This is a genomic window from Streptomyces sp. MS06, assembly GCF_047200655.1.
Lineage (GTDB): Bacteria > Actinomycetota > Actinomycetes > Streptomycetales > Streptomycetaceae > Streptomyces.
Map to the genome: position 1 here is coordinate 56,310 of NZ_JBJZOJ010000008.1, position 90,573 is coordinate 146,882.

The 90,573-nt window shown below is 72.2% G+C and carries 81 protein-coding genes, 4 tRNA genes and 1 pseudogene; 48 read left to right on the forward strand and 38 right to left on the reverse strand.

Going from position 1 to position 90,573, the window contains the following annotated elements; genetic code table 11:
* The first annotated feature begins 187 nt into the window (after positions 1 to 187).
* The 5 genes from ACL02U_RS05940 to ACL02U_RS05960 all read left to right on the forward strand — a co-directional run bounded on the left by ACL02U_RS05940 (position 188) and on the right by ACL02U_RS05960 (position 6,864).
* Entirely contained in the window at positions 188 to 1,198 is a 1,011-nt protein-coding gene (locus ACL02U_RS05940) for a polyprenyl synthetase family protein (RefSeq protein WP_412789573.1), read from the forward strand.
* Between the two features lie 455 nt (positions 1,199 to 1,653).
* Positions 1,654 to 2,883 (forward strand): LolA family protein, encoded by a 1,230-nt coding sequence (locus ACL02U_RS05945; protein ID WP_412789574.1) that lies wholly within the window; start codon positions 1,654 to 1,656, stop codon positions 2,881 to 2,883.
* Positions 2,884 to 2,922: 39 nt separating this feature from the next.
* Complete coding sequence (locus tag ACL02U_RS05950) at positions 2,923 to 4,026, forward strand: ABC transporter ATP-binding protein (RefSeq protein WP_412789575.1); 1,104 nt, start codon at positions 2,923 to 2,925, stop codon at positions 4,024 to 4,026.
* Entirely contained in the window at positions 4,013 to 4,993 is a 981-nt protein-coding gene (locus ACL02U_RS05955; RefSeq protein WP_412789576.1) for an ABC transporter permease, read from the forward strand. The genes ACL02U_RS05950 and ACL02U_RS05955 overlap by 14 nt, the downstream gene beginning before the upstream one ends.
* A 440-nt stretch (positions 4,994 to 5,433) precedes the next feature.
* Positions 5,434 to 6,864, forward strand: coding sequence for a tetratricopeptide repeat protein (locus ACL02U_RS05960; RefSeq protein ID WP_412789577.1), 1,431 nt, complete (start codon positions 5,434 to 5,436; stop codon positions 6,862 to 6,864).
* Between the two features lie 351 nt (positions 6,865 to 7,215).
* Here ACL02U_RS05960 and ACL02U_RS05965 read toward each other — a convergent pair whose 3' ends face one another.
* The 7 genes from ACL02U_RS05965 to ACL02U_RS05995 form a co-directional block, all read right to left on the reverse strand.
* A complete protein-coding gene (locus ACL02U_RS05965; protein WP_412789578.1) occupies positions 7,216 to 7,683 on the reverse strand; it encodes a VOC family protein in 468 nt (155 codons plus the stop codon).
* 103 nt (positions 7,684 to 7,786) lie between these two features.
* Positions 7,787 to 8,743 (reverse strand): EamA family transporter RarD, encoded by a 957-nt coding sequence (gene rarD, locus ACL02U_RS05970; protein ID WP_412789579.1) that lies wholly within the window; start codon positions 8,741 to 8,743, stop codon positions 7,787 to 7,789.
* A 261-nt stretch (positions 8,744 to 9,004) separates the two neighbouring features.
* Complete coding sequence (locus ACL02U_RS05975; protein WP_412789580.1) at positions 9,005 to 10,084, reverse strand: 2-oxoacid:ferredoxin oxidoreductase subunit beta; 1,080 nt, start codon at positions 10,082 to 10,084, stop codon at positions 9,005 to 9,007.
* The gene (locus tag ACL02U_RS05980) at positions 10,077 to 12,005 is read right to left on the reverse strand and encodes a 2-oxoacid:acceptor oxidoreductase subunit alpha (protein WP_412789581.1); all 1,929 of its coding nucleotides are present in this window, start codon (positions 12,003 to 12,005) and stop codon (positions 10,077 to 10,079) included. The genes ACL02U_RS05975 and ACL02U_RS05980 overlap by 8 nt, the downstream gene beginning before the upstream one ends.
* 520 nt (positions 12,006 to 12,525) lie before the next feature.
* The gene (locus ACL02U_RS05985; protein ID WP_412789649.1) at positions 12,526 to 13,185 is read right to left on the reverse strand and encodes a response regulator; all 660 of its coding nucleotides are present in this window, start codon (positions 13,183 to 13,185) and stop codon (positions 12,526 to 12,528) included.
* Between the two features lie 152 nt (positions 13,186 to 13,337).
* The gene (locus ACL02U_RS05990; protein WP_412789650.1) at positions 13,338 to 14,675 is read right to left on the reverse strand and encodes a sensor histidine kinase; all 1,338 of its coding nucleotides are present in this window, start codon (positions 14,673 to 14,675) and stop codon (positions 13,338 to 13,340) included.
* Positions 14,676 to 14,804: 129 nt separating this feature from the next.
* Positions 14,805 to 16,100: a sensor domain-containing protein gene (locus tag ACL02U_RS05995; RefSeq protein WP_412789582.1), complete on the reverse strand. Its 1,296-nt coding sequence runs from the start codon at positions 16,098 to 16,100 to the stop codon at positions 14,805 to 14,807.
* A 228-nt stretch (positions 16,101 to 16,328) separates the two neighbouring features.
* On the opposite strand from ACL02U_RS05995, the gene ACL02U_RS06000 reads away from it, so the two are divergent.
* From ACL02U_RS06000 to htpX, 11 genes are all read left to right on the forward strand, one after another.
* A complete protein-coding gene (locus tag ACL02U_RS06000; RefSeq protein WP_412789583.1) occupies positions 16,329 to 16,724 on the forward strand; it encodes an NADH-quinone oxidoreductase subunit A in 396 nt (131 codons plus the stop codon).
* Positions 16,715 to 17,458: an NADH-quinone oxidoreductase subunit B gene (locus ACL02U_RS06005; protein WP_412789584.1), complete on the forward strand. Its 744-nt coding sequence runs from the start codon at positions 16,715 to 16,717 to the stop codon at positions 17,456 to 17,458. The genes ACL02U_RS06000 and ACL02U_RS06005 overlap by 10 nt, the downstream gene beginning before the upstream one ends.
* Positions 17,455 to 18,732, forward strand: coding sequence for an NADH-quinone oxidoreductase subunit C (locus ACL02U_RS06010; RefSeq protein WP_412789585.1), 1,278 nt, complete (start codon positions 17,455 to 17,457; stop codon positions 18,730 to 18,732). The genes ACL02U_RS06005 and ACL02U_RS06010 overlap by 4 nt, the downstream gene beginning before the upstream one ends.
* The gene (locus ACL02U_RS06015; protein WP_412789586.1) at positions 18,729 to 19,697 is read left to right on the forward strand and encodes a complex I subunit 1/NuoH family protein; all 969 of its coding nucleotides are present in this window, start codon (positions 18,729 to 18,731) and stop codon (positions 19,695 to 19,697) included. Before ACL02U_RS06010 ends, ACL02U_RS06015 begins: the two co-directional genes overlap by 4 nt.
* Positions 19,698 to 19,699: 2 nt before the next feature.
* The gene (locus ACL02U_RS06020; protein ID WP_412789587.1) at positions 19,700 to 20,365 is read left to right on the forward strand and encodes a NuoI/complex I 23 kDa subunit family protein; all 666 of its coding nucleotides are present in this window, start codon (positions 19,700 to 19,702) and stop codon (positions 20,363 to 20,365) included.
* Complete coding sequence (locus tag ACL02U_RS06025) at positions 20,365 to 21,042, forward strand: NADH-quinone oxidoreductase subunit J (protein WP_412789651.1); 678 nt, start codon at positions 20,365 to 20,367, stop codon at positions 21,040 to 21,042. Before ACL02U_RS06020 ends, ACL02U_RS06025 begins: the two co-directional genes overlap by 1 nt.
* A complete protein-coding gene (gene nuoK, locus ACL02U_RS06030) occupies positions 21,042 to 21,419 on the forward strand; it encodes an NADH-quinone oxidoreductase subunit NuoK (protein ID WP_412789588.1) in 378 nt (125 codons plus the stop codon). The genes ACL02U_RS06025 and nuoK overlap by 1 nt, the downstream gene beginning before the upstream one ends.
* Complete coding sequence (locus ACL02U_RS06035) at positions 21,416 to 23,410, forward strand: NADH-quinone oxidoreductase subunit L (protein WP_412789589.1); 1,995 nt, start codon at positions 21,416 to 21,418, stop codon at positions 23,408 to 23,410. The genes nuoK and ACL02U_RS06035 overlap by 4 nt, the downstream gene beginning before the upstream one ends.
* 6 nt (positions 23,411 to 23,416) lie before the next feature.
* On the forward strand, positions 23,417 to 25,012 hold the full coding sequence (locus tag ACL02U_RS06040; protein ID WP_412789590.1) for an NADH-quinone oxidoreductase subunit M: 1,596 nt from the start codon (positions 23,417 to 23,419) through the stop codon (positions 25,010 to 25,012).
* Complete coding sequence (locus ACL02U_RS06045) at positions 25,009 to 26,604, forward strand: NADH-quinone oxidoreductase subunit N (RefSeq protein WP_412789591.1); 1,596 nt, start codon at positions 25,009 to 25,011, stop codon at positions 26,602 to 26,604. Before ACL02U_RS06040 ends, ACL02U_RS06045 begins: the two co-directional genes overlap by 4 nt.
* A gap of 231 nt (positions 26,605 to 26,835) precedes the next feature.
* Positions 26,836 to 27,699 carry a zinc metalloprotease HtpX gene (htpX, locus tag ACL02U_RS06050; RefSeq protein ID WP_412789592.1) on the forward strand — a complete coding sequence of 288 codons (864 nt, stop codon included), beginning with the start codon at positions 26,836 to 26,838 and terminating at the stop codon, positions 27,697 to 27,699.
* Positions 27,700 to 28,116: 417 nt separating this feature from the next.
* On the opposite strand, the gene ACL02U_RS06055 is transcribed toward htpX, so the two are convergent.
* Entirely contained in the window at positions 28,117 to 28,545 is a 429-nt protein-coding gene (locus tag ACL02U_RS06055; RefSeq protein WP_412789593.1) for a RidA family protein, read from the reverse strand.
* Positions 28,546 to 28,667: 122 nt separating this feature from the next.
* On the opposite strand from ACL02U_RS06055, the gene ACL02U_RS06060 reads away from it, so the two are divergent.
* The 7 genes from ACL02U_RS06060 (at position 28,668) to ACL02U_RS06090 (ending at position 36,467) form a co-directional block, all read left to right on the forward strand.
* Positions 28,668 to 29,483, forward strand: a complete 816-nt coding sequence (locus tag ACL02U_RS06060) for a fumarylacetoacetate hydrolase family protein (protein ID WP_412789652.1) — start codon at positions 28,668 to 28,670, stop codon at positions 29,481 to 29,483.
* Positions 29,484 to 29,530: 47 nt separating this feature from the next.
* On the forward strand, positions 29,531 to 30,034 hold the full coding sequence (locus tag ACL02U_RS06065; RefSeq protein WP_412789594.1) for a cupin domain-containing protein: 504 nt from the start codon (positions 29,531 to 29,533) through the stop codon (positions 30,032 to 30,034).
* Complete coding sequence (locus ACL02U_RS06070) at positions 30,034 to 30,969, forward strand: acyl-CoA thioesterase (RefSeq protein WP_412789595.1); 936 nt, start codon at positions 30,034 to 30,036, stop codon at positions 30,967 to 30,969. Before ACL02U_RS06065 ends, ACL02U_RS06070 begins: the two co-directional genes overlap by 1 nt.
* Positions 30,966 to 32,600 (forward strand): AMP-binding protein, encoded by a 1,635-nt coding sequence (locus ACL02U_RS06075; protein ID WP_412789596.1) that lies wholly within the window; start codon positions 30,966 to 30,968, stop codon positions 32,598 to 32,600. The genes ACL02U_RS06070 and ACL02U_RS06075 overlap by 4 nt, the downstream gene beginning before the upstream one ends.
* On the forward strand, positions 32,597 to 34,972 hold the full coding sequence (locus tag ACL02U_RS06080) for a bifunctional salicylyl-CoA 5-hydroxylase/oxidoreductase (RefSeq protein ID WP_412789597.1): 2,376 nt from the start codon (positions 32,597 to 32,599) through the stop codon (positions 34,970 to 34,972). The genes ACL02U_RS06075 and ACL02U_RS06080 overlap by 4 nt, the downstream gene beginning before the upstream one ends.
* A 113-nt stretch (positions 34,973 to 35,085) precedes the next feature.
* A complete protein-coding gene (locus ACL02U_RS06085) occupies positions 35,086 to 35,589 on the forward strand; it encodes an acyl-CoA thioesterase (RefSeq protein ID WP_412789598.1) in 504 nt (167 codons plus the stop codon).
* Positions 35,586 to 36,467: a PaaX family transcriptional regulator C-terminal domain-containing protein gene (locus ACL02U_RS06090; RefSeq protein ID WP_412789599.1), complete on the forward strand. Its 882-nt coding sequence runs from the start codon at positions 35,586 to 35,588 to the stop codon at positions 36,465 to 36,467. The genes ACL02U_RS06085 and ACL02U_RS06090 overlap by 4 nt, the downstream gene beginning before the upstream one ends.
* A gap of 112 nt (positions 36,468 to 36,579) precedes the next feature.
* On the opposite strand, the gene ACL02U_RS06095 is transcribed toward ACL02U_RS06090, so the two are convergent.
* Both ACL02U_RS06095 and ACL02U_RS06100 read right to left on the reverse strand, forming a co-directional pair.
* Entirely contained in the window at positions 36,580 to 36,984 is a 405-nt protein-coding gene (locus tag ACL02U_RS06095) for a YccF domain-containing protein (RefSeq protein ID WP_412789600.1), read from the reverse strand.
* A 286-nt stretch (positions 36,985 to 37,270) separates the two neighbouring features.
* Positions 37,271 to 38,542, reverse strand: a complete 1,272-nt coding sequence (locus tag ACL02U_RS06100; protein ID WP_412789601.1) for an APC family permease — start codon at positions 38,540 to 38,542, stop codon at positions 37,271 to 37,273.
* A gap of 164 nt (positions 38,543 to 38,706) precedes the next feature.
* Between ACL02U_RS06100 and ACL02U_RS06105 the strand changes: the two genes are divergently transcribed.
* Positions 38,707 to 38,973, forward strand: coding sequence for a GlsB/YeaQ/YmgE family stress response membrane protein (locus tag ACL02U_RS06105; RefSeq protein ID WP_412789602.1), 267 nt, complete (start codon positions 38,707 to 38,709; stop codon positions 38,971 to 38,973).
* A 286-nt stretch (positions 38,974 to 39,259) separates the two neighbouring features.
* Here the strand turns inward: ACL02U_RS06105 and ACL02U_RS06110 are convergent, their stop codons facing one another.
* Positions 39,260 to 39,748, reverse strand: coding sequence for a YajQ family cyclic di-GMP-binding protein (locus tag ACL02U_RS06110; RefSeq protein WP_412789603.1), 489 nt, complete (start codon positions 39,746 to 39,748; stop codon positions 39,260 to 39,262).
* Positions 39,749 to 39,971: 223 nt separating this feature from the next.
* Between ACL02U_RS06110 and ACL02U_RS06115 the strand changes: the two genes are divergently transcribed.
* Positions 39,972 to 40,053 (forward strand) — tRNA-Tyr (locus tag ACL02U_RS06115).
* 281 nt (positions 40,054 to 40,334) lie between these two features.
* Positions 40,335 to 41,501, forward strand: coding sequence for a PP2C family protein-serine/threonine phosphatase (locus tag ACL02U_RS06120; protein ID WP_412789604.1), 1,167 nt, complete (start codon positions 40,335 to 40,337; stop codon positions 41,499 to 41,501).
* A gap of 108 nt (positions 41,502 to 41,609) precedes the next feature.
* Here the strand turns inward: ACL02U_RS06120 and ACL02U_RS06125 are convergent, their stop codons facing one another.
* The 3 genes from ACL02U_RS06125 to ACL02U_RS06135 form a co-directional block, all read right to left on the reverse strand.
* Entirely contained in the window at positions 41,610 to 41,891 is a 282-nt protein-coding gene (locus tag ACL02U_RS06125) for a hypothetical protein (protein WP_412789605.1), read from the reverse strand.
* 331 nt (positions 41,892 to 42,222) lie between these two features.
* On the reverse strand, positions 42,223 to 42,879 hold the full coding sequence (locus tag ACL02U_RS06130; RefSeq protein WP_412789606.1) for an SDR family oxidoreductase: 657 nt from the start codon (positions 42,877 to 42,879) through the stop codon (positions 42,223 to 42,225).
* 295 nt (positions 42,880 to 43,174) lie between these two features.
* Entirely contained in the window at positions 43,175 to 44,434 is a 1,260-nt protein-coding gene (locus ACL02U_RS06135) for an amidohydrolase family protein (RefSeq protein ID WP_412789607.1), read from the reverse strand.
* A 249-nt stretch (positions 44,435 to 44,683) separates the two neighbouring features.
* On the opposite strand from ACL02U_RS06135, the gene ACL02U_RS06140 reads away from it, so the two are divergent.
* The 10 genes from ACL02U_RS06140 to ACL02U_RS06185 all read left to right on the forward strand — a co-directional run bounded on the left by ACL02U_RS06140 (position 44,684) and on the right by ACL02U_RS06185 (position 51,559).
* Positions 44,684 to 44,756, forward strand: a tRNA-Thr gene (locus ACL02U_RS06140).
* Positions 44,757 to 44,802: 46 nt separating this feature from the next.
* A tRNA-Met gene (locus tag ACL02U_RS06145) sits at positions 44,803 to 44,875 on the forward strand.
* Between the two features lie 90 nt (positions 44,876 to 44,965).
* The gene (gene rpmG, locus ACL02U_RS06150) at positions 44,966 to 45,130 is read left to right on the forward strand and encodes a 50S ribosomal protein L33 (protein WP_003948671.1); all 165 of its coding nucleotides are present in this window, start codon (positions 44,966 to 44,968) and stop codon (positions 45,128 to 45,130) included.
* Positions 45,131 to 45,246: 116 nt separating this feature from the next.
* Positions 45,247 to 45,699 (forward strand): MaoC family dehydratase N-terminal domain-containing protein, encoded by a 453-nt coding sequence (locus ACL02U_RS06155; protein ID WP_412789608.1) that lies wholly within the window; start codon positions 45,247 to 45,249, stop codon positions 45,697 to 45,699.
* 8 nt (positions 45,700 to 45,707) lie between these two features.
* Positions 45,708 to 46,136, forward strand: coding sequence for a MaoC family dehydratase (locus ACL02U_RS06160; protein WP_412789653.1), 429 nt, complete (start codon positions 45,708 to 45,710; stop codon positions 46,134 to 46,136).
* Between the two features lie 381 nt (positions 46,137 to 46,517).
* Positions 46,518 to 47,087: a TetR/AcrR family transcriptional regulator gene (locus ACL02U_RS06165; RefSeq protein WP_412789609.1), complete on the forward strand. Its 570-nt coding sequence runs from the start codon at positions 46,518 to 46,520 to the stop codon at positions 47,085 to 47,087.
* Positions 47,088 to 47,314: 227 nt separating this feature from the next.
* Positions 47,315 to 48,772 (forward strand): DHA2 family efflux MFS transporter permease subunit, encoded by a 1,458-nt coding sequence (locus ACL02U_RS06170; protein ID WP_412789610.1) that lies wholly within the window; start codon positions 47,315 to 47,317, stop codon positions 48,770 to 48,772.
* A gap of 248 nt (positions 48,773 to 49,020) precedes the next feature.
* Complete coding sequence (locus ACL02U_RS06175; RefSeq protein WP_412789611.1) at positions 49,021 to 49,401, forward strand: DUF3291 domain-containing protein; 381 nt, start codon at positions 49,021 to 49,023, stop codon at positions 49,399 to 49,401.
* A 159-nt stretch (positions 49,402 to 49,560) separates the two neighbouring features.
* Positions 49,561 to 50,616 carry a UDP-N-acetylmuramate dehydrogenase gene (locus ACL02U_RS06180; RefSeq protein WP_412789612.1) on the forward strand — a complete coding sequence of 352 codons (1,056 nt, stop codon included), beginning with the start codon at positions 49,561 to 49,563 and terminating at the stop codon, positions 50,614 to 50,616.
* A gap of 202 nt (positions 50,617 to 50,818) precedes the next feature.
* Positions 50,819 to 51,559, forward strand: coding sequence for a DsbA family protein (locus ACL02U_RS06185; protein ID WP_412789613.1), 741 nt, complete (start codon positions 50,819 to 50,821; stop codon positions 51,557 to 51,559).
* Positions 51,560 to 51,730: 171 nt separating this feature from the next.
* Here the strand turns inward: ACL02U_RS06185 and ACL02U_RS06190 are convergent, their stop codons facing one another.
* Both ACL02U_RS06190 and ACL02U_RS06195 read right to left on the reverse strand, forming a co-directional pair.
* Entirely contained in the window at positions 51,731 to 52,762 is a 1,032-nt protein-coding gene (locus ACL02U_RS06190) for an adenosine deaminase (protein ID WP_412789614.1), read from the reverse strand.
* A 125-nt stretch (positions 52,763 to 52,887) separates the two neighbouring features.
* On the reverse strand, positions 52,888 to 54,114 hold the full coding sequence (locus ACL02U_RS06195; RefSeq protein WP_412789615.1) for a pyridoxal phosphate-dependent aminotransferase: 1,227 nt from the start codon (positions 54,112 to 54,114) through the stop codon (positions 52,888 to 52,890).
* Between the two features lie 227 nt (positions 54,115 to 54,341).
* Here ACL02U_RS06195 and ACL02U_RS06200 point away from each other — a divergent pair.
* From ACL02U_RS06200 to ACL02U_RS06240, 9 genes are all read left to right on the forward strand, one after another.
* Positions 54,342 to 54,414 (forward strand) — tRNA-Trp (locus tag ACL02U_RS06200).
* A 109-nt stretch (positions 54,415 to 54,523) separates the two neighbouring features.
* Complete coding sequence (gene secE, locus ACL02U_RS06205) at positions 54,524 to 54,808, forward strand: preprotein translocase subunit SecE (RefSeq protein ID WP_412789616.1); 285 nt, start codon at positions 54,524 to 54,526, stop codon at positions 54,806 to 54,808.
* An 80-nt stretch (positions 54,809 to 54,888) separates the two neighbouring features.
* Positions 54,889 to 55,803, forward strand: coding sequence for a transcription termination/antitermination protein NusG (gene nusG / locus ACL02U_RS06210; protein ID WP_412789617.1), 915 nt, complete (start codon positions 54,889 to 54,891; stop codon positions 55,801 to 55,803).
* A 213-nt stretch (positions 55,804 to 56,016) separates the two neighbouring features.
* Positions 56,017 to 56,451, forward strand: coding sequence for a 50S ribosomal protein L11 (rplK, locus tag ACL02U_RS06215; protein WP_255953001.1), 435 nt, complete (start codon positions 56,017 to 56,019; stop codon positions 56,449 to 56,451).
* Between the two features lie 80 nt (positions 56,452 to 56,531).
* The gene (rplA, locus tag ACL02U_RS06220; protein WP_412789618.1) at positions 56,532 to 57,257 is read left to right on the forward strand and encodes a 50S ribosomal protein L1; all 726 of its coding nucleotides are present in this window, start codon (positions 56,532 to 56,534) and stop codon (positions 57,255 to 57,257) included.
* Between the two features lie 864 nt (positions 57,258 to 58,121).
* A complete protein-coding gene (gene rplJ, locus ACL02U_RS06225) occupies positions 58,122 to 58,652 on the forward strand; it encodes a 50S ribosomal protein L10 (protein WP_412789619.1) in 531 nt (176 codons plus the stop codon).
* A 115-nt stretch (positions 58,653 to 58,767) separates the two neighbouring features.
* Positions 58,768 to 59,154: a 50S ribosomal protein L7/L12 gene (rplL, locus tag ACL02U_RS06230; RefSeq protein WP_412789620.1), complete on the forward strand. Its 387-nt coding sequence runs from the start codon at positions 58,768 to 58,770 to the stop codon at positions 59,152 to 59,154.
* Between the two features lie 576 nt (positions 59,155 to 59,730).
* Complete coding sequence (gene rpoB / locus ACL02U_RS06235) at positions 59,731 to 63,216, forward strand: DNA-directed RNA polymerase subunit beta (RefSeq protein WP_412789621.1); 3,486 nt, start codon at positions 59,731 to 59,733, stop codon at positions 63,214 to 63,216.
* A gap of 102 nt (positions 63,217 to 63,318) precedes the next feature.
* Positions 63,319 to 67,233, forward strand: coding sequence for a DNA-directed RNA polymerase subunit beta' (locus ACL02U_RS06240; protein ID WP_412789622.1), 3,915 nt, complete (start codon positions 63,319 to 63,321; stop codon positions 67,231 to 67,233).
* 279 nt (positions 67,234 to 67,512) lie between these two features.
* On the opposite strand, the gene ACL02U_RS06245 is transcribed toward ACL02U_RS06240, so the two are convergent.
* The 13 genes from ACL02U_RS06245 to ACL02U_RS06305 all read right to left on the reverse strand — a co-directional run bounded on the left by ACL02U_RS06245 (position 67,513) and on the right by ACL02U_RS06305 (position 78,970).
* Positions 67,513 to 67,779, reverse strand: coding sequence for a hypothetical protein (locus ACL02U_RS06245; protein ID WP_412789623.1), 267 nt, complete (start codon positions 67,777 to 67,779; stop codon positions 67,513 to 67,515).
* Complete coding sequence (locus tag ACL02U_RS06250; RefSeq protein WP_412789624.1) at positions 67,776 to 68,051, reverse strand: hypothetical protein; 276 nt, start codon at positions 68,049 to 68,051, stop codon at positions 67,776 to 67,778. Before ACL02U_RS06250 ends, ACL02U_RS06245 begins: the two co-directional genes overlap by 4 nt.
* A gap of 2 nt (positions 68,052 to 68,053) precedes the next feature.
* The gene (locus ACL02U_RS06255) at positions 68,054 to 68,980 is read right to left on the reverse strand and encodes an N-acetylmuramoyl-L-alanine amidase (RefSeq protein WP_412789625.1); all 927 of its coding nucleotides are present in this window, start codon (positions 68,978 to 68,980) and stop codon (positions 68,054 to 68,056) included.
* Between the two features lie 134 nt (positions 68,981 to 69,114).
* The gene (locus ACL02U_RS06260) at positions 69,115 to 69,495 is read right to left on the reverse strand and encodes an ATP-binding protein (RefSeq protein ID WP_412789626.1); all 381 of its coding nucleotides are present in this window, start codon (positions 69,493 to 69,495) and stop codon (positions 69,115 to 69,117) included.
* 165 nt (positions 69,496 to 69,660) lie between these two features.
* Positions 69,661 to 70,380, reverse strand: coding sequence for a hypothetical protein (locus tag ACL02U_RS06265; RefSeq protein ID WP_412789627.1), 720 nt, complete (start codon positions 70,378 to 70,380; stop codon positions 69,661 to 69,663).
* Positions 70,380 to 71,489 carry a hypothetical protein gene (locus tag ACL02U_RS06270; RefSeq protein WP_412789628.1) on the reverse strand — a complete coding sequence of 370 codons (1,110 nt, stop codon included), beginning with the start codon at positions 71,487 to 71,489 and terminating at the stop codon, positions 70,380 to 70,382. The genes ACL02U_RS06265 and ACL02U_RS06270 overlap by 1 nt, the downstream gene beginning before the upstream one ends.
* 296 nt (positions 71,490 to 71,785) lie before the next feature.
* Entirely contained in the window at positions 71,786 to 72,970 is a 1,185-nt protein-coding gene (locus ACL02U_RS06275; protein ID WP_412789629.1) for a hypothetical protein, read from the reverse strand.
* A 157-nt stretch (positions 72,971 to 73,127) separates the two neighbouring features.
* The gene (locus ACL02U_RS06280) at positions 73,128 to 74,132 is read right to left on the reverse strand and encodes a hypothetical protein (RefSeq protein WP_412789630.1); all 1,005 of its coding nucleotides are present in this window, start codon (positions 74,130 to 74,132) and stop codon (positions 73,128 to 73,130) included.
* Between the two features lie 43 nt (positions 74,133 to 74,175).
* Complete coding sequence (locus tag ACL02U_RS06285; RefSeq protein ID WP_412789631.1) at positions 74,176 to 75,084, reverse strand: phage distal tail protein; 909 nt, start codon at positions 75,082 to 75,084, stop codon at positions 74,176 to 74,178.
* Between the two features lie 31 nt (positions 75,085 to 75,115).
* The gene (locus ACL02U_RS06290) at positions 75,116 to 76,444 is read right to left on the reverse strand and encodes a tape-measure protein (protein WP_412789632.1); all 1,329 of its coding nucleotides are present in this window, start codon (positions 76,442 to 76,444) and stop codon (positions 75,116 to 75,118) included.
* Entirely contained in the window at positions 76,441 to 77,643 is a 1,203-nt protein-coding gene (locus tag ACL02U_RS06295; protein ID WP_412789633.1) for a phage tail protein, read from the reverse strand. Before ACL02U_RS06295 ends, ACL02U_RS06290 begins: the two co-directional genes overlap by 4 nt.
* 15 nt (positions 77,644 to 77,658) lie before the next feature.
* Positions 77,659 to 78,414, reverse strand: a complete 756-nt coding sequence (locus ACL02U_RS06300) for a hypothetical protein (protein WP_412789634.1) — start codon at positions 78,412 to 78,414, stop codon at positions 77,659 to 77,661.
* 349 nt (positions 78,415 to 78,763) lie between these two features.
* On the reverse strand, positions 78,764 to 78,970 hold the full coding sequence (locus tag ACL02U_RS06305; RefSeq protein ID WP_412789635.1) for a hypothetical protein: 207 nt from the start codon (positions 78,968 to 78,970) through the stop codon (positions 78,764 to 78,766).
* 358 nt (positions 78,971 to 79,328) lie between these two features.
* Here ACL02U_RS06305 and ACL02U_RS06310 point away from each other — a divergent pair, with 358 nt between their 5' ends.
* On the forward strand, positions 79,329 to 80,615 hold the full coding sequence (locus ACL02U_RS06310) for a hypothetical protein (protein ID WP_412789636.1): 1,287 nt from the start codon (positions 79,329 to 79,331) through the stop codon (positions 80,613 to 80,615).
* Positions 80,616 to 80,673: 58 nt separating this feature from the next.
* Here ACL02U_RS06310 and ACL02U_RS06315 read toward each other — a convergent pair whose 3' ends face one another.
* The 7 genes and pseudogenes from ACL02U_RS06315 to ACL02U_RS06345 all read right to left on the reverse strand — a co-directional run bounded on the left by ACL02U_RS06315 (position 80,674) and on the right by ACL02U_RS06345 (position 84,988).
* Complete coding sequence (locus ACL02U_RS06315) at positions 80,674 to 81,024, reverse strand: hypothetical protein (RefSeq protein WP_412789637.1); 351 nt, start codon at positions 81,022 to 81,024, stop codon at positions 80,674 to 80,676.
* Between the two features lie 113 nt (positions 81,025 to 81,137).
* On the reverse strand, positions 81,138 to 81,428 hold the full coding sequence (locus tag ACL02U_RS06320; RefSeq protein WP_412789638.1) for a hypothetical protein: 291 nt from the start codon (positions 81,426 to 81,428) through the stop codon (positions 81,138 to 81,140).
* 176 nt (positions 81,429 to 81,604) lie between these two features.
* Entirely contained in the window at positions 81,605 to 82,219 is a 615-nt protein-coding gene (locus ACL02U_RS06325) for a phage tail protein (RefSeq protein WP_412789639.1), read from the reverse strand.
* Between the two features lie 317 nt (positions 82,220 to 82,536).
* On the reverse strand, positions 82,537 to 82,944 hold the full coding sequence (locus tag ACL02U_RS06330; RefSeq protein ID WP_412789640.1) for a hypothetical protein: 408 nt from the start codon (positions 82,942 to 82,944) through the stop codon (positions 82,537 to 82,539).
* Positions 82,945 to 83,437: 493 nt separating this feature from the next.
* Positions 83,438 to 83,629, reverse strand: a pseudogene (locus ACL02U_RS06335) (hypothetical protein); the annotation flags it as partial.
* Positions 83,626 to 84,489 (reverse strand): hypothetical protein, encoded by an 864-nt coding sequence (locus ACL02U_RS06340; protein WP_412789641.1) that lies wholly within the window; start codon positions 84,487 to 84,489, stop codon positions 83,626 to 83,628. The gene ACL02U_RS06340 and the pseudogene ACL02U_RS06335, both read right to left, overlap by 4 nt.
* The gene (locus ACL02U_RS06345; RefSeq protein WP_412789642.1) at positions 84,482 to 84,988 is read right to left on the reverse strand and encodes a WhiB family transcriptional regulator; all 507 of its coding nucleotides are present in this window, start codon (positions 84,986 to 84,988) and stop codon (positions 84,482 to 84,484) included. Before ACL02U_RS06345 ends, ACL02U_RS06340 begins: the two co-directional genes overlap by 8 nt.
* 149 nt (positions 84,989 to 85,137) lie before the next feature.
* Between ACL02U_RS06345 and ACL02U_RS06350 the strand changes: the two genes are divergently transcribed.
* Positions 85,138 to 85,569: a helix-turn-helix domain-containing protein gene (locus ACL02U_RS06350; protein WP_412789643.1), complete on the forward strand. Its 432-nt coding sequence runs from the start codon at positions 85,138 to 85,140 to the stop codon at positions 85,567 to 85,569.
* A 96-nt stretch (positions 85,570 to 85,665) separates the two neighbouring features.
* Here the strand turns inward: ACL02U_RS06350 and ACL02U_RS06355 are convergent, their stop codons facing one another.
* Together ACL02U_RS06355 and ACL02U_RS06360 are read right to left on the reverse strand one after the other, a co-directional pair.
* Positions 85,666 to 86,874: a hypothetical protein gene (locus tag ACL02U_RS06355; RefSeq protein ID WP_412789644.1), complete on the reverse strand. Its 1,209-nt coding sequence runs from the start codon at positions 86,872 to 86,874 to the stop codon at positions 85,666 to 85,668.
* A 105-nt stretch (positions 86,875 to 86,979) separates the two neighbouring features.
* Positions 86,980 to 87,273: a hypothetical protein gene (locus ACL02U_RS06360; RefSeq protein WP_412789645.1), complete on the reverse strand. Its 294-nt coding sequence runs from the start codon at positions 87,271 to 87,273 to the stop codon at positions 86,980 to 86,982.
* A 471-nt stretch (positions 87,274 to 87,744) separates the two neighbouring features.
* On the opposite strand from ACL02U_RS06360, the gene ACL02U_RS06365 reads away from it, so the two are divergent.
* On the forward strand, positions 87,745 to 90,573 hold a 2,829-nt coding region (locus ACL02U_RS06365; RefSeq protein ID WP_412789646.1), incomplete at its 3' end, for a LamG domain-containing protein.

Sequence of the window (90,573 nt, forward strand, 5' to 3'; positions counted from 1 at the left end):
ATCGATAAATATCCGACCTTATCTGCTGATCAAAAAAATAACGGTCGTGATCCGATACCGCCTGGCCTGTAACCATGGGCGCTATCGGTGATCGAAACGTGACCGGATACGCTGACTCGAGTGATGGCAGCTACCTGTCGACAAACCGTGTAACCGCCAGCAGACACCAGCAGACAGGAGACCCCTCGTGACCGTCGTCGGGCCGTTCGGGCTGAGCGTGCGGGACCAGGCTCTGGAAGCCGATGTCCAGGCCGGATTGACGGCTGTCGAGGAAGGGCTGCTCGAGGCCACCAAGAGCGAGGTCCCCTTCATCACGGAGGCCGCGCAGCACCTGGTGCGGGCCGGCGGGAAACGCTTCAGGCCGCTGCTCGTCATGCTCGCGGCCCAGTTCGGCGACCCGTACGCGCCGGGTGTGGTGCCCTCGGCGGTGGTGGTGGAGCTGACCCACCTGGCCACGCTGTACCACGACGACGTCATGGACGAGGCCGCGGTGCGGCGCGGCGTACCCAGTGCGAACACCCGCTGGGGGAATTCCGTGGCGGTTCTGACCGGCGACTTCCTGTTCGCCCGGGCCTCGCAGATCCTGGCCGACCTGGGCCCGGAGGCGGTACGCGTACAGGCACTGGCGTTCGAGCGGCTGGTGACCGGGCAGATCCTGGAGACGGCCGGTCCGACCGACGGACGCGACCCCGTCGACCACTACCTGGACGTACTCGGCGGCAAGACGGGCTCGCTGGTGGCGGTGTCCTGCCGCTTCGGGGCGATGATGTCCGGTGCCGACGAGACGGTCGTGGACGTGCTGACCCAGTACGGGGAGCGGCTGGGTGTCGCCTTCCAGCTCGCGGACGACGTGCTGGACATCGCCTCCGACTCGCACGAGTCCGGGAAGACGCCGGGTACCGATCTGCGCGAAGGCATCCCCACGCTGCCCGTGCTGCGCCTGCGCGAGCGGGCGGCGCGGCTCGGCCTGGCGGAGGACCTCGAGCTGTGCGAGCTGCTCGACTCCGACCTGAGCGACGACACCCGGCACGCGGAGGCCCTCGCCGCGCTGCGCGCGCACCCGGCGCTGGAGCAGGCGCGGCGAGACACGGTCCGCTACGCGGAGGAGGCGCGAGCCGCGCTCGGCCCGCTGACGGAGTGCGACTCCAAGGTGGCACTGGTGGAGCTGTGCGACGCGGTGGTGCATCGCGCCGGGTGACCCGTCCCGGTGACCTGCCCGGTGACCTGCCCCTCCCGTCCGGCCCGTCCGGCCCCTCCTGCCCGCATCCGACCTGACCCGGCCTCACCCACCCCTGGCGCCGCCCGACCCGCGCGGTCCGTAGGCTCGGATCCCGTCCTCCGCGGGCCGCGTCCTGCCGCCCGGCTCCGCCCGCGCCGGTGCGGAGGCCGTCCCGAGGCCCCGGCGACAGCCCGGGAAACCCCTACGGGTCGGGAGGAGTTGGCAGGCTTCGTGTCATACCGCAGCAGTACGCCGAGTTGAGTCCGCGGTCTGACGACTCCGCTCCGCCGATTTGGTCAGATGGAGACCAAGGAAACACCGATCCTCACCGATTCGGGTGAGAATGGCGGCTTGGTGGCACCCTGCACGGTGACGATACGCAGGCGTGGAAGACCGGACGGACAGCCGCCGCCGACGACGGAGGTAAGGCACACATGGCACCGTACGAATCGGACGACGGCACGACCGCGGGGGAGGCCGAGAAGGTCCGCGCGGGACGGCGCAAGGCCTCGCGGTACGCGGTCCCGGTCGCGGTGGTGGGGGTGGCGGCGGCGACCATCGGGATCGTTCCCGCGCTCGCCGACTCCGGTGACCCCGACCTCCCCGAGATCAGCGCCCGGCAGTTGCTGGAGAAGGTCGCCGCATCGGACGTCGAGCAGATGTCCGGCACGGTGAAGATCAACACGGATCTGGGGCTGCCCGACCTCGGCGGTCTGGCCGGCGGGCTCGCCTCCGGGCTGGGCGGCGCCGGCGGCGGTCATGACTCGGGGTCCGCGGCCGACCCCTCTTCCCGGCTCATGGAACTCGCCACCGGGACCCACACCCTGCGGGTCGCCGCCGACGGGCCGGACCGGCAGAAGGTCTCACTGCTGGAGAACGCCGCCGAGTACAGCGTCATCCACAACGGCAAGGACGTCTGGGGCTACGACAGCGCTTCCGACGAGGTCTACCACTCCACCGCCGACGGCACCGCCCGGGACCACCGGAAGGACCGCCGTTCGGGCGAGGACTTCCCGGCCACCCCCGGGGACTTCGCCGACGAGGCGCTCAAGGCGGCCGACGGCACCACGTCCGTCACGGTCGACGGGACCGAGCGCATCGCCGGCCGGGACGCCTACAAGCTGCTCATCAGGCCCCGGCAGTCCGGCACCACCGTGGGCGCCGTCAGTATCGCGGTCGACGCGAAGACCGGTACTCCGCTGAAGTTCACGCTGACCCCGGCGAGCGGCGGCGCGGCCGTCCTCGACGTCGGTTTCACCAAGGTGAGCTTCGCCGCGCCGGCCGCGTCGACCTTCGACTTCACCCCGCCGAAGGGGGCCGAGGTCACCGAGGGCGACGACCGGGGCGGGCACCCGGACCGGACCGGCCGGATGCCGGGCAAGGACCTCGCCGGGAAGTACGACGGCCTCAGGACGATCGGCGAGGGCTGGAACACCGTCGCCGTCCTCGACACGGGGGGCAGCGGTATGCCCTCCGGCTCGGCGGCCGACGGCGGCCTCGGCGGCTTCCTCGGCTCGCTCGGCGACCACGCCAGCGGCAAGTTCGGTTCCGGCACGGTGTTCTCCACCCGCCTGGTCAACGCGCTGATCACCGACGACGGCAAGGTCTACGTCGGTACGGTGGACAAGGCCACTCTGGTACGGGCGGCCGACGCGGCGAAGTGAGCGCGCGGGGCCGGGACGAGCAGGTGAGGGGAGCAGCCCATGGGCGACGCGTCCGCCACGGCGGAGGGAGGGCGGCCGAGCGGGGGCAGCCCGGGCGGTGCCCCGGGCGCTTCGGGTGACCACCCGGCCCACCCGGGCGGTGTCGAGGCGGGCGGTGCCCCGGCCTGCTCGGGCAGTAGCCCGGCGGGCGGTGGCCCGGCATCCTCGGGCGGGGAGCCGGTCGTTCGCACCCGTGGGCTCACCAAGCGCTACCGCGGCGGGCAGCTTGCCGTGGACGGGCTCGACCTGACCGTTCCGGCCGGCAGCGTCTTCGGCTTCCTCGGCCCGAACGGCTCCGGCAAGACCACCACGATCCGCATGCTGATGGGCCTGATCGAACCGACCTCCGGCACGGCGCGTGTCCTCGGGCAGCCCATGCCCCGGGCCGCACGCGCCGTGCTCCCGCAGGTGGGCGCGCTCATCGAGGGCCCCGCCCTCTACGGATTCCTCTCCGGCCGGGACAACCTGCTCCGCTACGACGCCGCCGATCCCACCGCCGACCCGCGCACCCGGCGGACACGGGTCGCCGCCGCGCTGGACCGCGTCGGGCTGACGGCCGCCGCCGGCAAGAAGGCCAGGGCCTACTCCCTCGGCATGAAACAGCGGCTGGGGCTCGCGGCGGCCCTGCTGCAGCGCCGCCGCCTCCTCGTCCTGGACGAGCCCACCAACGGTCTCGACCCGCAGGGCATGCGGGAGATCCGCACCCTGGTGCGGGAGCTCGCTTCCGACGGCACCACGGTCTTCCTCTCCTCCCACCTGCTCGACGAGATCGAGCAGGTGTGCAGCCACGCCGCAGTCATGGCACAGGGCCGGCTGCTCACCCAGGGCTCCGTCGCCGAGTTGGCGGACCGGGTGCGCGGCCGGCTGGTGGTGACCACGCCCGACCCGCAGCAGACGGTCCGGGTGCTGAAGGAACGGGGCGTCGGCGACGTCCTCGTCGCCGGGGAACGGGTGACCGGTGAGCCGCCCGACGGGGAACTGGCCGACATCAACGCCGCGTTGGTCGCCGAGGGCGTCCGGGTGCGCGGCTTCGGGGTGGAACGGGGCTCCCTGGAGGACGCGTTCATGGCTCTCACCGGGGAGGGATTCGATGTCGCGGGCTGAGACCAGCGGGGCGACCGCCGCGGCCACCGACGCCACGGCCGACACCGGCACCGGCACCGGCACCGGCACCGACACCGGCACCGACACCGACACCGGCACCGGTACCGCCACCGCGGTGGGCGCACCGAACCCGCTGTGGACGCTCGGCCTGTTCCGCAGCGAACTCCTCACCACCCTGCGGCGCTGGCGCACCCTGGCACTGCTCGGCGTGCTGGCAGCGGTGCCCGTGCTGGTCGGGATCGCCGTGAAGATCGAGACGGGTGACGGTTCCTCGGCGCGGCACGGCGGCGGAGGAGGGCCGGCGTTCATCTCGCAGGTCACCAACAACGGGCTGTTCCTGGTGTTCACGGCGCTCGCCGCCACGCTGCCCTTCTTCCTGCCGATGGCGATCGGGGTGATCGCGGGCGACGCCGTCGCCGGCGAGGCCGCCGCGGGCACCCTGCGCTACCTCCTGGTCGCCCCCGCGGGCCGGTCCCGCCTGCTGCTCGCCAAGTACACGACCGTCATGGCCTTCTGCCTGCTGGCCACCCTGGTGGTCGCGGTCTCCGCGCTGGCCGTCGGCGCGCTGCTGTTCCCGCTCGGTGACCTCACCACGATCTCCGGCACCCGGATCGGCTTCGGCGAGGGGCTCGGCCGGGCGCTGCTGATCGCGCTGGTCGTCGCCGCGTCCCTGATCGGGGTGGCCGCGCTGGGACTGTTCGTGTCGACCCTCACCGGCAGCGGTATCGCGGCGATGGCGACGACCGTCGGCCTGCTCATCACCGTGCAGATCCTGGACCAGATCCCCCAGTTGCACGCGATCCAGCCGTACCTCTTCCCGCACTACTGGCTGTCCTTCGCCGATCTGATGCGCGATCCGGTCTACTGGGACGACCTGCAACGCAACCTGGGCCTCCAGGCCCTGTACGCCGCCGTGTTCGGTTCGGCGGCCTGGGCCCGCTTCACGGCCAAGGACATCACCGACTGAGATCCTCTCCCCCGAAGCCGGCGGCCCGATCCGCCGTTCGGGACCGACCTGGCCGCTCGGGGCCCCGCGCCCCGGTAGGGTCCCTGTGTCCGGGTCGCCGGTGCCGTGCTCCGCGTCCTGCCCGGCTGCCCGGCTGCGCGCCTCCGGCTCCGGGCCGGGGCGGGGTCTCGGGACGAGCCTGTGACGTCGCGGTGACGCGCTCACGAGGCGGCAGCGGCGACACTCGACAGTACGAACAGGAACGGATCTCGGCATCGGAAGCGCGCAGGCGCGGAGGACGGCGACCGGGCCCATCGGCGCAGCGGCCCGGGACCGGGAGCGGGAAGGGCCAGGAGAGTGCGGCGAGGAACGCGAAGCAGGCCGTACGGGTGCCGACCGCCGTCCGAAGGCCGCCGTCCGCGGGCCCGCCGACTCCCCGACGCATCCGAGTGAGGGAAGCGATGTCTCGACTCAGCCGCGACGAACCGGAAACCAAGCCGGTCGCCGGACCGCCGGTGGCTCCCGGAGCGGCCGCGGCAACGCCGCTCGACGTCCACGTTCCGGCCGCCGGACCGGGCACCGGCGGTGCGTCGATCGACGGCGTGCCGGTGCTCGCGCCCCCCGGCGAGGACATCCAGCAGGTCGTCCTCGGTGAGCTGCGACGGATCGCGCAGGCCGCCGGCCACCCGGTTCAGGCGACGATCCACGACGAGCGCCTCGGCTGCGTCGTGCCGCTCCGCGTGGAGCTGGACGGCTCCAGCACCCTCGTCGGCGATCCGAGGCACGCGCCCCCGCGTACGCCTGCACCTCGCAACACGCCCCCGCGTACTCCCGCACCTCCGAGCACGCCCGCGCACGCGGTGGGCGAGTCCGCCTCCCCGAGCAGCAGGCCGACTGCGACCGGTCGGGCCCTCCCGGAGGGCCCGGAGACCTCGGAGGGCCCGGAGACTCCGGCTGCCCCCGGGGCCCCGGGGGCAGCCGAGCCGCGGCCTCCGTTGCCCGAGCAGCCGCCGGGCACGGCGGCGACCTCCACCGGGGTCTTCGGACCCCCGCCCGCGATGGGCGCGGCACCGTCGCCCACGTACCCGCCGAGCGCCGGGAGCCCGCGGCCCCACACCGCTGCCGGACCCGCCGGCGGCCCCGCGTCCGGTACCGCCCGGGAGACCACCACCCCACATCAGCCCGCCGCCACCGCGGGCCCCGGCACCGGGCCGAGGCCCCACCCCGCTTCCGGAGCCGGCGCCGACCCGGCGCCCCTTCGGGCCCCGGTCTCCGGAGCCGGCCCCGACCTCACGTCCCTTCTGGCCCCGGCGCTCGACGCCGAGCAGGCAGCCGAAGCCAGGCACACTCCGCCCAGGGGCTTCGACGCCGTCGCCGAAGCCGTCCTCGGCGACGACCCGGCGTTCGGGGCGGAGGCTCCGGTCGCGCTCGCCGAGCCGATGGCCCGTATCAGCGAGGCCGTGGCGTCGGGGCGTATAGAGGCGGCCGCCGAACTGGCGGGCCGTACGGTCGCCGAGGCGTCGGACACGCTGGGCAGCGACCACCGGGAGGTCCTGCGGCTGCGCGAACTCACCGCCTACATCGCCTACCTGTCGGGCGAGCCGACGCGCGCCTTCGACATGTCGCTCGAGCTCGCCCGGGTCCACCGCCGCGCGCACGACCAGGAGGCCGCCTACGGCAACGTCCTGAGCGCCGCCACGGCTTGGCGGGCGGTACGCGATCCGGCACACGGACTGCGTCTGGGGCGCGAGCTGCTGGCGCTGTGGACGAGGCTCGCGGCCGTGCCCGGCCCCGCCGCGTGCGAGAGCGAGCGGCTGGACTCGGCCCGAGCCCGCATGACCCGGCTGGCCGAACGCGCCGCAAGGGCAGAACGTGCCGCGCAGGCCGAGTGAGTCGTGCACCGGTGAGCGGTGCGCGGCCCGGCCGCCCTACGGGTGCGGCACGTCGCCGACGAGGTTGCCGCCGCTCACGTTGTTCGTGTGCGCGCCGATGATCGAGGAGAGGTCCGGGAGCTCGGCGAGGGTCTGAGCGTCCACCTCGGGCGCCGGGCCGTGGAAGCCGTCCGGTCCGAGGAAGCCCCCGGAGCCGGCGATGGCCTCCGGGAAGTCGACGATCTCAGTGAAGGCCGAGCCGTGCGGATCGTCGGCGTGGGTGGGGGCGGCCGGTGCGGCGCCCGCGAGAGCGAGCGGCGACGGTAATGATCTTCTTCATGCCCGGGGCGCCTCTCCGGTGTCCCCGCGGAGTCAGTGCACGCAGAACTCGTTGCCCTCCGGGTCCGCCATCACGACCCAGGCGCCGCTCGGCTCCTTCACCCGCCGCGCCACGCTCGCCCCCAGGGACCGAAGCCGCTCCACCTCGCTCTCCCGCCGGCCCTCGCCGGGGTGCAGGTCGAGGTGGAGGCGGTTCTTGGCGGTCTTGGGCTCCGGTACCCGCTGGAAGAGGAGCCGCCTCCCCAGACCGGTGCCGCGCTCGTGGTCGTAAGGGTCCTGGGGGTGCCGTACCCCGATCAGGTCCCGGAAGGCGGGGCGGCCGTGGAACTCGACCGTGGCCTCGCCCGGCAGTGCCCCCAGTTCCAGCAGCCGCTCGATGAACGCGGAGTTGTCCTCGATCCGGTAGTGCAGCGCGGCGGCCCAGAAGTCGGCCTGCGCGTGCGGGTCGGACGCGTCGACGACCAGCTTCCAGTGCACCGGTTCGGGCGTAGTCGAAGTCATGGCTCCACTTGTACTGGTCGGCTGAGCGCACGCGCAGGGAAAACGCCGGGCGTCCCGTCCGTGGTCGCCTCCCGCGGACGGCCCCCGGACCGGGCCTGCGGGGTCAGAGGGCGCCTTCCCGGGCGCGTGGCTGCCCGTCGGCGGTGGCCGCCGGGATCCGGCGGGCGGACGGTCGGCGGGCCGTCCGCCAGGCGTCCCCGGTGAGCAGGGCCAGGGCCAGCCAGACCAGGCCGAAGCCGGCCCAGCGCTCGGCGGGCATCGCCTCGTGGAAGTACAGGACGCCGCACAGGAACTGGAACACCGGGGCGAGGTACTGCAGCAGCCCCAGGGTGGACAGCGGCACCCGGATGGCGGCGGCGCCGAAGCAGACCAGCGGCAGCGCGGTGACCACACCGGTGGAGGCGAGCAGGGAGGCGTGGCCCGCGCCCTCGGCGGCGAACGTGGACTCGCCCCGCGCGGTCAGCCACAGCAGATAGCCCAGGGCGGGCAGGAACTGCAGCGCGGTCTCCGCGGTCAGCGACTCGACGCCGCCCAGGCCGACCTTCTTCTTCACCAGTCCGTAGGTGGCGAACGAGCAGGCCAGGACGAGGGAGATCCACGGCGGACGGCCGTAGGCCACGGTGAGCACGACGACGGCGGTGAGGCCGATACCGACCGCCGCCCACTGGGTGGGCCGCAGCCGTTCCCTGAGCAGCAGGACGCCCATCGCTATGGTGACGAGCGGGTTGATGAAGTAGCCGAGCGAGGCCTCGACGACGTGCCCGGAGTTCACGGACCAGATGTAGAGGCCCCAGTTGACCGTGATCACGGCCGCGGCGACCGCGACCAGTGCCAGCCTGCGCGGCTGCCGCAGCAGCTCGCCGGCCCAGGCCCAGCGCCGTACGAGGAGCAGGGCGGCGGCGACGAAGACCAGCGACCACACCATGCGGTGGGCGAGTATCTCCAGCGCGCCCGCGGGCTTGAGGAGCGGCCAGTACAGGGGGACGAGCCCCCACATCCCGTACGCGGCGAAACCGTTCAGCAGGCCTGTGCGCTGCTCACCCCTCGACGTCCCGGCCATGGCGGGCCCCTCCTCACGATGCCGACGCCCGCACTCGCCGGGCACGCGAGGACGACGGTAGCGCCGGAATCCCCTCCTGTCATGCCCGTATCGCCATACGGTCATGACGGGTTTCGGGGGTGGGTGCCGGGGCGCCCACGGGAAGGGCCCGGCGCACCGCCTCCGCGGTGTGCCGGGCCCCGAGCCCTGTCGACGGCCCTTCTCAGGGCCGTCCGGTCCGACCGGTGCCGCCGCCACTCGGCCGGCGACCGGTGCCGGCGCTCAGCCGGTCACCGTCCAGGTGTCCCCGCCGGCGAGCAGGGCGGACAGGTCACCCTTGCCGTGCTGCTCGACGGCCGCGTCGAGCTGGTCGCCCATCTGCGCGCCGTAGACGGGCCGGTCCACGGAACGGAACACCCCGATGGGGGTGTGGTGCAGGGTGTCCGGATCCGCCAGCCGGGACAGCGCGAAGGCGGTGGTCGGCGAGGCGGCGTGGGCGTCGTGGACCAGCAGGGCCGGCTCGCTGTCCGGGGTGACGGCGACGACCTCCAGGTCGCCGGTGGCCGCGTTCCGCACGACGCCCCGGCTGCCGTCCCTGCCGAAGCGGATCGGCTCGCCGTGCTCCAACCGGATCACGGCCTCCTCGGCCCGGTCCTTGTCCTTGACGGCCTCGAAGGCGCCGTCGTTGAAGATGTTGCAGTTCTGGTAGATCTCCACCAGCGCGGTGCCCGGGTGGGCGGCGGCCTGCCGCAGCACCTCGGTCAGATGCCGCCGGTCCGAGTCGACGGTGCGCGCCACGAAGGACGCCTCCGCGCCGATCGCCAGGGACACCGGATTGAACGGGGTGTCCAGCGAGCCCATCGGCGTCGACTTGGTGATCTTGCCGATCTCCGAGGTGGGCGAGTACTGGCCCTTGGTCAGCCCGTAGATCCGGTTGTTGAACAGCAGGATCTTGAGGTTGACGTTCCGGCGCAGGGCGTGGATGAGGTGGTTGCCGCCGATGGAGAGGGCGTCGCCGTCACCGGTGACCACCCAGACCGACAGGTCGCGGCGGGAGGCGGCCAGCCCGGTCGCGATCGCGGGCGCCCGGCCGTGGATGGAGTGCATCCCGTAGGTGTTCATGTAGTACGGGAACCGGGAGGAGCAGCCGATGCCGGAGACGAAGACGATGTTCTCCTTCGCCAGCCCCAGCCCGGGCAGGAAGCCCTGTACCGCGGCGAGGATCGCGTAGTCGCCGCAGCCGGGGCACCAGCGCACCTCCTGGTCCGACTTGAAGTCCTTCATGGACTGCCGGGCCTCCGCCTTCGGCACGAGGGAGAGCGCCTCGACCGTGCCGGTGCCTTCCGTGGACGTCTCAGCCATCGATGGCCTCCTTGAACGCCGCGGCGAGCTGCTCCGCCTTGAACGGCATGCCGTTGACCTGGTTGTACGAGACGGCGTCGACCAGGTACTTCGCCCGGATCAGGGTGGCGAGCTGGCCGAGGTTCATCTCGGGGACGATCACCTTGTCGTAGCGCTGCAGCACCGCGCCGAGATTGCCGGGGAAGGGGTTGACGTGCCTCAGGTGCGCCTGCGCGATCGGCACCCCCGCCCGGCGCAGCCGCCGCACCGCAGCGGTGATCGGGCCGTAGGTGGAGCCCCAGCCGAGCACCAGGGCCCGCGCCTCGCCGGGGTCGTCGACCTCGAGGTCGGGGACGTCGATGCCGTCGACCTTGGCCTGGCGGGTACGGACCATGAAGTCGTGGTTGGCCGGGTCGTAGGAGATGTTGCCCGTGCCGTCCTGCTTCTCGATCCCGCCCACCCGGTGCTCCAGCCCCGGCGTCCCCGGGATCGCCCAGGGACGGGCCAGGGTCTGCGGATCGCGCTTGTACGGCCAGAACACCTCGGTGCCGTCGTCCAGGGTGTGGTTCGGCCCCCGCGCGAACTGCACCCTCAGGTCGGGCAGCTCGTCCGGTTCGGGGATCCGCCACGGTTCGGAGCCGTTGGCCAGGTAGCCGTCGGACAGCAGCATCACCGGAGTGCGGTAGGTCAGCGCGATCCGCGCCGCCTCCAGCGCGGCGCCGAAGCAGTCCGCGGGGGTCTTCGGAGCGACCACCGGGACCGGCGCCTCGCCGTTGCGGCCGTACATGGCCTGCAGCAGGTCGGCCTGCTCGGTCTTGGTCGGCAGCCCCGTGGACGGTCCGCCGCGCTGGATGTCCACCACCAGCAGCGGCAGCTCCAGGGAGACCGCCAGCCCGACCGTCTCGCTCTTCAGCGCGATGCCCGGACCGGACGTCGTGGTCACCGCCAGCGAACCGCCGAACGCCGCGCCCAGCGCCGCACCGATCCCGGCGATCTCGTCCTCGGCCTGGAAGGTGCGCACGCCGAAGTTCTTGTGCCGGCTCAGCTCGTGCAGGATGTCCGAGGCCGGGGTGATCGGGTACGAGCCGAGGAACAGCGGCAGATCCGCCTGCTGCGCGGCCGCGATCAGACCGTAGGAGAGGGCGAGGTTGCCGGAGATGTTCCGGTACCTTCCCGGCGGGAACGCCGTCCCGGCCGGCGCCACCTCGTAGGAGACCGCGAAGTCCTCCGTCGTCTCGCCGAAGTTCCAGCCGGCCCGGAACGCGGCGATGTTCGCGGCGGCGATGTCCGGCTTGCGGGCGAACTTCGTCCGCAGGAACTCCTCGGTGCCCTCCGTCGGGCGGTGGTACATCCACGAAAGCAGGCCCAGCGCGAACATGTTCTTGCTGCGCTCGGCCTCCTTGCGGGAGAGGGCGAACTCCTTCAGGGCCTCCACCGTCAGCGTGGTCAGCGGCACCGGGTGCACCCCGAAGCCGTCCAGCGAGCCGTCCTCCAGCGGGGAGGCGGCGTAGCCGACCTTCTGCAGCGCCCGTCGGGTGAACTCGTCGGTGTTGACGATGATCTCCGCGCCGCGCGGCAGGTCCCCGACGTTCGCCTTCAGGGCCGCCGGGTTCATCGCCACCAGCACGTTCGGCGCGTCGCCCGGGGTCAGGATGTCGTGGTCGGCGAAGTGCAGCTGGAACGACGACACGCCCGGCAGGGTCCCGGCGGGCGCCCGGATCTCGGCCGGGAAGTTCGGCAGGGTGGACAGGTCGTTGCCGAAGGAGGCGGTCTCGGAGGTGAACCGGTCACCGGTGAGCTGCATACCGTCGCCCGAGTCCCCCGCGAACCGGATGATCACCCGGTCCACCCGGCGGACGTCCTTCGTCCCGGCCGGTTTGCGCTGCTCTCCCACGACGGTTCCGTCGGTCTGCTCCGCTGGGCTGCTGACCTGACTGGTCACTGAAATGGACCTCCCTCGAGGCGGCTGTCGAGGAGCGGCCCTCCCCAGGGCGCTCCCGGGATCAACCCTACGTCCGTAAGGGTCGCCTTCCCCGGGTGATTCGCATGCCGGACACGACTTCGCGGCGGTTCGCCGCCCGTATGTCCGTGATGCGCCCGCACCTCCCGCCGGCGAGGACGCTCCGCCGGGTTCCCCGGTTCTGCCGTGCCGGCCGGGCGGGCCCGGCAGAGCCGCCCGGGGCGGGCCGGCGGCGGTCCCGGCGGCCGGCCGGGGCGGGTCGCCGGACGCGTCGAGGACGCGTCGAGGGCGCGTCGAGGGCGCGTCGAGGGCGCGTCGAGGGCGGGTCGCGGGCTGGTGCGCCGCCTGGCCGCCCGGGCCCGCCGCCTGGGCCGCCGGGCTCGCTGCCGGGGCCGCCCGGGTCCGCCGGCTGCGACCCGCGGATGCGACCGGTGCCGGGGCCGCCCGGGTCCGCCGGGGCCGGCGGGCGCGGCCCGCGGATGCGACCGGTGCCGGGCCGGTGTCAGGAGTTCAGGTACGTCAGCACCGCGAGCACCCGCCGGTGGTCCCCGTCGCTCTGGGACAGGCCGAGCTTGAGGAAGATGTTGCTGACGTGCTTCTCCACGGCGCCGTCGCTCACCACGAGCTGCCGCGCGACCGCCGAGTTGGTCCGCCCCTCCGCCATCAGGCCGAGGACCTCCCGCTCCCGCGGGGTGAGCCCCGCGAGCACGTCCTGCTTGCGGCTGCGTCCGAGCAGCTGCGCGACCACCTCCGGGTCGAGCGCCGTACCGCCCTCCGCGACCCGCACCACGGCGTCCACGAACTCGCGGACCTCGGCCACCCGGTCCTTCAGCAGATAGCCGACCCCCCGGCTGGACCCGGCCAGCAGTTCGGTGGCGTAGCGCTCCTCCACGTACTGAGACAGCACGAGCACCCCGAGCTCCGGATGGGCCTTGCGCAGCCGGACGGCGGCCCGCACCCCCTCGTCGGTGTGCGTCGGCGGCATCCGCACGTCGGCCACCACGACGTCCGGCAGGGCGCCGTCCGCGTTCAGCTCGGTGATCGTCTTCACCAGGGCCTCCGCGTCGCCGACCCCGGCGACGACGTCGTGCCCGCGGTCGGTCAGCAGCCGGGTCAGCCCCTCCCGCAGCAGCACCGAATCCTCGGCGATGACCACCCGCACCCTGTCCTCCACGATCCTCGGCCCCCCAGTCCCAGCCGGCACAGCCCGTCGACCGGTCCAGCATTCCAGCATTCACCGCCGGATGCCCCCGGGCGACGCAAAACCGGCCGGTGGGAGACGCGGCCGGTGAGAGGGGGACCGCTCGGCCCGGCTCAGGGACGCCAGGGCAGCTCCGCCGTCACCCGGGTGGGACCGCCGGGCGGCGAGTCGGCGACCAGGATGCCGTCCACCGCGTCCAGCCGGCCGGCCAGACCCGCCAGCCCGGAACCCCCGGAGGTGTCCGCGCCGCCCACCCCGTCGTCCGCGACCTGCAGCATCAGCCGGTCGCCGGCGCGCCACACGTCCACGGACGCAGACCTGGCCCGGCTGTGCTTGCTGACGTTCTGCAGCAGTTCGGAGACGGTGAAGTAGGCGATCCCCTCGATGGCCGGCGCGGGCCGCGCCGGCAGGTCCACCTCCACCCGCACCGGCACCGCGCAGCGGGAGGCGACGGCCGACAGCGCCGCGTCCAGCCCGCGGTCGGTGAGCACCGCCGGGTGGATGCCCCGCGCCAGGTCCCGCAGCTCCTGCAGGGCCGTCTTCACCTCGCCGTGCGCCTCGTCGACCATCCGGGCGGCCGCCTGCGGGTCCTCCCGGAGCTTCTCCTTCGCCAGGCCCAGGTCCATCGCCAGGTTGACCAGGCGGGCCTGCGCCCCGTCGTGCAGGTCGCGTTCGATGCGCCGCAGGTCCGCCGCCGCCGTGTCCACCACGACCCCCCGGTCCGACTCCAGCTCCACCACCCGGGAGGCCAGCCGGGTCGGGCCCAGCAGAGCGTGCACCAGCAGCCGGTCCACCGACGTCAGCGCCCGCACGATCCAGGGTGCGGCCAGCGTGAACAGCAGTCCGACGAGCGCGGTCACGCCGATCTCGAACGGGTTGTCCAGGTAGACGCTGTGCTGCTGGTCGCCGTACAGCTGGATGCCGCCCTGGCCCGCGTACACCGGGAAGACCCAGAACCACAGCGGGTAGCTCAGCATCGCCCAGCCGTACGCCCACACGCTCAGGGCGACGGAGAACGCGAACACCGCCCACGGGAAGTGCAGCAGCGCGTACAGCAGGTGCCGCCAGGACGTGCCGCTCTTCAGCAGCGAGCCGATCCACGACCGCGTGCCGTCCCCACCCGACCGCAGCGGCTCCGGGTCGCCCACCTCCAGTCCCAGCAGCCCGCGCGCCCGCGCCCGCTCCATCGCCCCCAGGCCCCGGCATCCGGCCAGCCCCGCCGCCAGCACCGGCACGCCCAGGAAGGTCACCAGCAGTCCGGCGCCGAGCGCGATCACCGTCACGGCGTACACGAACATCACGACGGCGATCGGCAGGCCGAGCAGCAGGTACCCGAACTCCTTCCGGCTGCGCGCCTCGAACGGGGCGCGCAGCGCGGCGGGCAGCCGGTGCGGGCGCCGCTCGTCGCCGTAGCCCGTCCGGTAGTGCTGACGTCCGTACCCCATGGCCATCGCCGTCGTCCGTTTCTGCTCGTCGTGCACCGCACCGTGGCGTTCCGCGGTGTCTCCCAGCCTGTTGCGCCGGAGCTCGGCCGGGAATGACGGCCGTCGGCGTCTTGAACCGGGGGTTTTCCCCACCTGCTACGGCTGCTCCGGTGCCCGGTCCCGCCAGGGCAGCTCCGCCGTGACCGTCGTGGGGCCGCCGGCGGGGGAGTCGACGACGAACAGGCCGTCCACGGCACCCAGCCGGTCCGCCAGCCCCCGCATCCCGGTGCCGGCGTCCAGCGAGGCGCCGCCCACCCCGTCGTCCGCGACCTGCAGCATCAGCCGGTCGCCGGCGCGCCACACGTCCACGGACGCCGACCTGGCCCGGCTGTGCTTGCTGACGTTCTGCAGCAGTTCGGAGACGGTGAAGTAGGCGATCCCCTCGATGGCCGGCGCGGGCCGCGCCGGCAGGTCGGCGTTCACCTTCACCGGCACCGTGCACCGGGAGGCCACCGAGGACAGCGCCGCGTCCAGTCCGCGGTCGGTGAGCACCGCCGGGTGGATGCCGCGGGCCAGGTCCCGCAGTTCCCGGAGCGCCAGTTTCACCTCGCCGTGCGCCTCCTCGACCATCGCCGCCGCGGATTCCGGGTCCTCCGGCAGCTTCTCCTTCGCCAGGCCCAGGTCCATCGCCAGGTTGACCAGGCGGGCCTGCGCCCCGTCGTGCAGGTCGCGTTCGATGCGCCGCAGGTCCGCCGCCGCCGTGTCCACCACGACCCCCCGGTCCGACTCCAGTTCGGCGATGCGGCGCTCCAGCTCGTCCGACGGCGACAGCAGTCCCCGCACCATGGCCCGGTCCACGTTGCTCAGCCCCCGCGCCAGGAACGGCAGCACCGGCCACAGCACGAACAGCGAGACGAAGGCGGTCGCGAAGGTCGCGACACCCCACGGCAGCCGGATCACGGCGTACAGGGTCGTGCGCCAGGCCACCGGGTCCTTCAGCGCCATCCACAGCCGGGGGGCGAGCCCCCTCGCGCGGCGTAGCGGCAGCGGGCTCGGCTCGTCGACGCGGACTCCCAGCAGGCGCCGGGCCCGGCCCCGCTCGAAGCGGCCCAGCAGCCGTGCTCCCAGCAGGCTCAGTGCCAGCAGCGGGAACCCGACCACCGTGACCGTCAGGCCGCAGCTGACCGACAGCACCGCCGCCACGTAGACGAAGCCGAGCACCGCCATCGGCAGGTTGCAGAGGAGGTGGGCGATCTCCTTCCAGGTCGTTGCGCCGAGGGCGAAGCGCGGTGCGGGAAGGCGGTCTCCGGCGGCGGGGCGCGATCCGGCGGCGGGGCGCCGGGGCTTCCCTGCGGGGCCGGGCTTCCCTGCGGGGCCGGGCTTCCCTGCGGGGCCGGGCCTTGCTGCGGGGCCCGGTTCACCTACGGGGCTGGGGACTTCGGCTGCGGTCATGCGGGCCAGCGTGCCGTGTACCGCGCCGCCGCGCCATGAGGCCGCCCGCCGTTGCCCGGCGGGGGAAAACCCCACCCCGCAGCCGCAGGCGCGTCCCAAGGTGCGACGGGCTGCTTACCTCGTCTTTAGCAGGGCCTAGACTCCCGTGCGTACAGATCGCCGAACACCGGGTCCGCGGCCCGCAGGTCGCGAGGTCCGGGTCACGAGGTCAGGGAGCGAGGGACGGACGTGCGGGAAACGACCGCCGTCATCGCGGCGGACTACTTCCGGTCCTACGCGGTCGTCGGGCTGCTCGCCGTGGTCGGCGTGCTGTTCGTCGCCGTGGCCTTCGGCGCGAGCCGCCTGCTGCGCCCGGTGGTGCCCACCCCCGAGAAACTGCTGACGTACGAGTGCGGGGTCGACCCCGTCGGCGAGGGCTGGGCCCACACCCAGGTCCGCTACTACGTGTACGCCTTCCTCTACGTGATCTTCGCGGTCGACTCGGTCTTCCTGTTCCCCTGGGCGACGGTGTTCGCCGCCCCCGGCTACGGAGCCACCACCCTCGTGGAGATGTTCCTCTTCCTCGGCTTCCTCGCCGTCGGTCTGCTGTACGCATACAAGAAGGGGGTCCTGACATGGACGTGACCCCGAAGTCCGGCAAGCCGGAGCCCGTGCTGCTGCCCGATCCGGGCCGCCCCTCCGCGGGGAACCCGCAGGGCGCACCCGCCGAGGGCGCGGGAAGGCTCGGCGCGCTCGCCCGCCTCGCCCCGGAACCGATGAAGGTGATCCTCAACTGGGGGCGCCGCTACTCCCTCTGGGTCTTCAACTTCGGCCTCGCCTGCTGCGCCATCGAGTTCATCGCCGCCTCCATGGCCCGCCACGACTTCATCCGCCTCGGCGTGATCCCCTTCGCACCCGGCCCGCGCCAGGCCGACCTGATGGTCGTCTCCGGCACGGTGACGGACAAGATGGCCCCGGCCGTGAAGCGCCTGTACGAGCAGATGCCCGAGCCGAAGTACGTCATCTCCTTCGGCGCGTGCTCCAACTGCGGCGGCCCGTACTGGGACTCGTACTCGGTGACCAAGGGCGTCGACCAGATCATCCCGGTCGACGTGTACGTGCCCGGCTGCCCGCCCCGCCCGGAAGCGCTGCTCCAGGGAGTCCTCAAGCTCCAGGAGAAGATCGCCCGGGAGTCGCTGGGCGAGCGGTACGGCAAGGGAGCGGGCGCGGGGCGCCCGTCGGCGGCCGCGCTGCAGAGCGGTCTCGTAAAGCCGCCGGCCGCACCCCGGCACGGCGGTGCGGGCAGGCCCGAGGCCGGCGACGGCGGCGCCGGCAACCCGGCTTCCGGGAGCACGGATACCCGGGAGGGCGGGCGATGACCGCGGTCGGCTGGCTGCCGGCCCCCGCCGACGAACTGTTCGGCGCGGACGCCACGGCCGAGGAGTCCTACGGCGTCCTGACGGTCGACGTGCCCGCGGCGTCCTGGCTCGCAGCGCTGGAGACCGCCCGCGACCGGCTGGGCTGCACCTACTTCGACTGGCTGAGCGCGGTCGACGAACCGGGCACCGGGTTCCGCGTCGCGGCCCACGTCGCCGCACTCGCGCCGCCGTCCGTGCGGCGGCTGCTGCTGCGCACCACCGTTCCGCACGAGAGGCCGGCCCTGCCGTCCGCCGTCGGCGTGTACGCGGGCGCCGGCTGGCACGAACGAGAGACGCACGAGATGTTCGGCGTCGCGTTCGAGGGACACCCCGCACTGGACCACCTGCTCCTCCCCGAGAACTTCGAGGGCCACCCGCTGCGCAAGGACTTCGTCCTGGCCGCCCGCGTGGCCAAGGCCTGGCCCGGGGCCAAGGAGCCCGGCGAGTCCGAGCACGGCGGCCCGAAGCGCCGGCAGATGCTGCCTCCCGGCGTCCCCGACCCGAACGAGTGGGGCCCGCTCAAGGGCCAGCTGCCCCCCGCCCCTGCCCGCCCCGCCCGCGGCGCGGGCAGGGCGGCGGGCGCGGGCGCCGCCGGCCGGGCCGCCGGTGAACGTCCGGCGCGGCGCACCCGTACGGCCGCGGAGGGCTCGGCGAGCCAGGCCGCGGCGGACACGGGCGCCGCCGGTTCCGCCGCCCCACGGCGGTCGCGCAGTGCCTCGGAGGGCTCGGCGAGCCGACCCGCCTCGGGGACGCCGGGTGCGGCCGCACCGCGCCGCGCACGCAGCGCGAGCGGAGGATCCGCCTCCCAGCGGGCGGAGACTCCGAAGGCGCCGGAGACTCCGAAGAGGCCGGAAACGCCGGAGGCCCCAGAGACGCCGGAGACCCCGGAGGCCCGGCGAACACCGGATGCGGCCGAGGCGGCCGAGCAGGCGCAGCCGGACCGTACCCCGGGAACACCGGGAACACCGGGAACCCCGGCCGCGCCGGGCCGCGGTTCCGACGCTCCCTGGCACCACGCCCGCCCCGCCTTCGACGAGTCCGAGCGGCCCGAGGGGCGACCGCAGGGTCCCGAGCAGCGAAGGGAAGGGCCCGAGCCGGGGCCGCAGGAAGCCACCCACGGCGAAGAGGGCGCCGCCGACCCGGAGCGCGACGAGTCGCGCACCTCCGGGCCCGCCGCACCCGAGCCCACCACCGACGATGCCGGTCCCGACCGCCCCGCAGGAGGCACGCAGTGAACGACGCGCTCGACGTCGCCCTGCGACTCCTCGCCGTCTTCGTCGTCTTCCTCACCTTCCCGCTCGTCGTCGGTCAGACGGAGCACAAGGTGATGGCCCACATGCAGGGCCGTCTCGGCCCGATGTACGCCGGTGGTTTCCACGGCTGGGCCCAGCTCGTCGCGGACGGCGTGAAGTTCGCGCAGAAGGAGGACGTCGTCCCCGCCGGTGCGGACCGCCGGGTCTTCCAGCTCGCGCCGGCCGTCGCCCTGCTGCCGTACCTGCTCGTCCTCCTCGCCATCCCCATCGGCCCCGGCGAGGGCGCCGTCGGGCAGGTCCTGGACGCGGGAGTGTTCTTCGTACTGGCGGTGATGGGCGTCGGCGTCCTCGGCTCCCTGATGGCCGGATGGGCCAGCGCCAACAAGTTCTCCCTCCTGGGCGGTCTGCGCACCGCCGCCCAACTCCTCGCCTACGAACTACCGATGCTGCTCGCCGCCGCCTCCGTCGCCATGGCGGCCGGGACGGTCTCCCTCCCCGGCATCCTGGACGCGTTCGCCTGGTGGTGGCTGCCCTGGCAGATCATCGGCGCTCTGGTCTTCTTCGTCGCCGGGCTGGCGGAGCTGCAACGCCCGCCGTTCGACATGCCCGTCGCCGACTCGGAGATCATCTTCGGCGCGTACACCGAGTACACCGGGCTGCGTTTCGCGCTCTTCCTGCTCGCCGAGTACGCCGGGATCATCGTCCTGTGCGGGCTGACCACCGTCCTCTTCCTGGGCGGCTGGCACGGCCCCTGGGGCGCCGACGGGCTCGGCTGGCTGTGGACCCTGCTGAAGACCGCGGTCCTCGCCTTCCTCGTCATCTGGCTGCGCGTGACCTACCCCCGCCTGCGCGAGGACCAGCTCCAGAAGCTCTCCTGGACCCTCCTCGTCCCCCTCTCCCTCGCCCAGATCGCCCTCACCGGCGTCGTCAAGGTGGTGATCCGGTAACCATGGCCCCCGTCCCCGGCTCGGGCCTCGCCAAGGGCCTGGCGGTCACCCTGCGCACGATGACGCGGAGGACCGTCACCGAGCAGTACCCCGACGTGCAGCCCGAGCTTCCGCCACGCACCCGCGGTGTGATCGGCCTGTTCGACGAGAACTGCACGGTCTGCATGCTGTGCGCCCGGGAGTGCCCGGACTGGTGCATCTACATCGACTCCCACAAGGAGACGGTTCCGGCGGCGGTCCCGGGCGGCCGCGAACGCAGCCGCAACGTCCTCGACCGCTTCGCCATCGACTTCTCCCTGTGCATGTACTGCGGGATCTGCATCGAGGTGTGCCCCTTCGACGCGCTCTTCTGGTCGCCGGAGTTCGAGTACGCCGAGACCGACATCCGCGAGCTCACCCACGAGCGCGACAAGCTCCGCGAGTGGATGTGGACCGTCCCGGCCCCGCCCGCCCTCGACCCCGCCGCGGAGGAGCCGAAGGAACTGGGCGCGGCCCGCAGGGCGGCCGAGAAGCTGGCTGTCCAGCAGGCACCGGCGGCCGCCGGTCCGCAGTCGCCGGAGCAGGCGTCCGGGCCGCGGGAGCAGGCGTCCGGTTCCGAGCGGCCCACCCGTCCCGCGGGCGGGCCCCCGCGGCCGACGGACCGGCCGGACGAGGAGGGGCAGGCATGATCCCGCTCGCCGCCGGCCCGCACGGTTTCCTCTCCCCGACCGGTGTGGAGATCGCCTTCGTGCTCGTCGGCCTGGTCACCTTCGGCGCCGCCCTCGTCGCGGTCACCACCCGGCAGCTGGTGCACGCCGCGCTGTGGCTCGTGGTGGCGCTCGGCGGACTCGCCGTCGAGTACCTCCTGCTGACCGCCGAGTTCATCGCCTGGGTACAGGTCCTGATCTACGTCGGTTCCGTCGTCGTCCTCCTCCTCTTCGGTCTGATGCTGACCAGGGCACCGATCGGCCGCTCCCCGGACGCGGACTCCGGCAACCGGTGGGCCGCCCTGACCGTCGCCGCCACCGCCGCGGCCGCCCTGGTCTGGGTCGTCACCGACGCCTTCCGCACCACCTGGATCGACCTGGACGGTGCCGCCGCCGGCTCGACCGCCGTCACCGGTGCCAGCCTGTTCCAGAACTGGGTCCTGCCCTTCGAAGCGCTGTCCGTCCTCCTCCTCGCCGCCCTCGTCGGCGCGATCGTCCTGTCCCGCAGGGCGAAGGCGGCGGCCGCCTCCGCGTCCGGCGGGAGCGCGCCCGGTCGGGTCGAGCCCGGCGGCGCAGAGCCCGGCGGGGGAGCGGCCGGCGGGGGAGTGGCCGACGCCGGCGCGACCGGCGGGCGGGACGCGAGAGAAGGGGCCCGCTGATGCACCTCGTCTACCCGGCCGTACTCTCCGCCCTGCTGTTCTGCACCGGTCTGTACGGCGTCCTGGCCCGCCGCAACGCGGTCCTGGTGCTGATGTCGGTCGAGCTGATGCTCAACGCCGTCAACCTGAACCTGGTCGCCTTCGACGTCTGGCTCAGCCGGACCGCCGAGGAGACCCTGCACTCCGGCCAGGCCCTCACCCTGTTCACCATCGCCGTCGCCGCCGCCGAGATCGGTATCGGCCTGGCGATCGTCCTCGCCGTGTACCGCAACCGCGGCACCGCCGACATCGACCGGCTCCGCGACACCGCCGAGGGCGCCGGCGACGACACCCCCGCCGACGACCAGGCCGCCGAGAAGGCTGAGGCCCGCGCGTGACCACGACCACCCTCGCCGTACTCGTCCCCCTGCTGCCGTTCCTGGGCGCGGCCTGCGGGCTGCTGCTGGGCCGCACCCTCCCCGGCCTGGCCCGCCCGCTGGCGATCCTGCCGACCCTCGCCGCCCTGGCCGTGGCCGTCCTGGTCGCCACCCGCCAGGCCGGCGGCGCGGCCGTCGACTCCGCCACCGAGCTCACCCCCACCGGCTCGGTCCCGATCGAACTCGCCCTGCACCTCGACGGTTTCGCCGCCCTCGTCGCGGTCCTCGTCGGCGTCGTCGCCGCCTGCGTGCAGATCTACTCGACGGGCTACCTGCGCGACGACCCGCGCTACCCGTCCTACGCCGCCCTCGTCTCCCTGTTCACCTCCGCGATGTTCCTCGTCGTCTACTCCGGCGATCTGATCGTGCTGCTGGTCGGCTGGGAAGTCATGGGCATCTGCTCCTACTTCCTGGTCGGCCACTACTGGGAGACCCCCGAGGCGCGCGCCGCCTCCCTCAAGGCCTTCCTGGTCACCAAGCTCGGCGACGTCCCGTTCCTCATCGGTCTCTTCGTCCTCGCCGGCGACACCGGCTCGTTCCGCATCACCACCGTCCTCGGCGCGGTCGCCCACGGCGGACTCGACCACCCCACGCTCATCGCCCTGCTCCTGCTGGCGGGTGTGGCGGGCAAGTCGGCCCAGTTCCCGCTGCACACCTGGCTCCCCGACGCGATGGCGGGCCCCACCCCCGTCTCCGCGCTCATCCACGCCGCGACGATGGTCGCCGCCGGCGTGTACTTCGTCGCCCGGCTCCTCCCGGTGTTCGAGGCCTCCCGGGCCGCGCTGCTCGTCCTGGCCGTGATGGCGGCCGTCACGATGACCGGCTCCGGTGTCGCCGCGCTCGCCCAGGACGACATCAAACGCGTCCTGGCCTACTCGACGATCGGTCAGCTCGGCTACATGACGGGCGCCCTCGCGGTCGGCGACCGCGGTGCCGCCGTGTTCCACCTCCTCTCCCACGGCGCCTTCAAGGCGCTGCTGTTCCTCGCCGCCGGCGTGGTCATCCACGCCGCCGGCACCAACTCGCTGGCCGCGATGTCGCGCCTGCACGGACTGCGCGACCGGGTGCCCGACGCCTTCTGGACGATGACCGTGGCGCTCCTCGCGCTCGCCGCGATCCCGCCGTTCAGCGGGTTCTTCTCCAAGGAGTCCGTCCTCGGCGCCGCCGAACACGTCGCCACCGGCCACACCGGGTCCGCTCCGGCCGCCGCCGGCTGGATCGTCCTCGTCACAGGCCTGCTCACGGCCCTGCTGACCGCCGCCTACGCGACGCGGCTGTGGCTGCTCGCCTTCCGCGGCCGCGGCGCCGAGGCCCCCGACCACGGCCGGCAGCCCCTGACCATGACGGTGGTGCTGTGGGTGCTCGCGGTGCCCTCCCTCGCGCTCGGCGGGCTCACCTACCGGCTGCTGCCCGACTGGTTCGACGGCCGCGACCTCACCCCGGCCCTGACCACCTCGGTCCTCGGCACCGGCCTGGCCCTGGTCGGCGGCATCGTCACCTACGCCGCCTGGCGCCACACCACCGCCTTCGCCGCCCGTGTCCCGCTCGGCGCGGTCGCCGCCCACCCCGAGGGCGATGCCGGACTCGTCGAGGCCGAGGCCATCGCCAGCCACGCGCCCGCCTACGGCGGCGTCGCCCGGGCGGCCGACCCGGCCGACCCCGGGCGCCTGCTGCTCGGACCGCTGCACCGGCACGCGGCCGTCGGATTCCACCTCGACGCCGTGTACACGGCCCTCTTCGTCCGTCCGGTGCAGGCCGGCGCGCGCCTCGTCCGCTTCCTCGACCGCGAGGTCGTCGACACCTACGTACGCGGCGCGGGCGCCCTACCGCGCTGGCTCGGGGCCGCCGTACGGCGCGCCCAGACCGGCAATGTGCAGACCTATGTGAGCGCGCTGCTCGCCGGCACCGTCGTCCTCGCGGTCGCCGCCGTCCTCGTCGCCACGGGAGCGTGAGCAGGCGTGATCGATATCAACGAGTCCGTGATGCGGTTCCTTCTGGCGTTCGTCGTGGTCGGACCGCTCCTGGGTGCCGCCGCCGCTCTGCTCCCGGCTCCGCCGGGGCTGAAGGGGAGGTCGCCCGAACAGGCCGTGCTGCGGCACGGCGTCACCGTCACCGGCGCGGTCCTCGCCGCCGCGGTCGTGCTCGTGCTCGGCTTCGACCACGACCACCCCTCGACGATGCAGGCCACCACGGACATCAGCTGGATCCCCGCGCTCGACGTGCGGATCCACCTCGGTGTCGACGGCATCTCGCTCCCCCTCCTCGTCCTGACCGCGCTGCTGACCTTCCTCTGCGCGCTCCACAGCTACTTCAAGCGGCCGGTGCCCCCGGTCGCCGGGCCGTCCCCGAAGGGCTTCGTGGCCCTGCTGCTCCTGCTGGAGTCCGGCACCCTCGCCTCCTTCGCCGTGCTCGACCTGCTCCTGTTCTTCCTCGCCTTCGAGACGGTCCTCATCCCGATGTACTTCCTCATCGCCCGCTGGGGCGGCGAGGGCCGGGCCGCGGCCGCCTGGAAGTTCATCCTGTACACGCTGCTCGGCTCGGTCGTCATGCTTCTCGGCCTGCTCCTGATCGGTCTTCGGGCGGGCACGTTCGACATGGTGGCACTCGCCACTGACAACGGCCGGTCCCTCACCGCATCCGTGCAGGTCGTCGCCGTTCTCGCGATCGGGCTCGGGCTCGCGGTGAAGACGCCGATGTGGCCGCTGCACACCTGGCTGCCCGACGCCCACACCGCCGCGCCGACCGCCGGCTCGGTGCTGCTGGCGGGCGTGCTGCTGAAGATGGGCACCTACGGGTTCGTGCGGATCGTCCTGCCGATCGCACCGGACGGCTTCCGCACCTTCGCGCCGTACCTCGCCGCCTTCGCCGTCGTCGGCATCGTCTACGGTTCGCTGGCCTGCCTGGCACTCGCCAGGCGGGGCGCCGGCGGCGACCTGAAGCGGCTGATCGCCTACTCCTCCGTCGGCCACATGGGCTTCGTGCTGCTCGGCATCGCGACCATGTCGCCGACCGGCGTCAACGGCGCCCTGTTCGCCAACATCGCCCACGGGCTCATCACCGGACTGCTCTTCTTCCTGGTCGGCGGGGTCAAGGAGCGCACCGGCAGCACCGACCTGGACGCCCTCGCCGAGGACACCGGTGCGGCACTGTACGGCCGGGCCCCCCGGCTGGGCGGACTGCTCGCGTTCGGCGCCGTGGCCTCGCTCGGCCTCCCCGGTCTCGCCGGGTTCTGGGGCGAGATGCTGGCCCTGTTCGGCGCGTTCCGACCCGCCGCGGGCCTCAGCCGCCCCGCCTTTCTCACCTTCATGGCGATCGGCGCCCTCGGCACGCTGCTGACCGCCGCCTACATGCTCCTCGTCGTCCGGCGCGTGTGCATGGGCGGCGTCCCGCAGGGCACGGAGGCCACCCCCCGGCTCGCCGACGTCCGCCCGTACGAGTTCGCGGCCTGGACCCCGCTCGTCGCCCTGACCGTCGTCGCGGGCCTGTGGCCCAAGGCACTCCTCGGCCTGACCGACCCGGCCGTGCAGCTGTTCCTCGCAGGAGGCACCCGATGAACCCCCCGGCCCAGTCGCTGGCCGAGTCCGCGGCCCAGCCCGTGACGCACACCCTGGCCGAGTCGGTGGCCCACCCCCTGCTGCATCCCCTGGCCTCGTCCGTCGTCCAGTCCGTCGACTGGCTCGCCATCGCCCCGCCCACCCTCACCGCGGTCGTCGGCCTCGCCGTCCTCGTCGCCGACCTGTTCCTGCCCGACGCCAGGAAGGACGTGCTCGGCTGGGTCAGCGTGGGCGGGCTGGCCGGGGCCGCGCTCCTGCTGCTGCCGCTGCTGGACGGTGACCGCACCACCTTCTGCCTCGCCGGCGACCCCGGTGCCTGCAGCTACACGGCCGACCACTTCACCCTCGCCGTGCAGCTCCTCGTCCTCGGCGGCGCTCTGCTCGCCGCCCTGCTGTCGGTGACCGCGTTGAAGGACGCCCGCCGGGAACTGCCGGAGGGGGAGTACTGGTTCCTGCTGCTGTCCTCCACCGCGGGTGCCGCCCTGCTGCCCGCCTCCCGCGACCTCGCCACCCTCGTCGTCGCCCTGGAGGTCGCCTCCCTGCCCGCCTTCGCCCTCGTCGGCATCCGGCACGGCGACCGGCGGTCCTCCGAGGCCGCCCTGAAGTTCTTCCTGTCGTCGGTCACCGCGACCGCCGTCACCCTGATGGGCGTCAGCTTCGTCTACGCCACCACCGGAACCCTCTACCTGACCCGGATCGCCGACCGCGTCCAGCACGTCGACGGGCAGTTCGGCACCCTCGCGCAGACCGGAGTCGTCCTCACCCTGGTGGGTTTCGCCTTCAAGACGGCCGCGGTGCCGTTCCACTTCTGGGTGCCCGACACCTACGTGGGCGCGCCGCTCCCCATCGCCGCGTACCTCTCGGTCGTCGGCAAGGCGGTCGGCTTCTCCGGGCTGATCCTCGTCACCGTCGTCGCCCTGCCCTCGTACGCCGACGCCTGGGGCCCGGCGCTGGCCGCGCTGGCCGCGCTCACCATGACCGTCGGCAACGTCGGCGCGCTGCGCCAGCAGGGCACCCGCGCGCGGAGTGCGGTGCGGCTGCTCGCGTGGTCGTCGGTGGGCCAGGCCGGCTACCTGCTCGTCCCGGTCGCCGCCGCCGGGTACGCCGACGACCCCGAGCACGCCGTCGGCTCCACGGTCGCCTACGCCCTCATGTACGGCGTCGTGAACCTGGGCGCGTTCACGGTGGCCGCCCTGGTCGGCCGCACCCGCACCGTCAACCGCATCACCGACTACCGCGGTCTGTACGCCACCAATCCCGTGGCCGCCCTGCTGCTGGCGTTCTTCCTGCTCTGCCTGGCCGGACTGCCGCCCGGCGTCATCGGCCTGTTCGCGAAGGTCACCGTCTTCTCCTCGGCCGTCGACGCGGGGCTGGGCTGGCTCGCCGTCGTCATGGCCGCCAACGTGGTCGTCGCGCTGTACTACTACCTCCGGTGGACGGCCCTGCTGTTCCGCGCGGCGGAGGGCGCACCCCCCGCCCACCGGTTCCCGGCACCGCTCACCGCAGCGCTCGGTCTCACCGCGGTCGCCGGCGTCGCCCTGTCGGGCGCACCCGAGCTGGTGCTGCGCTTCGCCGCCACCGGGCTGTTCTGAGCCCGCCGCTCACCCGGACGGCTCTGCCGCAGCCGTGACCGTCACGGCCGCGGGCGTCGGAGCCCGCCCTTCACCCGGACGGCTCTGCCCGCTGCCGCCCCACCGGGGAACTGGCGGCCCCCGCCTGGCGTTGACCAGTACGGGAGGGTCCACTGGGAGTGCCGCCACGGCACCAGTGGCACTGACACGACAGCGAAGGGTTCCCCTGCCGCACCACTTGGAGGGCGTACCGTGCACCGCCGGCACAACGGGCTCAGGACCGCAGTACTCCTCGGGGGACTGTCCGCACTCATCATCGTCATCGGCAGCTTCTTCGGCCGTACCGGACTGATCGTCGCGGTCCTCGTCGCCCTGGGCACCAACGCCTACGCGTACTGGAACAGCGACAAGCTGGCCCTGCGCGCGATGAGGGCGCGCCCGGTCAGCGAGTTCGAGGCGCCGGCGCTGTACCGCATGGTCAGAGACCTCTCCACCCAGGCCCGGCAGCCCATGCCCCGCCTCTACATCTCCCCGACGGAGGCCCCCAACGCCTTCGCGACCGGCCGCAACCCGCGCAATGCCGCCGTCTGCTGCACCGAGGGCATCCTGCGCATCCTCGACGAGCGGGAGCTGCGCGGCGTCATCGGCCACGAACTCAGCCACGTCTACAACCGGGACATCCTGATCTCCTCGGTCGCCGGCGCCCTCGCCTCAGTGATCATGTTCCTGGTCAACTTCGCCTGGCTGATCCCGATCGGCCGCGGCGACGACGACGACGGTCCCGGACTCGTCGGCCTGCTGCTGATCATGATTCTGGGGCCGCTCGCGGCCGGCCTCATCCAACTGGCCATCAGCCGTTCCCGGGAGTACGAGGCCGACGCCTCGGGGGCCCGCCTCACCGGTGATCCGCTCGCCCTGGCGAGCGCCCTGCGCAAGCTGGAGGCCGGGACCAAGCAGCTCCCGCTGCCGCCCGAGCCGCGTATCGAGACCGCGAGCCACATGATGATCGCGAACCCGTTCCGCCCCGGCCGGGGGATGTCGAAGATGTTCTCCACGCACCCGCCGATGGCGGAGCGTGTCGCCCGGCTCGAGAAGATGGCGGGTCGTCCGTTGTGAGGATCCTCCCGGCCCCCCTGCGGGCGATACCGAGCCTCTGACCGGCTACCCGGCTACTCGGCCATCCGGCTACCCGGCCATGCGGCTACCCGGCCACTCGGGCATGCGGCTACCCAGTTGCTCGGCCTCCCGCCGGCCGTGACCTCCGTGGGTCCGCCGGGCCGCCTCCCCGCCGTCGGCGTGCCGTCGGTGCCGCTCCCGGCGTTCGGCTCCGCGCCCGGAGCGGCGCGCCCCGGACGTCCCGGGAGGCGGGTCGGAGTTCCGGGAGCAGGACCGTCCCCCCTTCCGCCGGTGCGGCGCGCCCGCGGCTCGTCGCACCGGGGCGTTCCGCGGTGAAGCGCCGGCAGGTCGCAGGAGGTTGTGCCGGTTCTCCCCGGAGGGGTGCCGGGCCACCGGGCACTCGGCGGCGGCTCGGGGCTACGCGGGTCGGACCAGTCGATCGTCGGGGATGACCGCCACGCCGAGGATCTCGATCATGGCCTCGGGCTGCCACAGCGCGGTGGTGCCGATGCCGGCCATGGCGGGGTAGACCGGACCGGCCAGCTCGCGCCAGACCTCTCCGATCTGCTTGCCGTGCGCCTGGTAGTCGGGGATGTCGGTCAGGTAGATCGTGACGCTCACCAGGTCCTCGGGGATGCCGCCCGCCTCCGCGAGGGTCGCGAGGACGTTGCCGAACGCCTGCCGGAACTGCTCGACGATGCCGCCCTGGACGATCCGCATGTCCTTGTCGAGGGCCGTCTGCCCGCCGAGGTACAGCGTGTTTCCGCTCAGTGTCCCGTGCGAGTAGCCGCTGGGCCTGGCCAGGGACGCGGGGTTGACCGGTACCGGGGCCGGGATGGTCGCCATGGAGATCTCCTGCCGGACGGGTGCTGTCTGGCCGACACCGTAGCAGCTATTGACACTCTCGTGACGATCGTAGAAATAATGAAATGCAGTTCGCGGACAGCAGTGAGGGAGAGGAAGCGCCCATGCGCCTGGCGACCGTCGACCACGAGACCGGCAGGACCGCCGCGGTGCTCCACGAGGGCGCCTGGCACGCCCTCCCCGCCGCCGACCTGTCGGCGTTCCTCGCGACGACACCCCCCGAACGGGCCACCGCCCTGGCCGGTGAGGCACTCCGCGACGCCGTCCCGGTCCTCCCGCTGCCCGCCCCCGGCAAGGTGATCTGCTGCGGACTCAACTACGCCGACCACATCCGGGAGACCGGACGCGAACTGCCGGCGCACCCCACCCTCTTCGCCAAGTACGCCGACACCCTGACCGGCCCCGAGGCCGACCTGCTCCTGCCACCGGACCTCCAGGTCGACTGGGAGGCCGAACTCGCCGTCGTGGTGGGCGCGACGCTGCGGCACGCCGACCGGGAGGCCGCGCTCGCCGGCATCGCCGGCTACACCGCCGCGAACGACATCTCGGTCCGCGACTGGCAGTACCGGACGCTGCAGTGGTTCCAGGGCAAGGCATGGGACGCGTCCACACCGGTGGGCCCCGTCGTCGTCACCCCCGACGAGATGGACCCGGCCGCGGGAGTCGAGGTGATCTGCCGGGTCAACGGCGAGGAGGTCCAGCACGACACCACCAGGACGCTCGTGTTCGACGCCGCCGACCTGCTGGCCTACATCTCCGCCTTCACCGTGCTGCGCCCCGGCGACCTGGTGCTGACCGGAACGCCCGGCGGCATCGGCGCGGCCCGGGACCCCCAGCGGTTCCTCGCCGACGGCGACGTCGTGGAGACCGAGATCCCCGGTATCGGCACCCTGCGCAACACCGTCCGGTCCGCGCGCTGACGCCCCCGGCTCCACCCCCTCACCCCCGTCCCCGAAGAGGAGCTTCCATGGACCCCCGTCCCACCGACCACGGGCTCTACGACTCGTACGCCCTCGAGGGCGACAACTCGATGTATGCCACCGAGAGCGGCCTGGTGGTACCGGTCGTGACCCGCGCCGGCACCGAGCCCGGGAACACCGGCCAGTCCGACGGCGCCACCCGCATCTCGGGAGTCAGCGCCCAGCACACCCCGGCCACCAGGATCTGGTTCGGCAAGGTCAGCAACGACGCCGGCTACCGCTCCGTACCCCACCACCACGGCGAGGCCGAGACCGGCGGCTACGTGCTCTCCGGCCGCGCCCGCATCTACTTCGGCGAGAAGTTCGACGACTACATCGACATGGCGGAGGGGGACTGGGTCTTCGTCCCGCCGTTCATGCCCCACGTCGAGTGCAACCTCGACCGCAACAAACCGCTGACCTGGATGACGACCCGCACACCGGAGAACATCGTGGTCAACCTTCCGCAGGTCGCGGACGCCGACCTGCGCGACTGGCTGGGCCGGTCGTGATGGCCGACACCACCTCCGAGTACTTCAGCGCCGCCCTCACCCTGACGCCGGCCGAGGCCGAGCACTTCGACCTCGCCTTCACCGCCGTCACCCAGCCCTGCCCCTGGCCCAAGGCCTACGGCGGCGACCTGGTCGCCCAGGCCGCGGCAGCCGCCATGAGGTCCGTCGGCGACGGCAAGACGCTGCACTCCATGCACTCCTACTTCATGCGCCCCGCCGAGATCGGCGAGAAGGTCCGCTACGAGGTGGAGTTGCTGCGCGACGGCCGCGGCTACGCCACCCGGCAGGTCCGCGGCTACCAGAACGGCAGACCGCTCTACGTCTGCCTGGCCAACTTCGCGGCCGGCGAGCCCGGAGCGAGTTACCAGGGCGAGCTCCCGGACTGGCTGTCCGCGGCCGGCCTGCCCGGCCCCGAGACGCTGCCCAGCTCCGCCGCATGGCTCACCGACCGGACCGGCGGGACGATGACCGAGGTCTCCAAGGCCTACTGGTCCTCCGGACGCAGCTTCGACATGCGGCACGCGCCGGGCCCCGTCTACCTCACCGTCGAGGGCGAGCGGCTGCCCCACCAGGCGGTCTGGGTCAGACCGTTCGACGGCCTGCGCACCGTCGACGGGCTCACCGACGCCCAGCGGGACACGGCCGCGCTCGCCTACGTCTGCGACTACACCATCCTGGAACCGGTACTGCGGGTGCTCGACCTGCCCTGGGCCACGGAAGGCCTGGTCACGGCCAGCCTCGATCACGCGATGTGGTTCCACCGCGCCCCGCGACCGGGCACCGCCGACGGCTGGCTCCTCTACGCCCAGCAGGCGGTGGCGGCCGAAGCGGGCCGCGGCCTCGCCGCCGGCCGCTTCTTCACCCCCGACGGCGCCCACCTGGCCACCGTCGTCCAGGAAGGCATGATCCGCGCCCCGCGGGGAGGAGACCGATGACCCTCTCGCCCTCCGGCCACACCGACACCTTCGCCCGCGACCACCTGCCCCCGGCGGACCGGTGGCCGGTGCTGGAGTTCACGACCGAACCTCTCCGGTACCCCGAACGCCTCAACGCCGCCACGGAACTGATGGACCGGGTGATCGCCGCCCACGGCCCCGACCGGCCCGCGCTGCGCACTCCCGGCGGCGACCTCTGGACCTACGGAGAGCTCCGGCGGCGGGCCGCCCAGATCGCCCAGGTGCTCACCGAGGACCTCGGCCTGGTGCCCGGCAACCGGGTCCTGCTGCGCTCCCCGAACAACCCCTGGACCGTCGCCGCGTGGCTCGGCGTGCTCAGCGCCGGCGGCGTCGTCGTGACCACCATGGCCGCCCTGCGGGCACGGGAGCTGGCGCCGATCGTCGAGAAGACCCGGCCCGCCGTCGCACTGGTCGACCACCGCTTCGTCGACGACGTGCTGACCGTACGCGACACGGTCGCGCCCGACCTGGCCGTCGTCGCGTACGGCGGCGACGCCCACGACGACCTGAGCAGACGGGCCGCCCGGAAGGCCGGCCGGTTCACCGCCGTCGACACGGCCGCGGACGACGTCGCGCTGTTCGGGCCGACCTCGGGCACCACCGGCGTCCCGAAGATCACCGTCCACTTCCACCGCGACGTACTGTCGATCGACAACACCTTCGGCCGGCACACGCTCCGCCTGCGCCCCGACGACCTGGTGGCGTGCACCGCGCCGCTGGCCTTCACCTTCGGCCTGGGCATGCTGGTCGTCTTCACGCTGCGGGCCGGCGCCTGCGCGCTGCTCACCGAGTCGGCCACGCCGGCCGAACTCGCCGGGCTGGTGGCGGACCACGGTGTGACCGTACTGGCCACCGCGCCGACCGCGTACAAGCAGATCCTCAAGTCGGGCCTGGTGAAGCGGCTCGCCGGGCTGCGCCGCGCGGTCAGCGCGGGCGAGCACATAGCGCAGGACGTGTGGGAGCAACTGCACCAGGAGCTCGGCGTCAGGATCGTCGACGGGATCGGCGCCACCGAGATGCTGCACATCTTCATCTCGGCCGCCGACGACGACATCCGCCCCGGATCGACCGGCCGGCCCGTCCCCGGCTACCGTGCCACCGTCCTGGGCCCGGACGGCGAGGAACTCGGGCCCGGCGTCGAGGGACGGCTCGCTGTGATCGGCCCGGTCGGCTGCCGCTACCTGGACGACGACCGGCAGGCCGACTACGTCGTCAACGGATGGAACGTCACCGGCGACACCTTCCTGCGCGACGAGGACGGCTACTTCTGGTACCGCGCCCGCAACGACAGCATGATCGTCTCCTCCGGCTACAACATCGCCGGACCGGAGGTGGAGGCCGCCGTCGACACCCACCCGGACGTCCTCGAGTCGGCGGTCGTCGCCCGGCCCGACCCCGAACGCGGCGCGATCGTGTGCGCGTTCGTCGTACTCCGCGAGGGCGTGGCCGGGGACGAGACGAAGGCCGACGAGATCCAGAACCACGTCAAGCAGCAGATCGCGCCGTACAAGTACCCGCGCGAGGTCCGCTTCATCGCCTCGCTGCCGCGCAACCCCAGCGGCAAGCTCCAGCACTACAAGCTCCGCCGCACCGTGGAGGGAACCGCATGAGGATCGCCATCGCCGGAGGCGGCCCGGGAGGCCTGTACTTCGCCGCCCTGATGAAGCAGCTCGACCCGGCCCACGAGGTCACCGTCTGGGAGCGCAACGCCCCGGACGACACCTTCGGATTCGGCGTCGTCTTCTCCGACGAGACCCTCAGCGGCATCGACAACGCCGACGACGTCGTCCACGCCGCGATGGAGAGCCGCTTCGCCCGCTGGACCGACATCGACGTCGATTTCGACGGCCACCGGTTCACCGTCGGCGGACAGGGGTTCGCGGCGATGAGCCGCAAGGAACTGCTGCGGATCCTGCAGGAGCGGGTCGCCGAACTCGGCGTCACCGTCCACTACCGGACCGAGGCCCCGGACGCGGACGAGCTGCGCGCCACGCACGACCTGGTCCTCGCGGCCGACGGCCTGAACTCCGCCGTCCGCACGAAGTACGCCGACGTCTTCGGCCCGTCGCTGGACCGGCGGCGGAACAAGTACATCTGGCTCGGCACCGACCTGGTCTTCGAGGCGTTCCAGTTCTTCGTCAAGCAGACGGAGTGGGGCACCATGCAGATCCACGGCTACCCGTACTCCGACACCGGCTCGACGTTCATCGTCGAGATGCACGAGGACGTGTGGCGGCGCGCCGGCTTCGACCGGACCGCGGGCCGGGCGTTCCCGCCGGGCGCCTCCGACGAGTACGCCGTCGCCAGGATCGCCGAGATCTTCGCCGGCGAGCTGGAGGGCCACCGCGTCCTCACCAACAACTCCAAGTGGCTGGAGTTCACCACCGTCCGCAACGAGCGCTGGCACCACGACAACGTGGTGCTGCTCGGCGACGCCGCCCACACGGCGCACTTCTCCATCGGCTCCGGTACCAAGCTCGCCATGGAGGACGCCCTCGCACTGGCGGCCTGCCTGCACGAGCAGCCCACGGTGGCGGAGGCGCTCGAGGCCTACCAGACCGAGCGCAAACCGGTCGTCGAGTCGACCCAGCGGGCCGCGCAGGCGTCACTGGAGTGGTTCGAGAACATCGGCATGTACGCCGACCAGGACCCGGCCCGGTTCGTCTTCAACCTGCTGACCCGCTCGCGCCGGATCACCCACGAGAACCTCCGCGAACGGGACGCCGAGTTCGCCGCCCTGATGGAGAGCGAGTTCGCCCGGAGCGAGCAGGCCCCCGGCACCGCCCCGGCCATGTTCCAGCCGGTCCGCATCGGCCCGCTGGAACTGAAGAACCGCATCGTCGTCTCCCCGATGGACATGTACTCCGCCGAGGCCGGCGTTCCCGGCGACTTCCACCTGGTGCACCTCGGTTCCAAGGCGCTGGGCGGCGCGGGCCTGGTGATGAGCGAGATGGTCTGCGTCTCGCCCGAGGGACGCATCACCCCGGGCTGTCCGGGACTGTGGACCGACGAGCAGCGCGACGCCTGGCGCCGCGTCACGGACTTCGTGCACGAGCGCACCACCGGGAAGATCGGCCTGCAGCTCGGCCACTCGGGCCGCAAGGGATCCACCCGGCTCATGTGGGAGGGCATGGACGAACCGCTCGACGACGGCAACTGGGAGGTGATCGGCCCGTCCGCCATCCCCTACGGCCCCGGCTGCCACACCCCCCGCGAGGCCACCCGCGCGGACCTGGACAAGGTGGTCGCCGACTTCGTCGCCGCCGCCGAACGCGGAGTGCGGGCGGGCTTCGACCTCGTCGAGGTGCACGCCGCCCACGGCTACCTGCTGTCGTCCTTCCTCTCTCCCGTTGCCAACAGGCGCACCGACGAGTACGGAGGCTCCCCGGACAACCGGCTGCGGTTCCCGCTGGAGGTCTTCGACGCGGTGCGGCGCGCCGTCCCACCGCACATCCCGGTCACCGTCCGCATCTCGGCGACCGACTGGGTACCGGACGGCAACACCGCTGACGACGCCGTGGAGATCGCCCGGGCGTTCATCGAGCACGGCGCCGCCGCCATCGACGTCTCCTCCGGGCAGGTCACCAAGGACGAGGCACCCGCCTACGGCCGTTCGTACCAGACACCGTTCGCCGACATGATCCGCCACCGGGTGGCCGGTCCCGCCGGGGTGAAGGTGATCGCGGTGGGCGCCATCTCCTCCTACGACGACGTCAACTCGATCCTGCTCGCCGGACGGGCGGACCTGTGCGCCCTGGGCCGCACCCACCTGTACAACCCGCAGTGGACCCTGCAGGCCGCGGCCGAGCAGGAGTACCGGGGCGACGGCGCGCAGTGGCCGGTGCAGTGGAAGGCCGGCAGGCGCAGGCCGCCCACCTCGCGCACCGACAAGGTCCCGCCGCGCCTCTCGCTGCTGCGGGAGGGCGCCGACGGCACCGTGCACCTGCGGTGGACCCCGCGCCGCGCCCCGGTGTCCGCGTGACCGCGGCGGCCGGGGGCCACGAACGTACGGCCGGGGACCACGAACCGGCGGCCGGGGGCTGCCACCGGCCGTCCGGGCGCTCCGACGGGGCGGTCGGGGACCCCGGCCGGGCGGTGGGGGATTCCGACGGGGCGGCCCGGGAATCCGGCCGCACGGCAGGGGGCTCCGACCGGACCGGTGTCCACCGGTCCCGGATCGAGTGGATCGACACCGATGCCGCGGGCATCTACCACAACAGCACGGTCGTGCGCCTGGTCGAGGCCGCGGAGGCCTCGCTGATGGCCGGACTGGGCCTGCACGGCTACTTCCCGGCCGCACCGCGGGTCCACTACGAGGTGGACTTCGAGTCGCCGCTCTTCTTCGGCCAGGACGTCCGGACCGTCGTGGAGCTTGCCGACATCGGCACCACCTCCATGACCTTCCGCTTCGAGGTCTGGGGCGAGGAGTTCCGGGGCCACCCCGGCCGCCGGGCCGCGCACGGCCGCTACGTCACCGCCTACATCGGCAGCGGCCACCGCAAAGGCGCCGCCGGCGGCCCGTGGCCGGAGGAATGGGTCGCAGCGCTCCGAGGGGGTGTGCGGGCCCCCGGACCGCATCCGCCATACTCGGTCGGATGAGCGCGACCAGGGAAGCCCGAACACCCGCAGCCACACCCCGGTCCCGGACCGTCCTGGTGAGCTTCCTCGGCGCCGTCGTCCGCAAGATGGGCAACTGGATGCCGATCGCGGGCACCGTCGAGTTGCTCGCCCAGTCGGGCCTGGACGCCGCCAGCGTCCGGACGGCGGTGTTCCGGCTCAAGAAGCGCGGCTGGCTGGAGTCGGAGCCCCGCTCCGGCGTACGCGGCTACGCACTGACCCCCGCCGCGCTGGAGGCCCTCGCCGCCGGCGACGAGGTGATCTGGCACGCGCGGCAGCCGGCCGAACTGGGTGACGGCTGGTGCCTCGTCAACTTCTCCGTCCCCGAGTCCGCGCGCGCCCGGCGCCACCAGCTCACCGCCCACCTGACCTCGCTCGGCTTCGGCAACATCGGATCGGCGGTGTGGATCGCCCCCGCGCGCATGCTGGCGTCGGCCCAGCGCGCCATCGCCGAGCTGGACCTGACCGGTCAGTGCGCCGTCTTCGTCGGCCACTACGCCGCGGGGCAGGAACTGGCGGCCATGGTCCGCAACGGCTGGGACATCGAGGGGATCGAACGACGCTACGAGGAGTTCATCGAGGACCACGAGGCGGAGGCGGACCGACTGGCCACGGCCGCCTTCGTCGACGGCAAGCACGCCTTCGTCACGTACCTCTCCCTGGTCGACCACTGGCGCAAGCTGCCGTTCCGCGATCCCGGGCTGCCGCCCGAGGTGCTCCCGGAGGACTGGAGCGGTCCCGCCGCCGTCCGCCTCTTCGAGCGGATGGTCGCGACGCTGGAGGGGCGGGCACTGGCCCACGCCGCCCCGTACTGGCCCACGCAGCCCGGTCCGGCCGAAGCGGCCGACGGCACCCGGTGACCCGGTCGGTCCGGCCGACGGCACCCGGCGTCCCGGTCGGGGCGGGCACCCGGCCCGACCGGCGGTGGCGCGGTGCGGGCCGGTGCCGTACGGATCGGCGCCACCGGCCCTGCTAGTAGCGGCTCCCGAAGCCCTGGTCCGTCGACACCACTTCCCGGCCCAGGGGCATGAGCGAGATCGGGATCAGCTTCAGGTTCGCCCAGCCGAACGGGATCCCGATGATCGACAGGAACAGCGGGATGCTCGTGACCAGGTGGGCCAGCGCCAACCACCACCCCGCGAAGATCACCCAGATCACGTTCCCCAGGAACGACCCCGCACCGGCGTCCGGCCGCTCCACCGCCGTCCGGCCGAACGGCCAGAGGACGAAGCCGGCGATACGCAGCGACGCGATGCCGAAGGGGATGGTGACGATCAGGATGAAGCAGATCAATGCGGCGACCAGATAGCCCAGGGCCATCCAGATACCGCAGAACAAGAGCCAGATGATGTTCAGCAGCAGGTTGAACAGCTTCATGATCGGTTTACCTCTCCAGGTCGCTCGCCGGCGGTACTGCCCTGCTCCCACCAGTATCAGCGGGGCGCGTGGTCCGGCGGAAACGGAGAGCCTTCGTGGCGTGATCGGGAACGTACGGTGACACCCGCCGCCACCCGTGCCCCCGCGCCCGGTACTCGTGCCTGTGCCCGTGCCGCCCCCGCTCCGGGTGCCCGTGCCTGTGCCCGTGCCTCCGCTCCGGGTGCCCGTGCCCCCGCTCCTACTCCTACTCCCGCTCCCCGAGGTTCCACCGCCTCCCGCACCCGGGCTACCGCTTCCCCAGCCACTCCTTCCGCCGCCCGCGCCGGGCCCGTACCCCGTACACGAGCACCCCAAGGGCCAGCACGCCCGCGCCCGCCGCCACGGACGCCGCCGGCAGGGAGCACGCCAGCACGGCACAGCCGATCAGCCCCGCCGCCGGCACCAGCCGCGCCCGCGGTGCCGGATCGAGGGTCCACGCCGAGGCGTTGGCCACCGCGTAGTACGTCAGCACCCCGAAGGACGAGAACCCGATCGCGCCCCGCACGTCCACGGTGGCGGCCAGGACGGCGACCACCGCCCCGACGGCCAGCTCCGCCCGGTGCGGCACCCGGAACCGCGGATGGACGGCGGCGAGCACGGACGGCAGATGCCGGTCCCGGGCCATCGCCAGCGCAGTGCGGGACACGCCGACGAGCAGCGACAGCAGCGAGCCCACCGCGGCCACCGCCGCACCCACCCGCACCACCGGCACCCATCCGGAGGCGCCGGCCGCCCGCACGGCGTCCGCCAGCGGGGCTTCGGCGCGTCCCAGGCCATCCGGCCCCAGAACCGACAGCACCGCCACCGACACCGCCGCGTACACCGCCAGCGCGAGCCCGAGAGCAAGCGGAATCGCGCGCGGAACGGTCCGTGCCGGATCCCGTACCTCCTCCCCGAGCGTCGCGATGCGCGCATACCCCGCGAACGCGAAGAACAGCAGACCGGCGGCGCGCAGCACCCCTCCCGGGAACCCGGACACCCCGAGGTCCAGGCGCCCGGCGTCCGACTCCCCGGACCCGAGGCACACGACGACCACGCCGGCGAGGACGGCCAGCACCACTCCCACGATCAGCCGGGCCAGCCGGGCCGACTTCCGGACGCCGCCGTAGTTCACCGCGGTCAGCGCCACCACGGCCGCGACCGCCACCGCGTGCGCCCGCCCCGGCCACACGTACGCGCCCACGGTCAGCGCCATCGCCGCGCAGGAAGCCGTCTTCCCGACCACGAACGCCCACCCGGCGAGGTGACCCCAGAACGCCCCCAGCCGCTCACGCCCGTACACGTAGGTGCCGCCCGAGGCCGGATACCGGGCCGCCAGCCGCGCCGAGGAGAGGGCATTGCAGTAGGCGACCACTGCGGCGACCGCGAGCGCGGGCAGCAGCCCGGAGCCGGCGGCGCGCGCAGCGGGCCCCAGAGCCGCGAAGATCCCCGCACCCACCATCGCGCCGAGGCCGACGACCACGGCGTCCCCGACGCCGAGAGTGCGTCGCAGTCCACCGGCGGATCCGGGCGTCGTCATGAGCGGCACCCTACTGAGAGCTGCAACCGCCGGGGGTCGTCGCGGCGTCCTTCCCGGCAACACGGCACGAACACACGCACGAGTGCGGTCCGTCCGAGGGCGCCGTAGGGAAGATCACAGCGTCGGGACGGTCAACGCACAGCACGAAGGGGCAGGTTCACGGCATGGGCATCATCAGCTGGATCATCCTCGGCCTGCTGGCCGGAGCCATCGCCAAGTTCCTGCTGCCGGGCCGCGATCCGGGCGGCTTCATCGGCACGACCCTCATCGGCATCGCGGGCGCGTTCATCGGCGGTTGGATCTCCTCCCGGTGGCTGCACCACTCGATCACCAACGACTTCTACGACAAGGGGACCTGGGCGGCGGCGATCGGCGGCTCGCTCGTCCTGCTGATCGGGTACCGCATCCTGTTCGGCAACTCGCGCGACTGACGACCGCGCCCCGCACCGCCCCGCACCGCCGCATCGCCGCGGACGGCCGAGAGGGGTGGGTGGCACCGGAAACTCCCGGAGCCGCCCACCCCTCTCGCCGTCCCCCGGCCCCACCGGCCCGGCCTCTTCCTGGGAGGTCGGGCGCCGGGCCGGGCGCCAGTCGGAGGCCGCGAAGGCCGCGGTCCCACCACGGCCCCCGCTTGCCCGACGGCCCGGCGTGCCCGACGGCCCGGGCATGCCCGCCAGCCCGGCGTGCCGGACGACCCCTACCGGCCGGCCTCTTCGATCACCGGTAGTTGACGAACTGCAGCGCGAAGTCGAAGTCCCGGCCCTTCAGCAGGGCGATGACGGCCTGCAGGTCGTCCCGGCTCTTGGAGGTGACGCGCAGTTCGTCACCCTGCACCTGGGCCTTCACGCCCTTGGGGCCCTCGTCCCGGATGATCTTCGCGACCTTCTTGGCGTTCTCCTGGGAGATGCCCTCCTCGATCGACGCGAAGATCTTGTACTCCTTGCCGGAGAGCTGGGGCTCGCCCGCGTCCAGGGCCTTCAGCGAGATGCCCCGCTTGACCAGCTTGGACTGGAAGACGTCGAGGACGGCCTTCACCCGGTCCTCGGAGTTCGCCTCCATCAGGATCTTCTCGCCGGACCACGCGATCGATGCGCCCACGCCCTTGAAGTCGTAGCGCTGGGAGATCTCCTTGGCGGCCTGGTTGAGGGCGTTGTCGACCTCCTGCCGCTCGACCTTCGAGACGATGTCGAAACTGGAGTCGGCCATGTCCTGTGGCTCCTTGTATCGAAGTGCGTTGGGGTGCGTGCCGGCGCCGTGGGGGCTGCCGCCGAGCCCCGGGAGGCTCCCGGGCCGCATCCGGACAAGCCTAGCCACCCCGCCCTCCCCGAGTGGTGATCAATCTGGTGGCGAAGCACCCCGGTCCATCGGGTATGGTTTACGTCGTTGCCACGGAGCGGCGCCGCAAGGCGGGCTCCCGGCGGCAAAACCCGGCGGTGTGCCCGAGCGGCCAAAGGGAGCAGACTGTAAATCTGCCGGCTCAGCCTTCCCAGGTTCGAATCCTGGCGCCGCCACGCTGAGGGAGAACCCCTCTGACCAAGTTCCTCACCTGGTCAGAGGGGTTCTCTCGTTCTGTCTGCCTGTTCGATTCATGCTGGACGGGGCGCGGACATGTCTCACCTCGTACCGCCCGTATCTCACCGTTGATCGGTGCACGTCCCCCGGACGTCCCCCCGCGGAGAGCTTGATCACTCCCACTCGTGCCACTCCCGCAGAGCAGGGAGGGGCAATGCCCTGCTGCCGTGGGCGGTGGGCTGGGGTGGAGCCGTGGGTCTCCCCGAGGCAGGCTGGGTCCATGAAGTGGCTCCTGCACTCACCCCCGGTGCCGGGAGCCGGTGCGCACAGCCGGGCCCTCTTCGCCCTGCTGCAGGGTCTGCCCTTCCTGATCGCGCTGGCCGTGCTGGTCATCGAACTCACGCCCGCGCACTTCATCTACACCGGCCCCTTCCTCACCGCGGTGCCCGCGCTGGCGGCCGTGGCGTTGGGGCCCAAGGGCACCACGGCGGCGGCGGCCCTGGCGCTGGCCATCAGCGTGACCACCGCGACCTACAACGGGGCCTGGGGCACCCTGCAGGTCTACAGCAACCTGCTGGCTCTGGCCCTGGTCTCCGCGGCCGGGTTCGTCACCAGCCTCGCCATGCAGGAGCGCAGGCAGCGGGAGCTCGACCAGGTCCGCCGGATCGCGGTGGCGGCCCAGGAGGTGGTGCTGCGACCCGTGCCCGAGCGCCTGGGGCCGGTGTCCGCCGGCAGCCTGTGCCTCGCGGCCGGGACGGGGGCACGGGTGGGCGGTGACCTGTACGAGGCGGTACAGACGAGGTACGGCGTCCGGATGATCGTCGGAGACGTCCGGGGCAAGGGGCTCACCGCGGTGCGAGCCGTCGCGGTGGCGCTCGGCGCGTTTCGGGAGGCCGTGCACTACGAGGACGACCTGGTGGAGGTCATGAACCGCTGCGCGGCTGCGCTGCGACGTGAACTCGCCTTGCCGGGTGCCTACGGCCAGGAGGTTCGGCTCGAGGGGTTCACCACGGCGCTCATCGCGCAGGTGCCGGACGAACCCGTGGTGCAACTGGTCAACCGCGGACATCCGCCACCGCTGCTCCTGAGCCAGGGCAGGACCGTGCCACTGATGCCGAGTGTGCCGTTGCCGCCCCTCGGCCTCGAAGACCTCGTCACCGACCTCCCCGCGAGGCCCGAGAGCTACGCGTTCAACCCCGGAGACCGGCTGCTGCTGTACACCGACGGCGTGATCGAGGCCCGCAACCGCGATCACGAGTTCTTCGCCCTGCCCGAGGCCGTGGAGGGGATAGGTGCCGGTGCCACCCCGTCGGAGTTCCTGGAGCAGCTGCACCAGGCGTTGGTCCGCCACACCGGTGGCGACCTGGCCGACGATGTGGCGATGATCCTGGCTGACCGGTTCCAGAACCCGTCGGAGCCGCCTTCCGACGCGGCGGGCGCGGGGTGACGGGTGCGGTGCGTGGTCCAACTCCAGGCAGCAGGCAGCAGGCAGTGCGCAGCGGGCAGCGGGCAGGGATCGGTGGGCGGCAGGCGGCTGGTGCGCCCCGTGCACGGTCTAGTCGTCACCGGTCGGCGCCGTAGGCGCCGCCTTCTTCACCTCCGCCTCGACCTCGTTGCGCGGTCGGCTCTCGCTCCTGGCGTACTCGGTGACCGCGGCCTGCGTGTCCCGGGCCAGGTCGCGCCAGGCGCGCCAGGCCGTCTCGTAGGTGTCGTGCTGCTCCCCGGTCCACGACGCCGCCGTCGGCGCGCCGTAGGCGTCCCGCAACTCCAGGGCGCGCGCGTGTGCCTCGTTCGCCGCGCGCTGCTTCTCCACGAGTTCGTCGAAGGTGTGTGCCACGCTCGGATGCTAGGGAGGACTTGCCTCTCAGGCGCGTCGGAAGCGGACGGCGTGCGAGGGCCGGTACCCGAGTGGCCCAGCGCCGCGGACCCAGCGCGTGAAGACGGCGGCGTCCGGCTCCTCTGCCCGAGGGCGCGCGGCAGGAATACCCGTCGGCGCAGAGGGCCGGGGCGCGCCTGCCGAGGAGGGACGGGAGGGACGGGACCGGGCCCGCCCCTCCCGTCCCCGTGCCGCCGTCAGGCGGGCCGGGAACGGGACGGGCGGTGAGATCGGGCGGTGAGAACGGGGGCGGTGAGGACGCAGGGGAAGCTGAGCTGCCGGTCCGTCAGCGTCAGTTCCCGGCGACCGACTTCACCGCCACCGACACCGGTGTCGACCCGCTGATCAGCTCCAGCGTCAGGCCCGCCGTAGCCGGCGTGTCCACCAGTTCCGCGAGGACCGCGGCCACGTCGTCGCGCGGGATCGGGCCGCGGCCCGTGTGCGCCTGCATGCGGACGAGTCCGGTGCCCGCGTCGTCGGTCAGCGCGCCGGGACGCAGGATCGTCCAGTCCAGGGCGTCGAGGCTCCGCACGTGGTCGTCCGCCGCGCCCTTGGCCCGCAGGTAGGCGTCGAAGACCTCGTCGCCCTGCCGTCCGGCGTCGGCTCCCATGGACGAGACGACCACGTGCCGCCGCACCCCGGCCCGGACCGCGGCGTCCGCGAACAGCACCGCCGCGCCCTTGTCCACGGTGTCCTTGCGGGCCGCCCCGCTGCCCGGGCCCGCGCCGGCCGCGAAGACGGCGGCGTCGGCGCCCTGGAGGTGGGCGGCCACTTGTTCGAGTGAGGCCGACTCCAGATCGAGCAGGACCGGTTCGGCGCCGGCCTCCCGCAGGTCGTCGCCCTGTTCCGCAGCGCGGATCAGGCCCGCGACCTCGTCCCCGCGTGCGGCGAGCAGGCGCTCCAGCCGTAGCGCGATCTGACCATGACCACCAGCGATGACAATGCGCATGTCTCCGACCGTACGCCGCGACGGCCCGGTGCGCTGCACGGTCCGCTGCACGGACCGCCGTGCTGCACGGCTGCGGCCGGGACGCAGCACACGGGCCGGCAGCGAGGAGGCTGGACGCGTTCGGTCGTAGGCGGTCGGTCGCACGGTTGCGGCCGGACCGCTTCCGTCGGGGCCGGACCGCTCGCGCTGCGCCCGGACCGCTCGCGCTGCGCCCGGACCGCTCGCGCTGCGCCCGGACCGCTCGCGCTGCGCCCGGACCGCTCGCGCTGCGGCCCGGGCCGTGGGCTCACCCGTGTCAGGACGGCTCCTTGCGCCCCTGCCTGGGCAGTCCCCGGTCCGTCGCGGCCGCGGAGTCGCAGAACTCCCGCACCGCGCTGGTCCGCGACACCACCCGCCCCCCGTGCACGACGATCCTGCTGTACGCCAGGGACAGCGCCCCCGCGAGCCGGTCGCCGCGCACGGCGAGCAGATCGGCCGGGAACCCGGCCTCCACCCGCACCTCGGGCAGGCCGAGCACGGCGCGGGCCGAGCAGCCCACCGCGTCGTAGGCGTCCGAGGGGCGCAGTCCGTAGCGGGACGCGAGCAGGTAGGCGGCCTCCAGGGGGTCGCCCCGGCCCACCGGGTTCGAGACGTCGCGCAGGGCACCGCTGCCGGCCGCCAACCGCACCCCGGCGGCGCGCAGAAGCCGTACGGGTGCCGTCCCGCGGTCCTCCACACCCCCGCACCCGCCCTGAGGCAGGCAGACCACGCTGACGCCCGCGGCGGCCAACTGGTCCGCGGTGCGGCCGGCCACCTCGGCCGGGACGCGGTCCAGTCCGGCGCACGGGCTGAGGGCGACGCCGGGGCGGAGGCCGCCGGACATGGCGGCCAGGCGGGCCAGGCGCGCCGGGTCGGCGGCATGGGTGTGCAGGTCGACCGGGCAGCCGTGTTCGGAGGCGATGTCCAGTACGGCCTCCACGTACCCGGTGGGGTCGGGGTCCAGGTCGGGGCAGCCGCCCACCACCGACGCGCCCATCTTCATCGCGTCCCGCAGCATGGCCAGGCCGTCCGCCCCGGCAAGGCCGGTGAGCAGGCGCGGCACCGCGACCGTGGTCAGCTCGACCAGCCCGCGCAGCGCGCGCCGCGCCTGGAGGACCGCGCCCAGGGTGGCCAGTCCCTGCACGTCCCCCACGCGCACGTGGGCGCGTTGCGCGGTCGCGCCGTGCCCGAGCTGGAGCAGAGCGGCCTCGGTGGCGCGGCGCTGGACGTCCTGCGGCTCCGCGGAAGCAGGTCCGTCGGTGTCGGCCGACAGCGCGGTGTCGGCGTGGGCGTGGGGCTCGGCGGGGGCGGGCAGCAGCAGGTGGCCGGTGAGGTCCACGCGTGCGCCGCGCACGGCGGCCGGTGCCGCCGTGAGGCTCCCGGACGTGCCGACCGCCTCGATCCGCCCCCCGCCCAGCCGGACGTCGACCCGGCGGCCGTCGGCGAGCCGGGCCCCGCACAGCAGCAGGGTGGTCCGGTCGGCCGGCCCCGGGGGCGGGGAGGACGACGAGGGCGGCTGCGGCTGGCTGTCGGGCATCGCGCTCCAGGAAGGCTCGGCAACCGCGCGCGGCGGCGCAGGATCGCACAGCAAGATCACACAGAGTGTGTCGAGCCTAGGGCGGTGACGGGGCGCTGGTGGGGAGGAGCGCAATAGTCGTACCGGTGTGGTCCTCCGGACGGTGGGGGTACCGGAACGCCCCTGTTGCGGCGCCTGTACGGCGCGGCGCGGGTGCTGCGAAACGGATTTGGGCGAACGGCGGGCGACCGTGTAATGTCTTCATCGCTCGCCCCAATAGCTCAGTCGGCAGAGCGTCTCCATGGTAAGGAGAAGGTCAACGGTTCGATTCCGTTTTGGGGCTCTGGTGAGAGAGGTTCCCGTCGAGAGGCGGGACTCGATCCCACCGCAGCGGTGTAGCTCAGTCGGTAGAGCAAGCGGCTCATAATCGCTGTGTCACCGGTTCAAGTCCGGTCACCGCTACTCTCAGTAGCCGATTGCCGGGTCGGTCCGTCGATCGGCTACTCTTTCTTGCGTTGAACCACTACTACCCGTTCGTCAAGGAGCACTCACGTGGCTGCCACCGACGTCCGCCCGAAGATCACGCTGGCCTGCGTGGAGTGCAAGGAGCGGAACTACATCACCAAGAAGAACCGGCGGAACAACCCGGACCGTCTTGAGATGAAGAAGCACTGCCCGCGTTGCAACGCGCACACCGCGCACCGCGAGACGCGATAATTCAGGCTCGTACCCGAGGCCGTCCCCGATCAACCGGGGGCGGCCTCGTGTCGTTGCGGTCGCCTCGGCGTCCGACTTCGGCGCACGTTCGTTCTGACAGCAGGAGGTGCCGGGCCATGCCGCTCGACCAGTCCTTCGTGGGGCGGAGCTATCCGCCCACCGAGCCCTACGAGGTGGGGCGGGAGAAGATCCGCGAGTTCGCGGACGCGGTGGGGGACGCCAACCCGGCGTACCGGGACCCGGAGGCCGCGAAGGCGTTCGGCCATCCCGATGTGATCGCCCCGCCGACCTTCGTCTTCGCGATCACCTTCCGCGCCGCCCGACAGGTCATCGCCGACCCCCAGCTCGGGCTGGACTACAACCGCGTGGTGCACGGGGACCAGAAGTTCTCCTACCGGCGTCCCGTGCGGGCCGGTGACCGGCTCACCGTCACCTCGACCATCGAGGCGATCAAGTCCATGGCGGGCAACGACATCCTGGACGTGCGCGGTGAGGTCCACGACGAGGCGGGGGAGCACGTCGTGACCGCCTGGACGAAGCTGGTCGCCCGAGCGGCCGAGGAGGTGTGAGCATCCCCATGACGGCGAAGATCTCCTACGACGACGTCGAGGTCGGCACCGAGCTGCCCGCCCGGACCTTTCCCGTGACGCGCGCCACGCTCGTCCAGTACGCGGGCGCCTCGGGTGACTTCAACCCGATCCACTGGAACGAGAGGTTCGCCAAGGAGGTGGGCCTCCCGGACGTCATCGCGCACGGGATGTTCACCATGGCCGAGGCGATCCGGGTGGTCACCGACTGGGTCGGCGACCCGGGTGCGGTCGTCGAGTACGGCGTCCGGTTCACCAAACCCGTGGTCGTTCCCGACGACGACGCGGGCGCCGTGATCGAGGTCGGTGGAAAGGTCGCGGCCAAGCTGGACGACGGCACGGTCCGGGTGGACCTGACCGCGACCAGCGCCGGGCAGAAGGTCCTGGGCATGTCCCGGGCGGTCGTACGACTCGCCTGAACGCGGGGTCCGCGGCCGTGGACCGACGGCGGGGTCCGCGGCCCGGCCGTGGCCTGGACGCAGGGTCCGCGGCCGTGGCCTGAACGCAGAGTCCGCGGCCGTGGACCGGAGGCGGGTTCCGCGGTCGTGGACCGGCGGCGGGGTTCACCGCCGTTGCCCCCGCGTGGGGCTGCCGCCGCAGCCGGCCCGGGGCTACCGCCGTGGTCCGACGTCGGGCCGGCCGTCGCGGCTCGACGCGGCCACGGTTCGGGTTCGCCTCAGGGGCCCGGGCCACCGTGGCGGTTCGACGCGGGGCGGTGTGTCCGACCGTGGCCACCCGGCCCGCGCTTCCGGGGATGCCTGCCCTTGACGTGATTAGTGATTGCGTACTAACTTTCTTCCATGGTCAGGATGAGCGCGGAGGAGCGGCGGGAGAGTGTGATCCGGGCGGCGACGGTCGAGTTCGCGCGGGGTGGCTACCACGGCACCTCGACCGAGGCGATCGCCAAACGGGTCGGCGTCTCGCAGCCCTACCTCTTCCGTCTCTTCCCGGGCAAGAAGGCGATCTTCCTCGCGGCCGCCGAGCGTTGCATGGAGGACACCATCCGGACCTTCGAGGAGGCTTCCGAGGGCATGGAGGGCGAAGAAGCCCTGCATGCCATGGCGAACGCGTACACCCAGGTCATCGCGGAGCGGCCCGACCGGCTGCTGATGCAGATGCAGACGTACATCGCCGTCGCGGCCGCCGAGGCGGAGGGAGACCACGAGTTCGGTGAGGCGGTGCGCACGTGCTGGATGCGCCTGTGGGACACCGTCCACCTGCCGCTCGGCGCGGACACCGGCGCGACCACCGACTTCATGGCGTACGGGATGCTCATCAACTGCCTGGTCGCCATGGGGTTCCCGGTCGAGCACCGGGTGTGGGAGGGGCTTTACCCGTCGACGCGGATCTCCGGCCGGCTGGAGTACTGACCCGGCATCACCCGACGCACCCCGCACGGATTCGGTACGCGGACGCCGCCTTCTGCTGACCGTAAAAGTTAGTCATTAATAACTAACCCAGTGGCTGCGCCGGCCACCCACCCGACCGCCCAGCCCGATCGTCCGACCGGAGCCGCGGCCGGATCGCCGGCCAAGCCATATCGACAGCCGTATCGACAGCCGTACCGACAGTCAGATCGATTCTCTCTGGGGGAGAGATGTCACAGCCGACCCCACGGCGCGGCGCAGCCGCCTGGGCCCTCGTCATCACCAGTGTCGCCGGATTCATGGCGGCCCTGGACAACCTCGTCGTCACCACGGCACTGCCCTCGATCCGAGAGGATCTGGGTGGCGCCCTGGACGACCTCGAATGGACCGTGAGCGCCTACACGCTCACCTTCGCCGTCCTGCTGATGCTCGGCGCGGCCCTCGGCGACCGCTTCGGCCGCCGCCGGATGTTCCTCGCCGGCATAGCCGTCTTCACCGGTGCCTCCGCCGCCGCGGCCATGTCGCCCGGCATCGACTCCCTGATCGCCGCCCGGGCGGTGCAGGGCGTGGGCGCGGCTGTCATGATGCCGCTGACCCTCACGCTGCTCACGGCCGCCGTGCCGGTCGCCAAGCGGGGCATGATGTTCGGCATCTGGGGAGCCGTCAACGGCCTGGCGGTCGCCACCGGACCGCTCATCGGCGGCAGCCTGACCGAACACATCTCCTGGCACTGGATATTCTGGCTGAACGTCCCCGTCGGTGTGGCCCTGCTGCCGCTCGCCCGCCTGCGCCTGGACGAGTCGCACGGCACCGACGCCCCGCTCGACGTCCCGGGCACCCTGCTCGCCAGTGGCGGACTCTTCGGCATCGTGTACGGGCTGGTGCGCGGGCCGGCCGACGGATGGACCAGCACGCTGGTGCTGACCGGCCTGTTCGTCGGCGGCGCGCTGCTGGCCGGGTTCGTCCTGCACGGCATCCGAGCGAAGAACCCCATGCTGCCCATGCGGCTGTTCCGCTCCCGTGCCTTCACCGGCATCAACGCCGCCAGCCTGCTGATGTTCCTCGGCATGTTCGGGTCGGTCTTCCTGCTCAGCCAGTACATGCAGGGCGTGCTCGGCTACTCGCCCACCAAGGCGGGCCTGCGCATGCTGCCGTGGACCGGCATGCCGATGCTGGTGGCGCCGATCGCCGGCGTCCTCTCCGACCGCATCGGCGGCCGCCCGGTCGTCGCCACCGGCCTCTTCCTGCAGGCGGCCGGGCTCGGCTACCTGGCGTACGTCCTCACCGCCGACGCCTCGTACGCCGTCCAGTTGCCCGGGCTGATCGTCAGCGGCGTCGGCATGGCCCTGTACTTCTCCCCGGCCGCCGCCCTGGTGATGTCCAGCGTCCGCCCCGTTGAACAGGGCATCGCCTCCGGGGCCAACAACGCGCTGCGGGAAGTGGGCGGTGCGCTCGGCATCGCCGTCATGTCCTCGATCTTCGCCGCGCAGGGCGGCTACGAGTCCGCCCAGGCCTTCGTCGACGGGCTGAAGCCCGCCCTGGTCACCGGATCCGCGGTGGTCGCACTCGCCGGTGCCGCCGCACTGCTGATGCCGTCCCGGCGCGGCGAAGCCCGGGCCGCCGGGGCGCCGGAGGCGCAGACCGCCGAGGCGATGCCGGAGCCGGCGGTCGAGGCCGCGCCCCGCTGACCCGGCCCGCACGGCCGCACGGCAGCACGGCCGCACGGCCCGCTCAGCCCGGAAGGCCCGCACGCTCGGGAGGATCGGCCGTACGTCCCGCAAGGCCGCGCAGCCGACGCGCCGTGTCCTCTCCGCCACCCACCACCCGCCACCCGCCACCCGCCACCCGCCGTCCGCCACCCGCCACCTGTCATCCGCCGTCCGCCACCCGCCACCTGTCATCCGCCGTCCGCCACGCACCGCGAAAGGAGCCCGACATGCCCACGCTCCCCTGGACCGTGCCGAACACCCCGCCACGGGCCGCCGACGTCCACGTGTTCGCCTCCCGTTTCGAGACCCACACCCTCTGGGGAGCGCTGCGCTTCCTCGCCCGGACGCCGGCGGTCTGGCGACAGGTCGGCAGGGCTCCCGGCGCCTACGGAGCCTCCCTCAGGGCACAGCCGCTGAAGCGGACGTTCTGGACGCTGTCCGCCTGGGAGTCGTCCGGCGCCCTGAACGCCTTCGCCCGCTCCGGGAACCACCGCCCGACGTCCCGGGGGCTGGCAGGGCAGATGAAGGACGCGAAGTTCGTCTCCTGGACGACGAGCAGCGACGCTCTTCCCGTGCCGTGGGAGGAGGCGGTACGGCGTCTGACCTGACGGGCGCGCCCGGCCCGGCCCCCGCCCGCCGGGCCGGGCACCCGCACCACCCGCCCCGTCCTCCGTCCTCCGCTCTCCGCGGGGTGCCCACAAGGCGTCAGCCGCGTCCGCCGGTGCCGTCGGTCCGGGCCGACGGCACCGTCTCGTAGTCTTGGCCGCGTGCAGGAACTCCACGACGCGCCCCTGGCTCCACTGACCACCTTCCGGCTGGGCGGCCCCGCCGCCCGGCTGATCACGGCGAGCACCGACGCCGAGGTGATCGACACCGTCCGCGAGGCGGACGCCGCCGGGACCCCGCTGCTGCTCATCGGGGGCGGATCGAACCTGGTCATCGGTGACGGCGGCTTCGAGGGCACGGCCCTGCGCATCGCCACCACCGGCTTCGAACTCAGCGGCACGACGCTGGAACTGGCCGCCGGCGAGATCTGGACCGACGCCGTCGCCCGCACCGTCGAGGCCGGGTTGGCCGGGGTCGAGTGCCTGGCCGGCATCCCCGGTTCGGCGGGCGCCACCCCCGTCCAGAACGTCGGCGCCTACGGCCAGGAAGTCTCCAGCACGATCACCGAGGTGATCGCCTACGACCGCCTGGCCGGCGAGACGGTCACCCTGACGAACGCCGAGTGCGCGTTCTCCTACCGGCACAGCCGTTTCAAGGCTGACCCCGCACGCCACGTCGTACTGCGGGTCCGCTTCGCCCTGGAGGACGCGGACGGCCTGTCCGCTCCGCTGCGGTACGCCGAGACCGCCCGGGCGCTGGGCGTCGCACCCGGCGACCGGGTCCCGCTCGCCGAAGCCCGCGAGACCGTGCTCAAGCTGCGGGCCGGCAAGGGCATGGTGCTGGACGCCGAGGACCACGACACCTGGTCCGCGGGCTCCTTCTTCACCAACCCGATCCTCGCGGACGCGGACTTCGCGGCCTTCCGGGAGCGCGCGAAGCAGCGCCTCGGCGACGAGGTGGAGCCGCCCGCGTACCCGGCGGGGGAGGGCCGCACGAAGACCTCCGCGGCCTGGCTGATCGACAGGGCGGGCTTCACCAAGGGATACGGCACGGGGCCCGCCCGCATCTCCGGCAAGCACACCCTGGCGCTGACCAACCGGGGCGGCGCCACCACCGAGGACCTGCTCGCGCTGGCCCGCGAGGTCGTCACCGGGGTCCGCGAGGCGTTCGGCATCACCCTCGTCAACGAACCGGTGACCGTGGGCGTCACCCTCTAGCTTCTTCGGCTCCTCTAGCTCCTCCGGCTCCTGGAGCCCCTGCAACCCCCGGAATCCCTCGCCCCCGGAGTCCGTCGACCCCCGGCAGCCGGGCCCGTGGCCCGCGGCGCGACCAGCGGAAACCGATTGGAGCGCGTCCACAGTGATCGCATAGGGTCGGCCCTCGTCGCGCGTCAGGCAGACGCGCCCGGGAAGGGAAATCATGCGAGGGGGACGGATCCGCCGTGCCGCCGCCGTGGCGGCCGCGATCGTGCTGACCGGTGCGCTGGCCGCGGGATGCGGGCGGCACGCCGGCGGGGACGAGGCGGACGGCGCCGGAAAGGCTGCCGGGACCGCTGCCGCAGCGGCCTACGCGAAGCTCGGCGACGTACCGGAGTCGCTGGCACCCGATCGGACGACGGTCCGGGTCGGCTCCCCGAACGCCGAGATCGTCGTGCACCTGTACGAGGACATGCGCTGCCCGGTGTGCAAGGAGTTCGAGACCGAGGGCGGCGGCGAGGGCCTGCGCGAGCTGGTGCTGGCCGGCCAGGTCAGGGTCGAGTACACGATCGCCTCGTTTCTCGACGACCGACTCGGCGGCCGGGGCTCCGAGAAGGCGGCCAACGCGCTGCGGGCGGCGCTGGACGCGGGGAAGTTCGTGGAGTACCACGACCTGCTCTTCGCCCACCAGCCCGAGGAGTCCGTGGACGGATACACCGACGCGTTCCTGCTGGAGCAGGCGTCCCGGCTGGAGGGCCTGCGCGGGCCCCGGTTCGACGCGGCGGTCAAGGAGATGAAGTACCGCGACTTCGTGACCGCCTCCGAGAACGCCCTGGACGCGGACGGAGTGACCGGCACACCCACCATGAAGGTGAACGGCAAGACCGTCCGAGAGGATCTGAGCGACGGCATCTTCGACAAGCAGACGCTGCCGATGGTGATCGGCGTGATGGCGGGTCCCTGACGCGCCCTGCCCCGCCCGGGACGGCCGGGTGACCCCTGGCACGGTCGGGTGACCCCTGGCTCGGTCGGGTGGCCCCTGGCACGGTCGGTGGCCCCTGGCACGGTCGGTGGACCCTGGGACGGTCGGGTGGCCCCCGGGAGGCCGGGTGGACCGCGTGTCGGCCGGGCCCGCTCAGTCGGCCAACCAGTCGTCCACCCCCGACAGCAGCTTGCTGCGCACGTCCTCCGGAGCCGCCGACGCCCGGATCGACTGCCTCGCCAGTTCGGCGAGCTGCGCGTCTGTGAAGCCGTGGTGGCGGCGGGCGATCTCGTACTGGGCCGCCAGCCGGGAGCCGAACAGCAGCGGGTCGTCGGCGCCCAGCGCCATCGGCACCCCCGCCTCGTAGAGCGTCCGCAGCGGGACGTCCTCCGGCTTGTCGTACACCCCGAGCGCGACGTTCGACGCCGGGCACACCTCGCAGGTCACGCCCGAGTCGGCCAGCCGGCTCAGCAGCCGGGCGTCCTCCGCGGCCCGCACACCGTGCCCCACCCGGTGCGCGCTCAGGTCGTCCAGGCAGTCCCGCACCGAGGCGGGGCCGGTCAGCTCGCCGCCGTGCGGGGCGGACAGCAGCCCGCCCTCCCGGGCGATCGCGAAGGCCCGGTCGAAGTCGCGGGCCATGCCACGGCGCTCGTCGTTGGAGAGGCCGAAGCCGACCACGCCCCGGTCCCGGTAGCGGACCGCGAGCCGGGCCAGCGTGCGGGCGTCCAGCGGATGCTTCATCCGGTTCGCCGCGACCAGCACCCGCATCCCCAGCCCGGTCTCCCGGACCGCCGAGTCCACCGCGTCCAGGATGATCTCCAGCGCCGGGATCAGCCCGCCCAGGCGCGGCGCGTACGAGGTCGGGTCGACCTGGATCTCCAGCCAGCCGGAGCCGTCCCGGACGTCCTCCTCCGCGGCCTCCCGCACCAGGCGCCGGATGTCGTCCGGCTCCCGCAGGCACGACCGCGCCGCGTCGTAGAGCCGCTGGAAGCGGAACCAGCCCCGCTCGTCCGTGGCCCGCAGCCGCGGCGGCTCGCCGCCGGTCAGCGCCTCGGTGAGCGCATCCGGCAGGCGCACGCCGTACTTGTCGGCCAGCTCCAGCAGGGTGGTGGGCCGCATGGACCCGGTGAAGTGCAGGTGCAGATGGGCTTTCGGCAGCTCAGAGACATCACGTACACGCTCCATCCCAGGATCCTGCCGCACCTTCCGGCGCTCCCGGTACCGCTTTCCCCGAACGTGGCCTTGCTCGCACGAAGAAGCGGGCCGCCTCCTGAAGGAGGCGGCCCGCTTCGTTCCGGGTTCCCGGAAGGTCAGTCCCTGGCCTCGGCCAGCAGCTTCTGGATCCGGCTGACGCCCTCGACGAGGTCCTCGTCGCCGAGCGCGTACGACAGCCGCAGGTACCCGGGTGTGCCGAAGGCCTCACCCGGAACGACGGCGACCTCGGCCTCCTCCAGGATCAGCGCGGCCAGCTCGACCGAGTTCTGCGGGCGCTTGCCGCGGAGCTCCTTGCCGAGCAGGCCCTTGACCGACGGGTAGGCGTAGAAGGCGCCCTCGGGCTCCGGGCAGACCACGCCGTCGATCTCGTTGAGCATCCGCACGATGGTGCGGCGGCGGCGGTCGAAGGCCTCGCGCATCCTCGCCACCGCGTCCAGGTCGCCGGAGACGGCGGCCAGCGCGGCGGCCTGGGAGACGTTCGCGACGTTCGACGTGGCGTGCGACTGGAGGTTCGTCGCCGCCTTGACGACGTCCTTCGGGCCGATGATCCAGCCCACCCGCCAGCCGGTCATGGCGTACGTCTTGGCGACGCCGTTGACCACGACGCACTTGTCGCGCAGCTCGGGCAGGACCGCGGGCAGGGAGACGGAGACGGCGTCGCCGTAGACCAGGTGCTCGTAGATCTCGTCGGTCAGCACCCACAGGCCGTGCTCCAGCGCCCAGCGGCCGATGGCCTCGGTCTCGGCCTCGGAGTACACGGCGCCGGTGGGGTTCGACGGCGAGACGAACAGGACGACCTTGGTCCGCTCGGTCCGCGCGGCCTCCAGCTGCTCGACGGAGACGCGGTAACCGGTCGTCTCGTCGGCGACGACCTCGACCGGGACACCGCCGGCGAGCCGGATCGACTCCGGGTACGTCGTCCAGTACGGCGCCGGGACGATGACCTCGTCGCCCGGGTCGAGGATCGCGGCGAAGGCCTCGTAGATGGCCTGCTTGCCGCCGTTGGTGACGAGGATCTGCGACACGTCGGGCTCGTAGCCGGAGTCGCGCAGCGTCTTCGCGGCGATCGCCGCCTTCAGCTCGGGCAGGCCGCCGGCCGGCGTGTAGCGGTGGTACTTCGGGTTCTTGCAGGCGTCGACGGCGGCCTCGACGATGTAGTCCGGGGTGGGGAAGTCGGGCTCTCCGGCACCGAAGCCGATCACCGGGCGTCCGGCGGCCTTCAGTGCCTTCGCCTTGGCGTCCACGGCGAGGGTGGCGGACTCGGAGATCGCGCCGATACGGGCGGAGACCCGGCGCTCGGTCGGAGGGTGTGCAGCGCTCATGCGGCCCATGTTTTCAGACCGGAAACTCCGGCGGCACGCCGGTTTCACGAACTGAACATCCGAGCGAACGCCTGGCGGGGCGTCAGGGCGGACACGTCCATGAGCGCTTTCCGTTCGACGGGGCGGCGGAGAACACGTACACTCTCACCTCGTTGGCCTCCGGCCGCCGCGCCCCTCCGGTGCTTCCCGAGCACCCGGATCGATGCGGTAGGTTGGGGGACGCACAAAGGGTCGTAGCTCAATTGGTAGAGCACTGGTCTCCAAAACCAGCGGTTGGGGGTTCAAGTCCCTCCGGCCCTGCTACACACTCCATCGCCAGGATGTGTGCGCATGTACGTACAGGAATGCACCGCCGTGCGGCTCAGTCCGGGCGCGGCACGGCCACGACCCGGGATTCAGGTGAGGACGAATGGCGGACGCCGTGGGCTCCATCGATACGCCTGACGCCCAGGATGAGGCGCAGGAGACGAAGAAGGCCCGCAAGGGTGGCAAGCGGGGCAAGAAGGGCCCGCTGAAGCGCCTTGCCCTCTTCTACCGGCAGATCATCGCTGAGCTGCGCAAAGTCGTCTGGCCGACGCGGAACGAGCTGACCTCCTACACCACGGTCGTCATCTTCTTCGTCGCCGTGATGATCGGTCTGGTGACCGTGATCGACTATGGTCTCAACCACGCGGCCAAGTACATCTTCGGCTGAATCGAGTGCGAAGGGCGCCGAGGTACCCGGCGCCCGTTTCGCGTGTTCCACCCCTCTGTATCCAGGAAGAAGCAGCCACCGTGTCTGACCAGAACCTGAACGACGCCGTTGAGCCTCGCGGAGAGGGCGTCAGGTCCGTCGACGACGAGCTCGACATCGTCGAGGGCGCGGACGAGGAGCTGGACGAGGCCCAGGCTGCCGACGCGGAGGCCGGCGAGGCCGCCGAGGAAGCCGCCGTGCACGTCGAGGACGACGAGACCGCCGCGGACTCCGAGGGCGCGGAGAGCGCCGCGGACTCCGAGAGCGGCGAGGCCGGCGAGGACGCGGAGAGCGCCCCGACCGAGGCCGAGCAGGAGCCCGAGGAAGAGGCCGAGCCCGTCGACCCCATCGCCGCGCTGCGCGAGGAGCTGCGGACCCTGCCCGGCGAGTGGTACGTGATCCACACCTACGCCGGCTACGAGAACCGCGTGAAGACCAACCTGGAGCAGCGCGCCGTCTCGCTGAACGTCGAGGACTACATCTTCCAGGCCGAGGTGCCGCAGGAAGAGGTCGTCCAGATCAAGAACGGCGACCGCAAGACCATCAGGCAGAACAAGCTGCCGGGCTACGTCCTGGTCCGCATGGACCTGACGAACGAGTCCTGGGGTGTCGTCCGCAACACGCCGGGCGTCACCGGCTTCGTCGGCAACGCCTACGACCCGTACCCGCTGACCCTGGACGAGATCGTCAAGATGCTCGCCCCGGAGGCGGAGGAGAAGGCCGCCCGCGAGGCCGCCGAGGCCGAGGGCAAGCCGGCGCCGCAGCGCAAGGTCGAGGTCCAGGTGCTCGACTTCGAGGTCGGCGACTCGGTCACCGTCACCGACGGCCCGTTCGCCACCCTGCAGGCCACCATCAACGAGATCAACCCCGACTCGAAGAAGGTCAAGGGCCTGGTGGAGATCTTCGGCCGGGAGACGCCGGTCGAGCTGTCCTTCGACCAGATCCAGAAGAACTAGCACCCCTGCCAGCACTCCTTCTGGACCACGCTTCCGAACAGGTCGGACAGATCGTCCCCGCGGGGTGACCGCGGTCGGCGCAGACTGTCTGACCTGCTCGGTTTTCGGACGCGCACAGGTACCCGCTATCTTTGTGCGGTATGCCGTCTGCCGGGCCGTGCATTCGCACGGCGCAGACGGTACTCAACCTCTCAGTAAGGACCCGGAGAGAGCATGCCTCCCAAGAAGAAGAAGGTCACGGGGCTCATCAAGCTCCAGATCCAGGCCGGCGCCGCCAACCCGGCCCCGCCGGTCGGCCCCGCGCTGGGTCAGCACGGCGTGAACATCATGGAGTTCTGCAAGGCCTACAACGCCGCGACCGAGTCGCAGCGCGGCTGGGTGATCCCGGTGGAGATCACGGTCTACGAGGACCGCTCCTTCACCTTCATCACCAAGACCCCGCCGGCCGCCAAGATGATCCTCAAGGCCGCGGGTGTGGAGAAGGGCTCCGGCGAGCCGCACAAGACCAAGGTCGCCAAGATCACCCAGGCGCAGGTCCGCGAGATCGCCGAGACCAAGATGCCCGACCTCAACGCCAACGACCTGGACGCCGCCGCGAAGATCATCGCCGGTACCGCGCGCTCCATGGGCGTCACGGTCGAGGGCTGACCCCCACCCCCGCAGAAGCAGAACCGTGGCAGGGCCCGCTCGGCCCGGACCACGACTCCTAAGACACCACAGGAGCAGCAGTGAGCAAGCGCAGCAAGTCCCTTCGCGCTGCGGACGCCAAGATCGACCGGGAGAAGCTCTACGCCCCGCTCGAGGCCGTCCGTCTCGCCAAGGACACCTCCACGACCAAGTTCGACTCCACCGTCGAGGTCGCCTTCCGCCTGGGCGTCGACCCGCGCAAGGCCGACCAGATGGTCCGTGGCACCGTGAACCTGCCGCACGGCACCGGCAAGACCGCCCGGGTCCTGGTCTTCGCGACCGGTGACCGTGCTGCGGCCGCGGAGGCCGCGGGCGCCGACATCGTCGGCTCCGACGAACTGATCGACGAGGTCTCCAAGGGCCGCCTGGACTTCGACGCCGTCGTCGCGACCCCGGACCTGATGGGCAAGGTCGGCCGCCTCGGCCGCGTGCTCGGTCCGCGTGGTCTGATGCCGAACCCGAAGACCGGCACCGTCACCCCCGACGTGGCCAAGGCCGTCACCGAGATCAAGGGCGGCAAGATCGAGTTCCGCGTCGACAAGCACGCGAACCTGCACTTCATCATCGGCAAGGCGTCCTTCGACGACGACAAGCTGGTGGAGAACTACGGCGCCGCGCTGGAGGAGATCCTCCGCCTGAAGCCGTCCGCCGCCAAGGGCCGCTACATCAAGAAGGCCGCCATCACCACCACGATGGGCCCCGGCGTCCCGGTCGACCCGAACCGCACCCGCAACCTCCTCGTCGAGGAGGACCCGGCCGCGGTCTGAGCCCCGGCTCACCGACTCGGTCACGGGCCCCGCACCTGTCGCAGGTGCGGGGCCCGTTCCCGTGCCCGTTCCCGTTCCCGAGCGACCGGCTCGCCGCACGTCGACTCCCGCGCGCCCCGCCTGCCCGCGCCCGGTCTCCCCGGCGCCGACTTCCCGGTCCCGGCTTCCCGGTCCCCGTACCCCCTCCCGCGCGTCCCCCGCTGCGCCCTCCCGCGCACGGCCTCCTGGTGGCCCTCACGGCCGCCGCCGCGGCCCAGCCCGGCGGGCGAGGCGGCGAGGCGCGCCCCGAAGGCCCTCGGCGCCCTCCAGGGCTCTTCCGGGCCCGCCCCGACCCGGCTCTGGACACGCGCCCGCGCGACGGCGGCCCTCTACCCCCTGCGTGCGGTCGAACGGGCCACCGGCCGGCTCTGCCGGCCTTCCCCGAGCCGCCCCACCGCCCGGGTCTGCCGGCCTCACTCGGGCCGCCTGCCGGCTCTGCCCGCCCCGCCCGGGCCACCGGCCGGGGTCCGGCCGCCCCGCCCGGGCCGCCTGCCCGGTCCGGCCGCCCCGCAGCGCCGCCGCCACAGCCCCGGGCGGTCCCCTCGACGGGCGGATTTGCCCGACGGCGACCCGTTCCCGTACTCTCACACCGAAGCCAAAGACCGCTGGTCGTTGCCGTGCCCCGGACGGGGCCGGTGGCCGAAGGATCCGCTGCAAATGCGGACGGCCCGCGCAGGTGACAGTGGAAGTACTCCCGGAGTCCGCGCCCCGAGCGCGTGAAGCCGGTCGAGTCCGCCCCGTGCGCCTGCGCCGGGGCGTTTCGTTTTCCCCAGTCCTCCTTCGGGTCCGCGCGGTCCGAATCACCCGGAAGGAGGCCGAGGCACTATGGCGAGGCCCGACAAGGTCGATGCCGTCGTGGAGATGCGGGACAAGTTCCGCAACTCCAACGGCGCCGTCATCACCGCGTACACCGGTCTCACCGTCGCGCAGCTCCAGCAGCTGCGTCGTTCACTCGGTGAGAACGCTCAGTACCGTGTGGCGAAGAACACGCTGACCAAGATTGCGGCCAACGAGGCCGGGATCACCACGCTCGACGACCTCTTCGCGGGGTCGTCGGCCGTCGCCTTCGTGACCGGTGACCCGGTCGAGGCGGCGAAGGGTCTCCGTGACTTCGCCAAGGACAACCCCAACCTCGTCATCAAGGGCGGCGTCCTTGACGGCAAGGCGTTGTCCGCGGACGACATCAAGAAGCTTGCGGACCTCGAGTCCCGCGAGGTTCTGCTCTCCAAGCTGGCCGGCGCCTTCAAGGCGAAGCAGTCCCAGGCTGCCTCCGTCTTCCAGGCGCTGCCGTCGAAGCTCGTCCGCACCGTGGACGCGCTGCGCGCCAAGCAGGACGAGCAGGGCGGTGCCGAGTAATTCGGCTCGCTTTCTGACCCCGGCCGCCCGCGCGGCCAGGTCGCAGCGGGCCTGACGTACGCCCGCCTCACCCCGTACATCCGGCACCTGCCGATTTAGTGGAAGGACCGCCATCATGGCGAAGCTCAGCCAGGAAGACCTGCTCGCGCAGTTCGAGGAGATGACCCTCATCGAGCTCTCCGAGTTCGTGAAGGCCTTCGAGGAGAAGTTCGACGTCACCGCCGCCGCCGCCGCGCCGGTCATGGTCGCCGGTGGCCCGGGCGCCCCGGCCGCCGAGGCCGTCGAGGAGCAGGACGAGTTCGACGTCGTCCTCACCGGCGCCGGCGAGAAGAAGATCCAGGTCATCAAGGTCGTGCGCGAGCTGACCTCCCTCGGCCTGAAGGAGGCCAAGGACCTGGTCGACGGCACCCCGAAGGCCGTCCTGGAGAAGGTCAACAAGGAGGCCGCGGAGAAGGCCAAGGAGTCCCTCGAGGGCGCCGGCGCCTCCGTCGAGGTCAAGTAAGACCTCCCGGGTCCCTCCGGACCCGGTCCGGGCCTTCCCGGAACCCCGCGCCGGCCGCGCGGCCCCCAGGGGCCTGTAACGCCGGTGCACCGACGGGCGATCATCCATCCGGGTGGTCGCCCTTCGGCGTTCCCGGGGTCGGCCGCGCTTGCCTTGCACCCGGGTCCCCGACGGGTAAGGTGATCTTCGCCGTGTCTCCGGAAACCCCACTTCGGGCGAGGGGGCCTTGACGAACCGCACGCAGCGCGCAATTCTCAGGACGCGTCGTCACAAGGATCCGAATCCGAGGCATGGATCCGAGGCGCAGAGGGCAGTATGAACGTGCGTTGAGGGCGGGCATGCCGCAGACGTGGAGAGCAGTGGGAGTCTCAGAAAACCGGGACTGGACATCAGTGTGCCGTGTGGCTACACTGACCCTTTGCGCTGCCTGTTAGCTTGCCCCTGCCCGTCACCAGGGGTCTGCCCTCACTCGAGCACTGACCGACAGATCATCTCTGACCTGGGATATCTGTCTCTGTGTACGGGGGAGGGGCCGGTACGCGCGTAGTGAGTCCGAGCCCTCGGAAGGACCCCCTCTTGGCCGCCTCGCGCAATGCCTCGACCGCGAATACGAACAACGCCGCAAGCACCGCCCCGCTGCGGATCTCCTTTGCAAAGATCAAGGAGCCCCTCGAGGTTCCGAACCTTCTCGCACTGCAAACCGAGAGCTTCGACTGGCTGCTCGGCAACGACGTGTGGAAGGGGCGCGTCGAGGACGCTCTGGACAGCGGTCAGGACGTCCCCACCAAGTCCGGTCTGGAGGAGATCTTCGAGGAGATCTCCCCGATCGAGGACTTCAGCGGGTCGATGTCGCTGACCTTCCGGGACCACCGCTTCGAGCCGCCGAAGAACTCCATCGACGAGTGCAAGGAGCGCGACTTCACGTACGCGGCGCCGCTCTTCGTCACCGCCGAGTTCACCAACAACGAGACCGGCGAGATCAAGTCCCAGACGGTCTTCATGGGCGACTTCCCGCTCATGACCAACAAGGGCACCTTCGTCATCAACGGCACCGAGCGTGTCGTGGTGTCGCAGCTGGTCCGTTCCCCGGGCGTGTACTTCGACTCCTCCGTCGACAAGACGTCCGACAAGGACATCTTCTCCGCCAAGGTCATCCCCTCCCGGGGCGCCTGGCTGGAGATGGAGATCGACAAGCGCGACATGGTCGCCGTCCGCATCGACCGCAAGCGCAAGCAGTCCGTCACCGTCCTGCTCAAGGCGCTCGGCTGGACCACCGAGCAGATCCTCGAGGAGTTCGGCGAGTACGAGTCCATGCGCGCCACCCTGGAGAAGGACCACACCCAGGGCCAGGACGACGCGCTGCTCGACATCTACCGCAAGCTGCGTCCGGGCGAGCCCCCCACCCGCGAGGCCGCGCAGACGCTGCTGGAGAACCTCTACTTCAACCCCAAGCGCTACGACCTGGCCAAGGTCGGCCGCTACAAGGTCAACAAGAAGCTGGGCACGGACACCCCGCTCGACGCGGGCATCCTCACCGTCGAGGACATCATCGCCTCGATCAAGTACCTGGTGAAGCTGCACGCCGGCGAGACCGAGACGACCGGGGACAGCGGCGAGACGGTGGTCGTCGAGACCGACGACATCGACCACTTCGGCAACCGCCGCCTGCGCAGCGTCGGCGAGCTCATCCAGAACCAGGTCCGTACCGGCCTGGCCCGTATGGAGCGCGTCGTCCGCGAGCGGATGACCACCCAGGACGTCGAGGCGATCACGCCCCAGACCCTGATCAACATCCGGCCGGTCGTCGCCTCCATCAAGGAGTTCTTCGGCACCAGCCAGCTGTCCCAGTTCATGGACCAGAACAACCCGCTCTCCGGCCTGACGCACAAGCGGCGTCTGTCCGCGCTGGGCCCGGGTGGTCTGTCCCGTGAGCGGGCCGGCTTCGAGGTCCGTGACGTGCACCCCTCGCACTACGGCCGCATGTGCCCGATCGAGACGCCGGAAGGCCCGAACATCGGTCTGATCGGCTCGCTCGCCACCTACGGCCGCGTCAACGCGTTCGGTTTCGTCGAGACCCCGTACCGCAAGGTGTTCGAGGGCCAGGTCACCGACCAGGTCGACTACCTGACCGCCGACGAGGAGGACCGCTTCGTCATCGCGCAGGCCAACGCGCCGCTCACCGACGAACTCCGCTTCGCCGAGAACCGCGTGCTGGTCCGCCGCCGTGGCGGCGAGGTCGACTACGTCCCCGGCACCGACGTGGACTACATGGACGTCTCGCCGCGCCAGATGGTGTCGGTCGCGACCGCCATGATCCCGTTCCTCGAGCACGACGACGCCAACCGCGCCCTGATGGGCGCGAACATGATGCGGCAGGCCGTGCCGCTCATCAAGTCCGAGTCCCCGCTCGTCGGCACCGGCATGGAGTACCGCTCCGCCGTCGACGCCGGCGACGTGGTCAAGGCCGAGAAGGACGGTGTGGTCCAGGAGGTCTCCGCGGACTACATCACCACCGCCAACGACGACGGCACGTACATCACGTACCGCCTGGCCAAGTTCTCCCGGTCCAACCAGGGCACCTCGGTCAACCAGAAGGTCATCGTCTCCGAGGGCGACCGGCTCGTCGCCGGGCAGGTCCTCGCGGACGGCTCGGCCACCGAGGACGGCGAGATGGCCCTCGGCAAGAACCTGCTGGTCGCGTTCATGCCGTGGGAGGGCTACAACTACGAGGACGCGATCATCCTCAGCCAGCGCCTGGTGCAGGACGACGTCCTCTCCTCGATCCACATCGAGGAGCACGAGGTCGACGCCCGGGACACCAAGCTCGGCCCCGAGGAGATCACCCGCGACATCCCGAACGTCTCCGAGGAGGTCCTCGCCGACCTCGACGAGCGCGGCATCATCCGCATCGGTGCCGAGGTCGTCGCCGGCGACATCCTGGTCGGCAAGGTCACCCCGAAGGGCGAGACCGAGCTGACCCCGGAGGAGCGGCTGCTGCGCGCGATCTTCGGCGAGAAGGCCCGCGAGGTCCGCGACACCTCGCTGAAGGTGCCGCACGGCGAGACCGGCAAGGTCATCGGCGTGCGCGTCTTCGACCGCGAGGAGGGCGACGAGCTGCCGCCCGGCGTGAACCAGCTGGTCCGCGTCTACGTGGCGCAGAAGCGCAAGATCACCGACGGTGACAAGCTCGCCGGCCGCCACGGCAACAAGGGCGTCATCTCCAAGATCCTGCCGATCGAGGACATGCCGTTCATGGAGGACGGCACCCCGGTCGACATCATCCTCAACCCGCTCGGCGTCCCGTCCCGAATGAACCCGGGACAGGTCCTGGAGATCCACCTCGGCTGGCTCGCCAGCCAGGGCTGGGACGTCTCCGGCCTCGCCGACGAGTGGGCGCAGCGCCTGCAGGGCATCGACGCCGACCGCGTCGAGCCCGGCACCAACGTGGCCACCCCGGTCTTCGACGGTGCCCGCGAGGACGAGCTGGCCGGCCTGCTGGAGCACACGCTGCCCAACCGCGACGGCAACCGCCTGATGCTGCCGTCCGGCAAGGCGCGGCTGTTCGACGGCCGCAGCGGCGAGCCGTTCCCGGACCCGATCTCGGTCGGGTACATGTACATCCTGAAGCTGCACCACCTGGTCGACGACAAGCTGCACGCCCGGTCGACCGGCCCGTACTCGATGATCACCCAGCAGCCGCTGGGTGGTAAGGCGCAGTTCGGCGGTCAGCGCTTCGGTGAGATGGAGGTGTGGGCGCTGGAGGCGTACGGCGCCGCTTACGCCCTCCAGGAGCTGCTGACCATCAAGTCGGACGACGTCACCGGCCGCGTGAAGGTCTACGAGGCCATCGTCAAGGGCGAGAACATCCCCGAGCCCGGCATCCCCGAGTCCTTCAAGGTGCTCATCAAGGAGATGCAGTCGCTCTGCCTGAATGTGGAGGTGCTGTCCAGCGACGGTATGTCCATCGAGATGCGTGACACCGACGAGGACGTCTTCCGCGCCGCGGAGGAGCTCGGTATCGACCTGTCCCGGCGCGAGCCGAGCAGCGTCGAAGAGGTCTGACGGGAGTCCGGTAGGGGCCGCACCGCCGCGTGAGGCCCCCGCCGACCCCCAGGCCCCCGTTTCAGACCACAGACTTTCGACCCTGAGAGGGATTGACGCATAGTGCTCGACGTCAACTTCTTCGACGAGCTCCGGATCGGCCTGGCCACCGCTGACGACATCCGTCAGTGGAGCCACGGCGAGGTCAAGAAGCCCGAGACCATCAACTACCGCACCCTCAAGCCCGAGAAGGACGGACTCTTCTGCGAGAAGATCTTCGGTCCGACCCGGGACTGGGAGTGCTACTGCGGCAAGTACAAGCGCGTCCGCTTCAAGGGCATCATCTGCGAGCGCTGCGGCGTCGAGGTCACCCGCGCCAAGGTGCGCCGTGAGCGGATGGGCCACATCGAGCTCGCCGCGCCCGTGACGCACATCTGGTACTTCAAGGGCGTCCCGTCGCGCCTGGGCTACCTGCTCGACCTGGCGCCGAAGGACCTGGAGAAGGTCATCTACTTCGCCGCGTACATGATCACGTACGTGGACGAGGAGCGCCGCACCCGCGACCTGCCCTCCCTGGAGGCGCACGTCTCCGTCGAGCGGCAGCAGATCGAGAACCGCCGCGACTCCGACCTGGAGGCCCGCGCCAAGAAGCTCGAGACCGACCTGGCCGAGCTGGAGGCCGAGGGCGCCAAGGCCGACGTGCGCCGCAAGGTGCGCGAGGGCGCGGAGCGCGAGATGAAGCAGCTCCGCGACCGCGCGCAGCGCGAGATCGACCGCCTCGACGAGGTGTGGGCCCGCTTCAAGAACCTCAAGGTCCAGGACCTGGAGGGCGACGAGCTCCTCTACCGCGAGCTGCGTGACCGCTTCGGCACGTACTTCGACGGCTCGATGGGTGCCGCGGCGCTGCAGAAGCGCCTGGAGTCCTTCGACCTGGACGAGGAGGCGGAGAAGCTCCGCGAGATCATCCGCACCGGCAAGGGCCAGAAGAAGACCCGCGCGCTGAAGCGCCTGAAGGTCGTCTCCGCGTTCCTGCAGACGTCGAACAGCCCCAAGGGCATGGTCCTCGACTGCGTGCCGGTCATCCCGCCGGACCTGCGTCCGATGGTGCAGCTGGACGGTGGCCGCTTCGCGACCTCCGACCTGAACGACCTGTACCGCCGCGTCATCAACCGCAACAACCGCCTGAAGCGGCTTCTCGACCTCGGCGCGCCCGAGATCATCGTGAACAACGAGAAGCGCATGCTGCAGGAGGCCGTCGACGCGCTGTTCGACAACGGCCGCCGCGGCCGCCCGGTCACCGGCCCGGGCAACCGCCCGCTGAAGTCGCTGTCCGACATGCTCAAGGGCAAGCAGGGCCGGTTCCGCCAGAACCTGCTCGGCAAGCGCGTCGACTACTCGGCGCGTTCCGTGATCGTCGTCGGCCCGCAGCTCAAACTGCACCAGTGCGGTCTGCCGAAGGCGATGGCGCTGGAGCTGTTCAAGCCGTTCGTGATGAAGCGCCTGGTCGACCTGAACCACGCGCAGAACATCAAGTCGGCCAAGCGGATGGTCGAGCGCGGCCGCACCGTGGTGTACGACGTCCTCGAAGAGGTCATCGCCGAGCACCCGGTGCTGCTGAACCGTGCGCCCACCCTGCACCGACTCGGCATCCAGGCCTTCGAGCCGCAGCTGGTCGAGGGCAAGGCCATCCAGATCCACCCGCTCGTCTGCACCGCGTTCAACGCGGACTTCGACGGCGACCAGATGGCCGTGCACCTGCCGCTGTCCGCGGAGGCGCAGGCCGAGGCCCGCATCCTGATGCTGTCCTCGAACAACATCCTCAAGCCGGCCGACGGCCGTCCGGTGACGATGCCGACCCAGGACATGGTGCTGGGCCTGTTCTTCCTCACCACGGACAAGGAAGGCCGCGACGTCAAGGGCGAGGGCCGCTCCTTCGCGTCCACCGCGGAGGCCATCATGGCCTTCGACGCCGGTGAACTCTCCCTCCAGGCGCCGATCAACATCCGCTTCCCGGTGGGCACCATCCCGCCGCGCGGCTGGACGCCCCCGGTGCGCGAGGAGGGCGAGGAGCTCGCCGGCGAGCGGGAGTGGCAGCAGGGCGACACCTTCGTGCAGAAGACCACGCTGGGTCGTGCCCTCTTCAACGAGCTGCTGCCCGAGGACTACCCGTTCGTCGACTACGAGGTCGGCAAGAAGCAGCTCTCGCAGATCGTCAACGACCTCGCGGAGCGCTACCCGAAGGTCATCGTGGCGGCGACGCTCGACAACCTGAAGGCGGCCGGCTACCACTGGGCCACCCGCTCCGGTGTCACCATCGCCATCTCCGACGTGGTCGTGCCGCAGGCGAAGTACCAGATCGTCGCCGACTACGAGGCGCGCGACGAGAAGGTGCAGAAGCAGTACGAGCGCGGTCTGATCACCAAGGACGAGCGCACCCAGGAACTGATCGCGATCTGGACCAAGGCCTCCAACGAGGTCGCGGACGCCATGACCGCGAACTTCCCGAAGACCAACCCGATCTTCATGATGGTGGACTCCGGTGCGCGAGGAAACCTGATGCAGATGCGTCAGATCGCCGGTATGCGCGGTCTGGTGTCCAACGCCAAGAACGAGACCATCCCGCGGCCGATCAAGTCGTCGCTGAGGGAGGGCTTCTCGGTGCTGGAGTACTTCATCTCCACGCACGGTGCCCGTAAGGGTCTGGCGGACACCGCCCTGCGTACCGCCGACTCGGGTTACCTCACCCGTCGTCTGGTCGACGTCTCCCAGGACGTCATCATCCGCGAGGAGGACTGCGGCACCGACCGCGGCCTGCGCCTGCGGATCGCCGACCGCGGTGCCGACGGCTCGCTGCGCAAGACCGAGGACGTCGAGACGTCCGTGTACGCGCGCTGCCTCGCCGAGGACATCGTGGTCGACGGCAAGGTGCTGGCCCCGGCCGGCACCGACCTGGGCGACGTGCTCATCGAGGAGCTCGTCCGCCACGGCGTCGACGAGGTCAAGACCCGTTCGGTCCTGACCTGCGAGTCCGCGGTGGGTACCTGCGCGATGTGCTACGGCCGTTCGCTGGCCACCGGCAAGCTCGTCGACATCGGCGAGGCGGTCGGCATCATCGCCGCCCAGTCCATCGGTGAGCCCGGTACCCAGCTGACGATGCGTACCTTCCACACCGGTGGTGTGGCCGGTGACGACATCACCCAGGGTCTGCCGCGTGTCGTCGAGCTCTTCGAGGCCCGTACCCCGAAGGGTGTCGCCCCGATCTCCGAGGCCGCCGGCCGGGTGCGGATCGAGGAGACCGAGAAGACCAAGAAGATCGTCGTCACCCCGGACGACGGCAGCGACGAGACGCCGTTCCCGATCTCGAAGCGTGCCCGGCTCCTGGTCAGCGAGGGCGAGCACGTCGACGTGGGCCAGAAGCTCACCGTGGGTGCCACCAACCCGCACGACGTGCTGCGCATCCTGGGTCAGCGCGCCGTCCAGGTCCACCTGGTCGGCGAGGTCCAGAAGGTGTACAACTCGCAGGGCGTGTCGATCCACGACAAGCACATCGAGATCATCATCCGGCAGATGCTGCGCCGCGTGACGATCATCGAGTCCGGCGACGCCGAGCTGCTGCCCGGCGAGCTGGTCGAGCGGTCGAAGTTCGAGGGCGAGAACCGTCGCGTGGTGCAGGAAGGCGGCCACCCGGCCTCCGGCCGTCCGCAGCTGATGGGTATCACCAAGGCCTCGCTGGCGACGGAGTCCTGGCTGTCGGCCGCCTCCTTCCAGGAGACGACCCGAGTCCTGACGGACGCGGCGATCAACGCCAAGTCCGACAGCCTCATCGGCCTCAAGGAGAACGTCATCATCGGTAAGCTCATCCCGGCCGGTACGGGCCTGTCCCGCTACCGCAACATCCGGGTCGAGCCGACCGAGGAGGCCAAGGCCGCGATGTACTCGGCCGTCGGCTACGACGACATCGACTACTCGCCGTTCGGCACCGGCTCCGGCCAGGCCGTCCCGCTGGAGGACTACGACTACGGTCCGTACAACCAGTAGGCGGGAAGCAGCCTCCGCGCGGTATCGGCAGTACCGCCGGTACACGCGGTAGGGCTGCCGCAGGCGGTACGGAGGGCGGCCACCCCGGTCAGGGGTGGCCGCCCTCCGGCGTGTCCGCGGACGGCGTGTCCGCGGACGGCGTGTCCGCGGACAGTGTGTCCGGGGACGGAGTGTCCGCGGACGGCGGCCGAGGGCGACGGCGGGGCGGGCGCCGGGTGGACGCCCGGCGTGGCGCCCGGCGTGGCGCCGGGCGGGCGCGGAGCGGGCGGCGCGGCCCGTTCAGCGCACGGCGACCTCCCAGACCGTCACCGCCACCGTCGCCACGGCCGCCAGCGCGCCGATACTGGCCAGCGGCCACCGGGAGCGCTCCAGGGCGTCCAGCCGCTGCTCGTGGTCGGCGAGCTGCTTGTCGGTCTGGTCGCTGCGCTGCACCAGCAGCGCGAGCGACCCGTCCACCCGGGCGAACCCGGCCTCCACGGTGCCGCGCAGCCGCTCCAGCTCCACGGCCACCGCGGTCGGGTCGGACAGCGGGTGCGGTTCGTTCACCCCTCCTCCCGTTCCGCTTCCGCCGAGGCCAGCGACAGCAGCGCGGAGTCCCCGTTCGGTGCCGCGTCGGCGCGCAGCCAGCCAGGCAGCAGGCGCTGCACGGACGGCAGGGACATCACCCGGGACAGGCCCGCCGCCACGGCGAGGCATCCGCCGAGGTACGGCAGGGTGCGGGGCAGCCCCGCGGTGTCCACGATCGTCGGCAGCAGCGCCGCCAGGGCGAGGGTGGTCTGGACGAGGGTGCGCAGGGCACGGCGGTTGGCGTCGCTCATCGTCACGCCTCCACGTCGAAGCCGTGCCGCGCGCCGAGGCGGCGCAGGCTCGCCGCCCCCGGAATGCCGTCGGCGTCCCGTCCGCGGTAGCCGCAGCGCCGCTGCCAGGCCGCGTACGCGGCGACGGTCGCGGTGCCGAAGTGGCCGTCGTCGTAGCGCCGGGCCAGCAGCCCCTCGGCGACCAGGGCCCGCTCGACGCTGCGCACCCCGCCGTACGTCACCGGGGTGCCCGGCGCGGGAGGGTTGCTGCGGGCCGCGGCGACCAGCCGGGACAGGTCGACCACCGGGCGGCGGTGCGGCGCGCCGGAAGCCGGGGCGGACCGCCCCACCGCCGGGGCGCCGAGGCGGGCGTCGACGCGGGCCCGCATCGCGTCCATCCCGAAGCCGCGCGGGTCGATCTTGGTGTCGGTCCACTCCTTGTGGCCGATGACGGAGCGGCCGGTCCAGCCGTGCGCCCGGCAGATCGCGGCGGACACCCGGGCGATCGCGTCGAGCTGCGCCTCGGGCCAGGGGTCCTTGCCGTCGCCGAGGTTGACGCACTCGAACCCGTAGAAGCGGGTGTTGCCGTCGGTGTCGTTCGCGTGCGGCGCGGGCAGCGGAGCCGACTCGGCGATCACCGCGCGCAGCACCTCGCCGTCGCCGCGCCCGGCGTGGTTGGCGCGGCCGTGCCCTACCAGGTGGACGGTGCCGTCCTTGGCGATGACGCCGTGGCAGAGCGGGCCGGGCAGACCGGCGTAGCCGTGGTAGCAGAGCTCGACGGAGCCCGTGGTGCCGGAGGTGACGGTGTGGTGCACGACCACGCCGTTGACCGGGCCCCAGGGGCCCTTGTGGTTGCGGTTGTGGGTGCGCCAGCCGTCGTGTTCCACGACGGTGACGCCCTCGGCGCGCAGCGCGGAGACGAGGGCGTCGGCGGACAGGGGGTGGGCCATGGCCTGTTCCTCCAGATGTGCGAAAGCCCCGGGCCGCGTCGGCGGCCCGGGGCGGGGTGGGGCGGGGGTGGGGCGAGAGGGAGCGGTGGTGGGGGAAGGGGGGGGCGGCGGTGGGGCGCGGCCGCGGTCCCCGCTCAGGCGACGGGCGGTACGGCGGCGGGGTCCCAGGCCGCGCACAGGGCGGCGTAGGCGGCGCGGCGGCTCTCGAAGTCGGCGCGGGCGGCGGCGACCGCGGAGGCCGCGGCGTTCTGGTCCGGCACGACGGGGTCGGTGCCGGACGCGTTCACCACGACCTCCCCGTAGCCGCGCAGTTCGGAGCCGGCGGCGTCGCTCTCGGTGAACCACGCCGTGACGTGGACCGGCGGGTAGGCGCCGGTGAGCGGGTCCGGCTCGACGGTGTCGCTGAGCGAGTTGTCGTGCACCCGGACGGCGATGGTGTGGCCGTCCTCGGTGACGGTGGCGCGACCGGCGTAGTCGATCGCGATGCCCCAGGGCTGGGTGGTGTCGATGTTCATGGCGGACTCCGGAACGCTGAGGTCGGGGGAGGCGGGAGAGCGAGAAGGGGGGAGTTGCGGGAGGCACGCGGTACGCGGGGGGCAAGCAGTACGCGGGAGGCACGCGGTACGCGGGAGCCGGCGGCCCGGACGGGGTACGCCGGCTCCCGGGGCGTGCGGGGGTACCTACGACTGGGTGCCGTACATGATCACCGGCTGGGCGTAGACCGTGCCGGAGGTGCTGGTCACCTGGCACTGCACCTCCACCTTCACCAGCCCGCTGAACACGGAGTCGAAGTCGCCGGAGACCGCGTCGGTGTGGTCGAACGTCGAGCCCGCGGCGACGGTGCCGCCCCACTGGCTGCCGTTGACCAGGACCCGCACCTGCCCGGTGGCGCCGGACGAGGCCGCCGTGTACAGGTACAGCCGGAACTTCGGCTGCCACACCGGGTTGAAGGAGCGCGCCACGGTGGTCCACGAGGAGGACGTGGTCTGCGGCCAGCGGGTGGTGGAGGTGTCCTGCGGCGGCAGCATCGCCAGCCAGGGGCGGGCCAGCCCGCCGGTCAGGATGTCGTCGGAGACGATCTCGTGCCCGTGGGCGTCGTGGATCCGGACCGGCTGCACCGAGGTGGTGGAGCCGTCCCCGTTGTAGGCGCTGATGGCGAGTTCGCCGGTCTGCCGGCGCAGGCTGAAGCCGTACTCGCCGTCGCTCCAGGAGCCGACGTGCATGAGCTCGTTCTGGCCGTCCCCGGTGCGCACGTCCAGCGAACCGCCGTCGGTGATCTCCACCGAGCCGCCGGTGATCCGGTTGAGCGCGGGCCGGGTGTTGACCGCCGTGGAGAGCTGGTGGATGCGGCGTTCCAGGGCGATGAAGCGGTCGATGATGTCCTCGGGCAGCAGCGGCATCAGGAAGCAGCCTCCTCCAGGTAGAGCTCGGCGGTGTCGGGGCGGCCCCGCTCCGCCGGGGTGATGCGGAAACCGACGATGCGGTAGTGGGCGTCCAGCCCCTCGCGGAACCACTCGTCGGTGATCCGGACCCGGGCGGTGCGCCCGAGCAGCGCCGGCGGCACCAGGTCGTCCAGCCGGACGGTGAGCGCCGGGATCACCACCGCGCCGCGGGCCTGCTGCAGTTCGGCGGTGGCCAGCGAGTCGAGCACCGCGGGATCGCCGACGGAGTTGTGGTCGGAGGACAGGTCGATGCGCGGGAAGCCGGCGTCGATCAGGTCCTGGGCGACGATCTCGCTGGAGTACAGCGGGCGGGACTCCTCGGCCTGGTTGGAGTTGACGGAGGCGCCGCGGGCCCGGGCGGTGGTGCCGCCCCGGGTGGCGTCGCGCGGGAACGAGTACGACAGCACGCTGCCCGGCCGGTCCAGGACGAGGTCGGCGGAGGACGAGCCGAGCCGCGGGCTGCCGAGCTGCAGCCGCCGCACCCGCCCGCCCGTCGCCGGGTCCCGGTACACCGAGATGTGGTGCTCGAAGCCGTCCTCCAGCGCGGCGAGCTGCTCCAGCGCCTCCGAGTACAGGGCCTCGTCGCCGTCCCGCCAGGAGGCGTCGCGCAGCACACCGGAGGCTTCGGTGCCGAAGGTGACGCCGATGTCGCCGCCCGGCGCGGCCTGGAGGTGCCGCCACAGCTCGCGGGCCAGCTCCAGCTGGTCGGTCGAGGAGTACGACAGGTCCTCGCGGATCCGGCGCCGGCCGGCGTACGAGTCGAAGGTGGCCGCCTGCACGTCCAGGCTGACCGTGCCCTTGTCGCTGCTCTTGAGGGTGCTGGTCCAGATGATGCCGCCCCACCACAGGTCGCCGCCGCGTTCGAGGTAGACGGAGGTGCGTCCCTCCTCGATGCGGCGGACCCGGGCGGCCAGTTCGGCGTCCGGCACCGGGATCGAGCCGGACAGCGAGCCGGCCTTGCCGATGTAGTCGTCGAGGGAGACCCCGCCGAGCGGCAGGATGTCGATGGTGCGGTCGGTGATCAGGTCGCAGAAGATCGCGCGGTACGGGGTGGTGGTCGGGGTCATACGGCTGCCTCGTAGGTTGCGGTGCCTCGGATGGTGTGGCCGGACGCCGAGCTCCTCGGGCCGTGGCCCCGGACGCCGGCGGCAAGGGCGGTCGCGGGCGCCCCGAGTGCGGCGACGTGCGCGCCGGTGCGGTACCGGCCGGCGGCGGACGGCCAACCGGCGGTGGTCTTCACGATCGTGTCCTCATCGGTCTGCTCATCGGTCTCCTCATCGGTGTCCTCGGTGATCGGTCGGTGCCGGAGACGTGCCTGGGAGCAGGCCCGGAACCCCGGGCGGACGGCTCCCGGGCGTAGGACTCACAGCACGGGGTCGATCCGCACGTAGCGGTTGTCGAACCAGCAGTTCACGGTGGACAGCGCGCTGCGGTAGAAGACGGTGACCGTGTAGGTGACGCCCGGGGTGAGCGAGCCGAGCGGGTAGGTGGTGGCGACGGACGTGGAGGCGTCGCTGGAGGACACGGCGGCCTCACGGTCGGCGGCGGCCTTCACCACCGTGCCACCCTCCTTGATCTCCGGGCAGATGTAGCCGTAGGCCCCGGCGTCCGCGCTGGTCTTCATCCGGCTGCCGGTGCTCACCAGGACGGTGCCGGACGGCGGGGCGACGAAGGTGAGGCCCAGCGTGGAGCCCGCCGGGGTGTCGCCGAGCGTGGCGGTGTACGTCGTGGAACTGGTGTTCCCCGCGTCGGTGGTGCTCGCGAACACCGGCCCGGGAACCGGGGAGTTCCAGGCCGTGCCGTCCCAGCGTTGGAGGGTGGTGCCGTTGTCGCGGTACTGGCCGGTGTAGGAGGGGGTGGTGAGGTGGCCGGCGGGGGCGATGCCGCCGAGGGCTTGGGGGTAGTCCTGCCAGGTGGTGCCGTCCCAGCGTTGGAGGGTGCCGTTGAGGTCGCGGTACTGGCCGAGGTAGGCGCCGTTCGCGGTGGTGCCGTAGGCGGGGAGGATGCCGCCGATGGCGACGGTGGTGGTGCGTTGGTCGGTGAGGGCGGTGGTCCAGGGGATGCCGCCGTTTCCGGCGCTTGCGGTGGCGGGGACGGTGACCTGGTAGAGGGGGAGGGCGAGGTCGGGTGTGGCGGGTGCGGTGGGGGTGGCTGCGGGGGTGCCTTCGATGATTTCGCAGGTGGTTTCGGTGCGGCCGGATCCGTCGTAGGCGTTGTCGTAGACGCGGAGGACGACGAGGTCGATGCGGTCGTACTGGGGGTCGCCGTCGGTGAAGGTGAGGTCGGTGGAGGTGGGCATGGCCAGGGGGTAGGCGCCCTGGGTGATGGTGCCCTGGATGACGGCGCGGCCTTCGGAGACGCGTCCGGTCATGGCGGAGATTCCCTGGAGCCAGAAGCCGGAGACGGTGAAGGTGCCGTCGTAGGAGCCGGGGAGGATGCCGGAGTGGACGGTGACGGGGTCGGCGGGGGTGGTGGCGCCGAGTGCGGTGAGGCGGGTGTCGGCGCGGGTCTGACCCGTGGGCAGCAGCCAGCCGGACTGCACGTTCATGAACGGACTCCTCGTCGATCGGGGAAGGGGCGGCGCGGGGCCGCCGAGGGATGCGGGAACGCGGCCCGCCCGCCGCGAAGGGCATGCGGCGGGCGGGCGTGCGGTCGCGTGTTCGCTGCGCGCGGGGAACCGGCGTCGCACCGCCGGAGGCGTCCCGCTACATGACGTACGTGCCGGCGACGCGCAGGTTGTGGCCGGTGGCCAGTACCGCGTTGCCGGACCAGGTGCGCAGCAGCAGGTCCCCGCTGGCGGTGATCCGGCAGGCGCCGCTTGCGAAGCCGTCGGAGGCCACGCACTCGATGTCGAAGGGAGGCGTCCAGCCGCTGGGCAGCGTTCCCACGGGCAGGTCGGTGATGTTGCCGGCGCTGTTCGAAGTGATGTCGGCGCCCGAGCGGAGCAGGTACAGGGCGAAGGTGCACACGCCGTGGGTGCGGCGGGCGTAGAAGGACAACACCGAGAATCCGGACGCGGCAACCGCCCCCGAGGATGTGCTCTCGACCTCGACCGGCGGCTGGTAGTCCTGCCAGGTGGTGCCGTCCCAGCGTTGGAGGGTGCCGTTGAGGTCGCGGTACTGGCCGAGGTAGGCGCCGTTCGCGGTGGTGCCGTAGGCGGGGAGGATGCCGCCGATGGCGACGGTGGTGGTGCGTTGGTCGGTGAGGGCGGTGGTCCAGGGGATGCCGCCGTTTCCGGCGCTTGCGGTGGCGGGGACGGTGACCTGGTAGAGGGGGAGGGCGAGGTCGGGTGTGGCGGGTGCGGTGGGGGTGGCTGCGGGGGTGCCTTCGATGATTTCGCAGGTGGTTTCGGTGCGGCCGGATCCGTCGTAGGCGTTGTCGTAGACGCGGAGGACGACGAGGTCGATGCGGTCGTACTGGGGGTCGCCGTCGGTGAAGGTGAGGTCGGTGGAGGTGGGCATGGCCAGGGGGTAGGCGCCCTGGGTGATGGTGCCCTGGATGACGGCGCGGCCTTCGGAGACGCGTCCGGTCATGGCGGAGAGTCCCTGGAGCCAGAAGCCGGAGACGGTGAAGGTGCCGTCGTAGGAGCCGGGGAGGATGCCGGAGTGGACGGTGACGGGGTCGGCGGGGGTGGTGGCGCCGAGTGCGGTGAGGCGGGTGTCGGCGCGGGTCTGACCGGTGGGCAGCAGCCAGCCGGACTGCACGTTCATGAACGGACTCCCAGGTTGTCGGGAATGATGGAAGGGCAGTCGGTCACCAGTCGGCGCTGCGCCAGGTCACCGACATCTCGGCGCCGCTACCGGAGGTGTCGGGGCGGAAGGAGAGCTGTGCGCGGCCCGGTTCGAAGGAGAAGAGTTCCTCCGGTCCGGAGTCCGCCGTGGCGGTGTTGCGGCGGGACGCGGAGCCGTTGAGGGTGACCGTGCCCGCGGAGGTGTCGACGGTCAGCTCGTCGGTGTCGGCCAGGGTGATGTCGTAGCGCAGCCGCCGGCCCCCGGTGTGCTCGAACACCGACGGCGTGGCGCACGGCCCGCGGAACGTGATCACCGGGTGGGTGGGCGCCGAGCCGTCGTTGTCGGCGACGACGTCACCGGTGACGGCGGCCGTGCCGAAGTCCAGCGGCCACGCCAGTGGCCAGGTCAGGCCGCTCTCGGGCTGCGGCGCTCCGGTCGTCGCGGTCGCCTGGGTCATCCGGTAGCGGCGGGGGTCGGTGGCCAGCCACTGCACGGACGCCTTGGCCGAGCCCTGGGTGGCGTACTGCCGGTCGGCCGGTACGACGCGACGGCTGACCCGGGCGCGCACGGCGAGCGTCTCGCCGTGCAGCCGGACGGCGAGCCAGCGCTCCTCGTCGCGCAGGGCGAACGCCTGCCGCAGTGCCTTCGCGGTCTCCAGGGCGTCGCTCGACTGCGCGGGAAGCAGCCGCAGCGTGCCGCCCACCTTGCGGGGCTTGGCGTAGCGGGCTCCGGGCCAGGCGCCGTGCGAGGTCGGCCGGTCGGCGTCGGAGCTGTCGAAGGCGGGCAGGTCCTCCCAGCCGGTCAGGCCGGTGCGGTCCACGGCGTAGGGCGTGCCGGGGCCGAGAAGAAGCCCGGCCCACTGCATCTGCCCGTCCTGGGTGATGAGTGAGCCGGGTGCGAGGTCGGCGGTGTAGGTGGTGGTCTCGGCCATGGGCCGGCACCTCACTTTCGGGTGGGCACCCTCACAGGGGTGTCAGGGTGTGCGCGGCGGCGGGCTGGTGCGCGTGGGCGGAGGCCAGGAACAGCAGGTCCTCGGCGGTGGACCAGGCGTCGGCGCCGTGGTCTTCGCGGAACTCCGCGATCCGGTGGGGCCCGGCGCCGAGCGGCGGGGCCGCGACCGGCCGGTTCCGGGCCGCCCGCCGGGCGGGGTCCAGGTCGGACAGGGGGCGGATGCTGCCCGCGCGCCCGCCGGGCCCGGGCAGCGCGACACCGCCCTCGGCGAGCATCGGCAGCTTGTGCAGGTGCACGCCGAACTTGTGGCCGAGGATGCTGAAGCTGAGCCCGTTGAGCTTGTCGATCACCCAGTTGGCGAACGCGATCAGCCCGTTGACCGGCCCCTTGACGACGCTGAGCACGGCCTGCAGGCCGGAGGTGAGGAAGGATCCGATGCCGTCGAGGGAGTGCGAGAGCGCGGACTTGACCCGGCCGAACGCCTTGGGCAGAGTTCCGGTGATCCACCGCAGGACGGGCCGGACCGCGTCCCGCACCCCGTGCAGAGCGCCGCGGGCGATGCCTCGGAGCTTGCGGACCGGGTGCGAGACCGCGCCGTGCAGGTGCCGGAACCCGCCGCCGACGACGACGTTGAGCACCTTCAGCACGGTGCTGATCACGGTGAGGTAGGCGGTGAAGTACCTCGCCACGACAGTGCCGACGGCGGTGAGCACGGGGCCCATGAACTTCCAGACCGCCAACATCAGCTTCACCGCGCGGTCGAAGACCTGCTTGATGATGCGCTGGCCGGCCTTCGAGTTGACGGCCAGCTCGATCAGATAGGTCACCAGCGGCGTCACCACGGACAGCAGGAACCCCATCGGGTTGGCCCGCATCGCGGTGTTCACGGCGGTCATGACGACGCCGGCGACCTCGGACACGGTGCCGAAGGTGTCGAGCAGCTTCTCGGCGGGCCCGGCCAGGGTGACCAGCCCGATCAGCAGCCCGAGGACACCACCGAGGCCGGTCTTGAACCTGGCGAGCACGCGGTGCGCCCTCCTGGCGGCCGCGCCGATGCTCTTCAGGCGGGTGCCGGCGGTGCGGGCCGAGCGGCCGATCCCGGTGGCGGCGCGGGTGGCCGCCCGGCTCCGGTCCTGCAGGTCGCGTACCGCGGTACCGGCCCGGTCGGCGCCGGAGGGCAGTCTGTCGGTGCGGCCGGCGGCGTCGCGGATGGCGGCGGCGGCCCTGCGGACGGCCGAGTGCGCGCCGCCGGCCCGGGAGCGGAACCGGAGCAGGGCGGGGGCGACCCCGGCGAGCGGGTCCATGGCCGGGCCGGGCGCGGCGGCGGACGCGGCGCTCATCCGCGGGCCTTCGCCAGGTACGTCAGCGCGTCGGCGATGTGCTGGGGGTCGCTGTCCGCGGCGGCGTAGAAGTTGTCGATGCGGAGTGCGGCGCCGTCACCGGCCCCGGTGACTCCGGCGCCGGCCAGCCGGGCCTGGATCGCGGTGCGAGTGAGCAGCCGGTCCAGCTTCGACAGCGGCAGCACCGCTTCCGCCTCTCCGGCCTCCGCCAGGATGGCGGGCACGCCGCCGGAGCGGGGTGCGACGACACCGCCGGTCGCCAGGTACGGGATCCGCGGCAGGCTGACCCCGAAGGTCTTGCCGCCGACCCCGGGAACCCAGCCGGGGATGTGCACGCTGATGCCGTTGAGATGGCCGATCATGGAGTTGATCAGCCGGATGACCCCGTTGATCGGTGTCTTGACGGCGCTCTTGACCTTGCCGAAGGCGCTGGAGGCGATGTGCTTCAGGCCGCCCCACAGGTGCGACATCTTGTCCCGGACTGCCTTGAAGGCCCGCGGGACCGCGGACTTGATCCATCCGATGACCGGCCCGATGACGGCCTTGATGCCGTGCCAGGCACCGGAGATGACCTTCTTCACGGCCCGCATGACCGTGGTGATGATCTTCTTCCAGATGGTGAAGTACTTCTTGACCACCTTGGCCACGGCCTTCACGACGACCGTGACGACCTTGCGGATCCTGCCCCAGACCTTCTTGAAGAGGACGCCGGCCTTCTTCATCAGCGGTCCGATGACCTTCATCGCCTTGCCGATGACCACCTTGATGACGGCGAAGGCCTTCTTCATGATCCGCTGCATGGCCTTGGAATGCGTCGCCATGTCGACGATCTTCTGGACGAGCGGCATGAGCAGCCCGAGCAGGCGGGACAGCAGATTGCCCTTCATCGACTTGTTCAGCTTGTCCTGGCCCTTGGCGGCCTTCTCCGCACCGGACTTGAAGCCTCCCAGCAGCCTGCCGCTGCGTTTGCCGGTCTTCCCGGCCCGGGTCATGGACTTCTCGGCGTGGTCGGAGGCGGTCTTGAGGTTCTTCAGCTCGCGGGTGGAGGAATGGGCGGAGGACTTGATCTTCTTGAGTCCGGATTCCCCCGACTTGGCCCGGACGCCGAGTTTCTGGATCTCGCGGGAGGCGTTCTCGGAGCGGGTCTTGAAGGTTCTGAGGGAATCCGACGTCTTCTTGAGTGCATGTACGAGGGACATGTGAGTGACTCCTGATCAACTGCCGGAACTGAGTTCGTTCGCCAGTCGGGCCGCTTCGTCGCGGACTCTCGCCAGGTTTTCGGCCGTGGTTCTCATCTCGTCGGCGTAGCGGCGGCCGAGGTATGCCGACGGGTGGTTCCGCGGGTGAGCTGCAGCATTGGAGGCTGCGGTCTGGCTGCGGCGCCCCGCGTCGCGTGCGCCGGCCGAGGCGATGGTCTGGTGCCCACGGGCGAGTCTGCCGACCGCTTTCTCGACGTTTTCAACGCGCGGTACCACCCGTTGGGCGAAGGCCTGATGTCCACGACTGAGCGTGCCGACCGCCTCCTCGGCCCTTCCTGCGCGGGCTTCCACTTGGCCGAGGCGTTGCTGCACATCCCTCATGTCGGCCGGTAGTCGCTCTGCGTACGTCCGCACGTCGATCTGTTCTCGCGTCTCGCGTGAGAGGAAGCCCCATTTGCTGCGTACAAGGCCCATCTTGTCCCGCAGCAGTTTTTCCTCTATGACTTTGCTGAAGTCGAACAGGGAAGGCATGCCAAGTTTGGCCAGGGTGATCGCGGTGAAGTCGACGCCGGTCGCGCCGGTCAGTGAGGCGATATTGAATGCCGAGGCGGATCCGGTGAACATGCGGGCCAGTCCGCCATACCACTGGGTCGTGACGTTCAACTTCTCTTTGAGATGTGAGACATCTTTTTCGATGGTCTTCAGTGCCAGCATAGTTGGAGTGGTGCCGTCCTTGCCGGCAACGTCCGGTGGTGTCATCTGGTTAGGCAATTTGTTTCCTCCTCCGGTGTGCTGCAATGTGTGGAATCCGGGTGGTCCGGCGGCACGCGACTTCCGGTGCGGGTGAGAGCGCGTGACGGAGCGGGCCGGGTCTTCGCCAGTGGTTCCGTCTCGGAGGTGGCTCGGCCGACGGTCGGTGTCGCCGGAGCGTGTAGGGCGGAAGCGGCGCCTTGACGGCCCCGGGGGCTCGGAGGGGTGCTGCACCGGGGCGTGGACTGCGGACTGCGCACCGGCGTGGGTGGCGTGCGGGGGCGACGCCCTGCTCGATCCGTCGGCCGGTCGTGGGCGTGACGCCGGGGTCGGGCGCCGCGCCCGCGACCGTCGGGTGCGGGTGGTCCGGTCAGGCGTCCCGGCCCGTGCGGCGGCCCAGTTCCGCCAGGGCGTCCTGCCAACCCGCCACGTAGGCGCGGGTCTCCGCGGAGGCCACCTCGGCGCGGAGATCGTCCAGCAGGGCCTTTTTGCTGCGGGGGCCGGGGATGTCCAGGAGCTGGTTGAGGCGGTCGTGGAGGGGGATGTGCGGGCGGCTGTCCCTGGCCTGCTGCGTCATGGTGCCCTGCCTTCCGGGTCGTGCCACTGAGTGAGGGGCCGGTGCGGGTGCGGGGGTGGCCTCCCGAGCGCTCACTCGAACTGGAGTTCGATAGCTTACCGAACGGAGTGGCGTATGTGCCGAAGGGACATGCCCCGGCGTGGGCCTGAAGGCTCGGTGCTGGCCGGATTCCATCCATCGAGGCCTTGATCGTCGCGTCTCACCTGGGGAGGTAAGGTGTTTCCCTGCTTCCCGTCCCGCGAAGTCGCCGTCACCCGGGGCACCCTGAGGGACTGTCGGCATGCAGGGCGGAGGCCATCCACACGCCAGGATGTCTGGAATGTCAGGGGAGTCCGGGGTGGGAAGGCAGTACTGGCACATGGACAGGGAATCGGGTGACGGACGGGACAGCCGAGTGGTCGACTGGCTGGAACCCGCCGCTGACTTGCCCCACCTCTACGCCCGGATAGCGGAGTTGGTGCACCGCGCGGGCCACGACGCTCGGGAACTCGTCGTCATGCCCCGCTCCGAGGTCGACCGGCGTGAGATGGCCTCCTTCGCCGGCGGCTGGGCCGAGGCCATGCGCAGCGATCTCCCCACCATCCGCCGCGAGTACGAACGCCGTATCGCCGAGGCGTACGCCCGGGGTCAGGTGATCGGCCGGCGCGGGCGCGGGTCCACCGGCACCGCGGCGTCGCCGCCGAACCCGGCGACGGACGGCGAGGCCGACGTCATCCCGCTCCCGCTCGCCCGTCTGCTGCAGCCCCCGGCCACGGTGGTGGAGGCGGAGGAGCGCGTACGGCGTGAGCAGGAAGGGCCCGGACGCGAAGGCCCCGCCGATCCGGTACGAGCGCCGGGCGAGTCCGACGGTTCCGGCGGCTCCGTTCCGCGGCAGCACGGCCGCCCCGGGTCCGGCGGCCCGGCGGACGGCTCCGGCGGAGGAGCCGCAGGTGCCGCGTACAGGAACCCCGTGGACCCCGGCGGTAGGGGCCAGGGCGTTGCGGAGCATGGTGAGTCGGACCGGGGCGCCGCGCACCCTGCGAGCCCCGAGCGGTCGGCGGTGGGCCGGGTCGGTGCCCAGCGGGCGGTCACCGACCGAGCCGAGGCCGACCTCGGTGGCGAGAGGCGAACCGGCGGCGAACGAGCGGGCCGGGGCCGAGCGGACGGGGACCGCGGTGCCGTCCTCGACCGAACGGCCGAGGGGCGGGACGCCGCCCCGGACGCGGCTCCCGGGACGCGGGGGTCCCGGGTGCCGCCCGGCGGCCGTACCGGAACCGCCGCCATGGATCGACCGGCCCCTCAGGACCCGGTCCCGGACCGGGACCCGGGGCGAGTTGGGGACGCGGAGCCGGTGCCGGACCCGGTGCCCGGCGGTCCCCGGGACGGACGCGGGCGCCGGGCCACCCGCGTCGTCCGCAAGGTGGCCCGCCGCAACGGCCGTCCCGTCGTACCGCCCCTGAGCACCGTCCCCTTCCAGCCCGGCCCCGGGCCCGACCGCGCGCGTCCGCCCCACCCCGCCGAGGTGGACGGGCGGCCGGACGACGCACGCGACGACGTACGCGATGACGCACGCGACGACGAGCGGTTGTCCATCCGGGCCCGGGCACTCGCCGAGGAGTTGGAGGAGCGGGCCGGCGGCCGGCCTTCTCCGGACGCCGGCGCCTGAGCCTGCGGCCGGTACCCGGCACCGCGCGCGGCGGGTACCCGGCACTGCGCGCGGCCGGTCAGGCGAAGAAGCGGCGCAACTCGTCCGGTCCGGGCGAGCCCTCCGATGCCGTTCCGGAGGCCGCGCCGCGCCCCGCCTGGGCCCCGCCGCCCGGCCGGAGCCCGCCGGAGGCGCCGCCGTCTCCGTCGTCGCCCGCTTCCGGGCCCTCGCCCGGCCGCGGCACCGGCTCCGGCGGCTCCGGCGGCTCGTCGTCCTCGCCGGTGTTGACGCAGGCGAACATCCAGTTCGCCGCAGCCAGATGGTCGACGGCCGCGGCGAGGAGATGGTCCGTCACCGACCAGTCGTTCGCCTCCCCGTAGAGCTCGCGGTTGACCTCGCTGTCCCGCGGCAGGCGCTTGAGCAGCACCATCAGCCGGCGCGAGGAGAGCCGGCCGCGGTGCCAGTCCAGCAGGTCCGTGCCGTAGTGGCGGAGCAGGTCGACTTCGAGTGCCTCGGCGTGTTCGTCGACGAACTCGACGAGGCTCAGTCTTCCCCCAGGCCCAGCCCCGTCTCCTTGCCGTAGGCCTCCAGGATCGCGGCGATGTCCTGCATGGTGCTGTCGTGCTGCTCGAAGCGCGCGAACTGCTTCTCCCCCATGAGGAGCCGCAGCAGGCCGTCCACGTCGCTGTCGTCGAGCCGCCGCAGCTCCTTGGCGGTGGCCCGGGTGAGCTCGGTGGGAAGGGTGTAGGTCTCGCCGTCCAGGTCGAAGGACCAGGTGCGGCCGAGGGCTTCCAGGCGCTGGGCGCGGGCGGCGTTGACGTCGAAACTGGCCATGGTGATGCGTACTCCTCGATCGTCGATCGGGTCGAAAGGGGTCGTGCGGTGGTGCGGTGGTGCGGTGGTGCGGTGGTGCGGCGCCGGGTGGGCCGGAACGCCGGGCGTTCCGGCCCACCCGGCAGGGGGGAGGGGCGGGACGGCAGGAGAAGGTGCCGGCCCGCCCCGGAGGGGGGTCAGGCCGTGGCGTACGACTTGTCCTTCATGACGAAGCTCGCCAGCGCGCTGCCGTCGCCCGCCGACATGGCGGTGAAGGTGACACCGAGCTGGGCCGCGGCCTTGCGGGCCAGCTTCATGTCGTCGGATGCGGTGACCTGGCCGCGAGCGATGTGGAACCGGTAGGTCACCGGGGTGCTGGTGCCGGAGATCGTCTGGACGTCGGTGAACTCCAGGCCGAGGGCGCGCACGTCCGGGAACGCACGGTCCGGCACGTCGTACTGGTACACGTCCGGGTTGCCGGCCGCGTCCGGCTGGCTCACCGCGCCACCGCCCATGAAGAACGGCAGCGTGTCCTCGTTGAACTGCAGCAGGTGGAACTTGAGCGTCAGGTCCCGGTCCGAGTAGAGGAAGTGGACCGGGCTGACGGCCTGCCACGAGTCGACCGGCTCCACCTTGTCCTTCTTGGAGAAGACGACGCCGTCGGAGGTGGTGAAGCCGAGGTCCTTCCAGCCGGTGGCCCAGTCCGTGGCCGGGTCGCCGGAGAAGGTGGTCGGGACGGGGGTGTCGGCGTCGGCGACGTAGAGGCGGCCGGTGCCGGCGACGCGGATCTCGGAGGTGTTGTTTCCTGCCATGGTGATCTGCTCCTGTGGAGAGTAGGGAGGGAGGGAAGTGGTGCGGGACCGCGGCGCGCACGGCGCCGCGGGTGGTGCGGGTGGTGCGGGTGGTGCCTGTTCGGCCACCGGCGGCGGCCGAACAGAAAGACCCCGTCTGCTGACGGGGTCTCGTTCGTGGGCGGCAGCGTGAAGCCTGGCCGCGGGTGCGCGGGTGCGCGGGTGCGCGGGTGCGCGGGTGCGCGGGTGCGCGGGTGCGCGGGTGCGCGGGTGCGTTGCCGAGCGCCGAGCGCGGAGTGCGGAGTGCGCAGGAGGCGCGAGGCGGGCAGTCGGGATCGTCAGCCGACGGTCAGGGACAGCCGGGTGACGCTGACGTAGCGCTGCGCCGCGCTGTAGAGGTAGTCGGGCAGCCAGCGCGGGCCGTCCTTCTCCTCCACGTCGGTGATGGTGTTCGCGCCGTACGTGTTCCCGAGCGCGGCGAGCAGCGCCTGCCGGGCCGCGTTCGCCGTGCTGTGGGCCGTCGGCTTGTCGGGGCCGTAGACCTCCAGCTCGATCAGCGGCATGTCGACGTGCAGGTCGCCGGTCCAGGCGCCGCCGCGCCGGTTGACCAGTACGGCCTGCTGGGTGCCGTCGAATCCGGACGGCGCCGAGACGGCGACCGTGGTCGTGGAGAGCGCGGGCGCGGCCTGAAGGATGTCGACGACCAGTGCCTCGACATCGGGGAAGGTGCTCGGCGGAGTGGTCATGCGGGGTCACCTCGGTCAGGTGGACGGGTGGGTGGGGGCGGTCGGTCGCGCCACGGCCGACGGCGGAGCCCCGCCCGGGCTGCGGGCACAGCTCCGCCGCTGCACCAACTGTGACATGGAGCGTGCGCGCGCGCAACTAAATGGGGGGTGGGGTGTGCGGGACGAGGGAGGGAGGGGGAAACGCGGCGGTGGCCAGGCCCTGGGGAGGGCCTGGCCACCGGGAGGGAGGTCGTCCTGTTCGGTTCGCCGTTCAGCTCGCGACCGGGTTCGCGGTCCGGTCGGCATCGCGGTCGGCGCGGTGGCCGGCTGCGCGTGCGGCGGCACTTGCGGTGATGCGTTGGGCGGGGCGTTCGCCGGTGCGTCCGCCGGTGCGTCCGGCGGTGCCTTCGGTGACGCGGTTCGTGGCCCGGGTGGTCGCCGGCGCCGCGTCGTCGGGGTCGGCGGCGGTGCCGAGACCGCCGGGTGGCGTGCTCGACCCGGCCTGCGGGGTGGCGGACCTGCCGCGTGCCGCGCGTTCCGCCGCGAACACGTCCTCCAGGCGGAAGAGATGGGCCCGGCCGGCCTTGCCCGATGCGGTGAGGTGACCCAACTGGACCCACTTGCGGATGGTCGCCGGAGCCACCCCGGCCTCACGGGCCGCGACCGGGCCGGGGACCAGGGTGGGAAATGCGGAAACGATCGTCATGCGGGGCCCCTGCTGTTGCCGGCGGTGGACGGTGGGGTGAGCTGCCCGGACACCGGGCCGCTGCCGGGCACGCCGGTCGCGCTGCTCGTGCTGCTCGTGCTGTTCGTGCGAGTCGTGCCGGGCGGCGCCGGGAGCACGGTCTCCATCGCGCTGCCGAACTCCGCCGCGTCGGCGCCTGCCACGCCGGCGAGGGTCTGCCACTGCTCCTCCGGCCACAGATGCCGGTACGCCGGATCGTCGTGGCAGCCGCACTCCTCGTCCGTGCAGCGGCAGGCGGGGTTGACGCACAGGACGGCGCGGCGGTCCGGGAAGGCGCGCAGCGAGACCGAGTCGCACCAGGGGCAGCGCCCGGCTACGCGTACGACCGACTCGGTGTCGCCGAGCGTACGGGCGCAGCGGCGGGCCATGCGGCGGGTCTCGTCGCGCACGTGCCGGGCCAGTACGGGGTCGTCGGCGACGGCGTCGAGCAGTCCGGCGAGGCGGCGCAGCCGCTGCGGGACCGGGGTCCGGCGGGGGCGCGGCAGGCTCAGCTTGGCGTGGACCGCCTCGTCCAGCTCCGTCACTCCGTCGGTGATGTCGCGGATGGCGTCGGAGACGTGCAGGCGCAGCGGCGCGGCACTGTGGCCGAGCACGGGGGTGCCGTGCCGCTGCTCCATGAGCAGGGCCTCCCTGCGCTCACGGCGCACCAGCGCGTCCTGAGCCGCGCGGCGCCGGGGGTCCTCGGGGGCCGCGCCGGACCGGGTGGACGCGCCGGGCGAGGGGCGGCCGGGGGCCAGTTCCCGGGAGAGCTCGGGGAAGTCGCGCAGCAGGGCGGTGATCCAGAGGGCGGTGTCGCGGGCCGTGGCGGTGGCGTCAGGCACGGGTGCTCCCCGGAGTGCTCGCCGCGGCGGGCGGTACCGTCCCGCGGTCGTCCGGTTCCTCGCCCGGATCGGGGGGCGACATCGGGACCGGACCGGAGTGCGGATACGGGTGCGAGTGCGGATACGAGTGCGCATGCGGGTGCGGCGGTACCGCCCCGCTCGGGTCGTCCCGTACGGCGACCGGTCGCCCGTTGCGCCACAGCCGACCGGCGCAGACGCCGTCGAACCAGCTCTCGGCAGGGCTGACGACCTCCTCGCACCTGCGCCGCACCGGACAGGCCCGGCAGGCGCGGAGCGCGGGCGCCGCCTGGCTCGGTCGCCGGGAGAACACCACGGCGGCCGGGAGTCCGGCACAGGCGGCCGCGGCCTGCCACGGGAGGCGGTCCGGGGGGCCGGACGGCTGCGGTGGGTACGACAGGAACTGGGAGAGAGGCGGGGCGGATGCGGGCAAGGTGACTCCTGAGTCCGTTCCGTTCTGACGGAGGGCCAACTGTGACACGGTGCGTGCGAGCGCGCAACTAAGTCAAAGGTTGTGCGCGGGCGGGAAAAATTTCACCGAAGTTCACTGTTGCGTGCACGCGTGCGCGTAATTCCGCGTGCGCAAGCACGCTAAACTCGGTGGATCTCCGTGCGGAAAGAGGAGCGGCCATGGGTGCCCACAGCCTGGACGCGTTCGCCAGCTGGGTCGAGGACCTGATGCGGGAACGCGGATACGACATCGACACTCCGCGGGGCGGCGGCAAGTCCCGCATCGCCGACGAGGCGGGAGTGCACCGCGCGGCCGTGACCCGGCTGCTCCAGCGTCAGAGCATGCCCGACCTGGAGACCATGCGCGGACTCGCCCGGGTGCTCGGCGTCTCCGTCCGGGACATGCTGATCCGGTCCGGCCGGGTCACCGCCGAGGAGCTGCCGTTCACCGCGGACCTCCTGCCGCCCCCCGAATGGCAGCCCACCATCGAGGACTTCGCCCACTGGCTGGGCGTGCCCGACGAGCGGCTCGACGTGTTCATCAAGGTGGTCACCCAGTTCCTGGAACCCGGCGACACGACCCCCGGAGGCCAGGCCGCCGCGCGCGACTGACCCCCGCCCGGACGGACCGTGCCCAGGCGGACCGCGCCCGGTCTGCGGCGGGCAGCGGGTCCGTGCCGTGCGTTCAGTGCGCTCCGTGCAGTGCGGTCAGTCCGCGGTGAGCATCCAGTCGACCTCGGTCTCCACGAACAACACCCGGACGCCGTGCAGGCCCAGGTGCAGCCGACAGCGTCCCTCGCCCTCGGCGACCACCCGGCCGCTGTAGGGATCGCGGGCGGACGGCTCCCGTACCGTGAACGGCCCCTCGCCGAGGTGCTCGAACACCGCGCCCCGGTGCCCCGCCTCGTTGAGCAGCACCTCGCCGGCGGAGCCCCGCAGCGTGCCGGACAGCCGGCGGGCCTCCGACGCGGACCGCAGGGCAGCCCGCCAGGGGCCGTCGCAGCTGATCTCGACGGTGACGTCCCGCTCGGTCGACACGGGCAGCGGCACGCGGACGAGTGCCGGGCCCCGCCTGCCCTCGGCCAGTGTGCGCAGCCGGCCACGGCCGCCGGTCCGGCCCTGGACCCGGAATCCGCCCTCCGACTCGGCGGCGAACAGCAGGATCTGGTTCCCCGACGGACGGGACCCGGGCCGCCCCGACGGCTTGGCGAGCCGCACGGTGGCCGTGCCGCACCCCCGGCTCCACTCCGCCCACGCCTCCCGGGCCGGTGCCCCCGGTATCCGGGCGAGGGCCGCCCGCCCCTCCTCCAGGATGCGCGGCACGTCCTCGGCGGCGGCGCCCTTCGCCCTCTCGTAGGCGTCCAGAGCCGTCTGCCATTCGGTGAGCGCGGCCCCGCTCGGCAGCGGAAGCCCGCCCAGCAGCTCACCGAACCGGGTCACCTCCTGCTCGGCCCTCTCGCCCCCGTCCGCGTCCAGCACCTCGGGAGCCCGCCGCGAGTCCCGCGGCTGCGCCCACGCCCGGCCCTCGTCCTCCGCCTCTCCCCCCTCGCTTCTTCGGCCGCGCCATCCCCGCCCCCGTCCCTGCCCCCGCCCCCGCGGCTCCTTCCCGTCCCGTTCTCCTGCTGCTTCTCCTGCCCCTCCTGCTTCTCCTGCTGCTCCTCCGCTCCTCCCGGCCGGGGGCCGGGGCTGGGCGCGGTAGGAGGCGAGTGCCGGTGACAGGACCAGCGTCCCGAACATGACCAGCATTGCGGTTCCGGTGCCGAGGGGGAGCGCCCCCAGGGTGATCAGCAGGAAGGCGAAGGCGCCGGTTCCGTTGAGCAGTCCGTGCGCCAGTGCCGTGCGGCCGCGATGGCCCCGCCCGACTTCGGCCGGGGTCGCGCGGACCGGTGTGCGGGCACGTTGCGGTGTGTGCGGCAAGGGGCCACCCCCGTTGGTGGAGCCGTTGGCTGAGCCGTTCGTAGGTTGTGTGCGACTGGTGCGCGAGTGGTTCGCGAGCCGTTCGCGAGTGGTTCGCGGCGTCGATCAGGCGTGCACGGCGCGGTGGAAGCGGAGCAGCGCCCTGGTGCCGACGCCGAGCAGGGCGGGCACGTCCTCGGTCGGGACGCGCCGGGCCAGGGCGAGTACGTCCAGGGCGACCGCGTAGTCGTCCAGGGCCTGCCGGGGTACGGCCGGATCGTCGGCGCGCGGGCCGTACTCGGCGAGGCAGTCGCCGTACTCGATGACGGCGAGGCGTACGTCGACGCCGAGTGCGTCGAGGTGTCCGGTCGCGGTGTGCGGCTGCGGATCGTGCGGCATGAAGACCCCCGTCCTCGTCATTCCGGTGCACCGCGCGAACTGCCGGGAACCGCAGACGGAACGCGGCGCAGTGCGTCCATGCTGCGGGAGTGCGGGCCGGGCGGACAGGGGGTCGGGGCGGCGGTGTTCTGCTGCCCGACGCTGCCGGGCCCCGGCAACGCACGAGCGGGGGCGGTCCACATCGTGGACACCGGGAATCGTCGCCGGTCCGCCGCCCCGCGGACGGAAAGCCCGAAATATCCGCCTGAGTTGTCTGGATATGCACAGGTATTAGAGACGAATAAGCCTCCTGAAGGCATTTTGCCGCACGTACCTCGGCGCGGTCTTGACGGGCGTGGGGAAGTGGGGTCCAATCACATGGCATTTTTGAAGATCGTGTAAAGCGGGGGGATGTTTTCTGTGTTTGCTGACCGGAGCCTGCGCGGCGAGGGGAGACGCCGTCGGCGTCGGACGTGCAGAGGCGCGGGACCCGTCGCGCTCGCACTGAGTACCTTGGCGGCAGCCCTGGTGCTGCCCGCGCAGCAGGCGGGAGCCTCCGCCGCACAAGCGGACTCCGCGCCGCAGTCGGAGGAGCAGCGGGCGCTGGCCGACGCCGCGGACTCGGGTCACCGGGTGGAGGTGACGGGGGAGCGCACGGAGCGGACGACGGTGTACGCCAACCCGGACGGTTACACCTTCACGTTGGAGGAGGCGACGGCGCCGGTACGGGTGCCCGCTTCGGGTGGCGGCTGGCAGGCGCCGGACGCGACGCTGGTGAAGCGGGCGGACGGTTCGGTGGCACCGAAGGCGGCCGCCGTGCAGATGGCGTTCTCCGGCGGCGGTGACAAGACACCCCTGGCCCGGATCACCGATCAGGGCCGGTCGCTCCAACTGGACTGGCCGGGCAGCCTGCCCGCGCCCACGCTGGACGGCGCCAGCGCCGTGTACCCGGAGGTGCTGCCGGGCGTCGACCTGCAGGTCAACGCGACACCGGAGAGCCTCCAGCCGGTGTTCGTGGTGAAGACGCCCAAGGCCGCCGAGAGCGAGGCCCTGAAGAAGCTCACCTTCGACCTGACCACCGAGAACCTGCAGGTGCGCAAGAGCGCGGCCGGGAGCCTGGCGGCGGTCGACGGCGCGGGCCGCACGGTGTTCCGGGCGCCGCCCGCCCGGATGTGGGACTCCGCCGGTGACGCGTCCGGGACGCAGACGCAGCTGATGAGGAGCAACACCACCGGGACCGGCGATCCGGCCCCGGCCGACCCGGCCGAGACGGCGCCGTCCGGTACGGGGCTGGAACCCGGCCAGGGCGACAAAGTGGCCGACATGGGCGTGGCCGTCACCGACGACGCGCTGACGGTGGTGCCCGACCCGAAGATGCTGACCGGGACCGACGCGTCGGCGTTCCCGCTGTTCATCGACCCCAACGTGTCGTTGAGCGTCTCCGAGCGGACCCTGCTGCGCAGCGACGGCTACGAGTCCTACGGCTGGGGCAACGGCTCCGACAACGAGGGCAAGGGCGTCGGCCACTGCGGCACCTGGAACGGCTACTACTGCGGCCCCGGCTACACGCAGCGCCTGTACTACGAGTTCTCCCCGTCCCAGCTGAGCGGCAAGAAGATCCTCGACGCCACGTTCCGGGACACCGAGACCTGGTCGTTCACCTGCGATCTGCGACTGCTGGACCTGGTGCGCACCAACAACATCTCCTCCGCCACGACCTGGGCGACCAGGCCGACCGAACTCGACTGGATGGTCGACCGCTGGGTCTCTGCAGGGCGCGGCTCGGACTGCGACCCGTCGCAGCCGGACGCCCCGATCGAGCTCCACGACAACCCGCAGGAGCCCAACGAGAACCTCACCCCCACCGTGCAGTCCTTCGCGGCGGGCAACTTCTCCCGGCTGACGCTGGAGCTGCGGGCGCACGACGAGTCGGACACCTCCGCCTGGAAGCGGTTCAGGAACGACGCGGCACTGGTGGTGCAGTACGTCCCACTTCCCGCCAAGCCCGACCACGTCGGCCTGGCCAGCGGAAGTGCCACGGTGTGCAACACCAGCGTCTCCGACCCGCAGATCGTGTCCGACACGACACCGTTGCTGCGGGCGGTGCCACACACCCAGCCCGGCGGCGGTGACGGCCTTCTGCGCGTCTATTTCGACCTGGACGAGCTGAACAGCGACGGAACCTGGACCGACACCCCCGACGGGGGGCAGTCGCTCGCTCCCTCGACGCCCATCGCCAACAACAAGCTGGTCGCGAAGGACTGGGCGACGCTCACCGAGGGCAAGCTGTACCGGTACCACGCCTGGACATGGTCGTACTACGACGACTACTCGAACCATCTCAGCAGTCAAGCGTCGGACGGCTTCTGCTACTTCAAGGTCGACCCGACCAGACCGAAGGTCCCGCAGGTGACGATCGGCAGCCCCTACACCGAGTGCGTCAAGGGTGACTGCGCGCCGCACGGCGGACCGGGAGTCGCCGCGACGTTCACCTTCGCCCCCGACGAGGCGGACAGCAACGTGGTCTCCTTCGAGTACAGGCTCTCCACCGACACGGGCTGGACGCTCGTGGACGGCTCCTCCGCCACGGTGAGCTTCACTCCTCAGGAGGCGCGGACCTACCGCCTGCAGGTACGCGGCAGGGACGACGTGGAGGGCGGCCGCCCCGGTGAGACCAGGCAGCTCGACTTCATCGTCGCGCCCGGCGCCGGACCCACGGGCAACTGGCACTTCAACGAGTCGAGCGGCGCGGCCGTCGACTCCGCCACCGACGGCGGTGTCCCGCAGTACGACGCGAACCTGTACGGCGGCGCGACCCGCGACGACCGTGGCCGGCAGGGACTGCTGACCACGGACAAGTGGGGGACCACGCTGCCGACACCGGTCACGGACCAGGGCCTTGCCCTGGACGGGAGCACCGGCTACGCCGCGACCAGCGGACCGGTCGTCGACACCCGGGCCTCGTACACCGTGTCCGCCTGGGCCCGGCTGGATACGCTCCCCGACGGCAACCGGACGGTGCTCGGCCAGGACGGCACCTTCTACAGCGGCTTCTACCTCTCCTACCTGGCCTCCGCGGGCACGTGGACGCTGCGCACGTCCCCGCAGGACGACGGAGGCGGCAACATCAGCGACCAGATGGTCGTGGCCCAGCAGCCGGCGACGGTCGGAGTGTGGACGCACCTGGCGGCGGAATACGACGCCTCCGCCAAGGAGATACGGCTCTACGTCAACGGCAAGCTCCAGGGCAGCCACTCGGTGGCATCGTCCTGGGACGCCGACGGCCCGCTGCAGATCGGCCGCGTGCTGTGGGCCGGCTCCTACTACGACTACTTCTCCGGG

Bases quoted from the DNA above. Each gene is read 5' to 3' on its own strand.
- ACL02U_RS05945 (WP_412789574.1), top strand. From the start codon at position 1,654: ATGGCACCGTACGAATCGGACGACGGCACGACCGCGGGGGAGGCCGAG.
- ACL02U_RS05950 (WP_412789575.1), top strand. From the start codon at position 2,923: ATGGGCGACGCGTCCGCCACGGCGGAGGGAGGGCGGCCGAGCGGGGGC.
- ACL02U_RS05955 (WP_412789576.1), top strand. From the start codon at position 4,013: ATGTCGCGGGCTGAGACCAGCGGGGCGACCGCCGCGGCCACCGACGCC.
- ACL02U_RS05960 (WP_412789577.1), top strand. From the start codon at position 5,434: ATGTCTCGACTCAGCCGCGACGAACCGGAAACCAAGCCGGTCGCCGGA.
- ACL02U_RS05965 (WP_412789578.1), bottom strand. From the start codon at position 7,683: ATGACTTCGACTACGCCCGAACCGGTGCACTGGAAGCTGGTCGTCGAC.
- rarD (WP_412789579.1), bottom strand. From the start codon at position 8,743: ATGGCCGGGACGTCGAGGGGTGAGCAGCGCACAGGCCTGCTGAACGGT.
- ACL02U_RS05975 (WP_412789580.1), bottom strand. From the start codon at position 10,084: ATGGCTGAGACGTCCACGGAAGGCACCGGCACGGTCGAGGCGCTCTCC.
- ACL02U_RS05990 (WP_412789650.1), bottom strand. From the start codon at position 14,675: ATGGCCATGGGGTACGGACGTCAGCACTACCGGACGGGCTACGGCGAC.
- ACL02U_RS05995 (WP_412789582.1), bottom strand. From the start codon at position 16,100: ATGACCGCAGCCGAAGTCCCCAGCCCCGTAGGTGAACCGGGCCCCGCA.
- ACL02U_RS06005 (WP_412789584.1), top strand. From the start codon at position 16,715: ATGGACGTGACCCCGAAGTCCGGCAAGCCGGAGCCCGTGCTGCTGCCC.
- ACL02U_RS06010 (WP_412789585.1), top strand. From the start codon at position 17,455: ATGACCGCGGTCGGCTGGCTGCCGGCCCCCGCCGACGAACTGTTCGGC.
- ACL02U_RS06020 (WP_412789587.1), top strand. From the start codon at position 19,700: ATGGCCCCCGTCCCCGGCTCGGGCCTCGCCAAGGGCCTGGCGGTCACC.
- nuoK (WP_412789588.1), top strand. From the start codon at position 21,042: ATGCACCTCGTCTACCCGGCCGTACTCTCCGCCCTGCTGTTCTGCACC.
- ACL02U_RS06045 (WP_412789591.1), top strand. From the start codon at position 25,009: ATGAACCCCCCGGCCCAGTCGCTGGCCGAGTCCGCGGCCCAGCCCGTG.
- ACL02U_RS06055 (WP_412789593.1), bottom strand. From the start codon at position 28,545: ATGGCGACCATCCCGGCCCCGGTACCGGTCAACCCCGCGTCCCTGGCC.
- ACL02U_RS06060 (WP_412789652.1), top strand. From the start codon at position 28,668: ATGCGCCTGGCGACCGTCGACCACGAGACCGGCAGGACCGCCGCGGTG.
- ACL02U_RS06065 (WP_412789594.1), top strand. From the start codon at position 29,531: ATGGACCCCCGTCCCACCGACCACGGGCTCTACGACTCGTACGCCCTC.
- ACL02U_RS06070 (WP_412789595.1), top strand. From the start codon at position 30,034: ATGGCCGACACCACCTCCGAGTACTTCAGCGCCGCCCTCACCCTGACG.
- ACL02U_RS06075 (WP_412789596.1), top strand. From the start codon at position 30,966: ATGACCCTCTCGCCCTCCGGCCACACCGACACCTTCGCCCGCGACCAC.
- ACL02U_RS06080 (WP_412789597.1), top strand. From the start codon at position 32,597: ATGAGGATCGCCATCGCCGGAGGCGGCCCGGGAGGCCTGTACTTCGCC.
- ACL02U_RS06090 (WP_412789599.1), top strand. From the start codon at position 35,586: ATGAGCGCGACCAGGGAAGCCCGAACACCCGCAGCCACACCCCGGTCC.
- ACL02U_RS06095 (WP_412789600.1), bottom strand. From the start codon at position 36,984: ATGAAGCTGTTCAACCTGCTGCTGAACATCATCTGGCTCTTGTTCTGC.
- ACL02U_RS06100 (WP_412789601.1), bottom strand. From the start codon at position 38,542: ATGACGACGCCCGGATCCGCCGGTGGACTGCGACGCACTCTCGGCGTC.
- ACL02U_RS06105 (WP_412789602.1), top strand. From the start codon at position 38,707: ATGGGCATCATCAGCTGGATCATCCTCGGCCTGCTGGCCGGAGCCATC.
- ACL02U_RS06110 (WP_412789603.1), bottom strand. From the start codon at position 39,748: ATGGCCGACTCCAGTTTCGACATCGTCTCGAAGGTCGAGCGGCAGGAG.
- ACL02U_RS06120 (WP_412789604.1), top strand. From the start codon at position 40,335: ATGAAGTGGCTCCTGCACTCACCCCCGGTGCCGGGAGCCGGTGCGCAC.
- ACL02U_RS06130 (WP_412789606.1), bottom strand. From the start codon at position 42,879: ATGCGCATTGTCATCGCTGGTGGTCATGGTCAGATCGCGCTACGGCTG.
- ACL02U_RS06135 (WP_412789607.1), bottom strand. From the start codon at position 44,434: ATGCCCGACAGCCAGCCGCAGCCGCCCTCGTCGTCCTCCCCGCCCCCG.
- ACL02U_RS06155 (WP_412789608.1), top strand. From the start codon at position 45,247: ATGCCGCTCGACCAGTCCTTCGTGGGGCGGAGCTATCCGCCCACCGAG.
- ACL02U_RS06160 (WP_412789653.1), top strand. From the start codon at position 45,708: ATGACGGCGAAGATCTCCTACGACGACGTCGAGGTCGGCACCGAGCTG.
- ACL02U_RS06165 (WP_412789609.1), top strand. From the start codon at position 46,518: ATGGTCAGGATGAGCGCGGAGGAGCGGCGGGAGAGTGTGATCCGGGCG.
- ACL02U_RS06170 (WP_412789610.1), top strand. From the start codon at position 47,315: ATGTCACAGCCGACCCCACGGCGCGGCGCAGCCGCCTGGGCCCTCGTC.
- ACL02U_RS06175 (WP_412789611.1), top strand. From the start codon at position 49,021: ATGCCCACGCTCCCCTGGACCGTGCCGAACACCCCGCCACGGGCCGCC.
- ACL02U_RS06185 (WP_412789613.1), top strand. From the start codon at position 50,819: ATGCGAGGGGGACGGATCCGCCGTGCCGCCGCCGTGGCGGCCGCGATC.
- ACL02U_RS06190 (WP_412789614.1), bottom strand. From the start codon at position 52,762: ATGGAGCGTGTACGTGATGTCTCTGAGCTGCCGAAAGCCCATCTGCAC.
- ACL02U_RS06195 (WP_412789615.1), bottom strand. From the start codon at position 54,114: ATGAGCGCTGCACACCCTCCGACCGAGCGCCGGGTCTCCGCCCGTATC.
- secE (WP_412789616.1), top strand. From the start codon at position 54,524: ATGGCGGACGCCGTGGGCTCCATCGATACGCCTGACGCCCAGGATGAG.
- rplK (WP_255953001.1), top strand. From the start codon at position 56,017: ATGCCTCCCAAGAAGAAGAAGGTCACGGGGCTCATCAAGCTCCAGATC.
- rplJ (WP_412789619.1), top strand. From the start codon at position 58,122: ATGGCGAGGCCCGACAAGGTCGATGCCGTCGTGGAGATGCGGGACAAG.
- rplL (WP_412789620.1), top strand. From the start codon at position 58,768: ATGGCGAAGCTCAGCCAGGAAGACCTGCTCGCGCAGTTCGAGGAGATG.
- ACL02U_RS06250 (WP_412789624.1), bottom strand. From the start codon at position 68,051: ATGAGCGACGCCAACCGCCGTGCCCTGCGCACCCTCGTCCAGACCACC.
- ACL02U_RS06255 (WP_412789625.1), bottom strand. From the start codon at position 68,980: ATGGCCCACCCCCTGTCCGCCGACGCCCTCGTCTCCGCGCTGCGCGCC.
- ACL02U_RS06260 (WP_412789626.1), bottom strand. From the start codon at position 69,495: ATGAACATCGACACCACCCAGCCCTGGGGCATCGCGATCGACTACGCC.
- ACL02U_RS06265 (WP_412789627.1), bottom strand. From the start codon at position 70,380: ATGCCGCTGCTGCCCGAGGACATCATCGACCGCTTCATCGCCCTGGAA.
- ACL02U_RS06270 (WP_412789628.1), bottom strand. From the start codon at position 71,489: ATGACCCCGACCACCACCCCGTACCGCGCGATCTTCTGCGACCTGATC.
- ACL02U_RS06275 (WP_412789629.1), bottom strand. From the start codon at position 72,970: ATGAACGTGCAGTCCGGCTGGCTGCTGCCCACGGGTCAGACCCGCGCC.
- ACL02U_RS06280 (WP_412789630.1), bottom strand. From the start codon at position 74,132: ATGAACGTGCAGTCCGGCTGGCTGCTGCCCACCGGTCAGACCCGCGCC.
- ACL02U_RS06285 (WP_412789631.1), bottom strand. From the start codon at position 75,084: ATGGCCGAGACCACCACCTACACCGCCGACCTCGCACCCGGCTCACTC.
- ACL02U_RS06290 (WP_412789632.1), bottom strand. From the start codon at position 76,444: ATGAGCGCCGCGTCCGCCGCCGCGCCCGGCCCGGCCATGGACCCGCTC.
- ACL02U_RS06295 (WP_412789633.1), bottom strand. From the start codon at position 77,643: ATGTCCCTCGTACATGCACTCAAGAAGACGTCGGATTCCCTCAGAACC.
- ACL02U_RS06305 (WP_412789635.1), bottom strand. From the start codon at position 78,970: ATGACGCAGCAGGCCAGGGACAGCCGCCCGCACATCCCCCTCCACGAC.
- ACL02U_RS06310 (WP_412789636.1), top strand. From the start codon at position 79,329: ATGGACAGGGAATCGGGTGACGGACGGGACAGCCGAGTGGTCGACTGG.
- ACL02U_RS06315 (WP_412789637.1), bottom strand. From the start codon at position 81,024: ATGGTGCTGCTCAAGCGCCTGCCGCGGGACAGCGAGGTCAACCGCGAG.
- ACL02U_RS06320 (WP_412789638.1), bottom strand. From the start codon at position 81,428: ATGGCCAGTTTCGACGTCAACGCCGCCCGCGCCCAGCGCCTGGAAGCC.
- ACL02U_RS06325 (WP_412789639.1), bottom strand. From the start codon at position 82,219: ATGGCAGGAAACAACACCTCCGAGATCCGCGTCGCCGGCACCGGCCGC.
- ACL02U_RS06330 (WP_412789640.1), bottom strand. From the start codon at position 82,944: ATGACCACTCCGCCGAGCACCTTCCCCGATGTCGAGGCACTGGTCGTC.
- ACL02U_RS06350 (WP_412789643.1), top strand. From the start codon at position 85,138: ATGGGTGCCCACAGCCTGGACGCGTTCGCCAGCTGGGTCGAGGACCTG.
- ACL02U_RS06360 (WP_412789645.1), bottom strand. From the start codon at position 87,273: ATGACGAGGACGGGGGTCTTCATGCCGCACGATCCGCAGCCGCACACC.